105 protein-coding genes, 4 tRNA genes and 1 pseudogene (1 of these 110 only partly in view) are annotated in these 115,077 nt (G+C 70.8%); 76 read left to right on the top strand and 34 right to left on the bottom strand.

The window, feature by feature from the left end:
* Positions 1–61 precede the first annotated feature (61 nt).
* Entirely contained in the window at positions 62–265 is a 204-nt protein-coding gene (locus OHA91_RS16365; RefSeq protein ID WP_030012116.1) for a cold-shock protein, read from the bottom strand.
* A gap of 237 nt (positions 266–502) precedes the next feature.
* Between OHA91_RS16365 and OHA91_RS16360 the strand changes: the two genes are divergently transcribed.
* The 4 genes from OHA91_RS16360 (at position 503) to OHA91_RS16345 (ending at position 5,272) form a co-directional block, all read left to right on the top strand.
* Positions 503–1,366: a menaquinone biosynthetic enzyme MqnA/MqnD family protein gene (locus tag OHA91_RS16360; RefSeq protein WP_031152524.1), complete on the top strand. Its 864-nt coding sequence runs from the start codon at positions 503–505 to the stop codon at positions 1,364–1,366.
* 204 nt (positions 1,367–1,570) lie between these two features.
* Complete coding sequence (locus OHA91_RS16355; protein ID WP_031152525.1) at positions 1,571–3,331, top strand: serine/threonine-protein kinase; 1,761 nt, start codon at positions 1,571–1,573, stop codon at positions 3,329–3,331.
* Between the two features lie 77 nt (positions 3,332–3,408).
* Positions 3,409–4,608, top strand: coding sequence for a cyclic dehypoxanthinyl futalosine synthase (gene mqnC / locus OHA91_RS16350; RefSeq protein ID WP_266498589.1), 1,200 nt, complete (start codon positions 3,409–3,411; stop codon positions 4,606–4,608).
* A gap of 19 nt (positions 4,609–4,627) precedes the next feature.
* Positions 4,628–5,272, top strand: a complete 645-nt coding sequence (locus OHA91_RS16345) for an imidazolonepropionase-like domain-containing protein (RefSeq protein WP_266498587.1) — start codon at positions 4,628–4,630, stop codon at positions 5,270–5,272.
* On the opposite strand, the gene OHA91_RS40040 is transcribed toward OHA91_RS16345, so the two are convergent.
* The gene (locus OHA91_RS40040; protein ID WP_328739533.1) at positions 5,238–5,717 is read right to left on the bottom strand and encodes a response regulator transcription factor; all 480 of its coding nucleotides are present in this window, start codon (positions 5,715–5,717) and stop codon (positions 5,238–5,240) included. The two genes, OHA91_RS16345 and OHA91_RS40040, sit on opposite strands and share 35 nt — an antisense overlap.
* Positions 5,718–5,771: 54 nt before the next feature.
* On the bottom strand, positions 5,772–6,677 hold the full coding sequence (locus tag OHA91_RS16335; RefSeq protein ID WP_266498581.1) for a DUF3152 domain-containing protein: 906 nt from the start codon (positions 6,675–6,677) through the stop codon (positions 5,772–5,774).
* A 265-nt stretch (positions 6,678–6,942) separates the two neighbouring features.
* Between OHA91_RS16335 and OHA91_RS16330 the strand changes: the two genes are divergently transcribed.
* From OHA91_RS16330 to OHA91_RS16315, 4 genes are all read left to right on the top strand, one after another.
* Positions 6,943–7,635, top strand: a complete 693-nt coding sequence (locus OHA91_RS16330; protein WP_031152536.1) for a demethylmenaquinone methyltransferase — start codon at positions 6,943–6,945, stop codon at positions 7,633–7,635.
* Positions 7,636–7,673: 38 nt separating this feature from the next.
* Positions 7,674–8,585: a glutaminase gene (locus OHA91_RS16325; RefSeq protein ID WP_031152538.1), complete on the top strand. Its 912-nt coding sequence runs from the start codon at positions 7,674–7,676 to the stop codon at positions 8,583–8,585.
* Between the two features lie 95 nt (positions 8,586–8,680).
* Entirely contained in the window at positions 8,681–9,424 is a 744-nt protein-coding gene (locus OHA91_RS16320) for a TetR/AcrR family transcriptional regulator (RefSeq protein ID WP_328739532.1), read from the top strand.
* 103 nt (positions 9,425–9,527) lie between these two features.
* Complete coding sequence (locus OHA91_RS16315; RefSeq protein ID WP_037632776.1) at positions 9,528–10,244, top strand: hypothetical protein; 717 nt, start codon at positions 9,528–9,530, stop codon at positions 10,242–10,244.
* On the opposite strand, the pseudogene OHA91_RS16310 reads toward OHA91_RS16315, so the two are convergent.
* A pseudogene (locus OHA91_RS16310) lies at positions 10,174–10,715 on the bottom strand (GNAT family N-acetyltransferase). The gene OHA91_RS16315 and the pseudogene OHA91_RS16310 sit on opposite strands and share 71 nt — an antisense overlap.
* Positions 10,716–10,812: 97 nt before the next feature.
* Here OHA91_RS16310 and OHA91_RS16305 point away from each other — a divergent pair.
* Complete coding sequence (locus OHA91_RS16305) at positions 10,813–12,096, top strand: geranylgeranyl reductase family protein (RefSeq protein ID WP_031152547.1); 1,284 nt, start codon at positions 10,813–10,815, stop codon at positions 12,094–12,096.
* A gap of 18 nt (positions 12,097–12,114) precedes the next feature.
* Here the strand turns inward: OHA91_RS16305 and OHA91_RS16300 are convergent, their stop codons facing one another.
* Positions 12,115–12,387, bottom strand: coding sequence for a hypothetical protein (locus OHA91_RS16300; protein ID WP_328739531.1), 273 nt, complete (start codon positions 12,385–12,387; stop codon positions 12,115–12,117).
* A 242-nt stretch (positions 12,388–12,629) separates the two neighbouring features.
* The gene (locus OHA91_RS16295; protein ID WP_031152552.1) at positions 12,630–13,460 is read right to left on the bottom strand and encodes a C40 family peptidase; all 831 of its coding nucleotides are present in this window, start codon (positions 13,458–13,460) and stop codon (positions 12,630–12,632) included.
* 774 nt (positions 13,461–14,234) lie between these two features.
* On the opposite strand from OHA91_RS16295, the gene OHA91_RS16290 reads away from it, so the two are divergent.
* Genes OHA91_RS16290 through nuoN form a run of 14 tightly spaced genes read left to right on the top strand, consistent with a single transcriptional unit; the run spans position 14,235 to position 30,112 of the window.
* Complete coding sequence (locus OHA91_RS16290) at positions 14,235–14,594, top strand: NADH-quinone oxidoreductase subunit A (RefSeq protein ID WP_030653431.1); 360 nt, start codon at positions 14,235–14,237, stop codon at positions 14,592–14,594.
* Positions 14,595–14,609: 15 nt separating this feature from the next.
* The gene (locus OHA91_RS16285) at positions 14,610–15,164 is read left to right on the top strand and encodes a NuoB/complex I 20 kDa subunit family protein (protein WP_030028258.1); all 555 of its coding nucleotides are present in this window, start codon (positions 14,610–14,612) and stop codon (positions 15,162–15,164) included.
* A complete protein-coding gene (locus tag OHA91_RS16280; RefSeq protein WP_328739530.1) occupies positions 15,161–15,910 on the top strand; it encodes an NADH-quinone oxidoreductase subunit C in 750 nt (249 codons plus the stop codon). The genes OHA91_RS16285 and OHA91_RS16280 overlap by 4 nt, the downstream gene beginning before the upstream one ends.
* Positions 15,910–17,253: an NADH-quinone oxidoreductase subunit D gene (locus OHA91_RS16275; protein WP_031152558.1), complete on the top strand. Its 1,344-nt coding sequence runs from the start codon at positions 15,910–15,912 to the stop codon at positions 17,251–17,253. The genes OHA91_RS16280 and OHA91_RS16275 overlap by 1 nt, the downstream gene beginning before the upstream one ends.
* The gene (nuoE, locus tag OHA91_RS16270; RefSeq protein WP_078959382.1) at positions 17,250–18,005 is read left to right on the top strand and encodes an NADH-quinone oxidoreductase subunit NuoE; all 756 of its coding nucleotides are present in this window, start codon (positions 17,250–17,252) and stop codon (positions 18,003–18,005) included. Before OHA91_RS16275 ends, nuoE begins: the two co-directional genes overlap by 4 nt.
* On the top strand, positions 18,005–19,381 hold the full coding sequence (gene nuoF / locus OHA91_RS16265) for an NADH-quinone oxidoreductase subunit NuoF (protein ID WP_031152563.1): 1,377 nt from the start codon (positions 18,005–18,007) through the stop codon (positions 19,379–19,381). Before nuoE ends, nuoF begins: the two co-directional genes overlap by 1 nt.
* Entirely contained in the window at positions 19,378–21,882 is a 2,505-nt protein-coding gene (locus tag OHA91_RS16260) for an NADH-quinone oxidoreductase subunit G (RefSeq protein WP_031152566.1), read from the top strand. Before nuoF ends, OHA91_RS16260 begins: the two co-directional genes overlap by 4 nt.
* Entirely contained in the window at positions 21,879–23,243 is a 1,365-nt protein-coding gene (nuoH, locus tag OHA91_RS16255; protein WP_328739529.1) for an NADH-quinone oxidoreductase subunit NuoH, read from the top strand. The genes OHA91_RS16260 and nuoH overlap by 4 nt, the downstream gene beginning before the upstream one ends.
* Positions 23,236–23,838, top strand: coding sequence for an NADH-quinone oxidoreductase subunit NuoI (gene nuoI, locus OHA91_RS16250; RefSeq protein WP_031152572.1), 603 nt, complete (start codon positions 23,236–23,238; stop codon positions 23,836–23,838). Before nuoH ends, nuoI begins: the two co-directional genes overlap by 8 nt.
* Positions 23,835–24,641 carry an NADH-quinone oxidoreductase subunit J gene (locus OHA91_RS16245; RefSeq protein WP_031152575.1) on the top strand — a complete coding sequence of 269 codons (807 nt, stop codon included), beginning with the start codon at positions 23,835–23,837 and terminating at the stop codon, positions 24,639–24,641. The genes nuoI and OHA91_RS16245 overlap by 4 nt, the downstream gene beginning before the upstream one ends.
* Positions 24,638–24,937, top strand: coding sequence for an NADH-quinone oxidoreductase subunit NuoK (gene nuoK / locus OHA91_RS16240; protein ID WP_030653455.1), 300 nt, complete (start codon positions 24,638–24,640; stop codon positions 24,935–24,937). The genes OHA91_RS16245 and nuoK (OHA91_RS16240) overlap by 4 nt, the downstream gene beginning before the upstream one ends.
* A 9-nt stretch (positions 24,938–24,946) precedes the next feature.
* Positions 24,947–26,842 carry an NADH-quinone oxidoreductase subunit L gene (gene nuoL, locus OHA91_RS16235; RefSeq protein ID WP_266498555.1) on the top strand — a complete coding sequence of 632 codons (1,896 nt, stop codon included), beginning with the start codon at positions 24,947–24,949 and terminating at the stop codon, positions 26,840–26,842.
* Between the two features lies 1 nt (position 26,843).
* On the top strand, positions 26,844–28,460 hold the full coding sequence (locus tag OHA91_RS16230; RefSeq protein ID WP_031152580.1) for an NADH-quinone oxidoreductase subunit M: 1,617 nt from the start codon (positions 26,844–26,846) through the stop codon (positions 28,458–28,460).
* Positions 28,457–30,112 carry an NADH-quinone oxidoreductase subunit NuoN gene (nuoN, locus tag OHA91_RS16225; RefSeq protein WP_031152582.1) on the top strand — a complete coding sequence of 552 codons (1,656 nt, stop codon included), beginning with the start codon at positions 28,457–28,459 and terminating at the stop codon, positions 30,110–30,112. The genes OHA91_RS16230 and nuoN overlap by 4 nt, the downstream gene beginning before the upstream one ends.
* 92 nt (positions 30,113–30,204) lie before the next feature.
* On the opposite strand, the gene OHA91_RS16220 is transcribed toward nuoN, so the two are convergent.
* The 8 genes from OHA91_RS16220 to fahA all read right to left on the bottom strand — a co-directional run bounded on the left by OHA91_RS16220 (position 30,205) and on the right by fahA (position 39,173).
* Complete coding sequence (locus OHA91_RS16220) at positions 30,205–30,816, bottom strand: hypothetical protein (RefSeq protein ID WP_031152585.1); 612 nt, start codon at positions 30,814–30,816, stop codon at positions 30,205–30,207.
* Between the two features lie 127 nt (positions 30,817–30,943).
* Entirely contained in the window at positions 30,944–33,679 is a 2,736-nt protein-coding gene (locus OHA91_RS16215; RefSeq protein WP_328739528.1) for a fumarate reductase/succinate dehydrogenase flavoprotein subunit, read from the bottom strand.
* Positions 33,680–33,690: 11 nt separating this feature from the next.
* Entirely contained in the window at positions 33,691–34,455 is a 765-nt protein-coding gene (locus tag OHA91_RS16210; protein WP_031152589.1) for an ABC transporter ATP-binding protein, read from the bottom strand.
* Positions 34,452–35,411, bottom strand: a complete 960-nt coding sequence (locus tag OHA91_RS16205; RefSeq protein WP_078959383.1) for an ABC transporter permease — start codon at positions 35,409–35,411, stop codon at positions 34,452–34,454. The genes OHA91_RS16210 and OHA91_RS16205 overlap by 4 nt, the downstream gene beginning before the upstream one ends.
* On the bottom strand, positions 35,408–36,757 hold the full coding sequence (locus OHA91_RS16200) for an ABC transporter substrate-binding protein (RefSeq protein ID WP_031152593.1): 1,350 nt from the start codon (positions 36,755–36,757) through the stop codon (positions 35,408–35,410). The genes OHA91_RS16205 and OHA91_RS16200 overlap by 4 nt, the downstream gene beginning before the upstream one ends.
* Before the next feature lie 14 nt (positions 36,758–36,771).
* Positions 36,772–36,999 (bottom strand): 4Fe-4S dicluster domain-containing protein, encoded by a 228-nt coding sequence (locus tag OHA91_RS16195; protein WP_030831630.1) that lies wholly within the window; start codon positions 36,997–36,999, stop codon positions 36,772–36,774.
* Between the two features lie 54 nt (positions 37,000–37,053).
* Positions 37,054–37,809, bottom strand: coding sequence for a GntR family transcriptional regulator (locus OHA91_RS16190; RefSeq protein ID WP_031152599.1), 756 nt, complete (start codon positions 37,807–37,809; stop codon positions 37,054–37,056).
* A gap of 140 nt (positions 37,810–37,949) precedes the next feature.
* Complete coding sequence (gene fahA / locus OHA91_RS16185) at positions 37,950–39,173, bottom strand: fumarylacetoacetase (RefSeq protein ID WP_031152601.1); 1,224 nt, start codon at positions 39,171–39,173, stop codon at positions 37,950–37,952.
* A 141-nt stretch (positions 39,174–39,314) separates the two neighbouring features.
* Between fahA and OHA91_RS16180 the strand changes: the two genes are divergently transcribed.
* Positions 39,315–40,133 (top strand): HAD family hydrolase, encoded by an 819-nt coding sequence (locus OHA91_RS16180; protein ID WP_328739527.1) that lies wholly within the window; start codon positions 39,315–39,317, stop codon positions 40,131–40,133.
* Positions 40,134–40,185: 52 nt separating this feature from the next.
* Here OHA91_RS16180 and OHA91_RS16175 read toward each other — a convergent pair whose 3' ends face one another.
* Together OHA91_RS16175 and OHA91_RS16170 are read right to left on the bottom strand one after the other, a co-directional pair.
* Positions 40,186–42,192 carry a CocE/NonD family hydrolase gene (locus OHA91_RS16175; RefSeq protein ID WP_031152606.1) on the bottom strand — a complete coding sequence of 669 codons (2,007 nt, stop codon included), beginning with the start codon at positions 42,190–42,192 and terminating at the stop codon, positions 40,186–40,188.
* 33 nt (positions 42,193–42,225) lie between these two features.
* A complete protein-coding gene (locus OHA91_RS16170; RefSeq protein ID WP_328741224.1) occupies positions 42,226–42,504 on the bottom strand; it encodes a hypothetical protein in 279 nt (92 codons plus the stop codon).
* 190 nt (positions 42,505–42,694) lie between these two features.
* Here OHA91_RS16170 and OHA91_RS16165 point away from each other — a divergent pair, with 190 nt between their 5' ends.
* The 4 genes from OHA91_RS16165 (at position 42,695) to OHA91_RS16150 (ending at position 45,881) form a co-directional block, all read left to right on the top strand.
* Complete coding sequence (locus OHA91_RS16165) at positions 42,695–43,705, top strand: polyprenyl synthetase family protein (protein WP_031152610.1); 1,011 nt, start codon at positions 42,695–42,697, stop codon at positions 43,703–43,705.
* A gap of 240 nt (positions 43,706–43,945) precedes the next feature.
* On the top strand, positions 43,946–45,160 hold the full coding sequence (locus OHA91_RS16160; RefSeq protein WP_031152611.1) for a LolA family protein: 1,215 nt from the start codon (positions 43,946–43,948) through the stop codon (positions 45,158–45,160).
* Between the two features lie 104 nt (positions 45,161–45,264).
* On the top strand, positions 45,265–45,468 hold the full coding sequence (locus OHA91_RS16155) for a ribbon-helix-helix domain-containing protein (protein WP_225884906.1): 204 nt from the start codon (positions 45,265–45,267) through the stop codon (positions 45,466–45,468).
* A complete protein-coding gene (locus OHA91_RS16150) occupies positions 45,465–45,881 on the top strand; it encodes a hypothetical protein (RefSeq protein ID WP_031152612.1) in 417 nt (138 codons plus the stop codon). Before OHA91_RS16155 ends, OHA91_RS16150 begins: the two co-directional genes overlap by 4 nt.
* Positions 45,882–45,942: 61 nt before the next feature.
* On the opposite strand, the gene OHA91_RS16145 is transcribed toward OHA91_RS16150, so the two are convergent.
* From OHA91_RS16145 to OHA91_RS16110, 8 genes are all read right to left on the bottom strand, one after another.
* Positions 45,943–47,259 carry a M28 family metallopeptidase gene (locus tag OHA91_RS16145; protein ID WP_031152614.1) on the bottom strand — a complete coding sequence of 439 codons (1,317 nt, stop codon included), beginning with the start codon at positions 47,257–47,259 and terminating at the stop codon, positions 45,943–45,945.
* Positions 47,260–47,484: 225 nt separating this feature from the next.
* Complete coding sequence (rarD, locus tag OHA91_RS16140) at positions 47,485–48,429, bottom strand: EamA family transporter RarD (RefSeq protein ID WP_031152616.1); 945 nt, start codon at positions 48,427–48,429, stop codon at positions 47,485–47,487.
* Positions 48,430–48,605: 176 nt separating this feature from the next.
* Positions 48,606–49,460 (bottom strand): SDR family oxidoreductase, encoded by an 855-nt coding sequence (locus OHA91_RS16135; RefSeq protein ID WP_328739526.1) that lies wholly within the window; start codon positions 49,458–49,460, stop codon positions 48,606–48,608.
* Positions 49,461–49,639: 179 nt separating this feature from the next.
* A complete protein-coding gene (locus tag OHA91_RS16130; RefSeq protein ID WP_328739525.1) occupies positions 49,640–50,719 on the bottom strand; it encodes a 2-oxoacid:ferredoxin oxidoreductase subunit beta in 1,080 nt (359 codons plus the stop codon).
* Entirely contained in the window at positions 50,712–52,655 is a 1,944-nt protein-coding gene (locus OHA91_RS16125) for a 2-oxoacid:acceptor oxidoreductase subunit alpha (protein ID WP_031152627.1), read from the bottom strand. The genes OHA91_RS16130 and OHA91_RS16125 overlap by 8 nt, the downstream gene beginning before the upstream one ends.
* A gap of 151 nt (positions 52,656–52,806) precedes the next feature.
* On the bottom strand, positions 52,807–53,466 hold the full coding sequence (locus OHA91_RS16120) for a response regulator transcription factor (RefSeq protein ID WP_030653505.1): 660 nt from the start codon (positions 53,464–53,466) through the stop codon (positions 52,807–52,809).
* Between the two features lie 252 nt (positions 53,467–53,718).
* Entirely contained in the window at positions 53,719–55,020 is a 1,302-nt protein-coding gene (locus OHA91_RS16115) for a sensor histidine kinase (RefSeq protein ID WP_266499879.1), read from the bottom strand.
* 423 nt (positions 55,021–55,443) lie between these two features.
* Positions 55,444–56,637, bottom strand: coding sequence for a sensor histidine kinase (locus OHA91_RS16110; RefSeq protein ID WP_031152631.1), 1,194 nt, complete (start codon positions 56,635–56,637; stop codon positions 55,444–55,446).
* A 147-nt stretch (positions 56,638–56,784) separates the two neighbouring features.
* Here OHA91_RS16110 and OHA91_RS16105 point away from each other — a divergent pair, with 147 nt between their 5' ends.
* From OHA91_RS16105 to OHA91_RS16045, 13 genes are all read left to right on the top strand, one after another.
* Entirely contained in the window at positions 56,785–57,192 is a 408-nt protein-coding gene (locus OHA91_RS16105) for an NADH-quinone oxidoreductase subunit A (RefSeq protein WP_030012240.1), read from the top strand.
* The gene (locus tag OHA91_RS16100) at positions 57,183–57,776 is read left to right on the top strand and encodes an NADH-quinone oxidoreductase subunit B (protein WP_031152632.1); all 594 of its coding nucleotides are present in this window, start codon (positions 57,183–57,185) and stop codon (positions 57,774–57,776) included. Before OHA91_RS16105 ends, OHA91_RS16100 begins: the two co-directional genes overlap by 10 nt.
* Positions 57,773–59,065 (top strand): NADH-quinone oxidoreductase subunit C, encoded by a 1,293-nt coding sequence (locus tag OHA91_RS16095; RefSeq protein ID WP_328739524.1) that lies wholly within the window; start codon positions 57,773–57,775, stop codon positions 59,063–59,065. The genes OHA91_RS16100 and OHA91_RS16095 overlap by 4 nt, the downstream gene beginning before the upstream one ends.
* Positions 59,062–60,030, top strand: coding sequence for a complex I subunit 1/NuoH family protein (locus OHA91_RS16090; protein WP_266498521.1), 969 nt, complete (start codon positions 59,062–59,064; stop codon positions 60,028–60,030). The genes OHA91_RS16095 and OHA91_RS16090 overlap by 4 nt, the downstream gene beginning before the upstream one ends.
* The gene (locus OHA91_RS16085) at positions 60,030–60,644 is read left to right on the top strand and encodes a NuoI/complex I 23 kDa subunit family protein (protein ID WP_031152635.1); all 615 of its coding nucleotides are present in this window, start codon (positions 60,030–60,032) and stop codon (positions 60,642–60,644) included. Before OHA91_RS16090 ends, OHA91_RS16085 begins: the two co-directional genes overlap by 1 nt.
* A complete protein-coding gene (locus tag OHA91_RS16080; protein WP_037632779.1) occupies positions 60,641–61,228 on the top strand; it encodes an NADH-quinone oxidoreductase subunit J family protein in 588 nt (195 codons plus the stop codon). Before OHA91_RS16085 ends, OHA91_RS16080 begins: the two co-directional genes overlap by 4 nt.
* Positions 61,228–61,599: an NADH-quinone oxidoreductase subunit NuoK gene (gene nuoK / locus OHA91_RS16075; protein ID WP_031152640.1), complete on the top strand. Its 372-nt coding sequence runs from the start codon at positions 61,228–61,230 to the stop codon at positions 61,597–61,599. The genes OHA91_RS16080 and nuoK (OHA91_RS16075) overlap by 1 nt, the downstream gene beginning before the upstream one ends.
* The gene (locus OHA91_RS16070) at positions 61,596–63,644 is read left to right on the top strand and encodes an NADH-quinone oxidoreductase subunit 5 family protein (protein WP_328739523.1); all 2,049 of its coding nucleotides are present in this window, start codon (positions 61,596–61,598) and stop codon (positions 63,642–63,644) included. Before nuoK (OHA91_RS16075) ends, OHA91_RS16070 begins: the two co-directional genes overlap by 4 nt.
* 38 nt (positions 63,645–63,682) lie before the next feature.
* Positions 63,683–65,236, top strand: coding sequence for a complex I subunit 4 family protein (locus tag OHA91_RS16065; RefSeq protein WP_031152645.1), 1,554 nt, complete (start codon positions 63,683–63,685; stop codon positions 65,234–65,236).
* On the top strand, positions 65,233–66,774 hold the full coding sequence (locus OHA91_RS16060) for an NADH-quinone oxidoreductase subunit N (protein WP_078959384.1): 1,542 nt from the start codon (positions 65,233–65,235) through the stop codon (positions 66,772–66,774). Before OHA91_RS16065 ends, OHA91_RS16060 begins: the two co-directional genes overlap by 4 nt.
* Before the next feature lie 207 nt (positions 66,775–66,981).
* Entirely contained in the window at positions 66,982–67,845 is an 864-nt protein-coding gene (gene htpX, locus OHA91_RS16055; protein WP_031152650.1) for a zinc metalloprotease HtpX, read from the top strand.
* Positions 67,842–68,234 (top strand): YccF domain-containing protein, encoded by a 393-nt coding sequence (locus OHA91_RS16050; RefSeq protein WP_030842592.1) that lies wholly within the window; start codon positions 67,842–67,844, stop codon positions 68,232–68,234. The genes htpX and OHA91_RS16050 overlap by 4 nt, the downstream gene beginning before the upstream one ends.
* Before the next feature lie 110 nt (positions 68,235–68,344).
* Entirely contained in the window at positions 68,345–68,869 is a 525-nt protein-coding gene (locus tag OHA91_RS16045; RefSeq protein WP_266498509.1) for an SMI1/KNR4 family protein, read from the top strand.
* Here the strand turns inward: OHA91_RS16045 and OHA91_RS16040 are convergent.
* The 3 genes from OHA91_RS16040 to OHA91_RS16030 form a co-directional block, all read right to left on the bottom strand.
* Positions 68,853–70,088: an APC family permease gene (locus OHA91_RS16040; protein WP_266498507.1), complete on the bottom strand. Its 1,236-nt coding sequence runs from the start codon at positions 70,086–70,088 to the stop codon at positions 68,853–68,855. The genes OHA91_RS16045 and OHA91_RS16040 overlap by 17 nt on opposite strands.
* Positions 70,089–70,106: 18 nt before the next feature.
* Positions 70,107–71,534 carry a SulP family inorganic anion transporter gene (locus OHA91_RS16035; protein ID WP_266498505.1) on the bottom strand — a complete coding sequence of 476 codons (1,428 nt, stop codon included), beginning with the start codon at positions 71,532–71,534 and terminating at the stop codon, positions 70,107–70,109.
* Positions 71,535–71,736: 202 nt separating this feature from the next.
* Positions 71,737–72,225, bottom strand: a complete 489-nt coding sequence (locus OHA91_RS16030; RefSeq protein WP_030653550.1) for a YajQ family cyclic di-GMP-binding protein — start codon at positions 72,223–72,225, stop codon at positions 71,737–71,739.
* Between the two features lie 200 nt (positions 72,226–72,425).
* Here OHA91_RS16030 and OHA91_RS16025 point away from each other — a divergent pair.
* Positions 72,426–72,507 (top strand) — tRNA-Tyr (locus OHA91_RS16025).
* Between the two features lie 117 nt (positions 72,508–72,624).
* Positions 72,625–73,065, top strand: a complete 441-nt coding sequence (locus OHA91_RS16020) for a DUF3574 domain-containing protein (RefSeq protein WP_031152660.1) — start codon at positions 72,625–72,627, stop codon at positions 73,063–73,065.
* A gap of 47 nt (positions 73,066–73,112) precedes the next feature.
* Here the strand turns inward: OHA91_RS16020 and OHA91_RS16015 are convergent, their stop codons facing one another.
* A complete protein-coding gene (locus OHA91_RS16015; protein ID WP_266498501.1) occupies positions 73,113–73,769 on the bottom strand; it encodes an SDR family oxidoreductase in 657 nt (218 codons plus the stop codon).
* A gap of 49 nt (positions 73,770–73,818) precedes the next feature.
* The gene (locus OHA91_RS16010) at positions 73,819–75,087 is read right to left on the bottom strand and encodes an amidohydrolase family protein (RefSeq protein ID WP_266498499.1); all 1,269 of its coding nucleotides are present in this window, start codon (positions 75,085–75,087) and stop codon (positions 73,819–73,821) included.
* Between the two features lie 327 nt (positions 75,088–75,414).
* On the opposite strand from OHA91_RS16010, the gene OHA91_RS16005 reads away from it, so the two are divergent.
* The 10 genes from OHA91_RS16005 (at position 75,415) to OHA91_RS15960 (ending at position 81,195) form a co-directional block, all read left to right on the top strand.
* Positions 75,415–75,487: transfer RNA gene (locus OHA91_RS16005), tRNA-Thr, on the top strand.
* A gap of 48 nt (positions 75,488–75,535) precedes the next feature.
* A tRNA-Met gene (locus OHA91_RS16000) sits at positions 75,536–75,608 on the top strand.
* 88 nt (positions 75,609–75,696) lie between these two features.
* Entirely contained in the window at positions 75,697–75,861 is a 165-nt protein-coding gene (gene rpmG / locus OHA91_RS15995) for a 50S ribosomal protein L33 (protein WP_007265873.1), read from the top strand.
* Positions 75,862–75,997: 136 nt separating this feature from the next.
* Entirely contained in the window at positions 75,998–76,450 is a 453-nt protein-coding gene (locus tag OHA91_RS15990; RefSeq protein WP_030958986.1) for a MaoC family dehydratase N-terminal domain-containing protein, read from the top strand.
* A 1-nt stretch (position 76,451) separates the two neighbouring features.
* Positions 76,452–76,880 (top strand): MaoC family dehydratase, encoded by a 429-nt coding sequence (locus OHA91_RS15985; RefSeq protein WP_031152668.1) that lies wholly within the window; start codon positions 76,452–76,454, stop codon positions 76,878–76,880.
* 155 nt (positions 76,881–77,035) lie between these two features.
* Positions 77,036–77,605, top strand: a complete 570-nt coding sequence (locus tag OHA91_RS15980; RefSeq protein ID WP_031152671.1) for a TetR/AcrR family transcriptional regulator — start codon at positions 77,036–77,038, stop codon at positions 77,603–77,605.
* 87 nt (positions 77,606–77,692) lie between these two features.
* The gene (locus OHA91_RS15975) at positions 77,693–79,159 is read left to right on the top strand and encodes a DHA2 family efflux MFS transporter permease subunit (RefSeq protein ID WP_328739522.1); all 1,467 of its coding nucleotides are present in this window, start codon (positions 77,693–77,695) and stop codon (positions 79,157–79,159) included.
* Between the two features lie 68 nt (positions 79,160–79,227).
* The gene (locus tag OHA91_RS15970; protein ID WP_328739521.1) at positions 79,228–79,626 is read left to right on the top strand and encodes a DUF3291 domain-containing protein; all 399 of its coding nucleotides are present in this window, start codon (positions 79,228–79,230) and stop codon (positions 79,624–79,626) included.
* Entirely contained in the window at positions 79,623–80,762 is a 1,140-nt protein-coding gene (locus tag OHA91_RS15965) for a UDP-N-acetylmuramate dehydrogenase (RefSeq protein ID WP_276328750.1), read from the top strand. Before OHA91_RS15970 ends, OHA91_RS15965 begins: the two co-directional genes overlap by 4 nt.
* Before the next feature lie 61 nt (positions 80,763–80,823).
* On the top strand, positions 80,824–81,195 hold the full coding sequence (locus tag OHA91_RS15960) for a hypothetical protein (RefSeq protein ID WP_245240146.1): 372 nt from the start codon (positions 80,824–80,826) through the stop codon (positions 81,193–81,195).
* Here OHA91_RS15960 and OHA91_RS15955 read toward each other — a convergent pair.
* Both OHA91_RS15955 and OHA91_RS15950 read right to left on the bottom strand, forming a co-directional pair.
* Positions 81,185–82,204, bottom strand: a complete 1,020-nt coding sequence (locus tag OHA91_RS15955) for an adenosine deaminase (RefSeq protein ID WP_031152682.1) — start codon at positions 82,202–82,204, stop codon at positions 81,185–81,187. The two genes, OHA91_RS15960 and OHA91_RS15955, sit on opposite strands and share 11 nt — an antisense overlap.
* Before the next feature lie 156 nt (positions 82,205–82,360).
* Positions 82,361–83,587, bottom strand: coding sequence for a pyridoxal phosphate-dependent aminotransferase (locus OHA91_RS15950; RefSeq protein WP_031152684.1), 1,227 nt, complete (start codon positions 83,585–83,587; stop codon positions 82,361–82,363).
* 193 nt (positions 83,588–83,780) lie between these two features.
* Here OHA91_RS15950 and OHA91_RS15945 point away from each other — a divergent pair.
* The 11 genes from OHA91_RS15945 (at position 83,781) to OHA91_RS15895 (ending at position 98,058) form a co-directional block, all read left to right on the top strand.
* Positions 83,781–83,853 (top strand) — tRNA-Trp (locus OHA91_RS15945).
* Positions 83,854–83,959: 106 nt separating this feature from the next.
* Complete coding sequence (gene secE / locus OHA91_RS15940; protein WP_030825982.1) at positions 83,960–84,241, top strand: preprotein translocase subunit SecE; 282 nt, start codon at positions 83,960–83,962, stop codon at positions 84,239–84,241.
* 82 nt (positions 84,242–84,323) lie between these two features.
* Complete coding sequence (nusG, locus tag OHA91_RS15935; protein WP_031152688.1) at positions 84,324–85,226, top strand: transcription termination/antitermination protein NusG; 903 nt, start codon at positions 84,324–84,326, stop codon at positions 85,224–85,226.
* A 182-nt stretch (positions 85,227–85,408) separates the two neighbouring features.
* Entirely contained in the window at positions 85,409–85,843 is a 435-nt protein-coding gene (gene rplK / locus OHA91_RS15930; RefSeq protein ID WP_030026644.1) for a 50S ribosomal protein L11, read from the top strand.
* Between the two features lie 89 nt (positions 85,844–85,932).
* Positions 85,933–86,661, top strand: coding sequence for a 50S ribosomal protein L1 (gene rplA / locus OHA91_RS15925; protein WP_031152690.1), 729 nt, complete (start codon positions 85,933–85,935; stop codon positions 86,659–86,661).
* Between the two features lie 201 nt (positions 86,662–86,862).
* A complete protein-coding gene (locus OHA91_RS15920) occupies positions 86,863–87,738 on the top strand; it encodes an LppX_LprAFG lipoprotein (protein ID WP_031152693.1) in 876 nt (291 codons plus the stop codon).
* Positions 87,739–87,835: 97 nt separating this feature from the next.
* Entirely contained in the window at positions 87,836–88,735 is a 900-nt protein-coding gene (locus tag OHA91_RS15915; protein WP_328739520.1) for a hypothetical protein, read from the top strand.
* A gap of 246 nt (positions 88,736–88,981) precedes the next feature.
* Positions 88,982–89,512: a 50S ribosomal protein L10 gene (gene rplJ, locus OHA91_RS15910; RefSeq protein WP_030653597.1), complete on the top strand. Its 531-nt coding sequence runs from the start codon at positions 88,982–88,984 to the stop codon at positions 89,510–89,512.
* Between the two features lie 111 nt (positions 89,513–89,623).
* Positions 89,624–90,007, top strand: a complete 384-nt coding sequence (gene rplL, locus OHA91_RS15905) for a 50S ribosomal protein L7/L12 (protein WP_031152699.1) — start codon at positions 89,624–89,626, stop codon at positions 90,005–90,007.
* Between the two features lie 567 nt (positions 90,008–90,574).
* Entirely contained in the window at positions 90,575–94,057 is a 3,483-nt protein-coding gene (gene rpoB, locus OHA91_RS15900) for a DNA-directed RNA polymerase subunit beta (protein WP_030026653.1), read from the top strand.
* A 101-nt stretch (positions 94,058–94,158) separates the two neighbouring features.
* The gene (locus OHA91_RS15895; protein ID WP_030653599.1) at positions 94,159–98,058 is read left to right on the top strand and encodes a DNA-directed RNA polymerase subunit beta'; all 3,900 of its coding nucleotides are present in this window, start codon (positions 94,159–94,161) and stop codon (positions 98,056–98,058) included.
* A gap of 84 nt (positions 98,059–98,142) precedes the next feature.
* On the opposite strand, the gene OHA91_RS15890 is transcribed toward OHA91_RS15895, so the two are convergent.
* On the bottom strand, positions 98,143–100,611 hold the full coding sequence (locus tag OHA91_RS15890; protein ID WP_328739519.1) for a YfhO family protein: 2,469 nt from the start codon (positions 100,609–100,611) through the stop codon (positions 98,143–98,145).
* 369 nt (positions 100,612–100,980) lie between these two features.
* Between OHA91_RS15890 and rpsL the strand changes: the two genes are divergently transcribed.
* The 4 genes from rpsL to tuf all read left to right on the top strand — a co-directional run bounded on the left by rpsL (position 100,981) and on the right by tuf (position 105,342).
* On the top strand, positions 100,981–101,352 hold the full coding sequence (rpsL, locus tag OHA91_RS15885) for a 30S ribosomal protein S12 (RefSeq protein ID WP_007265893.1): 372 nt from the start codon (positions 100,981–100,983) through the stop codon (positions 101,350–101,352).
* A 2-nt stretch (positions 101,353–101,354) separates the two neighbouring features.
* Positions 101,355–101,825 (top strand): 30S ribosomal protein S7, encoded by a 471-nt coding sequence (gene rpsG / locus OHA91_RS15880; RefSeq protein WP_007265894.1) that lies wholly within the window; start codon positions 101,355–101,357, stop codon positions 101,823–101,825.
* Positions 101,826–101,864: 39 nt separating this feature from the next.
* Complete coding sequence (gene fusA, locus OHA91_RS15875; protein WP_031152710.1) at positions 101,865–103,997, top strand: elongation factor G; 2,133 nt, start codon at positions 101,865–101,867, stop codon at positions 103,995–103,997.
* Between the two features lie 151 nt (positions 103,998–104,148).
* Positions 104,149–105,342, top strand: coding sequence for an elongation factor Tu (gene tuf / locus OHA91_RS15870; RefSeq protein ID WP_030653602.1), 1,194 nt, complete (start codon positions 104,149–104,151; stop codon positions 105,340–105,342).
* A gap of 183 nt (positions 105,343–105,525) precedes the next feature.
* Here the strand turns inward: tuf and rfbC are convergent, their stop codons facing one another.
* Both rfbC and rfbA read right to left on the bottom strand, forming a co-directional pair.
* Positions 105,526–106,125 carry a dTDP-4-dehydrorhamnose 3,5-epimerase gene (gene rfbC / locus OHA91_RS15865; RefSeq protein WP_031152712.1) on the bottom strand — a complete coding sequence of 200 codons (600 nt, stop codon included), beginning with the start codon at positions 106,123–106,125 and terminating at the stop codon, positions 105,526–105,528.
* On the bottom strand, positions 106,122–106,997 hold the full coding sequence (gene rfbA / locus OHA91_RS15860; protein WP_328739518.1) for a glucose-1-phosphate thymidylyltransferase RfbA: 876 nt from the start codon (positions 106,995–106,997) through the stop codon (positions 106,122–106,124). Before rfbA ends, rfbC begins: the two co-directional genes overlap by 4 nt.
* Before the next feature lie 81 nt (positions 106,998–107,078).
* Between rfbA and rfbB the strand changes: the two genes are divergently transcribed.
* The 8 genes from rfbB to OHA91_RS15820 all read left to right on the top strand — a co-directional run.
* The gene (gene rfbB, locus OHA91_RS15855) at positions 107,079–108,056 is read left to right on the top strand and encodes a dTDP-glucose 4,6-dehydratase (RefSeq protein WP_031152715.1); all 978 of its coding nucleotides are present in this window, start codon (positions 107,079–107,081) and stop codon (positions 108,054–108,056) included.
* A 47-nt stretch (positions 108,057–108,103) separates the two neighbouring features.
* Positions 108,104–108,976: a dTDP-4-dehydrorhamnose reductase gene (gene rfbD, locus OHA91_RS15850; protein ID WP_328741141.1), complete on the top strand. Its 873-nt coding sequence runs from the start codon at positions 108,104–108,106 to the stop codon at positions 108,974–108,976.
* Complete coding sequence (locus OHA91_RS15845) at positions 108,973–110,307, top strand: lipopolysaccharide biosynthesis protein (protein WP_209441513.1); 1,335 nt, start codon at positions 108,973–108,975, stop codon at positions 110,305–110,307. The genes rfbD and OHA91_RS15845 overlap by 4 nt, the downstream gene beginning before the upstream one ends.
* Before the next feature lie 68 nt (positions 110,308–110,375).
* Positions 110,376–111,065, top strand: coding sequence for a glycosyltransferase family 2 protein (locus tag OHA91_RS15840; protein ID WP_030842670.1), 690 nt, complete (start codon positions 110,376–110,378; stop codon positions 111,063–111,065).
* Entirely contained in the window at positions 111,062–111,487 is a 426-nt protein-coding gene (locus OHA91_RS15835) for a DUF2304 domain-containing protein (protein ID WP_031152722.1), read from the top strand. Before OHA91_RS15840 ends, OHA91_RS15835 begins: the two co-directional genes overlap by 4 nt.
* Before the next feature lie 6 nt (positions 111,488–111,493).
* Positions 111,494–112,393 carry a glycosyltransferase family 2 protein gene (locus OHA91_RS15830; protein WP_031152725.1) on the top strand — a complete coding sequence of 300 codons (900 nt, stop codon included), beginning with the start codon at positions 111,494–111,496 and terminating at the stop codon, positions 112,391–112,393.
* 28 nt (positions 112,394–112,421) lie between these two features.
* Positions 112,422–114,230, top strand: a complete 1,809-nt coding sequence (locus OHA91_RS15825; protein ID WP_031152727.1) for a chromate transporter — start codon at positions 112,422–112,424, stop codon at positions 114,228–114,230.
* 138 nt (positions 114,231–114,368) lie between these two features.
* A protein-coding gene (locus OHA91_RS15820) for a peptidoglycan recognition protein family protein (RefSeq protein WP_266498459.1) crosses the window boundary here: on the top strand, positions 114,369–115,077 show its start. Its footprint extends 1,895 nt past the window's final position; only the first 709 of its 2,604 coding nucleotides appear in the window; it begins with the start codon at positions 114,369–114,371; the stop codon falls past the right edge of the window.

Below are 115,077 nucleotides of genomic sequence, written 5' to 3'. Positions count from 1 at the left end.
GAGGTGACAGGGCTCCTTGGGTACTGCTTTTCCAACCCGCGATTGAGGTTGGCCCAGGCGACTAGGCCGGGGTGACGTTCTCCGCCTGCGGGCCCTTCGGACCCTGCGTGACGTCGAAGTTCACCGTCTGGTTCTCCTCGAGGGAGCGGAAGCCAGAGGCGTTGATCGCGGAGTAGTGGACGAAGACATCCGGGCCGCCGCCGTCCTGGGCGATGAAGCCGAAGCCCTTTTCAGCGTTGAACCACTTCACGGTTCCGGTAGCCATGAGCCCTCCTATGGGCCAAAGGGTCGCCCTGCTCCAGAACCTGCTAAGAAGTCTGAAAACTACAAAAGCCTGCGGGTCACATTCTCCGCAGGCCTCGTACTGCAAGGGAAACCAAACTGCAACTTGCGTCGAGCCTAGCACGCACCATGCGGCCGAGACCAGAGGGAAAGATCACGTCACCCGGACGTTTGAGACCCGCCCCAAGGCTGACGCAGACCGGGGGACTAGTCTCGCGATGTGGACGTCTACCGCAGCCGGCCCCGCGTCGGCCACATTCAGTTCCTGAACTGCCTGCCCCTCTACTGGGGGCTCGCCAGAACCGGCACGCTGCTGGACCTGGAGCTGACCAAGGACACCCCCGAGAAGCTCAGCCAGCGGCTCGTCGACGGGGAGCTGGACATCGCCCCGATCACCCTCGTGGAATTCCTCCGCAACGCCGACCGGCTCGTCGCCTTCCCCGACCTCGCGGTCGGCTGCGACGGCCCCGTGATGTCCTGCGTGATCGTCTCGCAGGTCCCGCTGGACCGGCTCGACGGGGCCCGCGTCGCCCTCGGCTCGACCTCCCGTACGTCCGTACGCCTGGCCCAGCTACTGCTGTCCGAGCAGTACGGCGTACGGCCCGACTACTACACCTGCCCGCCCGACCTGGGCGTGATGATGCAGGAGGCGGAGGCCGCCGTACTGATCGGCGACGCCGCACTGCGGGCCTCGCTCCACGACGCGCCCCGGCTCGGACTGACCGTCCACGACCTCGGGCACATGTGGAAGGAGTGGACCGGGCTGCCGTTCGTCTTCGCCGTCTGGGCCGCCCGGAAGGACTACCTCGCGCGCGAGCCCGCCGTCGTGCAGAAGGTCCACGAGGCCTTCCTCGCCTCCCGTGACCTCTCCCTCGAAGAGGTCACCAAGGTCGCCGAGCAGGCGGCCCGCTGGGAGGCCTTCGACGCGGAGCTCCTGGAGCGGTACTTCACGACGCTCGACTTCCGCTTCGGACCCGACCAGCTGGCCGGCGTAAGGGAATTCGCCCGCCGGACCGGACCGACGACGGGGTATCCCGCGGATGTGACCGTGGAGCTGCTGAGCGCGGTGGTCCAGGAGTGCTGACCGGGTTTACCGCCGGGTAGATCCAAAGCGCCCGTCAGGTGAATGCCCGGTTTCCCGGGAATTCCCGCCCTTTCCGCATTTCTCCGCGGGCAGGGGGAAATGCAAAAGGGTGGCGGCCGCACCCATCCCCAGCCCCGCACCCTAGGCTGCTGCTCGGCCGGGTGCCACAAGACGCCCGGGATCACGGGGAATTGGGGGGACGGGATGCATCCGCTGGAAGCCGGTGAGCCGCGGACCATCGGCGCGTACCGGTTGCTCGGCCGGCTCGGCGCGGGTGGCATGGGCCGGGTCTACCTGGGCCGCAGCGCGGGCGGCCGGACCGTCGCCGTCAAGATCGTGCACCCGCACTTCGCCTCCGACGAGGAGTTCCGGGCCCGGTTCCGCCGCGAGGTCGAGGCGGCCCGGCGGGTCGGCGGCGAGTGGACCGCACCGGTGCTGGACGCGGACCCGGAGGCCCCGGTCCCGTGGGTGGCCACCGGGTATGTGGCGGGGCCCTCCCTGGACCGCGCGCTCGCCTCGCACGGGCCGCTGCCTGAGCTCGCGGTGCGGGCGATCGGTGCGGGGCTGGCACGCGCCCTGGTGGCCGTGCACGGGCTCGGGCTCGTCCACCGGGACGTGAAGCCGTCGAACGTGATGCTCACCCTGGACGGGCCGCGGCTCATCGACTTCGGGATCGCGCGGGCGACGGACGGCACCGCCTCGCTCACCTCCACCGGCGTCTCCGTCGGCTCGCCCGGCTACATGGCGCCCGAGCAGATCCTCGGCAAGGGGATCACCGGGGCGGCCGACGTGTTCTCGCTCGGCGCGGTGCTGGCCTTCGCGGCGACCGGCCGGCCGCCCTTCAGCGGGGACAACTCGGCCACCCTCCTCTACAAGGTGGTGCACGAACCGCCCGAGCTCGGCGAGCTCCCGGCCGGGGACCTGCGCGACCTGATCGAGGCCTGCCTGGCCAAGACGGCCGCCGACCGGCCCGCCCCCGAGGCGGTCGCCGCCGCCCTGGCCGGGGCGCTCGGCGCCCCCGGCTGGCTCCCCGCACCCCTGGTCGAGGAGGCCAGCCGGGCCGCGGTGGCCCTCCTCGACCTCGACGCCGATTCCCCCGGGGGCGCTGCGGCGGGCGGACCGGCTCCGGCAGGGGCCGCGGCCCCTGCCGCACCGGAGGCCGCGTCGGGCCCGGTCCCCTTCACCGCGGGCTCGTACGCCCCCGCCGGCGGCGGCTTCGGGGCGCCGGACCCCTCGTACGGGAGCCAGGGCGCGGGCTTCTCATACGCCGTGCCGGCCGCGGGCCCGTACGGCAGCCCCGCCGAGACCTCCGGCGGGGCCCCGGCGGGAGCCGCTCTGCCGCATCCGCGTACGGAGACCGGCGGGCGCCAGGTCACGGTCAGCGCCGCCGGGCGCCGGTTCAGCTGCACCCTCGTGCTGGCCGCGGCGGCCGCGCTGGCCGTGCTGTCCGGCGGACTGTTCTGGATGGACCTGCTGCCCGGGCAGGGCGGCGACGGGCGGGACCTGGCCGACGCCGGCGCGCGGCCCTCGGCCTCCTCGCCCGCCCCGGGCGCCTCGGCACCGGCGCCGGGCGCGAGCTCCGCGTCGCCCCCGCCCGGGACCCGTACCGACGTCCCCAAGGAGCTCATCGGCACGTGGAAGGGCACGGTCACCACCGCCCGCCTCGGCCTGTCGTCGGAGTTCGAGATCACCATCAAGGGCGGCAAGGTCGGCGAGGTCGTCGCCCGGGACAAGTCGGTCCTGGCTGTCCTCGGCACCGACTGCAGCGGCGACTGGAAGCTCTCCTCGGCCACCGACCGCTCGCTGGTCCTGGACACCGCGGGCGGACCCAACCCGGCCCCCGGGGTCTGCTCCAACGGCTCCGCCGACGAGCGGTTCACCCTCAACACGGACGGGACGCTCCACTACAAGTCGGGCGACACCCCGGCCGGGAACCCCGAGGGAGATCTCAGGCGCAGCCCCTGAAATCCGCCGCCGGGCCCTGGCGTAGGCTGGCTCGGTCCGGACCTTGACACAGACACACCGCCGAAAGGTGACTCCCGGTGACCGACCAGGCCGTTCTCCAGTCTGTCCTCGACCGCGCCGCAGCGGGGGGCCGGATCACCAGGGAAGAGGCGCTCGACCTCTACCGCCACGCGCCGCTGCACGCGCTGGGGCAGGCGGCCGACGCCGTGCGCCGCCGCCGCTACGCCGGCACCGAGCACATCGCGACGTACATCATCGAGCGGAACATCAACTACACGAACGTGTGCGTCACGGCGTGCAAGTTCTGCGCCTTCTACGCGGCCCCCAAGGACACGAAGAAGGGCTGGTCCCGCGACCTCGACGACATCCTGCGCCGCTGCGCGGAGACCGTCGAGCTCGGCGGCACCCAGATCATGTTCCAGGGCGGGCACCACCCCGACTACGGCGTCGAGTACTACGAGCACCACTTCTCCGCCATCAAGAAGGACTTCCCGCAGCTGGTCATCCACTCCCTCGGCGCGTCCGAGGTCGAGCACATGGCCCGCATCTCGAAGGTCTCGGCGGAGGAGGCCATCAAGCGCATCCACGCGGCCGGCCTCGACTCCTTCGCGGGCGCCGGCGCCGAGCTGCTGCCGGCCCGGCCGCGCAAGGCGATCGCCCCGCTCAAGGAGTCCGGCGAGCGCTGGCTGGAGATCATGGAGATCGCCCACAAGCTGGGTGTGGAGTCCACCTCCACCATGCTGATGGGCACCGGCGAGACCAACGCCGAGCGCATCGAGCACATCGCGATGATCCGGGACACGCAGGACCGCACGGGCGGCTTCCGCGCCTTCATCCCGTACACGTACCAGCCCGAGAACAACCACCTCAAGGGCCGGACCCAGGCGACGATCTTCGAGTACCTGCGCATGATCGCGATCGCGCGCCTGTTCCTCGACAACATCGCCCACATCCAGGGCTCCTGGCTGACCGTCGGCAAGGAGGCGGGCCAGCTCTCGCTGCACTACGGCGCGGACGACCTCGGCTCGATCATGCTGGAGGAGAACGTCGTCTCCTCGGCCGGCGCCAAGCACCGCTCCAACCGCCAGGAGATCATCGACCTGATCCGCAAGGCGGGCCGGACCCCGGCGCAGCGCGCGACGACGTACGAGCACCTCCTCGTCCACGACGACCCGGCGAACGACCCGGCCGACGACCGCGTCGTCTCGCACATCTCCTCCACCGCGATCGAGGGCGGCACCGCGCACCCCGAGCTGAAGCTCATCTCCGCGAACTGACGCGTCCGACACGATCACGATGCTGACGCTGCACGCCGCCGAACTCCTGGTGACCGGGCCGGGGTCCGCGCCGCTGGCGGGCGGTGCGGTCCTCGTCGAGGGGGACCGGATCGCCCGCGTGGGCACGTACGAAGACCTCGGCGCGGCCCATTCGCACGCCCGGGTCCGCCGCTGGCCCGGGGTGCTCACCCCGGGGCTGCTGGCGCGCGGGGCGGACGAGCTGCTGGAGCGGACGTACTACCCGGACGACCCGTACGAGGTCACGGAGCTCGGCGCGGACCCGATCACCGGCGGGGAGGCGCTGGACGCCCTGAAGCTGACCGAGTCGCGGTGGGGCAACAGCGCCCGGCGCGGTACGCAGCGGCTGCTGGCCCGCGGGGTGGTGGCGGTGTGCGGCCGCTTCACGGTCGCGGCGGTGCGTACGGCGGTGTCCCGCTCGGGGCTGACGATCCTGCCGCCGGCGCCCTACGAGGGGCGGCCGGCCCTGGATCCCTTCGAGGGCCGGGAGTCGGCGGCGGAGGCCTTCCACGGGGTGCTGGAGCCGGGCGCCGCGGCGCGCTTCGCGGTGTTCGCGGTGGCGGACGAGGCCGAGCTGCTGGCGCGGGGCGCGACCACGTGCGTGGCCACGGTCATCGGGGGACGGCTGCTCCACCGGCGGCGCTGAGCCCACCGTCGATGTCGAGGGTCCCGCTTTCGAGGGTCCCGCTTTCGAGGGTCCCGCTTTCGAGGGTCCCGCTTTCGAGGGTCCCGCTTTCGTGGGGGCCGCGGTCGGCGGGCCCGCTCTCGGCGGGTGCGTGCTCGCCGGGCGGGCCGTGGGCGGGCCGGCTGCCCTCCCGGGCGAGGGCGGCGAGCAGGCAGGCCTGGAGGCGGCTGATCCCGCCGAGCTTGGCCCGTATGTTCACGACGTGGAACTTGACCGTGCTGACGGACAGTTGGAGTTCTCCGGCGAGTTCCCGGTTGGAGGCGCCGGTGGCCAGGCACAGGAACACCGCGGACTCCTGCTCGGTCAGCAGCGCTTCGCAGGGCTGCGCCTCGTGCTGCGCCGGCGGCCCGTCCGGCTCCTCGTACGAGGGGAACCACGCAGGGACGCTGAAGCTGACGACGCGCACGGTTCCCACTCCTCGATGCCCCCCGGTCGGCCCCTTACGGGGGCCGGCCTTTCCCTAGAGGACGGGCGGACCGGACAGGTAGGTTCCATTCGCGTCGAAGGGCCAGGCATTGGACTTGCATCCGTCCAGGCCCTTGATCTGCTGCATCATCGCCGGGGCGGGCTTGCCGGGGCCCGGGCAGCCCTCGTGGCCGCGGCCGATCGCGTGCCCGACCTCGTGGTTGACGATCAGTGCCCGGTACTCCTCCACGGAGCCGCTGAACTGGGGCGAACCCTCCTTCCAGCGCTTGAGGTTCACCACCACGGCATTGCCGACGCGGCAGTTGGTCTCGCCGATGAGCTCCGGGGTGACCACGTCACACAGGAGGTCGGTGGTCTTGGGCGTCGCGATCTTGACGGTGAAGTCCACCGGCTGGCCGGCTCCCACGAGCTGGAAGCCGTAGCGCGGGTCCTTGGTCCAGCCGCGCGGGTCCCCGAGGATCGCCTCGACGGAGCGGGCGGCGGCCTCCGGGTCGATCCCGCTGCCCTCCTCGACCTCCAGCCGCCAGCGCCGGGTCGTCCCCTTGCCCTGCGCGCTGCCGGAAGCGGACGACCCGGTGAAGGTGCCGGGCTTGCCGGGGGTCGCGGGGGAGCCGGTGGACGGCGAGGGCGAGGCGGGCTGCTGCGCGGGGGCGGCGGGGGACGGCGCGGCCTCGGGGGACTTCGCGCCGCCCTGCGGGAGAGGATTCCCCGCGGCGTCGGTGTCTTCTCCGGCCGGTGCGTCGGTCTGTGCGGCGGTGCGGCCCTTGGCGGCCGTGGTGGTCTCGTCCTCGGGCAGCAGCGCGTAGGCGGTGGCCGATACGGCGACGAGCGCCGCCGAGCCGAGGAGGATCGTGCGCCGCAGCCGCCTGCGCCGCTCGGCCCGGCGCCTGGCGCGCGGGCCGTCACGGCGGGAACGACCGGTGGAATGGCCTGCCGGCATCGTGAAGCTTCCTGTTCGCGGCGGCCACTGCCGGACCCGCCCACGGTTGTGGTTCTGATCCGGTGGGTGACCCTCACCGGGCCGCACCCTGGCAGTCAACGCGTATGCGGCGTAGCAGCGTAACTGTCCTTCGGAACAGTTCTACGGTCGGGTACGGCACCGCCACGCGGCGGTACGGCGGAGCCCGCGCCGTCCTGGCCCGCGCGGCCTGAGAGGATGGGGCCGTACCCGCCGATCCGCATCGCAACACGAGGGGCGAACGCCAGTGACAAGGGCCTCCCTGGACAAGCAGCCGCACGAAGTCGCCTCCATGTTCGACAGGGTCGCGGCGAACTACGACCTGACCAACGACGTCCTCTCCCTCGGCCAGGACCGGGTGTGGCGCAAGGAGGTCGCCAGGGCGGTCGACGCGCGCCCCGGGCAGAAGGTCCTCGACCTGGCCGCCGGTACGGCGACCTCCTCGCTGCCCTTCGCGGCGACCGGCGCGTACGTCGTCCCGTGCGACTTCTCCCTGGGCATGCTCATGGAGGGCAAGAAGCGGAACTCATGGCTTCCGCTGACCGCCGGCGACGCGACGAAGCTGCCGTTCAAGGACGACGTCTTCGACACCGTCACGATCTCCTTCGGCCTGCGCAACGTCCAGGACACCGACGCGGCGCTGCGCGAGCTGTACCGGGTGACCAAGCCCGGCGGGCAGGTCGTGATCTGCGAGTTCTCGCAGCCCACCTGGGCGCCGTTCCGGACGGTCTACACCGAGTACCTGATGCGCGCGCTGCCGCCCGTCGCCCGGGCCGTGTCGTCCAACCCCGACGCGTACGTGTACCTCGCCGAGTCCATCCGCGAATGGCCCGACCAGCCGGGGCTGGCCGGCCTGCTGCAGAAGGCCGGCTGGTCCAAGGTCGCCTGGCGCAACCTCAGCGGCGGCATCGTCGCGCTGCACAGAGGCACCAAGGCCTGACCGCCGTGCCCGACGACCTGCCGCCCGACGCCGGGCCCCTGGACTACAAGCCCCTGCTGGAGCGGATCGCCGCAGACGTCGCCCCGCTGCTGGGCAGCGGCACGCCCGCCGAGTACATCCCGGCGCTCGCCGCGGTGGACCCGCGGCAGTTCGGGATGGCCGTCGCCGATCTCGACGGCAACGTCTTCGGGGTGGGGGACTGGCAGGTGCCCTTCTCCGCCCAGTCGATCACCAAGGTCTTCGCGCTCGCCCTGGCCCTGGCCGAGGGCGGCGACAGCCTGTGGGAGCGGGTCGGCCGGGAGCCCTCGGGCAACCCGTTCAACTCGCTCGTACAGCTGGAGTACGAGAACGGCATTCCACGCAATCCGTTCATCAATGCGGGCGCCCTCGTGGTCACCGACCGGCTCCAGACGCTGACGGGCGACGCGAGCAGCGAGGTGCTGGAGTTCCTGCGGCAGGAGAGCCAGAACCCGGACATAGGCTTCGACGCCGAGGTCGCCGCCTCCGAGCAGGGGCACGGGGACCGCAATGCGGCCCTCGCGCACTTCATGGCCTCGTACGGGAACATCGACAACCCGGTGCCCGCGCTGCTGGAGCACTACTTCTGGCAGTGCTCCATCGAGATGACCTGCGCGGACCTGGCCCGCGCCGGGCGGTTCCTGGCCCGGCACGGGCTGCGCGCGGACGGCTCGCGGCTGCTGACGCGCAGCGAGGCCAAGCAGGTCAACGCGGTGATGATGACCTGCGGTACGTACGACGCGGCGGGCGAGTTCGCCTACCGCGTCGGGCTGCCCGGCAAGAGCGGGGTGGGCGGCGGGATCGTCGCCGTCGTCCCGGGGCAGTGCACCCTCGCCGTGTGGAGCCCGGGGCTGGACGCCCGGGGCAACTCGGTCGCGGGCGTCGCCGCGCTGGACCGCTTCACGACCCTGACGGGCCTGTCCGTCTTCTGATCCCCGTGCCCCGGAGGCCCGCCGGGGTCTTCCGCCGCCTCGAAGTTTATGGCATATATTTTGTGTAGACCATAAACGCATGGTGGAGGAGGAACATGCCTCGTGCGGACCGCGGCGGCGGTCAGGACGGCCCGCCCGACCCGGGCTCGGTGGCGGAGCTGCTGTGGCGCACCGCCGCCGAACCGGGCCGGAAGGCCCGGCACCGGCTCAGTGCCCGCCTCATCGTGGACACGGCCGTCTCCCTCGCGGACGCCGAGGGCCTGGGTCCCCTGTCCATGCAGCGCGTGGCCGGCGAGCTGGGCTGTACGGCGATGGCGCTCTACCGGCACGTGCCGGGCAAGGATCACCTGGTGGCCGCCATGGTCGACACCGCCACCGGCAGGCCGCCCGCCCCGGCGGATCCGCCGGGTGGCTGGCGGGCTGAGGTCGAGACCTGGGTGGACGCCCTGTGGGACCTCTACCTGCGGCATCCGTGGATGACGAAGGCGCCCACCACCGGCGCCCCGGTCGGCCCCAACGAACTGGCCTGGTTCGAGGCCCTGCTGAGCCCCCTCGCCCGGTCCGGCCTCGACCGTGCCGAACTGGTTCCGATCGCCACCTTCGTCTCCGGTGCCGTACGGGACCTGGCCCGGGTCGCCACCGAACTCGACCCCGCGGGCGCGGCCGAGTACGGAGAGGTCCTCGCCCGGCACCTGGACCCCGGGCGGTTCCCGGTCCTGTGCTCTCTCGCCGGCACGGACGGCTTCGACGAGGACGAGGACGGCGACGTCACGCCCGTCGTGCGCTCCGGGGTCCGGCGGCTCCTCGACGGCATCGAGGGCCGGCCCGGATCCCACTGAGCCGCGCACCCACCGATCCACGCACCCACTGATCCGCGTACCGCGCACCTGCACGACACAGCACGCTCCATGCCCACGCTCCACACCCGAGGAGACCGAGGAAATGAACGAAGCGAGTGTCCGGCGACTGACGGGCGCGTGCGGCATCGCCGCAGGTCTGATCGCCGTGGTCGGCGTCCCCCTGTACTTCCTGTACGCGGGGCCGCCGCCGGCCTCGAACGTGCTGGCCAGGATCCTCCTGAACATCCTGACCTGCGGCGCGCTGCTGGTCTTCCTGCTGGGCCTGGCCCACCTCGTGCGGAGCTCCGGGCGCGCCCTCGCCTGGCCCGCGAGCCTGGTCTCCGGGGCCGCTGGCGCCTACGTCACCGTGACGCTGGTCGCCGCCTCCGTCGAGGCGGGAGTCGTACTGGAACACCCCGGGGGCACGCTCGACCCGACCGTCGACGGCCCGCTGGCGCACGCCAACATGCTCCTGCACGGCTCCGTCGCACGGCTGCTGACGGCGATCCTGCTGTCCGCGGCCGGCCACGCGATCCTGCGCAGCGGCGTGCTGCCGCGCTGGACCGGCCGCACCGCTCAGGCCGTCGCCGCCGTCAACCTGGCCTTCGTACCCTCGCTGTTCTTCGGGACGGACGCGGCCGCCTTCTACAGCGCCGTGGGCTGGGGCAACACCGCACTGACCGCGTCCCTCGTCGTGTACTGGGCCCTGGCCGCCGGCATCGCGCTGCTGCGCACGCCGGCCGGGACGCTCACCGGGCCAGCGGCAGGTCCCGCAGGTCCAGCGCGTAGCGGCGTGCCGGATTCCCGCCCGGCGTGGTGAACTCCTCGGCCAGGGTCATGCCCAGCCGCTCGGCGACCGCCACGGAGCGGGAGTTGTCGGCGTGGATCATCGCCACCACCCGCTCGATCCCGGCCCCGCGGACCCGCTCCAGGGTGGCCAGCGCCGCGGCGTACGCGTAGCCGCGGCCCCAGGCCGCCCGCCCGAGCCGCCAGCCGATCTCGATCTCCCCGACCGGGCCCCACGCCTTGTCCGACGGCCATGGCTGCGCTCCGGTGAAGCCGATCACCTCGCCGTCGCCGTCCAGCAGCGTCCACAGGCAGAGGCCGAGCTGTGCGTCGTGCATGCGCTGGCGCGCGGTGAACTCCTCGTACTCCGACAACTCGGCGGACCGCCGAGGAACTCCATCACATCGGCGTCGTTGAAGACGCGGTGCCAGGCGTGGGCGTCCTCGTCGGTGGGCACGCGCAGCCCTACCGCCGGGAGCGGGGGCCGGGTCGGCGAAGTCGTCATCGGGGCAGCCCTTCGGATCGCGATCACTCTCGCTGCATAGACTGCACATGTCCGGTGCCGCCTGGCACCCTAAATCGAGCCTTCGGGAGACCCCGCAGTGACCGAGCTCCTCTCCGAACACTCCGCGGACGTGATCGTCGTCGGGGCCGGGCCCGCCGGCTCGACCACCGCCTACTACCTCGCCAAGGCCGGATTGGACGTCCTGCTGCTGGAGAAGACGGCGTTCCCACGCGAGAAGGTCTGCGGCGACGGGCTGACCCCGCGCGCCACCAAGCAGCTGGTGGCGATGGGCATCGACATCTCCGAAGAGGCCGGCTGGCTGCGCAACAAGGGCCTGCGCATCATCGGCGGCGGCCAGCGGCTCCAGCTGGACTGGCCGGAACTCGCCTCCTTCCCGGAGTACGGACTCGTCCGCAAGCGCGACGACTTCGACGAGATCCTGGCCCGCCAGGCCCAGAAGGCCGGCGCCCGGCTGTACGAGCGCTGCAACGTAGGCGAGCCCGTCCGTGACGCCCGCACCGGCCGCATCACCGGCGTGCAGGCGAAGCTGGGCGAGGAGAAGACGCCGGTCACCTTCCACGCCCCGCTGGTCGTCGCGGCCGACGGCAACTCCTCCCGGCTGTCGCTGGCCATGGGCCTGCACCGGCGCGAGGACCGCCCGATGGGCGTCGCGGTGCGCACGTACTTCACCTCGCCGCGGCACGACGACGACTACCTGGAGTCCTGGCTGGAGCTGTGGGACCGGCGCGGCCCGCAGGACCGGCTGCTGCCCGGCTACGGCTGGATCTTCGGCATGGGCGACGGCACGTCCAACGTCGGCCTCGGCATCCTCAACTCCTCCTCCGCCTTCAAGGAGCTGGACTGGCGCGAGGTCCTCAAGGCCTGGTGCGCCTCGATGCCGGAGGACTGGGGCTACACCCCCGAGAACATGACGCAGCCGATCCGCGGCGCGGCCCTGCCGATGGCCTTCAACCGGCAGCCGCACTACACCAAGGGCCTGCTGCTGGTCGGTGACGCGGGCGGCCTCGTCAACCCGTTCAACGGCGAGGGCATCGCCTACGCGATGGAGTCGGGCCAGATCGCGGCCGACGTGATCGTGCAGGCGCAGGCCCGGTCCACCCCGGCGCAGCGCGAGCTGGCGCTGCACAACTACCCGAAGGTGCTCAAGGAGACCTACGGCGGCTACTACACGCTGGGCCGCGCCTTCGTGAAGCTGATCGGCAACCCGAAGGTCATGAAGGTCGCCACGCAGCGCGGCCTGACCCACCCGCTGCTGATGAAGTTCACCCTGAAGATGCTGGCCAACCTGACCGACCCGGCGGGCGGCGACGCGATGGACCGCATCATCAACGGCCTCTCGAAGGTGGCCCCGAAGGCCTGACGGCCTGACGGAGCCGGCTCACGAAGGACGGCGGTCCCGGATCCCCCGGCCCTCAGGGTCGGGGGATCCGTGCACGGTGCGCACGCAGCGCGCCAGCAGGACCAGGCCGCACACCAGCAGTGCGCCCGACACGGTCCAGCCGGCCGCGAGGAGGAGGGCGTGCCCCGGCTTCTGCCAGGGGCGGGTGGTGTTCAGCAGCCAGCCCCCGACGGCGAGGAGCCCGAGGCCGAGGGCGGCCCGGACCGTGGTGGGGTCGCCGGCCTCGTGGGGCTCGTACGGCTGTGTGCCCACGGGACCACCACCTCCATCTGACGCTCAGGGACTGCGCCGCCATCTTCTCAGGGCCCGGGGGCCCCGTTCGACACGGTCGCCCGCCGGGCCGAGGAGATGCGGGGCGCGCACGGCACCGAACGCCCGAAAAGCCCGGACCGTCCGGGAAACGACTCCAGGGCCGGTACTCCACCCCCGAGCGGGGGAGTACCGGCCCTCGGCCGTGTCTGCTGCCGCGACCTGAGCGGGGCTCAGGGGCGGGCTCAGAGGACGCGGACGGCGCCCGTCGGCTTGTCGTAGCTCAGGCTGCGCTCGACGATGCCGGTGCTGGGGTTCTGCGCGCCGACGAACTTGCCGCCGCCGACGTAGATGGCCACGTGGTACGCGCTGCCCTTGGATCCCCAGTAGAGGATGTCGCCCGGCTGAAGGGCGTTCAGGGAGACGGACGTACCGGCCGAGGACTGCGCCTGGGACATGCGCGGCAGGGAGATGCCGGCCTGGCGGTAGGCGGCCTGGACGAGGCCTGAGCAGTCGAAGGAGGACGGGCCGGTGCCACCCATGACGTAGGCCTTGCCGACCTGCGCACGGGCGAAGTTGACGATGGCGGCGGCGGATCCGGTCGCCGGGGCCGACACGGTGCCGGTGCCCTGCGGGGCCTTCGCGGAGGTGGAAGTGCTCTTGAGGGAGGTGCGGTCGGAGTCGCGGGTGGCGCGCTCGGCCTCGGCCTTGCGGTCCGCCTCCTCCTTCGCCTTCTTCTCGGCGACCTTCTGGGCCGCTTCCTTGGCCTGCTTCGCCTCGGCGGCGGCGCCGGTGCGGGCGCTCTCCTCCTGGGCGGTCAGTTCGCCTTCCACGGCGGCCAGACGGGTGTTCTCGGCGGCCGTGGTGACCGCGGAGGAGACCTCGGCGGCCAGGTCCAGGTTCAGGACCGGCATTTCGAGCGTCGTCTCGGCCACGGGCTCGGACGGGGACGCGCTCGCGGTGCCGGCCATGGCCAGGGTGCTGAGGACGCCACCGGCAACTCCGGCGCGGACCGCGAGCTTCGAGGCGCTGCGGCGGGGCTTCCGGTGGCTGGGTATGTGAGCGGTGTGGGACATGAGGACAACCGCTATCAGGGCGCAAGGGGTCCCTTCAAGAAACGTGGGGTGCGCCACAGTTGCCCGCGAAGGCACGCGAACCGGGCGCGCCCGGCTTCTTATTGACGCCGTAACGGGCGAAACGGACACACCCTCACAAGGCTGTGATCATGGGGTTTCAGTAATAAGTCCGAAATGATCCACGGACTACCACCCCTCCGCACAGATGGCCAAGCCCGCTTTCGGAACGCCTGATTCAGAGTGGCGCAGGTCACAGGGAGATCACGCCATGTGGACGCTGTGGCCGGCCCGTGACCTTCCTGTGAAGCGGGCCCTCGCCACCGGGAGGGGTTCGTGAACGGATGCACGCACTCGGCGGCCCGCCGCACCCTCGTGTGCCCCGCGTCCACCTCCGTACGCACGGGCTCCCCCGACCGGGGGACGCGGATCCCCTTATCACCGCAGGCGCCTCGATGCCAATTTGCCTGCAAGTGCCACCGTTTGATAGGGCGAGGTGCCCTCCACCTGCGGGAACGGGCTCGAATGTCACCTTTGGTGATCATGCGGCTGCTTCGAGTATGAAGATCACCACTCATCGGACTTCATGATCGTTCGTCAGGTGGTGGAGATCACAAACTCGGTGTTGTTACCCGTGTCGCAGATCACAGACGAGCAGGCATAAGATGCGCACCAGTCCGGCTTGTGAACTGCCTCACATGTGCACGATCTTCGCGAGGCGGGGCCCTCGGCCGGCGGCGGTCCAACGGTCAAGGACGACTGGAAGGAGCGAGGAGCGTGAATGCGTACGCGCCCATCCTCGTGCTCGGCGCCCTCGGCGCAGGGTTTGCGATCTTCTCCGTGGTCATGGCCACGCTGATCGGTCCAAAAAGGTACAACCGGGCGAAGCTCGACGCCTACGAGTGCGGCATCGAGCCGACACCGATGCCGGCCGGCGGCGGTCGCTTCCCCATCAAGTACTACCTGACGGCGATGCTCTTCATCGTCTTCGACATCGAGGTTGTCTTCCTCTACCCCTGGGCCGTCACCTTCGACTCCCTGGGGATCTTCGGGCTCGTCGAGATGCTGCTCTTCGTGCTCACCGTCTTCGTCGCCTACGCCTACGTATGGCGCCGCGGCGGCCTGGAATGGGACTGAGGGGCTGAATTTCCCATGGGACTGGAAGAGAAGCTGCCGAGCGGCTTTCTGCTGACCACCGTCGAACAGGCCGCGGGGTGGGTGCGCAAGTCGTCGGTCTTCCCGGCGACCTTCGGCCTCGCCTGCTGCGCCATCGAGATGATGACGACCGGAGCGGGCCGGTACGACCTGGCCCGCTTCGGCATGGAGGTCTTCCGCGGCTCCCCGCGCCAGGCCGATCTGATGATCGTGGCCGGACGGGTCAGCCAGAAGATGGCGCCGGTGCTGCGCCAGGTGTACGACCAGATGCCCGCTCCCAAATGGGTCATCTCCATGGGGGTTTGTGCATCTTCGGGCGGAATGTTCAACAACTACGCGATCGTCCAGGGCGTCGACCACATCGTCCCGGTGGACATCTACCTCCCCGGCTGCCCGCCCCGCCCCGAGATGCTGATGGACGCGATCCTCAAGCTCCACCAGAAGATCCAGGGCGGAAAGCTCGGCGTGAACCGGGAGGAAGCGGCCCGCGAGGCGGAGGCGGCGGCCCTCAAGGCCCTCCCCACCATTGAGATGAAGGGGCTGCTCCGGTGAGTGAGACCCAAGAGCCGGACAACGGCAACGACACCGGCGCGACCGGCGCGGACGGCAGCGGCCTTCCCGCACCGCGCGCCCAGGGCCCCGAGGTCATCGGCGTCCGCAAGGGCATGTTCGGCGCGGCCAACGGCGGCGACACCAGCGGCTACGGCGGCCTCGTCCGCACCGTGGCCCTGCCCGGTGCGACCTCCCGCCCGTACGGCTCCTACTTCGACGAGGTGGCCGACGAGCTCGAAGGCGCCCTGGAGGAGCAGGACCTGCTCCCGGAGAACGCCATCGAGAAGACGGTGGTCGACCGGGGCGAGCTCACCTTCCACATCGCCCGCGAGCACCTCGTGCGCGTCGCGCGGACCCTGCGCGACGACCCCGCCCTGCGCTTCGAGCTCTGCACCGGGGTCTCGGGAGTCCACTTCCCCGGGGACAAGGGCCGCGAGCTGCACGCCGTCTACCACCTGCGCTCGCTCACCCACGGCCGGATCCTGCGGCTGGAGGTCTCCGTCCCGGACGGCGACCCGCAGGTCCCCTCGCTCGTCTCCGTCTACCCGACCAACGACTGGCACGAGCGCGAGACGTACGACTTCTTCGGCCTGGTCTTCGACGGGCACCCGGCCCTCACCCGGATCATGATGCCGGACGACTGGCAGGGCTTCCCGCAGCGCAAGGACTACCCGCTCGGCGGCATCCCCGTCGAGTACAAGGGCGCCCAGATCCCGGCTCCCGACCAGCGGAGGTCGTACAGCTGATGTCCCCCATCACGAATGAAGAAGCAGGCAACCACTCCTCCGCCCGCGAGACGACCGAGGGCACCGTCTACACCGTCACCGGCGGTGACTGGGACGAGATCGTCCAGTCGGCGGCCAAGGCCGACGACGAGCGGATCGTCGTCAACATGGGTCCGCAGCACCCGTCCACCCACGGTGTGCTCCGGCTGATCCTGGAGATCGACGGCGAGACCGTCACCGAGGCCCGCTGCGGCATCGGCTACCTCCACACCGGAATCGAGAAGAACCTCGAATTCCGCAACTGGACGCAGGGCACCACCTTCGTCACGCGCATGGACTACCTGACGCCGTTCTTCAACGAGACGGCGTACTGCCTCGGCGTCGAGAAGCTGCTCGGCATCACCGACCAGATCCCGGACCGCGCCACCGTCATCCGCGTCCTGCTGATGGAACTCAACCGGCTCTCCTCCCACCTGGTGTGCATCGCCACCGGCGGTATGGAGCTGGGCGCGACCACGATCATGATCTACGGCTTCCGCGACCGCGAGCTGATCCTCGACATCTTCGAGCTGATCACCGGGCTGCGCATGAACCACGCGTTCATCCGCCCCGGCGGCCTCGCGCAGGACCTGCCCCCGGGCGCCGTCGACCAGCTGCGCGAGTTCGTCAAGACCATGAAGAAGAACCTGCCGGAGTACGACAAGCTCGCCACCGGCAACCCCATCTTCAAGGCCCGCATGCAGGACGTCGGCTACCTCGACCTCTCCGGCTGCATGGCGCTCGGCGCCACCGGCCCGATCCTGCGCTCCGCCGGCCTGCCCCACGACCTGCGCAAGTCGGACCCGTACTGCGGCTACGAGAACTACGAGTTCGACGTGCCGACCACCGAGACCTGCGACTCCTACGGGCGGTTCCTGATCCGCCTGGAGGAGATGCGCCAGTCGCTGCGGATCGTCGAGCAGTGCCTGGAGCGGCTGGAGCCCGGCCCGGTGATGGTCGCCGACAAGAAGATCGCCTGGCCGGCGCAGCTGGCCATGGGTCCCGACGGCCTCGGCAACTCGCTCGACCACATCAGGAACATCATGGGCACCTCCATGGAGGCCCTCATCCACCACTTCAAGCTGGTGACCGAGGGCTTCCGGGTACCGGCCGGGCAGGCGTACGCCGCCGTCGAATCGCCCAAGGGCGAGCTCGGCGTCCACGTCGTCTCCGACGGCGGAACCCGCCCCTACCGGGTCCACTTCCGCGATCCGTCCTTCACCAACCTGCAGGCCATGGCCGCGATGTGCGAGGGCGGCCAGGTCGCCGACGTCATCGTCGCCGTCGCCTCCATCGACCCCGTGATGGGAGGCGTCGACCGATGACCGCCAGTCCTCAGAACCGAGGGGTCTCGCTGGGCATGCCCCAGCTCCCCGCCCCCGACTTCCCGGCGGAGGTACGGACACGCCTCGAAGCGGACGCGAAGGAAGTCGTGGCCCGCTACCCCGACAGCCGCTCGGCGCTGCTCCCGCTGCTGCACCTGTGCCAGTCGCAGGAGGGCTACGTCTCCAAGACCGGCATCCGCTTCTGCGCCGAGACGCTCGGGCTGACCACCGCCGAGGTCACCGCCGTCGCCACCTTCTACACGATGTACCGGCGCAAGCCCTCCGGTGACTACCAGGTCGGCGTCTGCACCAACACCCTGTGCGCGGTCATGGGCGGCGACGCCATCTTCGAGGAGCTCAAGGAGCACCTGGGGGTCGGCAACAACGAGACCACCCCCGACGGCAAGGTCACCCTCGAACACATCGAGTGCAACGCGGCCTGCGACTACGCCCCCGTGGTGATGGTCAACTGGGAGTTCTTCGACAACCAGACCCCCGACTCCGCCAAGGCCATGGTCGACGACCTGCTGGCCGGCCGCGAGGTCTCCCCGACTCGGGGTGCGCCGCTGTGCACCTACAAGGAGACCGCCCGGATCCTGGCCGGTTTCCCGGACGAGCGGGCGGGCGCGGTCGAGGCCACCGGAGGCGCCGGTCCCGCCTCCCTGATCGGGCTGCGGATCGCCCGCGGCGAGCCCCCGCACACCCCGATCGTCCACCCGCGCGGCGAGAGCACCACCGAGGGAGGGGAGTGATGTCCGTGTCCTCTGAACTGAGCAACGGGGGTACCTCCCGGCCGGAGGCCGGGGGAGGGACCAGCCCGGAGAAGCTCCTCGCCCCCGTCCTGTCGGCCTTCTGGGACGAACCCGAATCGTGGACGCTGGAGACCTACCGGCGCCACGAGGGCTACGAAGGCCTGCGCAAGGCGCTCGCGATGACCCCGGACGACCTCATCGCCTACGTGAAGGACTCGGGTCTGCGCGGACGCGGCGGCGCCGGCTTCCCCACCGGAATGAAGTGGCAGTTCATCCCGCAGGGCGACGGGAAGCCCCACTACCTCGTCGTGAACGCCGACGAGTCGGAGCCGGGAACCTGCAAGGACATCCCCCTCCTCTTCGCCAACCCGCACTCCCTCATCGAGGGAATGATCATCGCCTGCTACGCGATCCGCTCGGAGCACGCCTTCATCTACCTGCGCGGGGAGACGGTGCCCGTCCTGCGGCGCCTGCACGAGGCCGTGCGCGAGGCGTACGCGGCCGGATACCTCGGCAAGGACATCGACGGCACCGGTCGCAACCTCGACATCACGGTGCACGCGGGCGCGGGCGCCTACATCTGCGGCGAGGAGACGGCGCTGCTCGACTCCCTCGAAGGCCGGCGCGGCCAGCCCCGGCTGCGTCCCCCCTTCCCTGCCGTCGAGGGGCTCTACGCCTGCCCCACTGTCGTCAACAACGTCGAGTCCATCGCCTCGGTTCCCGCGATCCTGAACAAGGGCAAGGACTGGTTCAAGTCGATGGGGACCGAGAAGTCCCCCGGCTTCACGCTGTATTCGCTCTCCGGGCACGTCGTCGGACCCGGCCAGTACGAGGCCCCGCTCGGCATCACCCTGCGCCAGCTCCTCGACATGAGCGGCGGCATGCGCCCCGGGCACCGGCTGAAGTTCTGGACCCCGGGCGGCTCCTCCACCCCGATGTTCACCGACGAGCACCTCGACGTCCCCCTGGACTACGAGGGCGTCGGCGCCGCCGGCTCGATGCTCGGCACCAAGGCCCTCCAGTGCTTCGACGAGACCACCTGCGTGGTGCGGGCCGTCACCCGGTGGACCGAGTTCTACGCGCACGAGTCCTGCGGCAAGTGCACGCCCTGTCGCGAAGGCACCTACTGGCTGGTCCAGCTGCTCCGCGACATCGAGGCCGGCAAGGGCGTCATGTCCGACCTCGACAAGCTGAACGACATCGCCGACAACATCAACGGCAAGTCCTTCTGCGCCCTCGGCGACGGCGCGGCCAGCCCGATCTTCTCCTCGCTCAAGTACTTCCGCGAGGAGTACGAGCAGCACATCACGGGCAAGGGCTGCCCCTTCGACCCCAGGAAGTCGACCCTCTGGGCCGACACGGAGGTGAACGCATGACCGTCACCACTACGGCCGCCTCCGGGGGAGAAGCCGCCGTCCCGCCGGAGAACCTGGTCTCGCTGACCATCGACGGGGTCGAGCTCTCGGTGCCCAAGGGCACCCTCGTCATCCGCGCCGCCGAACAGCTCGGCATCGAGATCCCCCGGTTCTGCGACCACCCCCTCCTCCCCCCGGCCGGCGCCTGCCGCCAGTGCATCGTCGAGGTCGAGGGCCAGCGCAAGCCGATGGCCTCCTGCACCATCACCTGCACCGACGGCATGGTCGTCAAGACCCAGCTGACCTCCGAGGTCGCCGACAAGGCCCAGCGCGGGGTGATGGAGCTGCTGCTCATCAACCACCCGCTGGACTGCCCCGTCTGCGACAAGGGCGGCGAATGCCCGCTGCAGAACCAGGCGATGTCGCACGGCAACGCCGAGTCCCGCTTCGAGGGCAGGAAGCGGACCTACGAGAAGCCCGTCCCGATCTCCACGCAGGTCCTGCTGGACCGGGAGCGGTGCGTGCTGTGCGCCCGCTGCACCCGCTTCTCCAACGAGATCGCCGGCGACCCGATGATCGAGCTCCTGGAACGCGGTGCGCTCCAGCAGGTCGGCACCGGCGAGGACGACCCCTTCGAGTCGTACTTCTCCGGCAACACCATCCAGATCTGCCCGGTCGGCGCCCTCACCTCGGCCGCGTACCGCTTCCGCTCCCGCCCCTTCGACCTCGTCTCCTCCCCGAGCGTGTGCGAGCACTGCGCGGGCGGCTGCGCGACCCGTACCGACCACCGCCGCGGCAAGGTGCTGCGGCGCCTCGCCGCGGAGGACCCCGAGGTCAACGAGGAGTGGCTCTGCGACAAGGGCCGCTTCGGGTTCCGCTACGCGCAGCGCCCGGACCGGCTGACCACCCCGCTGGTGCGCAGCGCCGCCGGGGTTCTGGAACCGGCGAGCTGGCCCGAGGCCCTGGAGGCCGCGGCGAACGGGCTCGCCGCCGCGCGCGGCCGGGCCGGGGTCCTCACCGGCGGCCGGCTGACCGTGGAGGACGCCTACGCGTACGCCAAGTTCGCGCGGGTGGTCCTCGACACCAACGACATCGACTTCCGGGCCCGCGTGCACAGCGCGGAGGAGGCCGACTTCCTGGCCGCCACCGTCGCCGGCACCGGCAAGGACCTCGACGGCGACGGCGTCACCTACACCTCGCTGGAGGCGGCGCCCACGGTGCTGCTCGCCGGCATCGAGGCCGAGGAGGAGGCCCCCGGCGTCTTCCTGCGGCTGCGCAAGGCCCACCGCAGGCACAAGCAGCGGACCTTCGCCCTCGCCCCCTTCGCCACCCGCGGACTGGACAAGGCCGGCGGCACCCTGCTGGCGGCCGCCCCCGGCACCGAGCCGGACTGGCTCGACGCACTGTCCTCGCGGACCGGCCTGGAGGCGGGCGGCGCCGAAGCCGCCGAGGCGCTGCGCCGGCCGGGCGCCGTCATCGTCGTCGGGGAGCGCCTCGCCGGCGTGCCCGGCGCGCTCACCGCCGCCGTACGGGCGGCCGCCGCGACCGGGGCGAAGCTGGTGTGGATCCCGCGCCGGGCCGGGGAGCGGGCGGCCGTCGAGGCCGGCGCGCTGCCGTCGCTGCTGCCGGGCGGCCGTCCGGCCACCGACCCGCGGGCCCGCGACGAGGTCGCCACCGCCTGGGGACTGGACGAACTCCCGCACCGCTACGGCCGCGACACCGGCCAGATCATCGAGGCGGCGGCCACCCGGGAACTGTCCGCGCTGCTGGTCGCGGGCGTCGAGGTCACCGACCTGCCGGACCCGGCCCGCGCGCGGACCGCCCTGCAGGAGGCCTTCGTGGTCTCCCTGGAGCTGCGGCCCGGCGAGGTCACCGACCACGCGGACGTGGTCCTGCCGGTCGCCGCGGTCGCCGAGAAGGCGGGCGCGTTCATCAACTGGGAGGGCCGGGTCCGCCCGTTCGAGGCGGCGCTCAAGCCCGACCAGATGACCCGCAGGCTCGCTCCGGCCGACGCCCGCGTTCTGCACATGCTGGCCGACGCCGCCGACCGGCCGATCGCACTGCCCGACGTGCACGCCGTACGCCGGGAGCTGGAGCGGCTCGGCCCCTGGGAGGGCGAGCTCGCAGCCGAGCAGTCCACCGCCCCGGTGCCGCTGCCCCGTCCGGGCGTCGGCGAGGCGGTCCTCGCGGGCCACCGGCTCCTCCTCGACCAGGGCCGGCTCCAGGAGGGCGACGAGGCCCTGGCCGGCACCCGGCACGAGGCCAGTGCCCGGCTGTCGGCCGCCACGGCCGCAGAGACGGGCGTCAAGGACGGTGACGTCCTCGCGGTCACCGGCCCCGCCGGCACCGTGGAACTCCCGCTCCGGATCACCGAGATGCCCGACCGCGTCGTCTGGCTCCCGCTGAACTCCACCGGCTCCGGCGTCCTCGCCGACGCCGGAGCCCGCCCGGGCACCCTCGTACGCATCGGCCCGGCGACCCCGGCCGGCGCAGGCGACACCACTGCGGAGGTGGGCGCGTGAACACCGTTCAACTCGCTGCCGAGGACCTGTCCCTCTTCGGACGGGACGTCTGGTGGCTCGTCCTCATCAAGGCGGTGTTCTGCTTCGCCTTCCTGATGGTGACGGTGCTCTTCTCCATCGTGTGGGAGCGCAAGGTCGTCGCCTGGATGCAGCTGCGCATCGGCCCCAACCGGCACGGCCCCTGGGGCATGCTCCAGTCGCTCGCCGACGGCGTGAAGCTGATGCTCAAGGAAGACATCATCGTCAAGCGGGCCGACAAGGTGGTGTACGTCCTGGCCCCGATCATCGCGGCGATCCCGGCCTTCATGGCCATCGCGGTGATCCCCTTCGGCCCGGCCGGCAACGAGGTCTCCATCTTCGGCCAGCGCACCTCGATGCAGCTGACCGACCTGCCCATCGCGATGCTCTACATCCTCGCGGTGGCCTCGGTCGGCATCTACGGCATCGTCCTCGCGGGCTGGTCCTCCGGCTCCACGTACCCGCTCCTCGGCGGCCTGCGCTCCTGCGCCCAGATGATCTCCTACGAGATCGCGATGGGCGCGGCCTTCGCCTCGGTCTTCCTCTACTCCGGGTCGATGTCGACCTCGGCGATCGTGGAGGCCCAGCAGGACCGCTGGTTCATCGTGCTGCTGCCGGTGTCCTTCATCATCTACGTCGTCACGATGGTCGGCGAGACGAACCGCGCCCCCTTCGACATGCCGGAGTCCGAGGGCGACCTGGTCGGCGGCTTCAACACCGAGTACTCGTCCATCAAGTTCGCGCTGTTCATGCTCGCCGAGTACGTCAACATGGTCACCGTCTCGGCGGTCTCGGTCACGCTGTTCCTCGGCGGCTGGCGGGCCCCGTACCCGATCAGCTCGTTCTGGGAGGGCGCGAACCACGGCTGGTGGCCGCTGCTCTGGTTCGTCCTCAAGGTGCAGCTGCTCCTCTTCTTCTTCATCTGGCTGCGCGGCACGCTGCCGCGCGTGCGCTACGACCAGCTGATGAAGCTCGGCTGGAAGGTCCTGATCCCGGTCTCCGTGGTCTGGCTGATGATGGTCGCCACCGTCCGGGCCCTGCGCAACGAGGCGTACGAGATCGCGGACATCGCCCTCTACGTCGGCGGCGCCGTCGTGGCGGTCCTGCTGCTCTCCTTCGTCGCGGACGTCTTCCGCGACAAGCGCGAGAAGGCTTCGGCCGCGGACGCCGGCAAGGACACCGCGCCCTTCGATCCGCTGGCGGGCGGGTTCCCCGTACCGCCCAAGCCCGGCCAGCACCTGGCACCCGTACCGCGCAGGCGGCCCCGCAGCGAGCGCGAGCTGATCGTCAGCGGCGGGGCGAACACCGACAGTGACCGAGAGGAGGGTGCTGAGAATGTCTGACGAGAAGTGGCAGAACCCGGTGGCCGGCTTCGGCGTGACCTTCAAGGCCATGTTCAAGAAGCGCCTCACCGAGCAGTACCCGGAGCAGCAGAAGACGACCGCCCCGCGCTTCCACGGACGGCACCAGCTCAACCGGCACCCCGACGGTCTGGAGAAGTGCATCGGGTGCGAGCTGTGCGCCTGGGCCTGTCCCGCCGACGCCATCTACGTGGAGGGCGCGGACAACACCGAGGAGGAGCGCTACTCCCCGGGTGAGCGGTACGGCCGGGTCTACCAGATCAACTACGCCCGCTGCATCCTGTGCGGGCTGTGCGTCGAGGCGTGCCCGACCCGGGCGCTGACCATGACGAACGAGTTCGAACTGGCCGACTCCAGCCGCGAGTCGCTCATCTACACCAAGGACCAGCTGCTCGCCGGGCTGACCGAGGGCATGGTCGAGGCCCCGCACTCGGTCTTCCCCGGCACCGACGAGCAGGACTACTACCGCGGACTGGTGACGGGCGCCGCCCCGGGCACCGTCCGGCAGGTGGCGGTCTCCAAGGGGGAGGAGCCGGCCGGGGCGGCCGACGGGAACGCCGCGGAGGTGGGGGCATGAGCGCCGTCGCCGCGACCGTCACCTCCAGCGGTGAGGCCGTGCAGTTCTGGATCCTCGGCACGGTCGCCGTCATCGGCGCGCTGGCCACGATCCTGATGAAGAAGGCCGTGCACAGCGCCCTCAGCCTCGCCGGGACGATGATCATCCTGGCGGTCTTCTACCTCGCCAACGGGGCGTACTTCCTGGGCGTCGTCCAGGTCATCGTCTACACCGGCGCGATCATGATGCTCTTCCTCTTCGTGGTCATGCTCGTCGGCGTCACCGCCGCCGACTCCCTGAAGGAGACCATCAAGGGACAGCGCTGGCTGGCCCTCCTGTGCGGGCTCGGCTTCGGCATCCTGCTGTTCGCCGGCATCGGCCACGCCGGACTGGGCCACTTCAACGGGCTCGGCCGGATCAACTCCGCCGGGCACGTCGAGGGCCTGGCGCAGCTGATCTTCACCAAGTACGTCTTCGCCTTCGAGATCACCGGCGCGCTGCTGATCACCGCGGCCGTCGGCGCGATGGTGCTCACCCACCGCGAGCGCACCGAACGGGCCGCGACCCAGCGCGAGCTGGCCGAGCGCCGCGTACGCGAGGGCGTGCAGCTCCCGCCGCTGCCCGCGCCCGGCGTCTACGCCCGGCACAACGCGGTGGACGTTCCCGGCCTGCTGCCGGACGGCACCCCGTCCGAGCTGACCGTCAGCCAGACGCTCCGCGCCCGCGGCCAGATCCGCGACGTGTCCGGCGAGGCGCTCGACGACCTCAAGGCGCTGGAGCAGAGCTCCGCGGAGCGCCTCGGCCGTGAGGAGGCCTCGAAGTGAATCCGGTCAACTACCTGTACCTGGCGGCCCTGCTGTTCACGATCGGCGCCACCGGGGTGCTGATCCGCAAGAACGCGATCGTGCTGTTCATGTGCGTCGAGCTGATGCTCAACGCCTGCAACCTCGCCTTCGTCGCGTTCTCCCGGATGCACGGCAACCTCGACGGCCAGATCATCGCCTTCTTCACGATGGTCGTCGCCGCCGCGGAGGTCGTGGTCGGCCTGGCGATCATCGTGTCGCTGTTCCGTACCCGCCACTCGGCCTCGGTCGACGACGCCAGCCTGATGAAGCTGTAAGGGGTCGCTGTGGAGAACCTGATTGCGCTGCTGATCGCGGCGCCCCTGCTCGGAGCGGTGGTGCTGCTCTGCGGCGGCCGGCGCCTCGACAAGACCGGCCACTGGATCGGCACCCTGCTCGCGGCCGTCTCCTTCGGGATCGGCGTCGTGCTCTTCGCCGACATGCTGGGGCGCAGCGCCGACGACCGGACGCTGACCCAGAACCTGTACACCTGGATCCCCGTCGAGGGCTTCCAGGCGGACATGGCGTTCCAGCTGGACCAGCTGTCGATGACCTTCGTCCTGCTGATCTCGGGCGTCGGCACCCTCATCCACGTGTACTCGATCGGGTACATGGAGCACGACGAGCGCCGCCGCCGCTTCTTCGGCTACCTGAACCTGTTCGTCGCGGCCATGCTGCTGCTGGTCCTCGCCGACAACTACCTGCTGCTGTACTTCGGCTGGGAGGGCGTGGGCCTCGCCTCGTACCTGCTGATCGGCTTCTGGCAGCACAAGCCCAGCGCGGCCACGGCCGCGAAGAAGGCCTTCCTGGTCAACCGCGTCGGCGACATGGGCCTGTCGATCGCGATCATGCTGATGTTCACCACCTTCGGGACCTTCGCCTTCACGCCCCTGTTCGGCGCGGTGGGCGAGACGTCCGAGGGCACGCTCACGGCGATCGGCCTGATGCTGCTGCTGGCCGCCTGCGGCAAGTCGGCGCAGGTCCCGCTGCAGTCCTGGCTCGGGGACGCGATGGAGGGCCCGACGCCGGTCTCGGCCCTGATCCACGCGGCCACCATGGTGACGGCCGGCGTCTACCTGATCGTCCGCTCGGCGGCGATCTTCAACGCGGCGCCCGACGCCCAACTGGTGGTCACCGTCGTCGGCGCGGTCACGCTGCTCTTCGGTGCGATCGTCGGTTGCGCGAAGGACGACATCAAGAAGGCCCTGGCGGGCTCGACGATGTCGCAGATCGGCTACATGATCCTCGCCGCGGGCCTCGGCCCCATCGGCTACGTCTTCGCGATCATGCACCTGGTGACGCACGGCTTCTTCAAGGCCGGCCTCTTCCTCGGCGCCGGTTCCGTGATGCACGGGATGAACGACGAGGTCGACATGCGCAGGTACGGGGGCCTGCGAAAGTACATGCCGGTCACCTTCGTCACCTTCGGCCTCGGCTACCTGGCGATCATCGGCTTCCCGGGCCTGTCAGGCTTCTTCTCCAAGGACATGATCATCGAGGCGGCCTTCGCGAAGGGCGGCACCGAGGGCTGGATCCTCGGCGGGGTCACCCTGCTGGGCGCCGGCATCACCGCCTTCTACATGACCCGCGTCATGCTCCTCACCTTCTTCGGCGACAAGCGCTGGCAGCCGGACGCGGACGGCCACGAGCCGCACCCGCACGAGTCCCCGAAGTCCATGACCATCCCGATGGTCATCCTCGCCTTCGGGTCGGTCTTCGCCGGCGCCTTCTTCGAGATCGGCGAGCGCTTCCTGAAGTGGCTGGAGCCCGTCACGGGCTACTCGCACGGCAACCCGCCGGTCAGCGCCATGACGGTCACCGCGGCCACCATGGTGATGCTGCTCGTCGGAGTCGGCATCGCCTGGGCGATGTACGGCAAGCGGCCCGTTCCGGTCGTCGCCCCGCGCGGCTCCTTCCTCACCCGGGCGGCCCGCCGCGACCTGTACCAGGACGACTTCAACCACGTCGTGCTGGTGCGCGGCGGGGAGCACCTGACCCGCTCGCTCGTGTACCTCGACCACAGCGTGGTCGACGGGGTGGTCAACGGGACGGCCGCCTCGGTCGGCGGGCTCTCGGGCCGCCTGCGCAAGCTGCAGAACGGCTACGCCCGCAGCTACGCGGTCTCGATGTTCGGGGGCACGGCGATCCTCATCGCCGCGACCCTGCTGATGAGGGCGGTGTGACATGGACTTCCCGCTTCTGACGGTCACGGCCGCGGTGCCCGCGGTCGGCGCGATCCTCACGGCGGCCGTCCCGGCCGCCCGCCGGACCGCCGCCAAGTGGCTCGCGCTGTTCTTCTCGCTGGTGACACTGGCCCTGGCCGTGCTCGTCGCGGTCCGCTTCGAACCCGGTGGCGACCGCTACCAGCTCACCGAATCCCGTCCCTGGATCGCCGACTTCGGCGTCCGCTACGAACTGGGCGTGGACGGGATCGGCGTCGTCCTCATCGGACTCACCGCGCTCCTGATCCCCTTCGTGATCGCGGCCGGCTGGCACGACGCCGACCCGCTGGCAGAGCCCACGAGCGGCTCCGCCACGTGGCAGCCCTCGCGCTGGCGCCCGACCCAGGGCTTCTTCGCCCTGATCCTGATGGTCGAGGCGATGGTGATCATCTCCTTCGAGGCCACCGACGTCTTCCTCTTCTACATCTTCTTCGAAGCCATGCTCATCCCGATGTACTTCCTCATCGGCGGCTTCGGGGACCGGGCCCACTCGGGCAGCGACGAGAACGCGGCCGCGCAGCGCAGCTACGCGGCGGTCAAGTTCCTCCTCTACAACCTGGTCGGCGGCCTGATCATGCTGGCCGCCGTCATCGGCCTGTACGTGGTCGCGGGGAACTTCTCGCTCCAGGAGATCACCGCCGCCCGCGCCGCCGGCACCCTGGACATGGCGACCAACACCGAGCGGCTGCTGTTCCTCGGCTTCTTCTTCGCGTTCGCAGTGAAGGCACCGCTGTGGCCGCTGCACACCTGGCTGCCGAACGCGATGGGCGAGTCCACCGCCCCGGTCGCCGTCCTGATCACCGCGGTCGTCGACAAGGTCGGCACCTTCGCGATGCTCCGCTTCTGCCTCGGGCTCTTCCCCGACGCCAGCAAGTGGGCCACGCCGGTGATCCTCGTCCTGGCCCTGATCAGCATCGTCTACGGGGCGCTGGTGGCCGTCGGCCAGCGGGACATCAAGCGGCTGGTGGCCTACGCCTCCATCTCGCACTTCGGCTTCATCATCCTGGGCATCTTCGCGATGACCTCCCAGGGCCAGTCCGGTGCCACCCTCTACATGGTCAACCACGGCCTGTCGACGGCGGCGCTCATGCTGGTGGCCGGCTTCCTGATCTCGAGGCGCGGCTCGCGGCTCATCGCCGACTACGGCGGCGTCCAGAAGGTGGCCCCGGTCCTCGCCGGGACCTTCCTGATCGGCGGCCTCGCCACGCTCTCGCTGCCGGGCCTCGCGCCCTTCGTCAGCGAGTTCCTGGTCCTGGTGGGCACGTTCGCCCGCTACCCGGTCGTCGGGATCATCGCCACCGTCGGCATCGTGCTGGCCGCGCTCTACACGCTCGTGCTCTACCAGCGCACGATGACCGGGCCCGTGAAGGAGGAGGTCCGCACGATGCCGGACCTGCACCTGCGCGAGGTCCTGGTGGTCGCCCCGCTGATCGCGCTGCTGATCGGGCTGGGCGTCTACCCGAAGGTCCTCACCGACATCGTCAACCCGGCGGTGGAGCACACCATGTCGGACGTGAAGCAGACGGACCCGAAGCCCGAGGTCGCCGTCGAAGCCAAGAACGGGGAGGAGGCGAAGTGAGCACACTGACTTCCGCCCACAGCCTGTGGACACTGGCGGCCGACACGCCGGCCGGCCGGATCCCGGCGCCGGTCATCGAGTACGCGCAGCTCGCTCCCACGCTGATCGTGGTGGGCGCGGCGGTCGTCGGGATCCTCGTGGAGGCCTTCGTGCCCCGCAAGTCCCGCTACTACGTCCAGGTTTTCCTCGCCTTCGCCGCGCTGGCCTCGGCCTTCGCCGCGGTGGTCGGCCTCGCGGCCGGCGGGTACGGCTCGACGAAGGCGCACATCGCCGCTATGGGCGCCATCGCCGTGGACGGCCCCGCGCTCTTCCTGCAGGGCACCATCCTGCTGGCGTCGGTCGTCGCGGTCTTCACCTTCGCCGAGCGGCGCCTGGACCCGGCCGCGCACGGCAACCGGGTGGACTCCTTCGCCGCCCAGGCAGCGTCGGTACCGGGCAGCGACAGCGAGAAGGCAGCGGTCAAGGCGGGGTTCACCACCACCGAGGTCTTCCCGCTGGCCCTGTTCGCGATCGCCGGAATGCTGATCTTCCCGGCGGCCAACGACCTGCTGACGCTGTTCGTCGCCCTGGAGGTCTTCTCCCTCCCGCTGTACCTGCTCTGCGCCGTCGCCCGCCGCCAGCGGCTGATGTCGCAGGAGGCCGCGGTGAAGTACTTCCTGCTGGGCGCCTTCTCCTCCGCCTTCCTCCTCTTCGGCATCGCGCTGCTCTACGGCTACGCGGGCTCCGTGTCGTACGCGGTGATCGCCGACGTGGTCGACGGCACGATCACGAAGATCGACCCGGCGCTGGCCGGCACCATGGGCAACGACGTGCTGCTGCTCATGGGCGGTGCGCTGATCATGACGGGCCTGCTCTTCAAGGTCGGTGCGGTCCCCTTCCACATGTGGACCCCGGACGTCTACCAGGGCGCCCCCACCCCGGTCACCGGCTTCATGGCGGCGGCGACGAAGGTGGCCGCGTTCGGCGCCCTGCTGCGACTGCTGTACGTGGTCCTGCCGGGCCTGCGCTGGGACTGGCGTCCGGTGATGTGGGCGGTCGCCATCGTCACGATGCTGGCGGGCGCGGTGATCGCCGTGACCCAGACGGACGTCAAGCGGCTCCTGGCGTACTCCTCCGTCGCGCACGCCGGCTTCATCCTGGCCGGTGTGATCGCGACCTCGGAGGAGGGCGTCCAGTCCGTCCTCTTCTACCTGCTCGCCTACTCCTTCGTGACGATCGGCGCGTTCGCGGTGGTCACGCTGGTGCGCGACGCGGGCGGAGAGGCGACGCACCTGTCCAAGTGGGCGGGTCTGGGCCGGCGTTCGCCGCTGACCGCGGCCGTCTTCGCGGTGTTCCTGCTCGCCTTCGCCGGCATCCCGCTGACGTCCGGCTTCACGGGCAAGTTCGCCGTGTTCAGCGCGGCGGCGGAGGGCGGCGCCGGAGCGCTGGTCGTGATCGGTGTCCTGTCGTCCGCGATCGCCGCGTTCTTCTACATCCGGGTGATCGTCCTGATGTTCTTCAGCGAGCCGAAGGCCGACGGCCCGACGGTGGCCGTCCCCTCGCCGCTGACGATGACGACCATCGCGGTGGGCGTCGCGGTCACCCTGGTACTGGGCCTGGCGCCGCAGTACTTCCTGGAACTGGCGGGACAGGCGAGCACCTTCGTCCGCTGACCGGTCCGCCGCACGCGACAGGGCCCGGCCCCTTCGGGGGGCCGGGCCCTGTGGCATCACTCGGGGCGCCCGCGCCCTACCGCGCGCACGGCCTAGTGGCCGTGCGCGTGGGCGGCGGCCGGCTTGCCCGGGGTGGGGGCCTTCTTCGGGCAGGTCAGGGCCGGGTTCCAGTTGTGGAAGCGGCCGGCCGGGTTCTTCTTGTACGCCCACATGTGCAGGTCGTAGTGCTTGGGCATGCCCGCCCAGTGGCCCGGCATGGGGCCGTCGAAGGGCAGGCCGAACATGCTCGGCCGGTCGTCGGCGGTCTTCAGGTCCTGGTCCCGGTCGGTGGACATCCACTCCACGGTCTCCAGCCGGCGGCGGCCGTTCCTGTCCTTCTCCCGGCTGTAGAGGAGCGCGGTGGGCCTCGCGGGGTCCTTCGAACCCCAGTTGGCCTGCTTGACGTAGTGGTAGTTCATGGCGCCCACCCCGAACGGGTTCGTCATGCACTCCTCGCCCTTCGGGACGTACCCGTCCCTGATGGCCTGCCGCTCGTCCGCGTACTTGGCGGTCGCCGCGATCGCCGTCGCCATGTCCCGCATGGCCTTCGCGTTGTGCGGGTCGGGCGCGGGCCCCTCGACCCCGTGGGCCGGGGCCACGGCGGTCAGGCCGAGCGACACGGCGGCCGCGCAGGTGACGAGGGTCCTCAGGCTGCGTACGGTCATGGCGGCGGCTCCTCGCGGTGGGGGTACGGGGTACGGGTTCCCGCGTCCGTCCACCATCCCGGCCCGCCCCGCGCGCCGCACGCGGCGCGCCTCCGAACGGGGGCCCGGGGCCCGCCGGGCCCGCCGGTCAGGCGCGGGCCGCGTACGCCCGGACGTCCGCGTCGGGGTCGGCGACCGCCGTGGCGAGGGCCGCCCGGGCCTCCCCCGATTCCCGGTGGGCCAGCAGCGCCAGCACCGCCGCCTTGCGGACGTCCGCGTCGGCGTCGGCCAAGGCCGTCGCCAGGGCCGGTACGGCCGTCCCCGCGGCGGCCGCCGACAGCCCGGCCGCCGCCCCCGCGCGCACCTGCCAGGCCGGATCGGCCAGGGCCGCCACCGCGGTACGGGCGTAGCCGTCCGGGCAGCCGACCGAGGCCAGCGCGCCCAGCGCCGCACCCCGCACCAGCGGGTCGGCGTCCGAGAGCAGCGGGTCCAGCGGCGCCGGCGCCGGATCGCGCACCGCGGCCAGGCCCTTGGCGACGGCCACCCTGACCTCGCGGGCCGGGTCCCCGGCGGCCGCGGCCAGCTCCGTCGCCGCGTCCACGGACACCAGACCCCGCACCGCATGGATCCGTACGTCCACCTCGGCGTCCGCGAGCGCGGCCGCGTACAGCCCGGCGTCCCCGAGCCGCAGCGCCCGCAGCGCTTCGAGCGCGGCCGCGCGCACCGCCGGGTCCGGCACCGCGAGGGCCGCCCGCAGCCCGGCCGCCAGGCCGGGATCGCCCGGCAGGACCTCCAGCAGCTCCCGCAGCGCCCCCGCGGCGGCGGCCCGTACCGCGGGGTCGCCGTCCGCGAGCCGGGCCGCCAGCGCCGGTCCGGCGCCGGCCGGCACGGTCTCGCCGAGCGTGGCCACCGCGGCGCCCCGCACGGCCGGATCCGCGTCGGTCAGGTACGGGTGCAGGGCGGTGAGGTCCGGGGACTCCTCGGCGAGCGCGAGGAGTTCGAGGATCCGCGGCGAGGAGCCGACGGCAGTCCCGGCAGTCCCGGCGGCGGCCGCGGTGGTTCCGGCGGACGTCGCCGCGGCCGCCGAGCCCGCCCGCGCCGCCGGAGGCGTACGCCGGGGACCGGCCGTCGCCACCGGCACCAGTTCGACCTCGCCCAGGTGCCGCTCGGGGCCGCCCACGGGGGTGAACCCGTCCACCGGCACCAGGTACGGCTCCACCGGCCGCGCGGTGAACTCCATCGCCCCCGACGCCGACTTGCGCAGGTCCAGGTGGTGCAGCCAGCCCGCGTCGTCCCGCTGCGGATGGTCGGTCCGCTCGTGGTAGAGACCCCAGCGCGACTCCGTCCGGGCCAGCGAGGCCCGGGCGGCCATCTCCGCGCAGTCCCGGATGAAGGACACCTCCGCGCACCGCATCAGCTCGTGCGCGGTGGTGGCGCCCATCTCCTCGATCTCGCCGGCCATCCGGTCGAAGGCCTCCACGGCGAGGGACAGCTTCGCGCCCGTCTTCGGCGGGGCCACGTAGTCGTTCACGAACCGCCGCAGCTTGTACTCCACCTGCGGTTGCGGCGGCCCGTCCGGATGGCGCAGCGGCCGGTAGACCAGCTCGTGCGCGGCCGCCAGCTGGCCGGCGGGCAGCTCGCCCTCGTACGGGGAGTACCGGGCGGCGTCCGCGCCCGCCAGATCGCCGAAGACGAAGGCGCCGATCATGTAGTTGTGCGGTACGGAGGCCAGGTCACCGGCCGCGTACAGCCGCGGGACGGTGGTGCGGGCGTGGTCGTCGACGCGGACGCCCGAGGCCGAGTGCCCGCCGCACAGGCCGATCTCCGAGATGTGCATCTCGATGTCGTGGGTGCGGTAGTCGTGGCCGCGGTTCGCGTGGAAGGTGCCGCGGGTCGGCCGCTCCGTGGTGTGCAGGATCGATTCGAGGGAGGCCACGGACTCCTCCGGCAGGTGGCTGAGCTTCAGGAACACCGGGCCCCGGTCGGAGGCGAGTTCGGCTGCGAACTCCGCCATCATCTGCCCCGACCAGTAGTCGGAGTCCACGAACCGCTCGCCGTGCCGGTTGACCTGGTAGCCGCCGAACGGGTTCGCGACGTACGCGCACGCCGGACCGTTGTAGTCCTTGATCAGCGGGTTGATCTGGAAGCACTCGATACCGGTCAGCGCGGCGCCCGCGTGGTAGGCCATGGCGTAGCCGTCACCGGCGTTCGTCGGGTTCTCGTACGTGCCGTACAGGTAGCCCGACGCCGGTAGCCCGAGCCGCCCGCAGGGGCCGGTGGCCAGGACCACCGCCCCGGCGCGCACGGTCACGAACGCGCCGGTGCGGGTGTTGAAAGCGGCCGCGCCGATCGCCCGGCCGTCGTCGGGCGCGGTGAGGACCCGCACCGGCATCACCCGGTTCTCGATCCGGATCAGCTCGCGCATCTCGCGGCGCCGCAGCTGCCGGTAGAGGACCTTCTTGACGTCCTTGCCCTCCGGCATGGGCAGCACGTACGAGCCCGACCGGTGGACCTGGCGCACCGCGTACTCGCCGTGCTCGTCCTTCTCGAACTTCACCCCGTACGACTCCAGGCGCTGCACCATCGCGAAGCCGCGGGTGGCCGTCTGCCGCACCGTGGACTGGTCGACGACGCCGTCGTTGGCGCGGGTGATCTCGGCGACGTAGTCGTCCGGCTCGGCGCGGCCGGGGACGACCGCGTTGTTGACCCCGTCCATGCCCATGGCGAGGGCGCCGGAGTGGCGGACGTGCGCCTTCTCCAGCAGCAGCACGCGCGCCCCGCGCTCGGCGGCGGTCAGCGCCGCCATCGTGCCGGCGGTGCCGCCGCCGATGACGAGGACGTCGCAGGAGATTTCCTCGGCGTCGCCGATCGCGGGGATGTCCATGGTGCGGCCCTTCAGAGTGAGTTGATGATCTGCTGCCGGAGTCCGGCGTGCGAGGCGGCCCGGTCCCGCGGCGCCGGTACGGGCACCACCGCGCCGGTACCGAGCAGGGCGACGCGGTCCCCGAGGAACAGCGCCTCGTCCACGTCGTGCGTGACGAAGACGACGGTCGCGCCGGTGCCCGCGAGAACCTCCACGAGGAGGTCCTGCATCTCGGCGCGGGTCTGGGCGTCCAGCGCGCCGAAGGGCTCGTCCATGAGGACGGCCCGGGGGCGCGCGGCGAGCGCGCGGGCCAGCTGGACGCGCTGGCGCTGCCCGCCGGAGAGCTGGTGCGGGAGCTTGTGCGCGTGTCCGGCCAGACCCACGCGCTCCAGCCACTCCCCGGCGGTACGGCGCCGGGGAGCCCGGGCGTTCCCGCGGATGGCGAGCGGGAGTTCGACGTTGGCCCGGACCGTCCGCCAGGGGAGCAGGGCGTCGTCCTGGAAGACCAGCGCCCGGCCGGCGTCCGGGCCGCGCACCGGGGCGCCGTCCTGTTCCACCGCGCCGTCGAGCGGCGCCAGCAGCCCCGCGAGGGTGCGCAGCAGCGTGGACTTGCCGCAGCCGGACGGGCCCACGACGGCGAGCACCTCCCCGGGCTCGACCGTCAGGTCGACCCCGTCGAGCACCGCGTTCCCGCGGTGCCCGAGCCGTACGCCGCGCAGCGCGAGCCGCGCCCCGGGCGGCGCGGCGTGCGCCGCAGCGCCGGGGCCGGTCCGGGTGTCTGCCCGGGTCGGGCTCATCGGGTCACCTCTCGGGTCCGCTCGGGGGAGGTCTCGGGTGCGGAACCCGGACCGGTCGGACCGGCCGGGCCGGCCGGGCCCGTGACGGCCGCACCGGCCGGTGCGGCGTGGTCGGGAGTACGGGACGGGCGCCGCGGGCCCCGCCCCGTACGGGGCCGGGCGGCGGCGGAGGACGGGACCGGGCCGGAGGCGTCGCGCGAGGGCAGCCAGCGCGTCAGGCGGCGGCCGGCCCGCTCCACCGCCGTGGACGTCAGCCAGCCCAGCGCGCCGATGGTGACCATGCCGACGAAGACGCCCGGGTAGTCGACCACCGTGTAGTCCTGCCAGGTCCGGTAGCCGACCCCGTACTCGCCGGAGATCATCTCCGCCGAGATCACGCAGATCCACGAGACGCCGATGCCGACGGACAGCCCGCCGAAGATGCCCGGCAGGGCGCCCGGCAGGACCACCGAGAAGAGCACCCGCCCCCGGCCGCCACCCATCGTCAGGACGGCCTCCTCCCACACCGGCGTCAGCGCCCGCACCGCGTGCCGCGTCGAGACCAGCACCGGGAAGAACGCGGCGGCGAAGGTGATGAAGACGATCCCCTGCTCGTTCGAGGGGAACAGCAGGATCGCCACCGGCACCAGGGCGATGGCCGGGATCGGCCGCAGCACCTCCAGCAGCGGGCCGATCAGGTCCTCCGCGATCCGGGACCGGGCGATCGCCGTGCCCACCGCGATCCCGAGGACGGCGGCGAGCGCGAAGCCCGACACGATCCGGCGCAGGCTGAACCCGAGGTCGTGCCAGTACGCGTCCTCCCGCGCCCGCTGCCAGAACGTCGAGGCCACCTCGTCCACCGTCGGGAACTGCTCGAAGCGCAGCCACAGGTTCACGTCCAGCGAGGTCAGCCCCTGCCACACCAGCAGGGCCGCGCCGAGCGAAGCCGCCCGCAGCGCCCAGCGGCCGACCGTCATGACGCCAGGGCCCCGGCCTCGGCGAAGTCCACGATCCGCGCCCCCGACCCCTTGTGCGCGTCGACGTACGCCTTCGCGCCCGCCGGGGTGACGAAGGCCCGCAGCTCCGGACCCTCGGCCACCCACACGGCCTTGTCCGCGAACCACAGGGTCCCGGTCACCGCGTCCGGCACGTACGCAGCCCGGACGTCCCCGCCGCGCGCCGCCTTCAGCAACTCGCGCGGGGAGTCGAAGCTCTGGGTACGGGTCTGGCCCTTCAGCCACAGCTCGGAGCGGGCGGCCGCCGCCGCCGGGTACTGCTGCGTACCCTCCGAAGCCCGCTTGAGGGGCTCCGGGTCCACGAAGGCGTCCACGTCGACGCCGGCGACCAGCTTGGCGTCCTTCAGTACCGGCACGTCCTGCTTCAGCGCGTCGATCAGCTCCGGGCGCAGGGCCGGGTCGAAGGTGGCGATGCCGTTCGCCCCGTTGTAGAGGTACACCACCTCCGCGGGCAGCCCCGTCTCCTTCGCCACCGACTCGGCCGCCGCCACGGGTTCCGTGCGCAGGTGGTCGGTGGCCTTGAGCTGCGCCCGCAGGAAGTCCTCCAGCACACCGGGCCGCTCCCGGGCGAACTCCTCCCGGACCGTGACCCCGTGGAAGGTCGGCAGGTTCAGCTCGGCGCCGTCGTACAGGGCTTTGGCCCGGCCTTCGTACGCCAGCTGCCCGGGCCACGCCACGAACTGCGAGAGGGCGTCCACGCTGCCCGCCTGGAGCGCCGAAGCGCCCACGCTGGGCTGCTGGTTGAGCTTCTCGACGCCGCTCGCCGGGTCGATCCCGGCGCGCTGCAGGGCCCGTACGAGCGTCCCGTCGGCGGCGGAGCCGACGCTGGTCGACACCTTCTTCCCGCGGAGGTCGGCCAGTGACTCGAGCTTCGAACCGGGTGCGGTGACCACGGTGTTGAGGCCGCCGCGCAGGTTGTAGCCGGTCACGGCGACCAGTCGGGTGGGCTGCTTCAGCTCCTTGCCGCGGGCGGCGTTGATGAGGAGCGGGAAGTCGCCCATCGAACCGATGTCCATCTTCCCCGCGGTCATCTGCGCGGTGATCGGGGCGCCGGTGGCGTAGTCCTGCCAGTCCACCTTGTACGTGACGCCGTCCTTGCTGCCGCGCGCCGCGAGTTCCTGCTCGAAGTAGCCGAGGGAGCGCAGCAGGGTGCCGGCGGTGACGGTGTTGATGGTCTTGGACTGGTAGCCGACGGTCACGGTGACCGTCTTCGGGCCGGACGCGCCTTCGGCGTCGCCGCCGCAGGCCGTGACGAGCGGGGCGAGGAGCAGGACGAGCGCGAGTGGCGCGACTGCCTTCGTACGCATGGGAGGGGGACCTTTCACCGGAGCAGGTAGGGCATGTTGACGGTGACCGCGCCGGTGGGACAGCGGGCGGCGCAGGGGCCGCAGTACCAGCACTCGTCCACGTGCATGTAGGCCTTGCCGTCGTCCTCGCGGATCGCGAGCGAGTCGAGCGGACACATGTCGACGCAGAGGGTGCAGCCGTCGATGCACAGGGACTCGTCGATGGTCACGGGCACGTCGCCGCGCTGGGGGACCAGAGGCATGGCTGTCTCCAGGAAGGTGGGTACGCGGGGGTTGCGCGAGGGCTGCGCAAGGGGTCAGAGCGAGCGGCGCAGCAGGCCGCTCATGGTGATCCGGTCGCCGCGGAAGCGGATGAACTCCAGGTCCACGGGCCGCCCGTCGCCCAGATGGGTGAGCCGCTCCAGCATCAGGACGGCGGCCCCGCGCGGGGCCTGGAGGACGGCGGCGGAGTGCGCGTCGGCGTTGACGGCTTCGAGGGTGATCTCGGCGTGGCCGAGGGGCTGCCCGGTCTGCTGCTCCAGCAGCCGGAAGACGTCGGTGTTCTCCAGGTCGCAGCCCAGCAGCGCGGAGCCGATGTCCAGGGGGATGTAGGTGAGGTCGAGGGAGAGCGGCAGCCCGCCCAGGCGCCGCAGCCGCTCGATGTAGAGCACGTCCGTGTGCTCGGGCAGGCCCAGGCGGTGGGCGACGGGGGCGGGAGCCGGCACCGGGCCCACGGTGCGGACCTCGTTGGTGACGGTGCCGTGCTCGTGCAGGGTCTCGGCGAGCCCCTGCAGGCGGTCGAGGCCGTGCGGGTACTTCTCGGCGACGACGACGGTGCCGACGCCGGGCTGCCGTTCCACGAGCCGTTCGCCGCGCAGCAGGTCGAGGGCCTGGCGGACGGTGTTGCGGCTGGCCCGGTAGTCGGCGGCGAGGGTGTGCTCCAGGGGGAGGACCCCGGTGGGGAAGGCTCCCGAGAGGATCTGGTGGCGCAGCAGGTCGGCGAGCTGGCGCGCCTGGTCCGCGCGCAGTCGCCGCCGCCGCGCGGCGTGGTCGAGGCTGCGTTCGGCTGGCATGGCACGGAACATACCGACGGGCCGCGGGCCGTGGTGTTGCAGCAGTATTGCGCCACCGGCGGGCTCTGGTGCACCCCCGGTGACCTGCGGTTTCGACGGGGCGGCAGAAAGATCCGCCACCCCGCCGACCGAGGGGTGGACTACGCGGCGCCCACGATGCGGCCGGTGACCTCGCCGAGGCCGACGCGCGTGCCGTCCGGGCCGGGGGCCCAGGCGGTGAGGGTGACGGTGTCCCCGTCCTCCAGGAAGGTGCGCTTGCCGTCGGCGAGCTCGATGGCGTCGCGGCCGTTCCAGGTGAGCTCCAGCAGCGAGCCGCGCTGGCCGACCTCGGGGCCGCTGACGGTGCCCGAGCCGAAGACGTCGCCGGTGCGCAGGGAGGCGCCGTTGACGGTCATGTGCGCGAGCTGCTGGGCGGCGGTCCAGTACATCGTCGCGAACGGCGGCTGCGCCACCTCCTGGCCGTTGATGGAGACGGTGATGTGCAGGTCGAAGCCGCCGGGGCGGTCGACGGCTGCGTCGTCCAGGTAGGGCAGGAGCGGGAAGTCCCGGGCGGGCGGGGTGACGCGGGCGGCGTCCAGGGCCTCCAGCGGGGTGACCCAGGCGGAGACGGAGGTCGCGAAGGACTTGCCGAGGAAGGGGCCGAGCGGCACGTACTCCCAGGCCTGGATGTCCCGCGCCGACCAGTCGTTGAGCAGGAACAGCCCGAAGACGTGGTCCTCGAAAGCGCCCAGCGGCACCGGGCGTCCCAGCTCGGACGGGGCGCCGACGACGAAGCCGACCTCGGCCTCGATGTCGAGCTTGACGGACGGGCCGAAGACGGGCGCCGGGTCGGTGGGCGCCTTGCGCTGCCCGGAGGGCCGTACGACGTCGGTCCCCGAGACCACGATGGTGCCGGAGCGGCCGTGGTAACCGATCGGCAGGTGCTTCCAGTTGGGCGTCAGCGCGTCGCCGTCCGGTCGGAACATCTGCCCGACGTTGGTGGCGTGGTGCTCGCTGGCGTAGAAGTCGACGTAGTCGGCGACCTCGTACGGCAGGTGCAGCGTGACCTCGTCCAGCGGCAGCAGGTGCGGCTCGACGGTGGGGCGGTGGCCGGGGTCGGTGACCCAGGCGGTCAGCGCGCGCCGCACGTCGCGCCAGGCGGTGCGCCCGGCGGCCAGCAGCGGGTTGAGGGAGGTCCGGCCGAGCAGCCCCGCGTAGGGGGAGCCGAGCGCGACCGCGGCCGCCCCCGCGTCGAGCACGTGCCCGCCGATGCGCACACCGATCCGGCGGCGTTCCTCGCCGGCGGTCGAGAAGACGCCGTAGGGGAGGTTGTGCGGCCCGAACGGGTCGCCCTCGGGGACATCGAGGGGGCTCTGCTGGGGCATGGGGTACTGCCTCGCTTTCGACGCGGTCCGGGGGTGTCCCGGGGGCTGGTTGACACGTTACGTGGCTGAGGGGGCGCGTGGGAGGCCGGATTCGCGCTCTATTTGTAGGACTTGTCCAAAGGGGTCCGTATCCTTGGCGCCGTGACTTCCGCCCCTCTTTCGGCCCTCCCCTATGCCTTGATCGCCACTGACCTGGACGGGACTCTGCTGCGTGCCGGGGACAGCGTTTCAGCCCGTTCTTCCGGGGCGCTCGCGGCCGCGCGCGCGGCCGGCGCCCGGCACATCATCGTCACCGGCCGTCCTGTTCCCCAGGTCCGACACGTCCTCGACGGACTGGGGTACACGGGGCTCGCGGTGTGCGCGCAGGGCGCGCAGGTGTACGACGCGGCGCGCGGCCGGCTGCTGCACTCCGTCTCCATGGACCGGGAGCTGGCGGAGGTGGCCCTCGGCAAGATCGAGGCGGAGATCGGCGAGGTCTACGCGGCGGTCAACCAGGAGGGCCTGGACGCGGAGATGCTGATGGGGCCGGGCTACCGGATGTGGCACCCGCACCTGCCGACGGTACGGGTGGCCCGGCGCTCGGACCTGTGGTCGGCCCCGATCAACAAGGTGCTGCTCCAGCACCCGGAACTGGACGACGACGAGCTGACGCGGGTGGCGCGGTCGGTGGTCGGGCACCTGGTGAACGTCACGATGGCGGGCGAGCACACGGTGGAACTCCAGCCGCTGGGCATCGACAAGGCCGGCGGTCTCGTGCGGGCGGCCGACGTCCTGGGCGTCTCCGCCGCCCGCACGATCGCCTTCGGGGACATGCCGAACGACATCCCGATGTTCGCGTGGGCGGCGTGGGGGGTGGCCATGGCCAACTCCCACCCCGAGCTGGTCGCGGTGGCCGACGAACTGACGCTGTCCAACGAGGCCGACGGCATCGCGGTGGTCCTGGAGCGGCTGTTCGGCTGACCGCCGGCTCCCGCGGCTGCCGCCCGGGGCGCCCGCCGGCGGGCGGCTGGGGTCAGCCCGCCGAGCGCGGGAGCCGGCGTTCCCACGTGCGGTGGAAGACCACCTCGTCGCCCTCCCGGCACACCACCTCGTTCGACGTCACGAAGCCGCCCTCGTCGCAACGGATCTCCGAGCTGGTCTCCACCCTCGCGTCCCAGCCCAGTTCCGGCCGGTGGAGCCGGATCCGCCACTGCGAGCCGGTCCGGGCCGACAGCGGGTCCCCGTCCTGGATCTCGTACACCTCCGTGGCGTCCTCGCCGTACTCCAGGCCGTCGGGGTAGACCCTGGTGCCCCCGTACCGCGGGTCCACCTCCAGCCGCCAGGTCCCGCGCGCGACGTCCCGTACGACCAGCCGCTCCGGGCGCGGGTCGTCCAGGGTGGCCGGGTAGGAGACGCCGAGCGGCTCCGACTGCTCGGGGGGATCGAAGACGATCCCGCCCTCCCCGGCCGGGTACGCCGCCCGGACCGGCAGGGTCACCGAGCTGCCCGCCGGGTCCAGAGTCCAGCCGGCCTCGGACCCGGCCCGCGGCCAGATCCACGGCCAGTACGCGGAGGACACCGCGAGGCGGATCCGGTGCCCCGGCGGGAAGGCGTGGCCGATGCCGTTCAGCTCGAAGGTGACGTCCTCGTACGAGCCCACCGGCCACGGGACGGCCCGGTCCCGCCCCTGGCGGGCGGACAGGTTCAGCGCGCCCCGCGTGACCAGCGTCGAGGAGCCGTCCGGGGCGACGTCGCACAGCCGGGCCACGACCTGCCCGTACGGCACGTCGAGCCGCAGCCGCAGGGTCACCGACGGCCGGCCCAGGATCTCCACCGGCTCGCCGCCGCCCACCGGGAACTCGAAGCAGGCCGATTTCGCGTCCTCCTCCCGCTGGTCCGGCGGCAGGTCGGCGTCGTTGCCGAAGGGGAAGAAGCGGCCCGCGTCCAGCCCGGTGTGCTGCGGGGAGGCGACGGCCACCGGCGCGCCCTGGAACACGTACGGGACGGGGATGACGTGCGCCGAGGGCCAGGACCTCTCGCCGACCCAGCGCCCCGGGAGTTCCTCGTACACGGTCGCCGGCGGGTGCGCGTCGCTGATCCAGGCACGCAGCAGCGGCTCGTCCATCACCCCGTTGTCGGCACCCTTCAGCCAGTGGTCCCACCAGCGCAGCGTCTCCTGGAGGAAGCCGATCGCGGGCCCCGGCGGCAGCCCGCGGTCCGGGTACTGGTGCGACCAGGGGCCGATCAGGCCCCGTACGCGCGCCGACGGCAGGTGCTGGACCAGCCGCAGGACGGTGTCCCGGTACGGGTCGTGCCAGCCGCCAACCGCGAGCACGGCCGCGCCGATCGCCCCGTAGTCCTCGCAGACGCTGCCGTGGCGCCAGTAGGCGTCGCGGGTCTGGTGCGAGAGCCAGGTGTGGATCAGCGGTTCCACCGCCTCCAGCCGGTCCAGCCACTGCGCGCGCCAGCCGTCGCCGACGTGGTGCGGGTCCGGCGGGCGGGAGGCGAAGGCCAGCATGGTCGCCGCCCGCGCGTGCATGTCCACGGCGAGCACCGAGCCGCCCATGTAGTGCACGTCGTTGTCGTAGCGGTCGTCCGTCGAGCAGACGGTGACGACCGCCTTCAGCGGCTCGGGGGCCAGGGCGGCGATCTGGAGGGAGTTGAACCCGCCCCACGAGATCCCGAACATCCCCACCGATCCCGTGCACCACTCCTGCGCCGCCAGCCACTGCACCACCGCGACCCCGTCGGCGAGCTCGCGGGCGTCGTACTCGTCGCCGGGCAGGCCGCCGCTGCACCCGTGCCCGCGCACGTCCACGCGTACGGAGGCGTAGCCGTGCCCCGCGTACCAGGGATGGCGCTGCCAGTCGCGCGGCGCGGTCCAGTCGGTGAGCCGGTGGGGGAGGTACTCCAGCAGCGCCGGGACGGGTTCGTCGGTCACGGGGCGCCAGATCCGCGCGTACAGCTCCACTCCGTCGGGGAGCGGGATCCGGACATCCTCGTGGGTGGTTCCGTACGGGAACTCGGTGCGGATGATCATCGGGTTCTGCCACCAATCGCCTCGGCCGCAGCCTCAGTGGACGGGGTGCATCGTGCGCCGCAGCCACGGCGCCAGTGCGATCACGGTCAGGCCGGCCGCCACGGCGACGGCGCCGTTGATACGGTCCATCGTCAGCCACCCGGCGACCGCCGGAAGGGTGGCGAGCGCGGCGGCGGCGAGGAGGATGCCGCCCCACAGGACGGCCCGGTAGGAGCCGAGGGTCCGGTCGGCGAGCCATCCGCCGGCGACGGAGACGAGGTAGACCATGGTCCCGTGGGCCGCGGCTACGGAGGCGGTCGTAGTTCTGGGCAAAACGTACTCTCCGGTTGTTTCGGCTCCTCCCGAACATACCGGTGCTCATCGGGCAGTGTGGGGAGGGTGGCCGGGAAGGCCCTCTCGGTGATCGAAAACAGACCCGATACGCTGGCTTGAGTGATGGCAGCGACACATCGACAATCCATGTGATCGTCAGCGTGATCGTCAGCAGACAGGAGTACCCCTCGTGACCGTCGTCGGGCCGTTCGGACTGAGCGTGCGGGACCAGGCTCTTGAGACCGATGTCCAGGCCGGACTGGCCGCCGTCGAGGCGGGTCTGCTGGAAGCCACCAAGAGCGAAGTCCCCTTCATCACCGAGGCCGCACAGCACCTGGTCCGGGCCGGAGGCAAGCGGTTCCGGCCGCTGCTCGTCATGCTCGCGTCCCGTTTCGGCGACCCCTACGCGCCCGGGATCGTCCCGTCCGCCGTGGTGGTCGAGCTCACCCACCTGGCGACGCTCTACCACGACGACGTCATGGACGAGGCGGACGTGCGCCGCGGTGTGGAGAGCGCCAACGCCCGCTGGGGCAACTCGGTGGCCGTCCTCACGGGTGACTTCCTCTTCGCCCGTGCCTCGCACATCCTGGCCGACCTCGGGCCGGAGGCCGTACGCATCCAGGCGGAGGCCTTCGAGCGGCTCGTGACGGGCCAGATCCTGGAGACGGCCGGTCCGCGCGACGGCCGCGACCCCGTCGCCCACTACCTCGACGTCATCGCCGGCAAGACCGGCTCGCTGATCGCGGTCTCCGGCCGCTTCGGCGCGCTGATGTCCGGGGCCGACGAGTCGGTCGTCGACATCCTGACCCAGTACGGGGAGCGGCTCGGCACCGCCTTCCAGCTCGCCGACGACGTCCTCGACATCGCCTCCGACGCGCACGAGTCCGGCAAGACCCCGGGCACCGACCTGCGCGAGGGCATCCCGACGCTGCCCGTGCTGCGGCTGCGCGAGATGGCCGCGCGGGACGGCCGTCCGGAGGACCTGGAGCTCGTCGAGCTGCTGGACGGCGACCTGACGGACGACGCCCGCCACGCCGAGGTGCTCACCCGGCTGCGGGCGCACCCCGCCCTGGAGCAGGCCCGCCGCGACACCGTCCGGTACGCGCAGGACGCGCGGGCCACGCTCGCGCCGCTGCCCGAGTGCTTCGCGAAGGCGGCTCTGGAGGAGCTGTGCGACGCGGTGGTGCACCGCGCCGGCTGACGCCTCACGGCGGGCGCCCGCGCCCGAGGACACAGGACGGGCCCTCCGCCCGCCGACCCCTACGGGTCGGGGGAGGAGGGCCCGTTCCATGTCATCCCACGGTCGTACGCCCAGTTGCTTCCGGGGACTGACGCCCTGACGCCGCCGATTTGGTCAGATGGAGTCATCAAACCCCACCGGATCGGGTGAGCGCGGCGACATGCGGATCGCCGCCGTCAACACAGAGGGCAGGGCACTGACATGGCAGCGAACACGAAGACTTCTCGCAAGGTCGCCCGGTACGCCGTACCGGTAGCGGTGGCGGGTGTCGCCGCGGCGACCGTGGCGATGGTCCCGGCCTTCGCCAACGCCGGCGGGCCCGACCTGCCCAAGGTGACGGCGCAGCAGCTGATCGAGAAGGTCGCCGCCTCGGACGTGGAGCAGCTGTCGGGCACCGCGAAGATCAGCACCGACCTGGGCCTGCCGAAGATCGCGTCCGGCCTGCTCGGCGGCGGCGGTGTCACGGGCGGCTCGGCGAACCCGGAGGACAAGGTCGCGCAGCTGGCGAACGGCACGCACACGCTGCGTGTCGCGGCCGACGGCGAGGATCGCCAGAAGCTCACCTTCCTGGACGGCAAGGACGAGTACAGCCTCATCCACAACGGCGACGACGTGTGGGGCTACGACTCCAAGTCGAACGAGGTCTTCCACGAGAAGGCGTCCCCGTCGGACCGGGGTGCCGGCAAGGGCGCGGGCAAGGAGCACAAGACCGGCGACCGGCTGAACGCCTCCCCCCAGAAGCTGGCCGAGGAGATCCTCGCGGCCGCCGGCCCCACCACGGACGTCAGCGTCGGCGAGACCGCGCAGGTGGCCGGGCGCGACGCCTACCAGCTGGTGCTCAAGCCCAAGCAGGCCGGCTCGACCGTCGGATCGGTGCAGATCGCGGTGGACGCCAAGAACGGCGTGCCGCTGCGCGTGCAGCTGCTCTCGGCGCAGGGCGGCAAGCCGATCGTGGACGCCGGCTTCACCAAGGTGGACTTCGCCAAGCCGTCCGCCGACACCTTCACCTTCACCCCGCCCAAGGGCGCCAAGGTGACCGAGGGCGTGGACGGCCACGGCAAGGGCGACAAGGACGGCGCGTTCAAGGCGCTGGAGTCCTTCCCGGGCCTGGACGGGCTGGCCGGCGGTCCGGGCGGCAAGGGCGACGTGAAGGTGCTCGGCGAGGGCTGGGCCACCATCGCGCGGATCGACTCGGGCGCAGGCAAGGGCCTCAAGGAGCTGGAGAACGACAAGAACGCCCCGAAGGAGGCCAAGCAGTTCCTCGACTCCCTCGGGGACAAGGTCAACGGGTCGTTCGGTGAGGGCCGGGTCCTGTCGACCCGCCTGTTCAACGTCCTGGTCACCGACGACGGCAAGGTCTACGCCGGCGCGGTCACCAAGGACACGCTGGTGAAGGCGGCCGACGCCAACAAGTAGCCGTTCCGGTCACGGGCGGCCGAGGGTGGGCGGGGACTGTGTCCCTGCCCACCCTTGCCGCGTTACTGCTGCCCGTACAGCGCGGCCGCTGTACGGTGTTGGACATGTCGAGACACGTCACCATCCGCCTGGACGAAGAGTTCCACGAGCGCCTCAAGGCGCGCGCGGCGGCGCTGGGGACGACGGTCACCGCGCTGATCACCGAGGTCACCGAACGCGAACTCGACGAGGACCGGAAGAACTTCCTCTCCGGCATAGAGGAGTTCGCCGATCACTGGGGCTACTTCCAGGAGCGGTTCGGCAATTGAAGATCACCATGGAGTGGGCCTGGACCGCTCTGGCCCACCATCTCCCGTCAGATCCCGCGGTGTGGGATCCCTCCGGGGTGGCCGCCGCGGTCGCCCGGCACCAGAACGACCTGGTCATGGTGCCCGAACAGCCCGCCCCGGACACCGCGTGGCGGGCCGCCGCGTTTCTGCACACCCTCGCGGTCTGCCCGGCGCTGGAATCGCCGATGAACGAGTTCTACGCGGCCGCGGCGACCCGCTCGTACCTGCGGGTGGCCGGAGCCGCGAAGCTGCCCTCGCCGGAGGAGCTCGGCGATCTGGTCGAGGCGGCGAAGCTGGGCCGCGCGGACGTCGCGGCCGTGGCCGAGGAGCTGCGGGCCCGTATGAGGGAGCCGCTGGAGGCCTCGTCCCGGGGCCGCGCCGAGGACGGCTGAGCTCCGGCACGATCCGGGCGGATCATGCCGGAGCCCTGGGGAGACCGGGAGGGCCGGCCGCCTAGAAGGTGATCTTCCAGCTGTTGATGTAGCCGACGTCCTGTGCGGCCGTGTCCTTGACCCGCAGGTTCCAGGTCCCGTTCGCGACCTCGCTGGAGGCGTTGACGGTGTACGACCCCACGATGTTGTCGGCGCTGCCGCCGGAGCGGTTGTGCAGGTTGTAGACCGTGCCGTCCGGGGCGACCAGGTCGACCACCAGGTCACCGCGGTAGGTGTGGACGATGTTCACGTCCACCTTGGTGGTGGCCGGGGCGTTGCCCGCGACACCCGAGACCGTGATCGGCGAGTTGACCGCGGCGGCGGGGGAGTCCGGGATGTTCACGTCCGCCGTGTTCTCGAAGGACGGGCCGGGCGGGACCGGGGTGGAGGCGCCCAGGTTCCAGATCGCGTAGGCGACGGCGTCCGAGTTGCGGTCCAGGGCGGTGTCGTTGATGTTCGCGGTGTTGTCGCAGGAGGAGTGGTAGCAGCGGTCGAAGGACTGGCCGGCGGTGCCGCCCCACTTCTGCGCCTGCGCGGAGGACTTGGTGTTGCTGGCCCCGGTGAACAGGCCGCCGACCGGTATGCCCACGTTCTTGAAGGAGGCGTGGTCGGAGCGGCCGTCGCCCTCGGTCTCGATCTCGGTCGGGACGCCGATGCCCGCGTAGTAGTTCTTGAAGGTCTGCTCGATCGTCGGGTCGTCGTCGTAGACGAAGTAGCCCGGGTTCGGCGAGCCGATCATGTCGAAGTTCAGGTACCCGGCGAACTTGGCCCGCTCGGCCGCCGGCAGGTTGTTGACGTAGTACTTCGACCCGACCAGGCCCAGCTCCTCCGCGCCCCACCAGCCGAAGCGCAGGTGCTTGGTGGGCTGCAGCCCGGCCCGGGAGACGGCGAGGGCCGTCTCCAGGACGGCCGCGCTGCCGGAGCCGTTGTCGTTGATGCCCGCGCCCGAGGTGACGGAGTCGAGGTGCGCGCCGGCCATCAGGACCGAGTTGGGGTCGCCGCCCGGCCAGTCGGCGATCAGGTTGTAGCCGGTGGCGCCGCTGGAGGTGAAGGTCTGCAGCGTCGTGGTGAAGCCCGCGGCGTCGAGCTTGGCCTTCACGTAGTCGATCGAGGCCTTGTAGCCGGCCCGGCCGTGGGCGCGGTTGCCGCCGTTGTTGGCGGCGATCGTCGAGAGCTGCGACAGGTGGGCCTTGACGTTGGCCAGCGGGATGTCGGGCGGGGTCGGCGCCGCGGCGACCGCCGTGGGGGCGGCGAGTGCGGCGGGGGCGGCGGAGGCGAACAGGCCGGCGACCGCGAGTGCGGTCACGGCAGCGAGGCGCCGGGAGACGGACAGGCTCATGTGGGGGCTCCGGGATTCCGCTGGGGATATGACGGAACGAGCGAGATAGAGCATGTGAGCGTTAGTGCGTCAGTGCGAGCCTGATGTTCAGCGAGAGTGTGACTGTCCGTCAAGACCTCAATTCGGTCAGGGCAGTTCGGTAAACGGACGATCCCCGGTACGGAGGGTCCGTACCGGGGATCGTGAGGGCGGAGCGTTTGCTGTTGCGGGCCCTGCGGGCGGTCGTTACGCCGGTTCGCGGGCCGGCGCCGGGGCGACCACGGGGGCCGCCACCAGCCGGGCGCGCGAGCGCCGCGCCGTACGCAGCGCGTCCCAGGTCAGGAGGGCCAGCGCGGCCCACACCAGGGAGAAGCCGGCCCAGCGCTCGGGCGGCATGGCCTCGTGGAAGTACAGGACGCCGAGCCCGAACTGGAACACCGGGGCCATGTACTGGAGCAGCCCGAGGGTCGACAGCGGGACCCGGATGGCCGCCGCGCCGAAGAACACCAGCGGGATCGCCGTGACCAGGCCGGTCGCGGCCAGCAGCAGCGCGTGGCCGACACCTTGCGAGGTGAAGCTGGACTGGCCCTGCGCGCCCAGCCACAGCAGGTAGCCGAGGGCCGGCAGGAACAGCATGGCCGTCTCGGCGGCCAGCGACTCCAGCCCGCCCATGTTGAGCTTCTTCTTGATCAGCCCGTACGTCGCGAAGGAGCAGGCCAGGACCAGCGAGATCCACGGCGGCCGCCCGTAGCCGATGGCCAGCACGAGCACGGCGACGAAGCTGAGGCCGACGGCCACCCACTGCGCGCGGCGCAGCCGCTCACCCAGGACCAGCACGCCCATCGCGATGCTGACCAGCGGGTTGATGAAGTAGCCGAGGCTCGATTCGACGACGTGGCCGTTGTTGACCGACCAGATGTACAGGCCCCAGTTCACGCTGATCACCGATGCGGCCAACGCGGTCAGGCCCAGCTTGCGCGGCTGCCGCAGCAGCTCGCGTATCCAGCCCCAGCGGCGCACCGCGAGCAGGGCCAGTCCGACCACGGCCAGGGACCACGTCATGCGGTGGGCGAGGATCTCGACGGCTCCGGCGGGCATCAGGAGCGGCCAGAAGAGGGGGACCAGGCCCCACATCCCGTAGGCGCCGAATCCGTAGAGCAAACCCGCGCGCTGCTCGTTCTGTGCCTTCACGGGGCCTCCTGTGCGACTTCCAGCCAACTTCACGACGGTATCGCCGCGCGGCCCAGATGTCATGCCCGTAATCGGGAGATACTCATGACATCTTTCGGGGCCTGCCGGGAGCCCGCCCGTCCACGCCGGCGCGGTCAGGACGGCGCGGTCGGGCCAGTGCGGTCAGGACGGCGCGGTCAGGCCAGTGCGGCGCCGATCGCCTCGGCGACCGGGGTCGTGGGCCGCCCGATCAGCCGGGCCAGGTCTCCGCCGGTGCCCGCCAGCCGGCCGCGCGCGATCGCCGCGTCCACGTCGACGATGATCGCCGCGAAGCCCTCGGGCACCCCGGCGCCCGTCAGGATCTTCAGGTGTTCGTCGGCCGGGACCTCGGTGTACGCGATCTCCTTGCCGCTCTGCGCCGACACCTCGGCCGCGTACTCCGCGAGGCTCCACGCGGTGTCGCCGGAGAGCTCGTAGATCGCGTTCAGGTGCCCCTCGCCGGTGAGCACCACGGCCGCGGCGGCCGCGTAGTCGGCGCGCGCCGCCGAGGCGATCCGGCCCTCGCCCGAGCTGGCCACGACGGCTCCGTGCCCGAGGGCGGTCGGCAGTTCGCGGGTGTAGTTCTCGTGGTACCAGCCGTTGCGCAGGAAGGTGTACGGGAGCCCGGAGGCGAGGACGGCCTGCTCGGTGGCGGTGTGCTCGGCGGCCAGCTCGAAGTCCGCCTCCGGGCCGCCGAGTATGCCGGTGTAGGCCAGCTGCGCCACGCCGGCCGCCTTCGCGGCGTCGATCACGGCGGTGTGCTGGGCGACGCGCCGCCCGATCTCGTTGCCGGAGATCAGCAGCACGCGGTCGCCGGGCCGGAAGACGCCGGCCAGGGCGGCCGGGTCGTCGTAGTCGGCGACGCGCACCTGGATCCCGCGTGCGGCCAGGTCGGCGGCCTTCTCCCCGTTGCGGACGACGACGGCGACTCGGTCGGCGGGAACCCGTTCCAGCAGCTCCTCGACGACAAGACGGCCGAGGGCTCCGGTGGCTGCGGTGACGACGATGCTCATGACTGCTCTCCTCGTTGGGCGACCACACCAGCCTACGGTAAGCGCTAACTTTTAGAAAGTGCTGCGCTGGGGAGAGTGCACGGCAACGGGGCCGCACACACCGAAGCCCGGACCCGCTGGGGTCCGGGCTTCCCGGCGGCCGTGTCGTCCGAGTCGGCCGAGGAGGTCGACCGAGGACGTCAGCCGACGACGGTCCAGGTGTCGCTCCCGTTCAGCAGCGCGCCCAGGTCGCCCTTGCCGCTGCGGTCGATGGCCGCGTCCAGCTGATCGGCCATGAGGGCGTCGTAGACCGGCCGTTCGACGCTGCGGAAGACGCCGATCGGAGTGCGGTGCAGGGTGTCCGGGTCGGCGAGGCGGGAGAGCGCGAACGCCGTGGTGGGGCTGGCGGTCCCGGCGTCGTGGACCAGGACCTGTCCCTCGTTGGCGGGGGTCACCTCGACGACCTCCAGGTCCCCGGTGGCCTGGTTGCGCACCACGCCCTTCTCGTCGTCCGCGCCGAATCGGATCGGCCGGCCGTGCTCCAGCCTGATCACCGCCTCGCGGGCCTGGTCCTTGTCCTTGAGGACCTCGAAGGCGCCGTCGTTGAAGATGTTGCAGTTCTGGTAGATCTCGACGAGCGCCGTGCCCTGGTGGTCGGCCGCCTGGCGCAGCACCTCGGTCAGGTGCTTGCGGTCGGAGTCGACGGTGCGGGCGACGAAGGACGCCTCGGCGCCGATCGCCAGCGACACCGGGTTGAAGGGCGCGTCGAGCGAGCCCATCGGCGTCGACTTGGTGATCTTGCCGACCTCGGAGGTGGGGGAGTACTGGCCCTTGGTCAGCCCGTAGATCCGGTTGTTGAAGAGCAGGATCTTCAGGTTGACGTTGCGGCGCAGGGCGTGGATCAGGTGGTTGCCGCCGATGGACAGCGCGTCGCCGTCACCGGTGACGACCCACACCGACAGGTCGCGGCGGGAGGTGGCGAGGCCTGTCGCGATGGCGGGGGCCCGGCCGTGGATCGAGTGCATCCCGTAGGTGTTCATGTAGTACGGGAAGCGGGAGGAGCACCCGATGCCGGAGACGAAGACGATGTTCTCCTTCGCCAGCCCCAGCTCGGGCATGAAGCCCTGGACGGCGGCGAGCACGGCGTAGTCGCCGCAACCCGGGCACCAGCGGACCTCCTGGTCCGACTTGAAGTCCTTCATCGACTGCTTGCTCTCGGCCTTGGGTACCAGCGAGAGCAGGGTCCGCGCCCCGTCGGTCGCCTCGGTCACCTCAGTCATCGATGGCCTCCTTGAGAACCTTGGCGAGCTGCTCGGCCTTGAAGGGCATTCCGTTCACCTGGTTGTACGACTGGGCGTCGACCAGGTATTTCGCGCGGATCAATGTGGCGAGCTGCCCGAGGTTCATCTCCGGCACCACTACCTTCTCGTAACGCTCCAGGACCTCGCCGAGATTCCTGGGGAAGGGGTTGAGGTGGCGCAGGTGGGCCTGGGCGACGGGGAGTCCGGCGACCCGGAGCCGGCGGACCGCGGCGGTGATGGGGCCGTAGGTGGAACCCCAGCCGAGGACCAGCGTGGTGGCGCGGTCCGGGTCGTCGACGTCGAGGTCGGGCACCTCGATGCCGTCGATCTTGGCCTGGCGGGTGCGGACCATGAGGTCGTGGTTGGCCGGGTCGTAGGAGATGTTGCCCGTGCCGTCCTGCTTCTCGATGCCGCCGATGCGGTGTTCGAGGCCGGGGGTGCCGGGGACCGCCCAGGGCCGGGCCAGGGTCTCCGGATCCCGCTTGTAGGGCCAGAAGACCTCGGTGCCGTCGGCGAGCGCGTGGTTCGCGCCGGTGGCGAACTTGACCTTCAGGTCCGGCAGGTCCGCGACCTCCGGGATCCGCCACGGTTCCGAGCCGTTGGCGAGGTAGCCGTCGGAGAGCAGGAACACCGGCGTCCGGTAGGTCAGCGCGATACGGGCCGCGTCCAGGGCGGCGTCGAAGCAGTCCGCCGGGGTCCTCGGCGCCACGATCGGGACGGGCGCCTCGCCGTTGCGGCCGAACATGGCCTGGAGGAGGTCCGCCTGCTCGGTCTTGGTCGGAAGGCCGGTGGAAGGGCCGCCGCGCTGGATGTCCACGATGAGCAGCGGCAGTTCCAGCGACACCGCCAGGCCGATCGTCTCCGACTTGAGCGCCACACCGGGCCCGGAGGTGGTGGTGACCCCGAGCGCCCCGCCGAAGGCCGCTCCGAGCGCCGCGCCGATGCCGGCGATCTCGTCCTCGGCCTGGAAGGTCCGCACGCCGAAGTTCTTGTGCTTCGACAGCTCGTGCAGGATGTCCGAGGCCGGGGTGATCGGGTAGGAGCCCAGGTAGAGGGGCAGATCGGCCTGCTGGCTCGCGGCGATGAGGCCGTAGGAGAGGGCCAGGTTCCCGGAGATGTTGCGGTAGGTGCCGGTGGGGAAGGCCTGGGTCGCGGGCGCGACCTCGTAGGAGACGGCGAAGTCCTCGGTCGTCTCGCCGAAGTTCCAACCGGCCCGGAAGGCCACGATGTTCGCCTCGGCGATCTCGGGCTTCTTCGCGAACTTCTGCCGCAGGAAGCTCTCCGTGGCCTCGGTCGGCCGGTGGTACATCCACGACAGCAGGCCCAGCGCGAACATGTTCTTGCTGCGCTCGGCCTCCTTGCGGGAGAGCCCGAAGTCCTTCAGCGCCTCCACCGTCAGCGTGGTCAGCGGCACCGGGTGCAGGTTGTAGGCGGCCAGCGAGCCGTCTTCCAGCGGCGAGGTCTCGTACCCGACCTTGGCCATGGGGCGCTTGGTGAACTCGTCCGTGTTGACGATGATCTCCGCGCCGCGCGGTACGTCGGCGATGTTCGCCTTGAGCGCCGCGGGGTTCATGGCCACCAGCACGTTGGGGGCGTCGCCCGGCGTGAGGATGTCGTGGTCGGCGAAGTGGAGCTGGAAGGAGGAGACGCCCGGCAGGGTGCCGGCGGGGGCGCGGATCTCGGCCGGGAAGTTCGGCAGCGTCGACAGGTCGTTCCCGAACGACGCGGTCTCCGAGGTGAACCGGTCACCGGTGAGCTGCATACCGTCACCGGAGTCACCCGCGAACCGGATGATCACCCGATCGAGACGCCGTACTTCCTTGCCGTCCGGATTCCCCGGAGTGCGCTGTCCACCGACAACCGCACCGCCGGAGCCGTCGGCCTGCTCCGCTGGGCTGCTGACCTGGCTGGTCACTGAACTGGACCTCCTTCGAGGCGTGAGCACCCCCATAACCCACCCTACGTCGGTAGGGATCAGGTCCCCAGGAGCGACCACATTCTGGACCGTAGGACCGCCCTTTGAGACGGCCCTGCCGGTATGCCGTATCTGACAGAGTGTCAGTCGATCAAGATTTCAGGTAGGTGAGAACGGCCAGTACGCGCCGGTGATCCCCGTCACTCGGCGACAGGCCCAGTTTCATGAAGATGTTGCTGACGTGCTTCTCCACCGCGCCGTCGCTCACGACCAGCTGCTTCGCCACGGCGGAATTGGTGCGGCCCTCGGCCATCAGCCCGAGCACCTCGCGCTCCCGCGGCGTCAGACCCGCCAGCACGTCCTGCTTCCGGCTGCGCCCGAGCAGCTGGGCGACGACCTCGGGGTCCAGGGCGGTGCCGCCCCGGGCCACCCGGACCACCGCGTCCAGGAACTCGCGCACCTCTGCCACCCGGTCCTTCAGCAGATACCCCACTCCGGTACTGGAACCGGCCAGGAGCTCGGTGGCGTACTGCTCCTCCACGTACTGCGACAGCACGAGCACGCCTATCCCGGGGTGATCGCGCCGCAGCCGTACGGCGGCCCGCACGCCCTCGTCGGTGTGCGTCGGCGGCATCCGCACGTCCGCGACCACCACGTCCGGCAGCGCATCCTCGGCGGCGAGGTCCGCCACCGTCTTGATCAGGGCTTCCGCGTCCCCGACGCCCGCCACGACGTCATGCCCCCGGTCGGTCAGCAACCGGGTCAGGCCCTCGCGCAGCAGCACTGAATCCTCGGCGATGACCACCCGCACCCTGTCGTCCACGATTCAGCAGCTCCCGCATCCACTCGTTCCCGTACTGCCCGACTCAGCCAAGCATCCCAGCCTTAAGTCCCGGTGAAGGCAGAGCCGGGACAACACGTGGGCGTACGGGGGGAGTTTTCACATGCGGATGCGCCTGTGACTGCTCCGGAAGGGCGCGGCGCCCCGGGAGGCGGGGCCGCGCCGGACGCACGACGGGACCCCCGCCCACCCGGACGGGAGTCCCACGGCTCCGCACGGGCGTCAGGGCCGCCACGGCAGCTCGGCGGTGACCGTCGTCCCCCCGCCCTCGGGGGAGTCGACGACCAGCACCCCGTCCACGGCGTCAAGCCGCTCGGCGAGCCCCGCCAGCCCCGTCCCGTCCCGCAGGCTCGCGCCGCCCCGGCCGTCGTCGGCGACCTGGAGCAGCAGCCGCCCCCCGGACTTCCACACGTCCACCGAGGCGGACCGGGCCACGGCGTGCTTGCTGATGTTCTGCAGCAGCTCCGAGACCGTGAAGTACGCGATCCCCTCGATGGCCGCGGCCGGCCGGCCCGGGAGGTCCACGGCCACCCGTACCGGCACGGTGCACCGCGAGGCCACCGCGGACAGCGCCGCGTCCAGTCCGCGGTCCGTCAGTACCGCCGGGTGGATCCCGCGGGCCAGGTCCCGCAGCTCCTGGAGGGCGATCTTCACCTCGCCGTGCGCCTCGTCCACCATGCGGGCGGCGGCCCGCGGGTCCTCGCCGAGCTTCTCCTTCGCCAGCCCCAGGTCCATCGCCAGCGCCACCAGCCGGGCCTGTGCGCCGTCGTGCAGATCCCGTTCGATGCGCCGCAGGTCGGCGGCGGCGGTGTCCACGACGACCCCCCGGTCGGACTCCAACTCGGTGACCCGGCTGTCCAGCCGCGACGCCCCCAGCAGCCCGCCGACCATGACGCGGTCGACGGTGGTCAGGGCCCGGATCAGCCACGGGGTGGCGAGGGTGAGGGCCAGCCCGACGAGGCAGGTGAGGGCGATCTCCGCGGGGGAGTCGAGGTAGAAGGAGTAGTCGCCGTTCTGGAAGAGCTGGAGGCCCGGCTGGTCGGTGTAGGCCGGGAAGACCCAGAACCACAGCGGGTACAGCAGGTACGCCCAACCCGCCGCCCAGAACGTCAGTGCCAGGCAGAAACCGAACACCGCCCACGGGAAGTGGATCACGGAGTACAGCACGTGCCGCCAGGCGCTGCCGCTCTTGAGCACCGCGCCCATCGCGGCGAGCGCCCCGCTCTTCTTCGCCCGGATCGGAGCGGGCTCGATGACGTCCGCCCCGAGCAGCGCGCGCACCCGGGCCCGCTCCACCCGGCCGAACCCGCGGCACATGGCGAGGACGCCCGCCAGGACCGGGACGCCGAGGAAGGTGACGAGCAGCCCGGCCCCGAGGCTCACGCCGGCGATGGCCAGCGAGAAGTACAGGGTGCTCAGCGGCAGCCCTACCAGCAGGTACGCGAACTCCCGCCAGGTCCGCCCCGCCACCGGGGCCCGCAGCACCGCGCCGACACCGCCACGCCCGCCCTTGCCGTCGTCCATCTCCCGACCGCCCTTCCGCTCCTCGACCACACCCCAACCCTCCCGTCCACCCCCACCCCGCAACCATCCGGCGGGTAGGCCTCTGCGCCCGGGGGTTAACCCCACCTCGCCCCACCCGGCCCCGCCTTTCAGCCTCGCCGCCGTCTGCGACCCACCCCTTCGGAGCGGGCCGGCACGTCCAGCCCCGCCAGGGGGCGCCTCCCGGCGGCAGCCGGGGGAGATCGAGGCGCGGGGTCCGGGGCGGCGCCCCGGGGAGCGGCGGCGAGTCGGCGGGTCCGGGGCGGCGCCCCGGGAAGCGGCGGCGCCCCGGGAAGCGGCGGCGCCCCGGGAAGCGGCGGCGAGCCGGACAGACGAACGGGACCCCCGCCCACCCCGGACGGGAGTCCCGCTCAGCCCCACAGGCCGGCTACGGCCGGCGCGGCCTCAACCCCGGCCCGGGACCCGGTCGCGCCATGGCAGCTCTGCGGACACCACCGTCCCCTCCCCCTCCGGGGAGTCCACCACCAGCACCCCGTCCACCGCGTCCAGCCGCTCCGCCAGCCCCGCCAGCCCGCTCCCGCCGGAGGTGTCCGCTCCGCCCCGCCCGTCGTCGGACACCCGGATCATCAGCCGGGCCCCCGCCCGCCAGACCTCCACGGTCGCGCCGCGCGCCCTCGCGTGCTTGCTCACGTTCTGCAGCAGCTCGGACACCACGAAGTACGCGATCCCCTCGATCGCCTCGGCCGGCCGGGCCTCCTGCCCCGCCGGCAGGTCCACCAGTACCTTCACGGGCACCACGCACCGCGCCGCCACCGACGACAGCGCCGCGTCCAGCCCCCGGTCGGTCAGCACGGCCGGGTGGATCCCGCGGGCCAGGTCCCGCAACTCCTGGAGGGCCAGCTTCACCTCCCCGTGGGCCTCGTCGACCATCGCCGCCGCGCCCTCCGGGTCCTCCAGCAGCTTCTCTTTCGCCAGACCCAGCCCCATCGCCAGCGCGACCAGCCGCGCCTGCGCTCCGTCGTGCAGGTCCCGCTCGATGCGCCGCAGGTCGGCGGCCGCCGTGTCGACGACCACGCCCCTGTCCGACTCCAGCTCGGCGATCCGCCGCTCCAGGTCGTCGGAGGGCGACAGCAGGCCCCGTACCATCGCGCGGTCCGCGTTCGCGAGCAGCCGCACCAGATACGGCAGCACCGGCCACAGCACGAACAGTCCGGTCAGGACTACCGTGAAGGTGAGCACCGCCCAGGGCAGCCGGATCAGCTGGTACAGCACGGTCCGCCAGCCGACCGGATCCTTGATGCTCGTCCACAGCCAGGGGAAGAATCCGCCGGACCGCCGCGGACCGGGGATCGGAGTCGGCTCCTCCACCCGTACGCCCAGAAGCAACCGTGCGCGGGCCCGCTCCAGCCGTCCCCATTGCCGAGACAAAAAGAGACCGACCGCAAGCAAAGGAAGTCCGATCGCGGTCACGGAAAGACCGCCCGCGGTGGAAACCATGACAACCGCGTAAACGAAACCCAGGATCGCCTCAGGCAGATTGGTCACCAGATGGGCGATTTCCTTCCACGTGACGGCGCTGAATACGGGCCGCACGCGGGGAGGTCTGTCGTTGTCGGCGATGGCGAGGCTCGTGGTCATGCGCCACAGCCTGTCAAGCGCGGCTCGCTGATGCCATGGGGTGGCCGGGGTGCTGTGAACGGGGGATAACCCCACCCCGTGTGAGGCAGGCCCTAGACTCCCGTCCGTACCAGATCGTCGACAGCGACCGAGGAGCGAGGAACGGACGTGCCCGAACCAACGGTATCGACCGTAACCGTGCTCGCGGCGGACTACTTCCGGAGTTATTCGGTCGTCGGCCTGCTGGCAGCCCTCGGTGTGCTCTTCGTGGCCGTCGCCTTCGGCGCGGGCCGCCTCCTGCGGCCCGTGGTCCCGACCCCCGAGAAGCTCCTGACGTACGAATGCGGCGTGGACCCCGTCGGCGAGGGCTGGGCGCACACCCAGGTCCGCTACTACGTCTACGCCTTCCTCTACGTCATCTTCGCCGTCGACTCGATCTTCCTGTTCCCGTGGGCGACGGTGTTCGCCGCCGCCGGCTACGGCGCCACGACCCTGGTCGAGATGTTCATCTTCCTGGGCTTCCTGGCCGTCGGCCTGCTCTATGCGTACAAGAAGGGCGTCCTCGAATGGACGTGACACCTCAGCCGGAGCTGCTCCCGGAGCCCAAGCGCCTCGGAGTCCTCTCCCGCCTGGCCCCGGAACCGATGAAGGTGGTCCTGAACTGGGGCCGCCGGTACAGCCTGTGGGTCTTCAACTTCGGCCTGGCCTGCTGTGCGATCGAGTTCATCGCCGCCTCCATGGCCCGGCACGACTTCATCCGCCTCGGCGTCATCCCCTTCGCACCGGGGCCGCGCCAGGCCGACCTGATGATCGTCTCGGGCACCGTCACGGACAAGATGGCCCCCGCCGTCAAGCGGCTCTACGAGCAGATGCCCGAGCCGAAGTACGTCATCTCCTTCGGCGCCTGCTCCAACTGCGGCGGCCCGTACTGGGACTCGTACTCGGTGACGAAGGGCGTCGACCAGATCATCCCCGTCGACGTCTACGTGCCCGGCTGCCCGCCGCGCCCGGAGGCGCTCCTCCAGGGCATCCTCAAGCTCCAGGAGAAGATCGCCCGCGAGTCGCTGGCCGAGCGCTACGCCTCGGGGCCGTCCGTCTCGCAGCTGACCAGCGGCCTGGTCAGCGCCCCGCCGGCACCCGGGCAGGGGGCCGGCGCGTGAACCTCTACGACTCCCTCCCCGACGCCGCGCCGGCGGTCTTCGGTGCCGAGGCCGTCGCCGAGCTCTCCTACGACGTCCTCACCGTGGACGTGCCCGTGGGCAGCTGGATCTCCGCCCTGGAGATCGCCCGGGACAAACTGGGCTGCACGTACTTCGACTGGCTGAGCGCCGTGGACGAGCCCGGCACCGGCTTGCGGGTCTGCGCCCACGTCGCCTCGCTGGAGAACCACCGGGTACGCCGGCTCCTGCTGCGCACGACCGTCCCGCACGGAGCCCCCTCCCTGCCGTCGGCCGTCGCCGTATACGCGGGGGCGGAGTGGCACGAGCGCGAGACGTTCGAGATGTTCGGGATCACCTTCACCGACCACCCGCACCTGGTGCACCTCCTGCTCCCGGAGAACTTCGAGGGGCACCCGCTGCGCAAGGACTTCGTGCTGGCCGCGCGCGTCGCGAAGGCCTGGCCGGGTGCGAAGGAACCGGGCGAGGCCCACGACCCCGACGCCCCGAAGCGCCGTCAGATGCTGCCGCCCGGCGTGCCGGACCCCAACGACTGGGGCCCGATGAAGGGCCAGCTCCCGCCGGCCCCGGCCCGTCCCGCCCGTACCCCGCGCGCCGCCGGTGCGGCCGGCGCCGCCGCCCGTACCCCGCGCGAGGGCGCCCCCGTCCGCCGGACCCGCTCGGTCGCCGAGGGCTCGGCCACCCAGGCCGCCGAAGCCGCCACCCCGGAGACCCCGGCCCGCCCGCCGCGCCGCACCCGCTCGGTCACGGAAGGCTCCGCGAGCCAGGCCGCCGAGGCCGCCCCGGGCACGGAGGCCCCCGAAGCCCCGGCCCGGCCGCCGCGCCGTTCGCGCTCGGCGGCCGACGGATCCGCGAGCCAGGCCGCCGGGGCCGAGGCCCCGGACGATGCCGCTCCGGGTACGGAGGCCCCCGAAGCCCCGGCCCGCCCGCCCCGCCGTACCCGCTCGGCAGCGGACGGCTCGGCCGGCCAGGCGGCAGGCGAGCCGGCCGCCCCTCGCCGCCCCGCCCCCCGCAGCTCCGACGCCCCCTGGCACGACCCGAAGCCCGCCTTCGACGAACCGGCCCCCGAGGCGGCTCCGAAGGCCGAGCCGGGAGCCGGGCCCGCACCGGACCCCAAGGCTCCGAAGGCCGAGCCCGGAGCCGGGCCCGCACCGGAACCCAAGGCTCCGAAGGCCGAGCCCGGCCCCGCCCCGAAGACCGGACCCGCCCCCGAGCGGCGCCCGGCCGATCCCGAGACCGACCCCACCACCGACAACGGAGGCGACGCGTGAACGACGTACTCGACGTCGCCCTGCGGCTGATCGTCGTCTTCGCCGTCTTCCTCGTGCTCCCGCTCGTCGTCGGGCAGACCGAGCACAAGGTGATGGCCCACATGCAGGGCCGCCTCGGCCCCATGTACGCCGGCGGCTTCCACGGCTGGGCCCAGCTCGTCGCCGACGGCGTGAAGTTCGCGCAGAAGGAAGACGTCGTCCCGGCCAACGCCGACCGCCGGATCTTCCAGCTGGCCCCCGCCGTCGCCCTGCTGCCCTACCTCCTCGTCCTCCTCGCCATCCCTATCGGCCCGGGCGAGGGCGCGGTCGGCCAGGTCATCGACGCCGGCCTGTTCTTCGTCCTCGCCGTCATGGGCGTCGGAGTCCTCGGCTCCCTCATGGCCGGATGGGCCTCCGCGAACAAGTTCTCCCTGCTCGGCGGCCTGCGCACCGCCGCACAGCTGCTCGCCTACGAACTCCCCATGCTGCTCGCCGCCGCCTCCGTGGCGATGGCCGCCGGGACGGTCTCCCTCCCCGGCATCGTGGAGGCCTTCGAGTGGTGGTGGCTGCCCTGGCAGATCGTCGGCGCCCTCGTGTTCTTCACCGCAGGCCTCGCCGAACTGCAGCGGCCCCCCTTCGACATGCCCGTCGCCGACTCCGAGATCATCTTCGGCGCGTACACCGAGTACACGGGCCTGCGCTTCGCTCTGTTCCTGCTCGCCGAATACGCCGGCATCGTCGTCCTCTGCTTCCTCACCACCGTCCTCTTCCTCGGCGGCTGGCACGGCCCCTTCGGCGCCGAGGGCCTCGGCTGGGTCTGGACCCTGCTCAAGACCGCGCTCCTCGCCTTCGTCGTGATCTGGCTCCGCGTGAGCTACCCGCGCCTGCGCGAGGACCAGCTCCAGAAGCTCGCCTGGACCGCACTCATCCCGCTCGCGCTCGCCCAGATCGCGCTCACCGGCATCGTGAAGGTGGCGATCCAGTAATGCCCATCCCCGGATCCGGCCTCGCCAAGGGCCTGGCCGTCACGCTGCGCACCATGACGAAGCGCTCGCACACGGCCCAGTACCCCGACGTCCAGCCCGAGCTCCCGCCCCGCTCCCGCGGGGTCATCGGCCTGTTCGAGGAGAACTGCACGGTCTGCATGCTCTGCGCCCGTGAGTGCCCCGACTGGTGCATCTACATCGACTCCCACAAGGAGACGGTCCCCGCCTCCACCCCCGGCGGCCGCGAGCGCAGCCGCAACGTGCTCGACCGCTTCGCCATCGACTTCTCCCTCTGCATGTACTGCGGCATCTGCATCGAGGTGTGCCCCTTCGACGCCCTCTTCTGGTCGCCGGAGTTCGAGTACGCGGAGACCGACATCCACGAGCTGACCCACGAGCGCGACAAACTCCGCGAGTGGATGTGGACCGTCCCCGCCCCGCCCGCCCTCGACCCGCGGGCCGAGGAGCCCAAGGAGATCGCCGCCGCCCGCAAGGCGGTGGAGAAGGCCGAAGCAGCAGCAGCCGCGGCCGCCGCGGCGGCCGCCGCAGAAGCCGCCGCCCAGACGGCCGAGACCGAACCGCCGACCACCCCGACCCCGGAGTCAGACGCGTGACCCCCGCCGCCACCGTGGCCGCAGCCGCCACCACCGGGCCCGGTTTCCTGTCCCCGACGGGCGTCGAGATCGCCTTCCTCCTCGTGGGCCTCGCCACCTTCGGGGCGGCCCTCGTCACGGTCACCACCAAGCAGCTGGTGCACGCTGCCCTCTGGCTCGTCGTCGCCCTCGGCGGCATCGCCGTCGAGTACCTGCTGCTGACCGCCGAGTTCATCGCCTGGGTCCAGGTCCTGATCTACCTCGGCTCCGTGGTCGTCCTCCTCCTCTTCGGGCTGATGCTCACCAAGGCCCCCATCGGCCGCTCCCCGGACGCGGACTCCGGCAACCGGTGGATCGCGCTCGGCGTCGCCGTCGTCGCGGCCGTCGCCCTGGTCTGGGTGGTCGTCGACGCCTTCCGCACCACCTGGATCGACCTGGACGGGCCGGTCCAGGGCTCCACGAAGGTCTCCGGCGAGATCCTCTTCCAGCACTGGGTGCTGCCCTTCGAGGCGCTCTCGGTCCTCCTCCTCGCCGCCCTGATCGGCGCCATCGTGCTGTCCCGCCGCAACGACCCCGCCGACGCCCGTGACAAGGGGAAGCGCTGATGCACCTCGCCTACCCCGCCGTGCTCGCGGCGCTCCTCTTCTGCACGGGCCTGTACGGAGTGCTCGCCCGCCGCAACGCCATCCTGGTCCTGATGTCCGTCGAGCTGATGCTCAACGCCGTCAACCTCAACCTGGTGGCCTTCGACGTCTGGCTGCGCGACACCCTGCACGCCGGCCAGGCCCTCACCCTCTTCACCATCGCCATCGCCGCCGCCGAGATCGGCATCGGCCTCGCGATCGTGCTGATGGTGTACCGCAACCGCGGCACCTCGGACGTCGACCGCCTGCGCGACACCGCCGAAGGCCACGAGCCCGACCCGAACGACAACAGCGACAGCACCAGCACCGCCCGGCCGGAGGTCGCCGCGTGAGCACCACGACCCTCGCCGTCCTCGTCCCGCTGCTGCCCTTCCTGGGCGCGGTGGCGGGCCTGCTGCTCGGCCGCAGCGCCCCCGGATTCGTCCGCCCGCTCGCGATCCTGCCGACGCTCGCCGCCGCCGTACTGGCCGTGGCCGTCGCCGTCCGCCAGGGCGGCGGGCAGCCGGTCAGCACCGCGACCGAGCTGACCCCGACCGGCTCCGTGCCGATCGACCTCTCGCTCTACATCGACGGCTTCGCCGCACTGGTCGCCGTCCTCGTCGGGGTCGTCGCCACCTGCGTACAGCTCTACTCGACGGCGTACCTCCGCGAGGACCCGCGCTACCCCTCGTACGCCGCCCTCGTCTCGCTGTTCACCTCCGCCATGCTGCTCGTCGTCTACTCCGGCGACCTGATGGTGCTGCTGGTCGGCTGGGAAGTCATGGGCATCTGCTCGTACTTCCTCGTCGGCCACTACTGGGAGACCGAAGCGGCCCGCTCCGCATCCCTGAAGGCCTTCCTCGTCACCAAGCTCGGCGACGTCCCCTTCCTCATCGGCCTGTTCGCGCTCGCCACCGACGCCGGCTCCTTCCGGATCACGAAGATCCTGGGGACCGTCGCCGCCGGCGGACTCGACCACCCGACGCTGATCGCGCTGCTCCTGCTCGCCGGAGTCGCCGGCAAGTCCGCGCAGTTCCCGCTGCACACCTGGCTCCCCGACGCGATGGCCGGCCCCACCCCCGTCTCCGCGCTGATCCACGCCGCGACGATGGTCGCCGCCGGTGTCTACTTCATCGCCCGCCTCCTGCCCGTCTTCGCGGCCTCCGCCGCCGCACTGGTGGTCATGGCCGTCATGGCGGCCGTCACGATGGTCGGCTCCGGCCTCGCCGCCCTGGCCCAGGACGACATCAAGCGGGTGCTCGCCTACTCCACGATCGGCCAGCTCGCCTACATGACCGGCGCCCTGGCCGTCGCCGACCGCAGCGCGGCCGTCTTCCACCTCCTGTCCCACGGCGCCTTCAAGGCGCTCCTCTTCCTGGGTGCGGGCGTGATCATCCACGCCGCCGGTACGAACTCCCTGGCCGCCATGTCCCGGATGGACGGCCTGGCCAAGCGCATCCCCGACGCCTTCTGGACGATGACGATCGCGCTGCTCGCGCTCGCCGCCATCCCGCCCTTCGCCGGCTTCTTCTCCAAGGAAGCCGTCCTCGTCGCCGCCGAGCAGACCGCCACCGGCCACTCCGACCTCGCTCCCAGCGCCGCCGGCTGGCTGGTGCTGATCGCCGGCGTGCTCACCGCCCTGCTCACCGCCGCCTACGCCGCCCGGTTGTGGCTGATGGCCTTCCGCGGCCGGGGCGCAGCCGCCCCCGACCACGGCAAGGAGCCCTTCGCCATGACCGGCGTGCTGTGGCTGCTGGCCATCCCGTCGGTCGGCTTCGGCCTCGCGGCGGACTCGCTCGCCGACTGGTTCGACGGCAGGGCACTCACCCCGACCCTGGCCACATCGGTCCTCGGCACGGGCGCCGCCGTCATCGGCGCGATGCTCACCTACGCCCTCTGGCAGCGCGCCACGGTCAAGGCCGCCACGGCCCCCGCGGCCGGACCCGCCCGCAGCGCCGGCGCCGCCGAGCAGCCCGCCGCCGTGGCCGCCACGGTGTCCGCGGCCACCGCGGCCGCCGAGTCCGCCGCCGAGACGCCCGAGGTCGCGGAGGTCACCCACGAGCACCCCGCCGTCCCGGCGGGTCCCGCCGCCGACCCCGGCCGGGCCCTCCTGGGCCCCCTGCACCCCCACGCGGCCGACGGCTTCCACCTGGACGCCGTCTACTCCCGGCTGTTCGTCCGCCCCGTCCGTGCGGCGGCCCGCCTCGTCGCCTTCCTCGACCGCGAGGTCGTGGACACGTACGTCCGCGGCGCGGGCACCGGCACCCGGCTGCTCGGCGGCCTCGTACGCCGCGCCCAGACCGGCAACGTGCAGAGCTACCTGAGCGCCCTGCTCGCCGGCGCCGTGGTCCTGGCGATCGCCACCGCCGTCCTCGCCAACGTCAACGCCGGATCGTGAGCCGTGAGTCAGCCGTGATTGATATCAGCCCGTCCGTGATGCAGTTCCTTCTGGCGTTCATCGTCGCCGCACCGCTCCTCGGCGCCGTCGCGGCCCTCCTGCCGGCCCCGCCCGGCCTCAAGGGCCGCGGCCCCGAGCAGGCCGTGCTCCGCCACGGCGTGACCGTGACGGGCGTGATCCTCGCCGCGGCGATCGCCCTCGCCCTCGGCTTCGACCACGACGCCCCGTCCCGCTTCCAGGCGACGACGGACATCAGCTGGATCCCGGCGCTGGACGTCCGGATCCACCTCGGTGTCGACGGCATCTCGCTCCCCCTCCTCCTGATGACCGCGCTGCTGTTCTTCCTCTGCGCGCTCTACAGCTACTTCAAGCTCCCCGCAGGCCCGTCCCCGAAGGCCTTCGTCGCGCTGCTCCTCGTCCTCGAGTCCGGCACCCTCGCGACCTTCGCCGTCCTCGACCTGCTGCTCTTCTTCCTCGCCTTCGAGATGGTCCTCATCCCGATGTACTTCCTCATCGCCCGCTGGGGCGGTGCCCAGCGGCAGGCCGCCGCCTGGAAGTTCATCCTCTACACGCTCCTCGGCTCCGTCGTCATGCTGCTCGGCCTCCTCCTCATCGGTGTGACGGCGGGCACATTCGACATGGTGGCACTCGCCTCTGACAACGGCCGCGAACTGTCCCACACCACCCAGCTGCTGGCCGTCCTGTCCATCGGTCTCGGCCTCGCCGTGAAGACCCCGATGTGGCCCCTCCACAGCTGGCTGCCCGACGCCCACACCGCCGCCCCCACCGTCGGATCCGTCCTCCTGGCCGGCGTCCTGCTCAAGATGGGCACGTACGGGTTCGTCCGCATCCTGCTCCCTGTCACCCCCGACGGCATGGCCACCTTCGCCCCCTACCTGGGCGCCTTCGCCACCGTCGGCATCATCTACGGATCGCTCGCCTGCCTCGCGCTGGCCCGCAAGGGGAACAAGGGCGACCTCAAGCGCCTCATCGCCTACTCCTCCGTCGGCCACATGGGCTTCGTCCTCCTCGGCATCGCGTCCATGACCCCCACCGGAGTCAACGGCGCCCTCTTCGCCAACATCGCCCACGGCCTGATCACCGGCCTCCTCTTCTTCCTGGTCGGCGCCCTCAAGGACCGCTACGGCACCGCCGACCTCGACACCCTCGCCGGAGCCACCGGCGCCGCCCTCTACGGCCGCGCCCCCCGCTTCGGCGCGCTCCTCGCCTTCGCCGCCGTCGCCTCCCTGGGCCTGCCCGGCCTGGCCGGCTTCTGGGGCGAGATGCTGGCCCTCTTCGGCGCCTTCGACCCGGCCGAGGGCCTGTCCCGCCCCGCGTTCCTCACCTACACGGCCATCGGCGCGTTCGGCACCCTGCTCACGGCCGCCTACCTGCTGGTCGTCGTACGCCGCGTCTGCATGGGAGACCCGAAGGCCGGCCCCGAGCTCGCCGTCGCGGACGTCCAGCGCTACGAGTTCGCCGCCTGGACCCCGCTCGTCGCCCTCACCGTCCTCGCCGGCCTGTGGCCCGCGCTCCTCCTCGGCCTGACCGACCCGGCCGTTCAGCAGCTCCTCGCAGGAGGCAACTCATGACGGCCCTGACGGTCCTCGCGGCCGAGACCCCCAGCCTGGTCCAGTCCGTCGACTGGCTCGCCATCGCACCCGTGGTGATCACCGCCGTCGTCGGCCTGGCCGTCCTCGTCGCCGACCTCTTCGTCGCCGAGCGGCACAAGCCGGTCCTCGGCTGGATCTCGGTGGCCGGCCTGGCCGCCGCGATCGCCACCCTGCTGCCGCTGCGCGCCGGCGACCGCTCCACCTTCTGCCTCACCGCCGACCCGGAGGCCTGCAGCTACGTCGCCGACCACTTCACGGTGGTCGTCCAGTTCCTGGTGCTGGCCGGAGCCCTGCTCACCGCGCTCCTGTCGGTCACCGCCGTGCGCGACACGCGGATGCCCGCCGGCGAGTACTGGTTCCTGCTGCTCTCCTCCGCCGCCGGCGCCGCCCTGCTGCCCGCCTCCCGGGACCTCGCCACCCTGATCGTCGCGCTGGAGGTCGCGTCCCTGCCCGCCTTCGCGCTCGTGGGCATGCGCCGCGGCGACCGGCTCTCCTCCGAGGCCGCCCTGAAGTTCTTCCTGTCCTCCGTCACCGCCACCGCCGTGTCGCTGATGGGCGTCAGCTTCGTCTACGCCGTCACCGGATCGCTGCACCTCACGCAGGTCGCGGACCGCCTGGAGGACGTCCCCGGGCAGCTCGACACCCTCGCCATGGCCGGTGTCGCGCTCACCCTGGTCGGCTTCGCGTTCAAGACCGCGGCCGTCCCCTTCCACTTCTGGGTCCCCGACACCTACGTCGGAGCCCCCCTGCCCATCGCCGGCTACCTCTCCGTGATCGGCAAGGCCGTGGGCTTCACCGGCCTCATCCTCGTCACGGTGATCGCCTTCCCGGCGTACTCGCAGATCTGGGGCCCGGCGGTCGCCGTCCTCGCCGCGCTCACCATGACCCTGGGCAACGCCGCGGCGGTGCGCCAGTGCGCGGACCGCCCGAACAGCGCCGTACGGCTGCTCGCCTGGTCCTCGGTCGGCCAGGCCGGCTACCTGCTGGTCCCGATCGCCGCAGCCGCGTACTCCGAGCGCGACCAGATCGGCTCCACCCTCGCCTACGCCCTCATGTACGCCGCGGTGAACCTGGGCGCCTTCGCGGTGGCCGCCCTCGTCGCCCGGACGAAGCCGCTCCATCGCATCAGCGACTACCGCGGCCTGTACGCCGAGCGCCCGCTCGCCGCACTGTCCCTGGCCTTCTTCCTGCTCTGCCTGGCGGGCCTGCCGCCCGGCATCATCGGGCTCTTCGCCAAGGTCACCGTCTTCCAGTCCGCCGTCGACGCGGGCCTGGGCTGGCTGGCCGTGCTCATGGCGATCAACGTCGTCATCGCCCTGTACTACTACCTGCGCTGGACGGCGCTGCTCTTCCGCGTGCCCGAGGGCGCGGAGGGCTCGGACGGCGCGGGGGCCCGCACGAAGGCCCCCTGGCCGGTCGCGGCGGCCATCGTCGCGACCGCGATCACCGCGGTCGTCCTCTCGGGCGCCCCGCAGCTCGTCCTGCGCGTCGCGTCGGGGAGCCTCTTCACGCAGTAGCCCGTACCCGGGCGGTTGCCCCGTACGGAGTAACGCACGCGGCGGCCCCGCCACCCCCGCCGAGAGGGCGGCGGCGGGCCGTCGCCCCGGCACGCCCTGGGAACCAGACGCCCCCACCTCGCGTTGACCAGGAAGGGAGGGTCCACTGGACCGTAGACCCTCAAATCCATGACGGGCTCCCCTGCCGCACCACTTGGAGGGCGTACCGTGCACCGCCGGCACAACGGGCTCAAGACCGCCGTACTCCTCGGCGGGCTGTCCGCAGTCATCATCCTCATCGGCAGCTTCTTCGGACGGACCGGCCTGATCGTGGCCGTCCTCGTTGCTCTCGGGACGAATGCCTACGCGTACTGGAACAGCGACAAGCTGGCTCTACGCGCGATGCGCGCCCGCCCCGTCAGCGAGTTCGAGGCTCCCCAGCTCTACCGCATGGTGCGCGAGCTCTCCACGTCCGCGCGCCAGCCCATGCCACGGCTCTACATCTCACCCACCGAGGCCCCGAACGCCTTCGCCACCGGCCGCAACCCGCGCAACGCCGCGGTCTGCTGCACCGAGGGCATCCTGCGCATCCTCGACGAGCGCGAGCTGCGCGGGGTCATCGGCCACGAGCTCAGCCACGTCTACAACCGGGACATCCTCATCTCGTCGGTGGCCGGAGCACTCGCCTCGGTGATCATGTTCCTGGTGAACTTCGCCTGGCTCATCCCGATCGGCCGGTCGAACGACGACGAGGGCCCCGGCCTGCTCGGCATGCTGCTGATCATGATCCTGGGCCCGCTGGCCGCCTCGGTGATCCAGCTGGCCATCAGCCGCTCGCGCGAGTACGAGGCCGACGCCTCCGGAGCCCAGCTCACCGGGGACCCGCTCGCCCTGGCCAGTGCCCTGCGCAAGCTCGACGCGGGCACCAAGCAGCTCCCGCTGCCGCCGGAGCCACGTCTGGAAACGGCGAGTCATATGATGATCGCCAACCCGTTCCGGCCAGGCGCGGGCCTTTCCAAGATGTTCTCCACCCACCCTCCGATGGCCGAGCGCATCGCCCGGCTCGAACAGATGGCAGGCCGCCGCCAATGAAGACAATCCTGAACGTCATCTGGCTCATCCTCAGCGGCATCTGGCTGTTCCTGGGATACCTGCTCGCGGGTGTGCTCCTCTGCATCACCATCATCGGCATCCCGTTCGGCATCGCCGCCTTCCGCATCGCGGTCTACGCCCTCTGGCCGTTCGGCTACACCACGGTCGAGCGCCACGACGCGGGCGCCCCGTCCTGCATCGGCAACGTCCTGTGGCTGGTGCTGGCCGGCTGGTGGCTGGCCCTCGGCCACATCGTCACCGGCATCGCCCTCTGCGTCACGATCATCGGCATCCCGTTCGGCATCGCCAACTTCAAGATGGTCCCGCTCTCCCTGCTCCCGCTGGGCCGCGAAATCGTCCCCACGGACGCCCCGTTCGCCTCCCGCTGACGACACGCAAGCGATAGTTCGACACCGCGCCGCGGACGGGCCAGGCCCGTCCGCGGCGCAGTTGTCCACAGGGGCGGCGGGCTGTCAGTGGTGTGCGTCACCATGAATGCATGAACGAGACCGAGCAGTTGCTGGAGCAAGTCGCAGACCGTGCGCGCAACTCCGCACGGGCCCAGGGAAAGCCCCTGCCCACGCCGCTGGGCGCCGGGGAGATCGCCCGCGCCGAGGGCATACTCGGCTTCGCCCTGCCGCCCCTGCTCGCCCGGCTCTACACCCGCGTCGGGGACGGCGGATTCGGCCCGGAGCACGGGCTCCTGCCGCTGCGTCAGGCCCTCGGCGCCTACGAGGCCCAGCGCGCCTCCGGCTGGCGGTGGCCCGAGGCGGTCCTGCCCGTCGCCGACCTCGGATGCGCCATGTACGCCTGCGTCGACTGCAGATCCGAAACCGCCCAGGTCCTGCTGTTCGACCCGAATCCCGGGGAGCCGGACGTCGCCTGGTCCGTCGACGCACCGGGCCTGGCGGGCTGGCTGCGCGGCTGGCTCGACGGCACCGCGTGGTTCTGCGAGGAGTCCGTCCTGGGGGAGGACCACGACCTGGAACTCGCGCCCTGGGCGGAGTTCAGATCCCGGATCTGAGCCGGCCCCGCACCCGGTACGCCACGGCGCCCAGAGCCAGTACCGCGGCCCCCGCGACCGCCGAGGCGAGGGGCAGCGCACACGCCAGCACCACACAGCCGGACAGCCCGACCGCCGCCACGGCCCGCCCCTTGACACCTGAATCGAGAGTCCACGCGGAAGCGTTCGCGATCGCGTAATAGGCGAGCACTCCGAAGGAGGAGAAACCGATCGCGCCCCGCAGATCGGCGGTGGCCGCGAGCACCGCCACCACCGCACCCACCGCCAGCTCGGCATGGTGCGGCACCTGGTGCCGGGGGTGTACGGCGGCCAGCGCGCGCGGCAGATGGCCGTCCCGGGCCATCGCCAGGACCGTCCGCGACACCCCGAGCACGAGGGCCAGCAGCGAGCCCAGCGCGGCCAGGGCCGCGCCCACCCGGACGACCGGCGCCAGTTCCGGCGCACCCGCCGCCCGGACCGCGTCCGCCAGCGGGGCGGCCGACCGGGCCAGCCCCTCGACGCCGAGCACCGAGAGAACCGCCACCGCCACCGCCGCGTACACCAGCAGGGCGATCCCCAGCGCGAGCGGCACCGCCCGTGGGATCGTCCGTTCCGGATCCCGCACTTCCTCGCCCAGGGTGGTGATCCGCGCGTAGCCCGCGAAGGCGAAGAACAGCAGGCCGGCGCCCTGCAACAGCCCGAAGAGGGACCAGTGCGCCCCGATGAGCCGCTCGGGTGCGGCCGCACCCGAGGACAGGCACACCACGACCACCCCGGCCAGCACCGCCAGCACCGCCGCCACGATCAGCCGCGCGATCCGGGCGGACTTCTGCACACCGCCGTAGCTCGCGGCGGTGATCGCCACCACCGCCGCCACGGCCACGGCGTGCTCGCGCCCGGGCCACACGTAGGCACCCACCGTCAGGGCCATCGCCGCGCAGGACGCGGTCTTGCCGATCACGAACCCCCAGCCGGCCAGATGGCCCCAGAAGGGGCCGAGCCGCTCCCGCCCGTACACGTAGGTGCCGCCGGAGGCCGGATACCGGGCGGCCAGCCGCGCCGAGGAGTGCGCGTTGCAGTAGGCCACGAGAGCCGCCACCGCGAGGGCGGCGAGGAGCGCCCCGCCCGCGGCCCGGGCGGCCGGGGCGAAGGCCGCGAAGACCCCGGCGCCGACCATCGCTCCGAGCCCGACGACGACCGCGTCGAAGACCCCCAGGGTGCGCTTCAGCTCGTTCTCCACCGGCGGAGGGTATCCGGGCTAGGTGACGCCCTCGCGGCCGGGGAGCGGCGTCCGGGTGCGCTCCCAGCCCTCCAGGGCGGTCAGGCAGGCGTGGTCGAGATGGCGCAGACCGCTCAGGTCCAGCCGCACCGGCTGTCCGTGGGGCAGCGCGTCCAAGGCGTCGAGCAGTTTGGGCAGTCGCAGGAAGCTGGCGTTCCCCATGACCCGCACGCACAGCTCCTCGTCCTCCCACACCTCCTCGATGTGCACGTGGGAGGTCTCCCAGGCGGCCTTGGCGATGGCCAGCCCCAGCCCGACCAGCACCCCCTCGAAGAGGTTGGTGACGACGATCGCGCCGGCCGTGGCGACCAGCACCACCGCCTCGCCCCGGTGCGTGCGCCACAGCACCGCCACCGCCCTGACCGGCAGCAGCTTCCACCCCGCGTACAGCAGCACCCCGGCCAGAGCGGCCAGCGGCACGAGCTCCAGCACCTGGGGGAAGGCCACGGCGAAGAGCAGCAGCCAGCCGCCGTGCATCACCCGGGAGGCACGGGTGCGCGCTCCGGCCTCCACGTTGGCGGCGCTGCGGACGATCACGGCGGTCATCGGCAGCGCCCCGAGCAGCCCGCAGACGCTGTTGCCCACGCCCTGGGCGATCAGTTCCCGGTCGTACTCCGTCCGGGGCCCGTCGTGCATCCGGTCCACGGCGGCCGCGCTGAAGAGGGTCTCCGCGGAAGCGATCAGCGCCAGCGCGACCACCGTCCCGGCCGCGCCGAAGGACGCCAGCACCCCGAACTCGCCCCAGGCGGGCGGGGACACGGCCCCAAGGACCCCCGTCACCCGCACCTTCTCGACGGGCAGCCGCAACAGGGCGGCCACGGTGGCGGCGGCGGCCACCCCGACCAGCGCGCCCGGCAGCAGCCGCAGACGGGCGGGCGCCCGGCGCCACACCACCATGACGGCGATGGTTCCGACCCCGAGCAGCACCGCGGCCCAGTCGGCCCGCGCCGCGAGCCCGTGCACCCCGCCCAGCTTCGCCAGGGTCTGCCCGGGAGCCTCCGCGTCGCCCAGGGCGTACAGCTGCCCGGAGATCAGCACGAGCCCGATGCCGGCCAGCATCCCGTGCACGACGGCCACGGAGATCGCCCGGAACCACCGCCCGAGCCGCAGCACCCCCATGCCCAGCTGCAGCGCGCCGGCGGCCAGCACCAGCACCCCGAGGGCGGCCGTGCCGTACGTCTGCAGCGCCTCGTAGACGAGCACGGTGAGCCCGGCCGCGGGCCCGCTCACCTGCAGGGAGCTCCCGCGGAACCAGCCGGTGACCAGACCCCCGACCACGCCGGTGACGATCCCCAGCTCGGCCTGCACCCCGGAGGCGACCGCCACCCCCACGCACAGGGGGATCGCGACCAGTGCGACGACGACGGACGCCCCGAAGTCTGCGCGAAACGTGCCGGCCCCAGGCATGCGAGACCCCCCTGCCACGCGGTGATGTGATGCCACCCACCGTGCTGGGCGCACTCCCCGCCCCCCAAGTGCCCACGGAAGCCCGCGGCGGCGCGTGCGCCGCACACGCCCGGCACACACACCCCACGCACCCCGCAACCACCGCGGCCCGGCGGTCGGTGAAGACCGCCGGGCCGGCGTGGTGACAGGTCGCGGACCTGCGTCAGCGGTAGTTCACGAACTGGATCGCGAAGTCCAGGTCCTTGCCCTTGAGGAGGGCCTGGACGGCCTGGAGGTCGTCACGGCTCTTGGAGCTGACGCGCAGCTCTTCGCCCTGGACCTGGGCCTTGACGCCCTTCGGACCCTCGTCACGGATGATCTTCGCGACCTTCTTGGCGTTCTCCTGGGAGATGCCCTCCTCGATCGTGGCGAAGATCTTGTACTCCTTGCCGGACAGCTGCGGCTCACCGGCGTCCAGCGCCTTGAGCGAGATACCGCGCTTGACCAGCTTGGTCTCGAAGACGTCGAGGACGGCCTTGACGCGCTCCTCGGAGTTCGCCTCCATCAGGATCTTCTCGCCGGACCAGGCGATGGTGGCGCCGGTGCCCTTGAAGTCGTAGCGCTGCGAGAGCTCCTTGGCGGCCTGGTTGAGGGCGTTGTCGACCTCCTGCCGCTCGACCTTCGAGACGATGTCGAAACTGGAGTCGGCCATGTGCTGTGGCTCCTTGAAGTCGGTTGTGATCACCCCGGAGGGCGCGGCCGGACGTGCCCGGCCCGCTCGGCAAAGCCTAGCCACCGCGCCCACCCGCAGCGCTGATCAATCCGGTGGTGAAGCACCCCCGGTCATCAGGTATCGTTTACGTCGTTGCCGGGGAGCGCCGCCGCAAGGCGGAAAAAACGGCAGCAACTCTTGGCGGTGTGCCCGAGTGGCCAAAGGGAGCAGACTGTAAATCTGCCGGCTCAGCCTACCCAGGTTCGAACCCTGGCGCCGCCACGCGAGTGGAACCCCCGTTCATCTGCGGAAACGCAGTGGACGGGGGTTCTTTCGCATTCCCGGAAGTGCCGCGGGGCGTCGGCCGCATCGTCGGGGGCTCCCAGTCGTTCTCCGGGGGTGAAATGGACATCTGACACGCGGGGGAAGGTCGGCGGCGGGGTCCTCATGGCCCTGCTCGGCGCGGGGATTCCGGCTCTGATGGGAGCCGCCCTGCACACGGACGCGGGGGAGCCCTACCGGGAGACCCGGCTGTACTTCGGCACCGAACGGGCCGACGGCGGGGGCCCGGTCGCGGAACGGGAGTTCATGCGGTTCCTGGACCGGGAGATCACCCCCGCCTTCCCCGAGGGGCTGACGCTCCACGACGGGTACGGCCAGTGGCGCGGCGGGGACGGCAAGATCGTCCGCGAGACCTCCTACGAAGTGGTCCTGCTGTACCCGGAGAAGGAGGCCGAGGACCGCAGCGTGCGCATCGAGCGGATCCGCGACGCGTACGAGAGCCGCTACCAGCAGGACTCGGTCGGACGCTCCGACGACAAGCTGGAAGCGCAGTTCTGAGCCGCGGGCGGGGAGGCCGGCCGCGAGCCGGCCTCCCCGCCGGGCCGTCAGTTGCCCGCCACGTCCTTGACGGCCACCTGGACCGGGGTCGAGCCGGAGACCAGCTCCAGGGTCAGGCCCGCCGTCGCGGGCGTCTCCACCAGCTCGGCCAGCACCGCCGCCACGTCGTCGCGCGGCACCGCCCCCCGGCCCGTCCGCGCCTCCAGGCGGACCTGGCCCTTCCCGGCGTCGTCGAGCAGTGAGCCCGGGCGCAGGACCGTCCACTCCAGGCCCAGCCGGGTCCGTACGTGGTCGTCGGCCTCGCCCTTCGCCCGCAGGTAGACGTCGAAGACGTCGTCGCCCTCGTGATGGGCGTCCGCGCCCATCGAAGAGACCATCAGGAAGCGGCGTACGCGGGCCCGTTCGGCCGCGTCGGCGAACAGCACCGCCGCGCCCCGGTCCACGGTCTCCTTGCGCCCGGCACCGCTGCCGGGGCCGGCGCCCGCCGCGAACACCGCAACGTCCGCGCCCTGCAGGATCCCCGCCACGTGCTCCACCGTGGCCGACTCCAGATCGCAGAGCACCGGTTCGGCGCCCGCCTCCCTGAGGTCGTCGCCCTGTTCGAGGTCGCGGATGATGCCCGCGACCTCGTACCCGCGCGCGGCGAGCAGGCGCTCCAGCCGCAGCGCGATCCGACCGTGTCCACCCGCGATGACGATGCGCATGCCCCGACGGTACGACGAGCCGGGCGCCCCCGCCCGGGAAGACACCCCCTCAGTGGCCGGGCGCGGTGCGCCCCTGCCGGGGGAGGTCCAGGGCCGCCGCGACGGCGGAGTCGCAGTACTCGCGCACCGCACTCGTCCGCGCCACCACCCGCCCGCGGTGGATCACGATCCGGCTGTACGCGAGGGAGAGCACGCCCGCGATGCGGTCGCCGCGTACGGCGAGCAGCTCCGCCGGGAAGCCCGCCTCCACCCGTACCTCCGGCAGGCCCATGGCCTCGCGGGCGCAGGCGCTGACGGACTCGTAGGCCTCGCCGGGACGCAGCCCGCCCTGGGAGGCCAGCAGGTACGCGGCCTCCAGGGGGTCGCCGCGGCCGACCGGGTTACCGGCGTCCCGCAGGGCCCCGCTGCCGGCCGCGACCCGTACGCCGGCGGCCCGCAGGAGCCGTACGGGGGCGGTGCGCAGGCCGCGGCGTTCCAGGGCCGCGCAGTCGCCCTGGGGCAGGCAGGTCACCCGTACGCCGGCCGCCGCGAGCTGGTCGGCGGAGCGGGCCGCCGCGTCCAGCGGGAGCCGGGAGAGCCCGCCGCAGGGGCCGATGGTCACTCCGGGGCGCAGGCCGCCCGCCATCGCCGCGAGCCGGGAGAGACGGGCCGGGTCGTCACCGTCCGTGTGCAGGTCCACGGGGCAGCCGTGCTCGTCGGCGAGCTCCAGCACGGCTTCGAGGAAGCCCGTCGGGTCCGGGTCCAGGTCGGGGCAGCCGCCGATGACCGAGGCGCCCATCTTGACGGCGTCCCGCAGCATGGCGAGCCCGTCGGCCCCGGCCGCGCCGGTCAGCAGCCGGGGTACGGCCACCGCGGTCAGGTCGGCGAGGCCGCGCAGGGAGCGCCGGGCCTGGAGCACGGCTTCCAGGGGGCCGAGGCCGTGCACGTCGCCGATGCGCACGTGCGAGCGCATGGCGGTCGCGCCGTGGCCGAGCTGGAGCAGGGCCGCCTCGGTGGCGCGGCGCTGCACCTCGTCGGGGGCGTACGAGACGGGCCCGTCACCGTCGGCGGTCAGCGCGGTGTCCCCGTGGGCGTGCGGCTCGGCGGGGGCGGGGAGCAGCAGGTAGCCGGTGAGGTCCACCCGGGAGAGCATGTGGGAGGAGAGGCTGCCCGTGGTCCCGACGGCCTGGATCCGGCCGCCGCCGAGGCGGACGTCGACGGTACGGCCGTCCGTGAGGCGGGCCCCGGCGAGGAGCAGGGTGGCGGCCTCGGCGGCGGCCGCGCTGCCGTTGCCGCTGCGGGGGGAGTGGGACGGCTGCTGCGGCTGGCTGTCGGACATCGCGCTCCTGCGGTGGCTCGGGCGGTTCCTGGGGCCGTGGCCGCGGCCCGCGGCCCAAGATCACGCAGCGTGCTCAGAGCCTAGGGCGCGGCACACTCCGCTTCGCGGAAGAGCGCAATAGTCGTACCGGTGTGGTGCCTCCGAGCCAGGGCGACCGCGGGAGCCGCGGGGCGCACGCCGTGTGTGAGCCCGCACACAAACTGCGGGAGAAACGGGGCGGGAGTGGCCTGCGGGTTGATCAAGAGAGGCTGCCGAACCCCCTCGGAGCCCTGTTCCCGCAAAGGATTTGGGCGATCGGCGGGCAACCGTGTAATGTCTTCATCGCTCGCCCCAATAGCTCAGTCGGTAGAGCGTCTCCATGGTAAGGAGAAGGTCTGCGGTTCGATTCCGCATTGGGGCTCTGGTGAGAGAGGCCCCCCACCCTCGGGTGGGGAGCCGATCACATCAAAGCGGCGTAGCTCAGTCGGTAGAGCAAGCGGCTCATAATCGCTGTGTCACCGGTTCAAGTCCGGTCGCCGCTACCCACAGTAGCCGATTGCGGGGTCGGTCTCCCGATCGGCTACTCTTTTATGCGTTCATCCGTCCCATAGTCCGTCAAGGAGCACTCACGTGGCTGCCACCGACGTCCGCCCGAAGATCACGCTGGCCTGCGTGGAGTGCAAGGAGCGGAACTACATCACCAAGAAGAACCGGCGTAACAACCCGGACCGCATGGAGATGAAGAAGCACTGCCCGCGCTGCAACTCGCACACCGCGCACCGCGAGACCCGCTGACCCCAGCGAAGTCTCGAATAACAGGCACCGTCATGAGGTCGTCCCCTTCATTGGGGGCGGCCTTGTGTCGTTTCCGTGCCCGTTCCTGTCTTTGTCCCTGTGTGTTTCGTGTCCCTTCAACAGGAGGTAGTGAGTCATGGCTCTCGACCAGTCCTTCGTGGGGCGGAGCTACCCGCCCACCGATCCGTACGAGGTCGGCCGGGAGAAGATCCGCGAATTCGCGGTCGCGGTGGGTGACGCCAATCCCGTCTACACCGACCCCGAAGCGGCCAAGGCCTACGGCCACTCCGATGTGATCGCGCCGCCGACTTTCGTGTTCGCCATCACATTCAAGGCGGCCGGCCAGGTCGTCGCGGACCCGCAGCTGGGGCTGGACTACAGCCGCGTCGTGCACGGCGACCAGAAGTTCGCGTACTCCCGACCGGTGCGTGCCGGTGACCGCCTGTCGGTGACCTCCACCATCGAGGCCGTGAAGTCGCTCGCGGGCAACGACATCATCGACATCCGCGGCGAGGTCCACGACGAGACCGGCGAGCACGTGGTGACGGCGTGGACGAAGCTCGTCTCCCGCGCCCCCGAGGAGGCCTGACATGGCAGCGCAGATCAAGTACGCCGACGTCGAGGTCGGCACCGAGCTGCCCGCCGCGTCCTTCCCCGTGACGCGCGCCACGCTCGTGCAGTACGCCGGCGCCTCGGGCGACTTCAACCCGATCCACTGGAACGAGAAGTTCGCCAAGGAGGTCGGGCTGCCGGACGTGATCGCGCACGGCATGTTCACCATGGCCGAGGCGATCCGCGTGGTCACCGACTGGGTGGGAGACCCGGGCGCGGTGGTGGAGTACGGCGTGCGCTTCACGAAGCCCGTCGTGGTCCCCAACGACGACCTGGGCGGCCTGATCGAGGTCACCGCCAAGGTCGCGGCGAAGCTGGACGACCACCGCGTACGGGTCGACCTGACGGCCATGAGCGCCGGTCAGAAGGTCCTCGGCATGTCCCGCGCGGTGGTCGCACTCGCCTGAGTGCCCCACCTGGGTGCCCTACCCGGGTGCCCCACCTGGGTGCACCTACGGAGAGGGGGCGGGGAACATCCGCCCCCTCGGCACTCCCGCCCTCCGTCCGGGGCGGCCGCAGCGAACGCTTGACGAAGTTAGTGATTGAGCACTAACTTCGTCGTATGGCAAGGATGAGCGCAGAAGAGAGGCGCGAGAGCGTCATTCGCGCGGCGATGCACGAATTCGCCCGCGGCGGCTACCACGGGACCTCCACCGAGTCCATCGCCAAGCGGGTGGGCGTCTCGCAGCCGTACCTCTTCCGGCTCTTCCCCAACAAGCAGGCGATCTTCCTGGCCGCCTCCGAGCGCTGCCTGAGGGACACGCGCGAGCTCTTCGCCGGCGCCGTGGAAGGGCTTCACGGCGAGGAGGCCCAGCAGGCCATCGCCAACGCGTACACCCGGCTGATCACCGAAGACCCCGACAAGCTCCAGATGCAGCTCCAGATGTACGTGGCGGTGGCTGCGGCCGAGGCGGCCGGCGACCGCGAGTTCGGCAAGGTCGTCCGGGCCGGCTGGATGGAGCTCTGGGACACCGCCCACCTGCCGCTGGGCGGCGACCCGCGGGAGACCACGACCTTCATGGCCTACGGGATGCTGATCAACGTCCTGGCCGCCATGGGCTTCCCGTTCGACCATCGGGTCTGGGAAGGGTTCTACCCGGAGGCCCGCACCACCGGACGCCTTGAGATGTGAGGGCGCGGCGCGCGCGATCGGCTCGGGCGCGCTTTTCGTGGACGCGAAAGTTAGTCAGCAATAACTAACAAACCGTAGGGGGACATCGTGCAAGCGCAAGGCATCGACACCAAGCTCCGCGGGCCCGCCGTCTGGGCCCTCGTCCTCACCGGCGTGGCCAGCTTCATGGCCGCACTCGACAACCTGGTCGTGACCACCGCCCTCCCCGCCATCCGCGCGGACCTCGGCGGCGGGCTGGAGGACCTGGAATGGACGGTGAACGCCTACACGCTCACCTTCGCCGTCCTCCTCATGTTCGGCGCCGCCCTCGGCGACCGCTTCGGCCGCCGCCGGCTGTTCATCGCCGGCCTCGCCGTCTTCACCGGCGCCTCCGCCGCAGCCGCCCTCTCGCCCGGGATCGACGCGCTCATCGCCGCCCGCGCCGTGCAGGGCGTGGGAGCCGCCGTCATGATGCCGCTCACCCTCACCCTGCTCACCGCCGCCGTCCCGGCCGCCCGCCGCGGCACGGCCCTCGGCATCTACGGCGCCGTCACCGGCCTCGCCGTCGCCAGCGGCCCCCTCATCGGCGGCAGCCTCACCGAGCACATCTCCTGGCAGTGGATCTTCTGGCTCAACGTGCCCATAGGCCTGGCCCTGATCCCGCTCGCCCGCCTGCGCCTCGCCGAGTCCACCGCCCCGGGCGCCCGCCTCGACCTCCCCGGCACCCTGCTCATCAGCGGCGGCCTCTTCGGCATCGTCTACGCCCTGGTCAACGCCAACTCCGAGGGCTGGACCAGCGCCCCCGTCCTCACCGGCCTGATCGCCGGCACCGCCCTCGTCGCGGGCTTCGTCCACCACGGCTTCACCCACGCCAACCCCATGCTCCCCATGCGGCTCTTCCGTGACCGCGGCTTCCTGGGGATCAACCTGGCCAGCCTGCTGATGTTCCTCGGCATGTTCGGCTCGATCTTCCTGCTCAGCCAGTTCCTCCAGGGCGTCGCCGGCTACTCGCCCACCGAAGCAGGCCTGCGCATGCTCCCCTGGACCGGCATGCCGATGATCGTGGCCCCGCTGGCCGGGATCCTCTCCGACCGCATCGGCGGCCGCCCCGTGGTCGCCGCCGGCCTGGCGTTCCAGGCACTGGGCCTCGGCTGGTTCGCCGCGATCCTGAGCACGGACGTCTCGTACGCCGCGCAGCTGCCGCCGCTGATCCTCAGCGGGATCGGCATGGCCCTCTACTTCGCCCCGGCGGCCAACGTCCTGATGTCCACCGTGAGCCCCGCCGACCAAGGCAAGGCCTCCGGCACGAACAACGCCCTGCGCGAGGTCGGCGGCGCCCTCGGCGTCGCCGTCCTGGCCTCGGTCTTCTCCGCCCAGGGCGGCTACGAATCCCCGCAGGCCTTCACCGACGGCACCGTCCCCGCCCTCTGGATCGGCGCCGGCGCTGTCGCCCTCGCCGCCGCGCTGGCCCTCCTGGTGCCCCGCAAGGCCAGGAGCGCGCCCACCCCGGTACCCACCCCGGTACCCGCCACCGTCGAGCCCGGGGCCACGGACAAGGTCCCGGCCGTCGGATGACCGCCGCTCCCTGATCCGGCCTGCTCGACGAGAAGCCCCGTCACCGCACCACGGAAGGAGAGCACGTCATGCCCGACATCCCCTGGTCCACACCCACTCCGGCGGCGCCCGGCGCCGAGGTCTACGTCATGGCCTCCCGCTTCGAGACCGCCACCCTCACCGGCGCCGTCAGGTTCTTCCTCAAGGCGCCCGGCATCATCCGACAGATGCGCAGGGCCCCCGGGGCCCACGGCGTCGCCCTGCGGGCCCGCGTCCTGCACCGCACCTTCCTCACGCTCTCCGCGTGGGAGGACCGGGACGCGCTGTACCGCTTCGCCCGCAGCGAGCCCCACCGCTCCAGCTCCCGCGCCGCCTCCGCGTACATGCGGGAATCCGTCTTCACCTACTGGACCGTGCCCGCCACCGAGCTGCCCCTCGGCTGGGCCGAGGCCGAGCGCCGCCTCGCCGAGCAGGAGGCGGGCCGCTGACCCCGCCGGCACGGGGGACGAACGAGGACGGTCCGTGGCCCCGCAGGGATGCGAGGGGCACGGACCGTACTCTTGTCCACGTGCAGGAACTCCACGACGCCCCCCTCGCCCCGCTGACCACCTTCCGTCTCGGTGGTCCCGCCGCCCGCCTGGTCACCGCGACCACCGACGCCGAGGTGGTCGCCGCCGTCCGGGCCGCGGACGAGAGCGGCACCCCGCTCCTGGTCATCGGCGGCGGCAGCAACCTGGTCATCGGCGACCGGGGCTTCGACGGCACCGCCCTGCGCATCGCGACCACCGGCTTCCACCTGGACGGGACGCGGCTGGAGCTCGCCGCCGGCGAGAACTGGAGCGACGCCGTCGCCCGCACCGTCGAAGCCGGCCTCGCCGGCATCGAGTGCCTCGCCGGCATCCCCGGCTCGGCCGGCGCCACCCCGATCCAGAACGTCGGGGCGTACGGCCAGGAAGTCCGCGACACCATCACCGAGGTCGTCGCCTACGACCGCACCACCGGCGAAACGGTCACCCTGACCGCCGCCGAGTGCGCCTTCCGGTACCGCCACAGCACCTTCAAGGACCAGCCCGACCGCTACGTCGTCCTGCGCGTGCGCTTCGCACTGGAGGACGCCGGCGGCCTCTCGGCGCCGATCAAGTACCCCGAGACCGCCCGCGCCCTCGGCGTCGAGGCCGGCGACCGGGTCCCCGCCGCCGCCGCCCGCGAGACCGTGCTGCGGCTGCGCGCCGGCAAGGGCATGGTCCTCGACCCCGCCGACCACGACACGTGGTCGGCCGGCTCCTTCTTCCACAACCCGATCCTGACCGACGAGGCCTACGCCGCCTTCCTCGCCCGCGTCCAGGACCGCCTCGGCCCCGACACCGCCCCGCCCGCGTACCCCGCCGGAGAGGGCCGTACGAAGACCAGCGCGGCCTGGCTGATCGACAGGGCCGGCTTCACCAAGGGCTACGGCACCGGCCCGGCACGCATCTCCACCAAGCACACCCTCGCCCTCACCAACCGGGGCGAGGCCACCACCGAGGACCTCCTGACCCTGGCCCGCGAGGTCGTCGCGGGCGTCCACGCGGCTTTCGGCGTCACCCTCGTCAACGAGCCGGTGACGGTCGGCGTCAGCATCTGAGGAGCCCCGGCCGCCCATGCTCTGTCCCCGTCACGGGGCCGGTACGGACCCCACTCGGCTCGTGGGTCGCACGCTCAGCAGGGTCGTCGCGTCCTGGCACGTCAGTGACGGCGAACGCTCCGAGTCCCCCCTCGACGTCTGGCTGATCGACAGCGTCGGCGACTCCATCCGGATCACCACCGGGTCCGACCAGTGCCTCATCGTCGAGTCCGCCTCGCCCCACGCGCCGTACGACATGGGGGAGTGGGGCCGCATCGAGGTCGGCGAGGACCTCGGCGACCACCCCTTCCTGCGGCACCTGGGCGAGACCGTCTCCTCGGTCGCCGAGTTCGCGCTGCCCGAGCAGGGCCGCACCCACCTGGAGATCGGCTTCCCGGACGGCCGCCGGGTGCGCGCCGACTGCTACGAGGGGGACCTGCGGCTCACCCGGTGAGCCAGTGGTCGATCCCGGCCAGCAGCTTGGCCTGTACGTCGTCCGGCGCGGCGCTCCCGCGCACCGACTGGCGGGCCAGCTCGGCGAGCTCCGCGTCCGTGAAGCCGTGGTGGCGGCGGGCGATCTCGTACTGCGCCGCGAGCCGGGACCCGAAGAGCAGCGGGTCGTCCGCGCCCAGCGCCATCGGCACCCCGGCCTCGAACAGTGTGCGCAGCGGGACGTCCTCGGGCCGCTCGTACACGCCCAGGGCGACGTTGGACGCCGGGCAGACCTCGCAGGTGATCTGCCGGTCGGCCAGCCGCTTCAGCAGCCGGGGATCCTCCGCGGCCCGTACGCCGTGCCCGATGCGGGCGGCGTGCAGGTCGTCGAGGCAGTCGCGGACCGAGGACGGGCCGGTCAGCTCGCCGCCGTGCGGGGCCGCGAGGAGGCCGCCGTCGCGGGCGATGGCGAAGGCCCGGTCGAAGTCGCGGGCCATGCCGCGCCGCTCGTCGTTGGAGAGGCCGAAACCGACGACGCCGCGGTCGGCGTAGCGCACGGCGAGCCGGGCCAGGGTGCGGGCGTCGAGGGGGTGCTTCATGCGGTTGGCGGCGATGAGCACCCGCATGCCGAGACCGGTCTCGCGGGAGGCCGCGTCGACGGCGTCGAGGATGATCTCGACGGCCGGGATCATCCCGCCGAGAAGGGGGGCGTAGGAGGTGGGATCCACCTGGATCTCCAGCCAGCCGCTGCCGTCCCGTACGTCCTCCTCCGCGGCCTCGCGGACCAGGCGCCGGATGTCGTCGGGCTCGCGCAGGCAGGAGCGGGCGGCGTCGTAGAGCCGCTGGAAGCGGAACCAGCCGCGCTCATCGGTGGCGCGCAGCTTGGGCGGCTCCCCGGCGGTCAGGGCGTCGGGAAGGCGCACGCCGTACTTGTCGGCGAGCTCCATGAGGGTCGATGGTCGCATCGACCCGGTGAAGTGCAGGTGGAGGTGGGCCTTCGGCAGAAGCGTGAGATCGCGTACGTGCTCCATCTGGTGATCCTGCCGTACCACTGCGCTCGGCGGGAGGGGGTTTTACCGATCGGGGGCTTGCGCGAACGCGTGAGCGGGCCGCCTGCGGGGCTGAAACGGCGAGCGGCGCCGACCCCGTCGGGGGTCGGCGCCGCTCAGGTCGTGCTGCGGGCCGCGTCAGGCCTTGGCCTCGGCCAGGAGCTTCTGGATGCGGGACACGCCCTCGACCAGGTCCTCGTCACCCAGGGCGTACGAGAGGCGCAGGTAGCCGGGGGTGCCGAAGGCCTCGCCCGGGACGACCGCGACCTCGACCTCGTCCAGGATCAGGGCCGCCAGCTCGACGGAGGACTGCGGGCGCTTGCCGCGGATCTCCTTGCCGATGAGCTCCTTGACCGACGGGTACGCGTAGAAGGCGCCCTCGGGAGTCGGGCAGAAGACGCCGTCGATCTCGTTCAGCATCTTCACCATCGTCTGCCGGCGGCGGTCGAAGGCCTTGCGCATCTCGGCGACCGCGTCCAGGTTGCCCGAGACGGCGGCCAGCGCGGCGACCTGGGCCACGTTGGAGACGTTGGAGGTGGCGTGCGACTGCAGGTTGGTCGCCGCCTTGATGACGTCCTGCGGGGCGATGACCCAGCCCACGCGCCAGCCGGTCATCGCGTACGTCTTGGCGACGCCGTTCACGATGATGCACTTGTCGCGCAGGGCCGGGACCAGGACCGGCAGCGAGGTGAACTTCGCGTCGCCGTAGACCAGGTGCTCGTAGATCTCGTCCGTCAGCACCCACAGGCCGTGCTCGGCGGCCCACTCGCCGATCGCCTTCGCGTCGGCCTCGCTGTAGACCGAACCGGTCGGGTTGGACGGGGAGACGAAGAGGACGACCTTCGTGCGCTCGGTGCGCGCGGCCTCCAGCTGCTCGACGGAGACCCGGTAACCGGTGGTCTCGTCGGCGACGACCTCGACCGGGACACCGCCGGCGAGACGGATCGACTCCGGGTAGGTGGTCCAGTAAGGGGCCGGGACGATGACCTCGTCACCCGGGTCCAGGACGGCCGCGAAGGCCTCGTAGATCGCCTGCTTGCCGCCGTTGGTCACCAGCACCTGCGACGCCTCGACCTCGTAGCCGGAGTCGCGCAGCGTCTTGGCGGCGATGGCGGCCTTCAGCTCCGGCAGACCGCCGGCCGGCGTGTAGCGGTGGTACTTGGGGTTGCGGCAGGCCTCGACCGCGGCCTCGACGATGTAGTCCGGGGTCGGGAAGTCGGGCTCGCCCGCGCCGAAGCCGATCACCGGACGCCCGGCGGCCTTGAGGGCCTTGGCCTTGGCGTCCACGGCGAGGGTGGCGGACTCGGAAATGGCGCCGATACGGGCGGACACCCGGCGCTCGGAGGAAGGCGTTGCAGAGGTCATACGAGCAATCGTCCCAGACCGCGCAGAAGCGCCGCACACCGTTTCAGTGAACGGACTGGAGCATGTCAGGTCGGGTGCTGTTCGACGTCACGGCCCAGTTCACGTACACTCACCTGTCGTTGGACCTCGCCAGCCGCTGCAAAGCGTGAGCACTCCGTGCACTCGCCCGGATGCGGTAGGTTGGGGGACGCAAAGGGTCGTAGCTCAATTGGTAGAGCACTGGTCTCCAAAACCAGCGGTTGGGGGTTCGAGTCCCTCCGGCCCTGCTCCACACTCCTTCTCGGATGTGTGTGCGCAGGTACGTACTTAGATGCAACGCCGTGCGGCGCAACCGGGCGCGGTACGGCCACGACCCGGATTCAGGTGAGAGACGTGACGGACGCCCTGGGCTCCATCGACATGCCTGACGCCGAGGACGAGACGCGCGAGAAGAAGGCCCGCAAGGGCGGCAAGCGCGGCAAGAAGGGTCCTCTGGGCCGTCTCGCGCTTTTCTACCGCCAGATTGTCGCGGAACTCCGCAAGGTTGTCTGGCCCACTCGCAACCAGCTCACGACGTACACCACCGTGGTGATTGTCTTCGTGGTCATCATGATCGGTCTGGTGACCGTGATTGACTATGGGTTCCAGGAAGCCATCAAGTTCGTCTTCGGCTGATCCCCGCGGAGGGCGGCGCCTTGATGGGTGCCGCCCCTTTTCGCATGTTCCACCACCTTTTTTCCAGGAAGAAGCAGCCACCGTGTCTGACCCGAACCTGAACGCGAGCCACGACTCCGTCGAGTCCGTCGAGGACGAGCTCGACATCGTCGAGGCGGCAGACGCTGTGGACCCCGACGAGGCCGAGCTCGCCGACGTCGAGGCGGGTGACGCCGCCGAGGAGGCCGCGCTGCACGTCTCCGACGACGAGGCCGAGGCGGACGAGGCCGAGGCGGACGAGGTCGAGCCCGACACCGAGCTCGAAGAGGCCGCCGACGACGACGCCGAGATCGCGGAGGAGGCCGAAGAGGCCGAGCCCGCCGAGCCGGTCGACCCGATCCAGGCCCTGCGCGAGGAACTGCGCCTCCTCCCCGGCGAGTGGTATGTGATCCACACCTACGCCGGCTACGAGAAGCGCGTGAAGGCCAACCTCGAGCAGCGCGCCGTCTCGCTGAACGTCGAGGAGTTCATCTACCAGGCCGAGGTGCCCGAGGAAGAGATCGTCCAGATCAAGAACGGCGAGCGCAAGAACGTCCGGCAGAACAAGCTGCCCGGCTACGTTCTCGTCCGCATGGATCTGACGAACGAGTCCTGGGGCGTCGTCCGCAACACCCCCGGCGTCACCGGCTTCGTGGGCAACGCGTACGACCCGTACCCGCTGACCCTGGACGAGATCGTCAAGATGCTCGCCCCGGAGGCGCAGGAGAAGGCCGCCAAGGCCGCCGCGGAAGAGGCCGGCCTGCCCGCGCCCGCCGTCAAGCGCACCATCGAGGTCCTGGACTTCGAGGTCGGCGACTCGGTCACCGTCACCGACGGTCCGTTCGCCACGCTCCAGGCGACCATCAACGAGATCAACCCCGACTCGAAGAAGGTCAAGGGCCTCGTCGAGATCTTCGGCCGCGAGACCCCGGTCGAGCTCAGCTTCGACCAGATCCAGAAGAACTGATCCACTCCCTGGATCACGGCTTCTGAGCCACAGCTTCCGGACAGGTCAGACCACCCCCCGAGGGCGGTCTGACCTGCTCGGTTTTTAGCCCCGCACTGATACCCGTTATCGTGGTGCGGTATGCCTCCATCCGGATGACCGGATCGGCGGCTGAAAACTCTCACTAGGACCCGGAGAGAGCAATGCCTCCCAAGAAGAAGAAGGTCACGGGGCTTATCAAGCTCCAGATCAAGGCCGGTGCGGCCAACCCGGCTCCGCCGGTCGGCCCCGCGCTCGGTCAGCACGGCGTCAACATCATGGAGTTCTGCAAGGCCTACAACGCCGCGACCGAGTCGCAGCGTGGCATGGTCGTGCCGGTGGAGATCACGGTCTACGAGGACCGCACCTTCACCTTCATCACCAAGACTCCGCCGGCGGCGCGCCTCATCCTGAAGCACGCGGGCATCGAGAAGGGCTCCGGCGAGCCCCACAAGACCAAGGTCGCCAAGCTCACGGCTGCCCAGGTCAAGGAGATCGCCGAGCTGAAGATGCCCGACCTGAACGCCAACGACATCGACGCGGCCGTCAAGATCATCGCCGGCACCGCGCGTTCGATGGGCGTCACCGTCGAAGGCTGATCCAGCCGCCCCCTCGCACCATCAGTGGTAGGACCAAGCGCTGGTCCGCACCACGACTCCATGCCTGAAGCCACAACACAGGAGCAGAAGTGAAGCGCAGCAAGACTCTCCGCGCTGCGGACGCCAAGGTCGACCGGGACAAGCTCTACGCCCCGCTCGAGGCCGTCCGTCTCGCCAAGGAGACCTCCGCCACCAAGTTCGACAGCACCGTCGAGATCGCCTTCCGCCTGGGTGTCGACCCGCGCAAGGCCGACCAGATGGTCCGCGGCACCGTGAACCTCCCGCACGGCACCGGCAAGACCGCCCGGGTCCTGGTCTTCGCGACCGGTGACCGTGCAGCGGCCGCGGAAGCCGCCGGCGCCGACATTGTCGGCGACGACGAGCTGATCAACGAGATCGCCAAGGGCAACCGCCTGAACGAGTTCGACGCCGTTGTGGCCACCCCGGACCTCATGGGCAAGGTCGGCCGCCTCGGCCGCGTGCTCGGTCCCCGTGGCCTCATGCCGAACCCGAAGACCGGCACCGTCACGATGGACGTCGCGAAGGCTGTCACCGAGATCAAGGGTGGCAAGATCGAGTTCCGCGTCGACAAGCACTCGAACCTGCACTTCATCATCGGCAAGGTCTCCTTCTCCGATGAGCAGCTCGTCGAGAACTACGGCGCGGCCCTGGACGAGATCCTTCGTCTGAAGCCGTCCGCCGCCAAGGGCCGGTACCTGAAGAAGGCCGCCCTGAGCACCACCATGGGCCCCGGCATCCAGCTGGACCCGAACCGCACCCGGAACCTCCTCGTCGAGGAAGACCCGGCTGCAGTCTGACTGGGCTGAGCCTGACGGCTCACCGAGTGGCTGAACGGGCCCCTCGCCCCCTTCACGGGCGGCGAGGGGCCCGTTTTCCGTTCCCCTGTGCGAGTCCTGTGCGTTGGCTTTCCGTGCCAAGTCGTACAGTCGTACGGGCAGGGCCGCAGGCCCAAGCGCCGGAGACCACGCGCTGCCACGAAGACACGGGGTGGGGAACGCATGAACGCATACCGCAAGAAGACCGTCGTGGCCGTCCTGGCCGCCCTCCTGCTCGCAGGAGGCGCCACGGCCTGCGAGAACGGGAACGACGCGAAGAAGGACACGGGGGCGCCCGCGCCGGCCAAGCCGGCGGAGAAGCCCGCGGAGAAGCCGGCGGACGTGGCGCCGGCCGCGTACCTGGAGAAGACGAAGAAGAAGTCCGAGGAGATCACCTCCCTCCGGTACACCATCGCGGGCGAGGCGGCGGGTCAGAAGATCACCGGCGAGGCCGCCATGCGGATCAAGCCCACCGTGGCCATGTCGATGACGATGGATTCGCCCGAGAAGCCGGGCGAGAAGGTGCAGATCCGCCTCCTCGACGGCGCCATGTACATGGGCGCCGAGGGCAAGTGGCTGAAGTTCGACCTCAAGGCCCTCGCTCCGGATCAGGCCAAGCAGCTGGACTCGCTCGGATCTTCCCAGCAGGGCCAGAACCCGGCCGACACGGCCGACAGCCTGAGCGCCGCCAAGGACCTCAAGAAGGTCGGCGACGAGACCATCGACGGTCAGAAGACGACGCACCTGAGCGGCACCGTCTCGGTCGACGAGCTGCGGTCCCGCAGCGCCGCCTCCACCCCGGAGGCCAAGGAGCGCCAGGAGAAGAACGTCGCGGCACTGGAGGCCCAGGGCATCAAGACCCTGACCATGGACCTCTGGATCGACGAGAACGACCAGGCGAAGCAGGTCCGCACCCGTGGCGCCGGCACGTCCGGCCCGATGGACATCACCATCAAGTTCCTGGACGTCAACAAGCCCGTCGAGGTCACCGCGCCGCCGGCCGAGCAGGTCATCGACCTCGCCGAGATGATGAAGGGCGCCGACGAGGGCTCCGCCTGATCGCCGCAGCAGCAGCACCGTACGACCGCAGTGACGTCGCGCCGCCGCTCCACCGCGGCGGCGCGGCGCGCAGCGACCATTCATGGGGGAGAACCAGATGAACAGCGCTGTCCGGACCCGGGCCGGCGTGACGATGGCCGGTGCCGCACTTCTCGTGGGCGGCCTCACGGCCTGCGGCGGGGCCGACGGGGGCAAGGGGGCCGACGCCAAGGCGCACGACCCGGTGGAGGCCGTGAAGGCCTCCTACCTGAAGACGGTGGCCGCCAAGTTCGCCAAGGCGGAGCTGTCCACCGTCGAGAAGGACGGCAAGGCCAGCTCCCAGTCCGGCACGAAGGGCTGGTACCCGTCCGGCCACGACGTGGTCCTCAAGGGCGGCGGCGAGCCCGACAGCCGCTCGATCATGATGGGCGACACCGTCTACACCCAGCTGGACAAGCCCCTCAAGGGCAAGACCTGGATGCAGATGGACCTCTCCAAGGACGGCAAGCCGGGGGTCCGGCTGAACGAGGACCCGGCCGAGTACCTCGCCATGCTGCTCGGCCAGCAGAAGCTCACGCACGTCGGGGCCGAGAAGAGCGACGGCGTCGACGCCCAGCACTACAAGGGCAGCTTCACCAACGCGGACCTGCTCCAGGCGGACGAGTCCACCAAGGCCATGGAGGAGAAGAACCGCCAGTACCTCCGCGAGTCCGTGAAGCACATCACCGCCTTCGAGGTGGACCTCTGGATCGGCGCGGACGGCTACCCGGTCCGCGTCGACAGCTCCAGCACGGACGACAAGGGCACGTCGAAGACCACGGCGAAGTTCTCCGACTTCGGCAGGGCCCCCGCCGTCCAGCCCCCGCCGGCCGACCAGGTCGTCACCTTCGACGCCGTGATGAAGGGCGTCGACGCCGACCTCGAACAGGTCGACAAGGACCTCGCGCAGGCCGACAAGGACCTGGAAGAGGCCGACAAGACGCTGCGGGACGCCGGGCTGCCCGGCCTGCGCCGCTGACCGATTTGCCTCGACCGGAACCCTTCACGTAGTCTTCCCCGGAAGCCAAAGACCGCTGGTCGTTGCCGTGCCCGCAAGGGTGCGGTGGCCGAAGGATCCGCTGGATGCGGACGACCCGCGCAGGTGACTGTGGAAGGTTCCCGGAATTCGTTCCGGTTGAGCCACGCCCTGGCGCCTGCGCCGGGGCGTTTCGTCTTTCAGCCCCTTCTGAGCGGTCCTCATCACCCGGAAGGAGGCGAACGCACCATGCCGACGCCCAACAAGGCTGCATCGGTGGCCGAGCTCAAGGACGCGTTCCAGAGCTCCAACGCCGCCGTGCTGACCGAGTACCGGGGTCTCACCGTCGCGCAGCTCAAGACGCTGCGTCGCTCCCTTGGTGAGAACGCCCAGTACGCCGTGGTGAAGAACACGCTGACCAAGATTGCGGCCAACCAGGCCGGGATCACCGCGCTGGACGAGCACTTCGCTGGTCCGACCGCGGTCGCCTTCATCACCGGTGACCCGGTGGAGTCGGCGAAGAGCCTGCGTGACTTCGCCAAGGACAACCCCAACCTGATCATCAAGGCGGGTGTCCTTGATGGTAAGGCGCTCTCCGCCGATGACATCAAGAAGCTTGCGGACCTCGAGTCCCGCGAGGTTCTGCTCAGCAAGCTGGCCGGCGCGTTCAAGGGCAAGCAGTCCCAGGCTGCCTCGCTCTTCCAGGCGCTGCCGTCGAAGTTCGTCCGCACCGCGGAAGCGCTTCGCGTCAAGCTCGCCGAGCAGGGCGGTGCCGAGTAATTCGGCTCGCGCATTGATCCGCGCCGCCTAGTGCGCGGGTCGTAGCGGGCCGTTACGCCCGCCTCTATAGACACATCGGCACCTGCCGAATTAGTGGAAGGATCGCCCATCATGGCGAAGCTCTCTCAGGACGACCTCCTCGCCCAGTTCGAGGAGATGACCCTCATCGAGCTCTCCGAGTTCGTGAAGGCCTTCGAGGAGAAGTTCGACGTCACCGCCGCCGCGGCCGTCGCCGTTGCCGGCCCGGCCGGCCCGGGTGCCGTTGTCGAGGCCGAGGAGGAGAAGGACGAGTTCGACGTCATCCTCACCGGTGCCGGCGACAAGAAGATCCAGGTCATCAAGGTCGTGCGCGAGCTGACCTCCCTGGGTCTGAAGGAGGCCAAGGACCTCGTGGACGGCGCCCCGAAGCCGGTCCTCGAGAAGGTTGCCAAGGACGCCGCCGAGAAGGCCGCCGAGGCCCTCAAGGGCGCCGGTGCGGCCGTCGAGGTCAAGTAACACCTCTGAGGCCTTCCTGAGGCCTCAGCCGAGGGCGATCACCCGTAAGGGTGGTCGCCCTTTGGCGTATTCGCAGTGCCTGACTTGCCCTGGTCTCGTTGGGGAGTAGGGTGATCATCGTTGCCCCGACGTAGGGTCCGGAGATGATCCGCTCGGAGCAGGGGGCCTTGACGAACGGGTTGCGGCGCGCAATTCTCAGACCCGTCGAGAGGTCGGCCGCCTCGATCCGAGATCCGAGGCATGGATCGACTACGAAGAGGGCAGTACTGATACGCGCTCTGTGCACGAGAGCGGCAGCGTTGGATGCAGGGTTGATCGACATGGGGAAGGCCTGTTGCCGGTTTCCGGAAACCTGGTCTGGACATCAGTGAGCCAAGTGGCTACACTGACCCTTTGCGCTGCCTGTTAGCTGTCCCCTGCCCGTCGCCAGGGACATGCCCACGCTTGAGCACACTTGATTGATCTGCCCTGACCTGGCCTTTTGGGCCGGAATCGGGGGGCCTGTCTTCTGTGTCTGCTGGGACCGGTACGCGCGTAGTGAGTCCGAGCCCTCGGAAGGACCCCCTCTTGGCCGCCTCGCGCAACGCCTCGACCAATACGAACAACGGTGCCAGCACCGCCCCGCTGCGCATCTCCTTTGCAAAGATCAAGGAGCCCCTCGAGGTTCCGAACCTCCTGGCGCTGCAGACCGAGAGCTTTGACTGGCTTCTCGGCAACGCCGCCTGGAAGTCTCGCGTCGAGTCGGCGCTTGAGAGTGGACAGGACGTCCCCACCAAGTCCGGTCTGGAAGAGATCTTCGAGGAGATCTCGCCGATCGAGGACTTCTCCGGGTCGATGTCGCTGACCTTCCGCGACCACCGTTTCGAGCCGGCGAAGAACTCCGTCGACGAGTGCAAGGAGCGCGACTTCACGTACGCGGCTCCGCTGTTCGTCACTGCCGAGTTCACGAACAACGAGACCGGAGAGATCAAGTCTCAGACGGTCTTCATGGGCGACTTCCCGCTCATGACCAACAAGGGCACCTTCGTCATCAACGGCACCGAGCGTGTCGTCGTGTCGCAGCTTGTCCGTTCCCCTGGTGTCTACTTCGACTCCTCCATCGACAAGACGTCCGACAAGGACATCTTCTCCGCCAAGATCATCCCGTCCCGGGGTGCCTGGCTGGAGATGGAGATCGACAAGCGCGACATGGTCGGCGTCCGCATCGACCGCAAGCGCAAGCAGTCCGTCACCGTCCTCCTGAAGGCTCTCGGCTGGACCACCGAGCAGATCCTCGAGGAGTTCGGCGAGTACGAGTCCATGCGCGCCACCCTGGAGAAGGACCACACCCAGGGTCAGGACGACGCGCTGCTCGACATCTACCGCAAGCTGCGCCCGGGCGAGCCGCCGACCCGTGAGGCCGCTCAGACGCTGCTCGAGAACCTCTACTTCAACCCGAAGCGCTACGACCTCGCCAAGGTCGGCCGCTACAAGGTGAACAAGAAGCTCGGCGCCGACGAGCCGCTCGACGCCGGCGTGCTCACTACCGACGACGTCATCGCCACGATCAAGTACCTGGTCAAGCTGCACGCCGGCGAGACCGAGACGATCGGCGAGTCCGGCCGTTCGATCGTGGTCGAGACCGACGACATCGACCACTTCGGCAACCGTCGTCTGCGCAACGTCGGCGAGCTCATCCAGAACCAGGTCCGCACGGGTCTGGCTCGTATGGAGCGCGTCGTGCGCGAGCGCATGACCACCCAGGACGTCGAGGCGATCACGCCGCAGACCCTGATCAACATCCGGCCGGTCGTCGCCTCCATCAAGGAGTTCTTCGGCACCAGCCAGCTGTCGCAGTTCATGGACCAGAACAACCCGCTCTCGGGCCTGACCCACAAGCGCCGCCTGTCGGCGCTGGGCCCCGGCGGTCTGTCCCGTGAGCGGGCCGGCTTCGAGGTCCGAGACGTCCACCCGTCGCACTACGGCCGCATGTGCCCGATCGAGACCCCCGAAGGCCCGAACATCGGTCTCATCGGCTCGCTCGCGTCCTACGGCCGCGTCAACGCGTTCGGTTTCGTCGAGACCCCGTACCGCAAGGTCATCGACGGCGTCGTCACCGACGAGGTCGACTACCTGACGGCCGACGAGGAAGACCGCTTCGTCATCGCGCAGGCCAACGCGGCCCTGTCCGAGGACATGCGCTTCACCGAGAACCGCGTCCTGGTCCGCCGTCGTGGCGGCGAGATCGACTACATCGCCGGCGGCGACGTCGACTACATGGACGTCTCCCCGCGCCAGATGGTGTCCGTCGCGACCGCGATGATCCCCTTCCTGGAGCACGACGACGCCAACCGCGCCCTCATGGGCGCGAACATGATGCGCCAGGCCGTTCCGCTCATCAAGGCGGAGGCCCCGCTCGTCGGCACCGGCATGGAGTACCGCTGTGCGGTCGACGCCGGCGACTCGATCCGTGCGGAGAAGGACGGTGTCGTCCAGGAGGTCTCGGCCGACTACATCACCGTCGCCAACGACGACGGCACGTACACCACGTACCGCGTCGCCAAGTTCTCCCGCTCGAACCAGGGCACCTCGGTCAACCAGAAGGTCATCGTCAACGAGGGTGACCGGATCGTCGAGTCCCAGGTCCTCGCCGACGGACCGGCGACCGAAGAGGGCGAGATGGCCCTCGGCAAGAACCTGCTCGTCGCGTTCATGCCGTGGGAAGGCCACAACTACGAGGACGCGATCATCCTGTCGCAGCGCCTCGTGCAGGACGACGTCCTCTCCTCGATCCACATCGAGGAGCACGAGGTCGACGCCCGTGACACCAAGCTCGGCCCCGAGGAGATCACCCGGGACATCCCGAACGTCTCCGAGGAGGTCCTCGCGGACCTCGACGAGCGCGGCATCATCCGCATCGGTGCGGACGTCGTCGCCGGCGACATCCTGGTCGGCAAGGTCACGCCCAAGGGTGAGACCGAGCTGACCCCGGAGGAGCGTCTGCTCCGCGCGATCTTCGGTGAGAAGGCCCGCGAGGTGCGTGACACCTCGCTCAAGGTCCCCCACGGTGAGATCGGCAAGGTCATCGGTGTCCGCGTCTTCGACCGCGAGGAGGGCGACGAGCTTCCTCCGGGCGTGAACCAGCTGGTCCGCGTCTACGTCGCCCAGAAGCGCAAGATCACCGACGGTGACAAGCTCGCCGGCCGTCACGGCAACAAGGGTGTCATCTCCAAGATCCTCCCGATCGAGGACATGCCGTTCCTGGAGGACGGCACCCCGGTCGACATCATCCTGAACCCGCTGGGTGTCCCGTCCCGAATGAACCCGGGACAGGTCCTGGAGATCCACCTCGGCTGGCTCGCCAGCCGCGGCTGGGACGTCTCCGGTCTGGGTGAGGAGTGGGCCGAGCGACTGAAGGCCATCGGCGCCGACCGCGTCGAGCCCGGCACCAACGTCGCCACCCCCGTGTTCGACGGCGCCCGCGAGGACGAGCTCGCCGGCCTGTTCGAGCACACCATCCCGAACCGCGACGGTGACCGCCTGGTCCTCCCGTCCGGCAAGGCGCGCCTGTTCGACGGCCGCTCCGGCGAGCCGTTCCCGGACCCGATCTCGGTCGGGTACATGTACATCCTCAAGCTCCACCACCTGGTCGACGACAAGCTCCACGCCCGTTCGACCGGTCCGTACTCGATGATCACGCAGCAGCCGCTGGGTGGTAAGGCACAGTTCGGTGGCCAGCGATTCGGTGAGATGGAGGTGTGGGCGCTCGAGGCTTACGGCGCCGCCTACGCCCTCCAGGAACTGCTGACCATCAAGTCCGACGACGTCACCGGCCGCGTGAAGGTCTACGAGGCCATCGTCAAGGGCGAGAACATCCCCGAGCCGGGCATTCCCGAGTCCTTCAAGGTGCTCATCAAGGAAATGCAGTCGCTCTGCCTCAACGTGGAGGTGCTGTCCTCGGACGGCATGTCCATCGAGATGCGCGACACCGACGAGGACGTCTTCCGCGCGGCGGAGGAGCTCGGTATCGACCTGTCCCGGCGCGAGCCGAGCAGCGTCGAAGAGGTCTGACGGGCCTGACGGGGGGCTCACGAACAGAGCCCCCCGTCATCCCCGGGACCGTTCAGACCACTGATCAAGAGACACGACCCCGAAAGAGGGATTGACGCACAGTGCTCGACGTCAACTTCTTCGACGAGCTGCGGATCGGCCTTGCCACCGCGGACGACATCCGAACCTGGTCGCACGGCGAGGTCAAGAAGCCGGAGACCATCAACTACCGCACCCTCAAGCCCGAGAAGGACGGACTCTTCTGCGAGAAGATCTTCGGTCCGACCCGGGACTGGGAGTGCTACTGCGGCAAGTACAAGCGTGTCCGCTTCAAGGGCATCATCTGTGAGCGCTGTGGCGTCGAAGTCACGCGCGCCAAGGTGCGCCGTGAGCGGATGGGCCACATCGAGCTTGCCGCTCCCGTTACCCACATCTGGTATTTCAAGGGCGTCCCGTCGCGCCTGGGCTACCTGCTGGACCTCGCGCCGAAGGACCTCGAAAAGGTCATCTACTTCGCCGCGTACATGATCACGTTCGTCGACGACGAGCGCCGCCAGCGCGACCTGCCGTCGCTGGAGGCCCACGTCTCCGTCGAGCGCCAGCAGATCGAGAACCGCCGCGACGCCGACCTCGAAGGCCGTGCCAAGAAGCTCGAGTCCGACCTGGCCGAGCTCGAGGCCGAGGGCGCGAAGGCCGACGTGCGCCGCAAGGTGCGCGAGGGTGCCGAGCGCGAGATGAAGCAGCTCCGTGACCGCGCCCAGCGCGAGATCGACCGCCTCGACGAGGTGTGGGCCCGCTTCAAGAACCTCAAGGTCCAGGACCTCGAGGGCGACGAGCTGCTCTACCGCGAGCTGCGTGACCGCTTCGGCACGTACTTCGACGGCTGCATGGGCGCCGCCGCGCTGCAGAAGCGTCTCGAGTCCTTCGACCTGGAGGAGGAGGCCGAGCGCCTCCGCGAGATCATCCGCACCGGCAAGGGCCAGAAGAAGACCCGTGCGCTCAAGCGCCTCAAGGTCGTCTCCGCGTTCCTGCAGACCAGCAACAAGCCCAAGGGCATGGTTCTGGACTGCGTCCCGGTCATCCCGCCGGACCTGCGTCCGATGGTGCAGCTGGACGGTGGCCGCTTCGCGACCTCCGACCTGAACGACCTGTACCGCCGCGTGATCAACCGCAACAACCGCCTGAAGCGCCTTCTCGACCTCGGTGCCCCCGAGATCATCGTGAACAACGAGAAGCGCATGCTCCAGGAGGCCGTGGACGCCCTCTTCGACAACGGTCGTCGCGGCCGCCCGGTGACGGGCCCCGGCAACCGTCCGCTGAAGTCCCTCAGCGACATGCTGAAGGGCAAGCAGGGTCGATTCCGTCAGAACCTTCTCGGTAAGCGCGTGGACTACTCCGCGCGTTCCGTGATCGTCGTCGGCCCGCAGCTGAAGCTGCACCAGTGTGGTCTGCCCAAGGCCATGGCGCTGGAGCTCTTCAAGCCGTTCGTGATGAAGCGCCTGGTCGACCTGAACCACGCGCAGAACATCAAGTCGGCGAAGCGCATGGTCGAGCGCGGCCGCACGGTCGTCTACGACGTGCTCGAAGAGGTCATCGCCGAGCACCCGGTCCTGCTGAACCGTGCGCCCACGCTGCACCGCCTCGGCATCCAGGCCTTCGAGCCCCAGCTGGTCGAAGGCAAGGCCATCCAGATCCACCCGCTCGTCTGCACCGCGTTCAACGCGGACTTCGACGGTGACCAGATGGCCGTGCACCTGCCGCTCTCCGCGGAGGCGCAGGCCGAGGCACGCATCCTGATGCTGTCCTCGAACAACATCCTCAAGCCGGCCGACGGCCGTCCGGTCACGATGCCGACGCAGGACATGGTCCTGGGTCTGTTCTTCCTGACCACCGACGGTGAGCTCCGTGACACCAAGGGCGAGGGCCGCGCGTTCGGCTCCACGGCCGAGGCGACCATGGCGTTCGACGCCGGCGAGCTCGCGCTGCAGTCGTCCGTCGACATCCGCTTCCCGGTGGGCACCATCCCGCCGCGCGGCTGGGTGCCGCCGGTCGCCGAGGAGGGCGAGCAGGAGTTCCAGCCGGGCGACAGCTTCCGCCTGCGCACCACCCTGGGCCGCGCGCTCTTCAACGAGCTGCTGCCCGAGGACTACCCGTTCGTCGACTACTCGGTGGGCAAGAAGCAGCTCTCCGAGATCGTCAACGACCTGGCGGAGCGCTACCCCAAGGTCATCGTGGCGGCGACGCTCGACAACCTGAAGGCGGCCGGCTTCCACTGGGCGACCCGTTCGGGCGTCACCGTGGCCATCTCCGACGTCGTCGTGCCCGAGGCCAAGAAGGCCATCGTCGCGGGCTACGAGGCGCAGGACGAGAAGGTCCAGAAGCAGTACGAGCGCGGTCTGATCACCAAGGACGAGCGCACGCAGGAGCTCATCGCGATCTGGACCAAGGCGACCAACGAGGTTGCCGAGGCGATGAACGCGAACTTCCCCAAGACGAACCCCATCTTCATGATGGTTGACTCGGGTGCCCGAGGAAACATGATGCAGATGCGACAGATCGCCGGTATGCGTGGTCTGGTGTCGAACGCGAAGAACGAGACCATCCCGCGTCCGATCAAGGCGTCCTTCCGTGAGGGCCTCACCGTTCTGGAGTACTTCATCTCCACGCACGGTGCCCGTAAGGGTCTGGCGGACACCGCCCTGCGTACCGCCGACTCGGGTTACCTGACCCGTCGTCTGGTGGACGTCTCGCAGGACGTGATCATCCGCGAGGAGGACTGCGGCACCGAGCGCGGCCTGAAGCTGAAGATCGCCGTTCGCGGCGAGGACGGCGTGTTGCGCAAGGCCGACGACGTCGAGACCTCGATCTACGCCCGCATGCTGGCCGAGGACGTCGTCATCGACGGCAAGGTCATCGCGCCGGCCAACGTCGACCTCGGTGACGTGCTCATCGACGCCCTGGTCGCCAACGGCGTCGAGGAGGTCAAGACCCGCTCGGTCCTGACCTGTGAGTCCGCGGTCGGCACCTGTGCCTTCTGCTACGGCCGCTCGCTGGCCACCGGCAAGCTGGTCGACATCGGTGAGGCGGTCGGCATCATCGCCGCCCAGTCCATCGGTGAGCCCGGTACCCAGCTGACGATGCGTACCTTCCACACCGGTGGTGTGGCCGGTGACGACATCACGCAGGGTCTGCCGCGTGTCGTTGAGCTCTTCGAGGCCCGTACCCCGAAGGGTGTCGCCCCGATCTCCGAGGCCGCCGGCCGCGTGCGGATCGAGGAGACCGAGAAGACGAAGAAGATCGTCATCACGCCCGACGACGGCAGCGACGAGACGGCGTTCCCGATCTCGAAGCGCGCCAAGGTCATCGTGCACGAGGGCGACCACGTCGAGGTGGGCCAGAAGCTCACCATGGGTGCCACCAACCCGCACGACGTGCTGCGCATCCTCGGCCAGCGTGCCGTCCAGGTCCACCTGGTCGGCGAAGTCCAGAAGGTCTACAACTCGCAGGGCGTGTCGATCCACGACAAGCACATCGAGATCATCATCCGGCAGATGCTGCGCCGCGTGACGATCATCGAGTCCGGCGACGCGGAGCTCCTGCCGGGCGAGCTGGTCGAGCGGTCGAAGTTCGAGACCGAGAACCGTCGTGTGGTCACCGAGGGCGGTCACCCCGCCTCCGGCCGTCCGCAGCTGATGGGTATCACCAAGGCCTCGCTCGCGACCGAGTCGTGGCTGTCGGCGGCGTCCTTCCAGGAGACGACCAGGGTCCTGACGGACGCGGCGATCAACGCCAAGTCCGACTCCCTGATCGGCCTCAAGGAGAACGTCATCATCGGTAAGCTCATCCCGGCCGGTACGGGCCTCGCCCGCTACCGCAACATCCGGGTGGAGCCCACCGAGGAGGCGAAGGCCGCGATGTACTCGGCCGTCGGCTACGACGACATCGACTACTCGCCCTTCGGCACCGGCTCCGGCCAGGCTGTCCCGCTGGAGGACTACGACTACGGCCCCTACAACGGCTAAGAGCTCGTAAGAAGAAGCCCCCCGCCGCTCCGAGAGGAGCGGCGGGGGGCCTTTTCGTTTCCCGCGGGGGGAGCCGACCGCGGGTCAGCGGCGGCGGCGCAGCCGGGTGGCCATGGGGACCGCGGCCAGGGCCAGGAGGGCCAGGGCGGCGCCGGCCAGGCCGGCCGTGAAGCCCTTCGGGGTGAAGGTGCAGGAGATCTCGGTCGTGCCCGGGGGGAGGTCCACGGCCAGGAGGCCGTGGAAGGGCTTGACGGGGGCCGAGCAGCTCCAGCCGGGGACCGCGGTGGTGGCGACGACCGCCGTGCCCCGCGTGTCCGCGGGGAGGACGGCCCGGAGGGAGTGGCCGCCGACCTCGACCGCGGTGGCGCCGGTGGCCTTCAGCCGGTCGACGGACGCGGCGAGGGCCGCGCGGTCCAGGCAGCCCAGCGGGTGGGCGCCCGCGTCGGCGCCCTGCGTACGGGTCCGCACGGTGACCTCGACCTTGCCGGAGGCCGGGACGGGGCCGATCGGGGTCACCCCGGTCATCTCGTCCTCCAGCGGCTTGTCGGTGGCGCCGGAGTGGAGGGAGCCGTACAGGGCGGGGGAGTACCAGTAGGCCTCGGAGCCGGGCCGGCACTGGGCCGCGTACGTCTGGACCTCGGGGCCGCCGCCGCGGGTGACCTGCGGGACCTCGTACACGGTGGCGCCCAGGACGGTCTCCTGGCGGGCGTAAACGCTGTCCGCCGGGTTCGGGGAGGCGTACGGGCCGGTGCGGACGGTGACCAGCGGGGGCGCCGGGAACCGCTCGGCCGTCCAGCTGCCCGGGTCGGTCCCCGGGCGGACCCGCGCACCGATCGAGAAGATCGCGTCGAGCACCGGGTTGTCGGCGCCGAAGAAGGTCCGGCCGTCGTTCTTGAAGCCGTACCCGAGGGGCTCCAGCGCCCGGTACGTGGCCTCCGGGAGGTAGCTGCTGTAGTACTGCGGCCCCTCCGCGCGGAGCGCCAGCGCGTCGTTGTACGCGGTCTGCGGCGCGCCCGAGTCGGTCCGGTACGCCGGCCAGTCCTCGACCCCGCGGACGGCGTCGAAGTGCCGGGCGATCGACTGGTTCGAGGTGGGGATCGGCTTGGCCCAGCGCTCGCGGGCCCGGCGGGCGTCGGCGCCGGCCGCGGCCACGGCGGACTCCGCGAGGACGACGCCGATCATCAGCACGGCGGCGACCGGGACCAGGAAACGGCGCTTCTCGCCGAGCCGCAGCAGGACGAGCGCCAGCAGCGAGACGCCCCCGCCGCCGAGCACCGCCGGCCAGGTCCAGCCGCCGAAGTCGTCGGTGTGGCGCAGTACGAAGGCGGCCGCGACCAGCAGGGCGGCCATCAGGGCCAGGTGCCGCGGGCGCGGCCGGTTGGCCAGCGCCAGCCAGGCCAGCACCACCACCATCCCGCTGAAGACGAAGGTCTCGCGGTACGGGTTGCCGTTCGGCACCGCCAGCCCGTGCCACACGTACTGCGTGGGCGGGAACTGGAAGGAGGCCAGGACCAGCGCGGTGGCGGCCGCCCACACCAGACGGGTGCGGCGCGCGACGGCGGTGTTGAGCAGGAAGGAGCCGGCCAGGATCAGGCCGAGCGAGGCCACGTACAGCCGGGGGCGGCCGCCCCACAGGTGGGTGGCCGGCAGCATGCCCGCGAAGAAGACCTCGATCCGTACGGGGTCGAAGGCGGCGGCCTTGGTGGGCTGCGCGGCGCCGCTCGACAGGAACGACGGCAGCAGCAGCGGGAGCGTGAGCAGGATGCCGGTCCCGGCGGCCGTCGCGGCCCGCCACAGGGCCAGCAGCCGCTCGCGGGCCGTCGTGTCGCGGGTGGCCAGACGGATCGCCAGCAGGACGCAGGCGGCCATCGTGGCCATCATCGCCGTGTAGAAGTTCCCGAACCAGGCGAGCGCGACCAGCAGGGCCGCTCCCGGCCAGCGGCGGCCCTCCAGGCACCACTCGACGGCGATGCCGAGCATCGGGAGGGCGACCAGGCCCCAGAGCCACATCGGGATGTACGAGGCGTCGCTGAGCGCCCAGCCGCACAGGCCGTAGGTCGCCCCGAGCACGCCCCGCTGCCACCACGGGCCGGCGTGCAGTTTGCCGAGGTACACCGTCATCACGGCGGCGGCGGTGCCCATCGTGACCGGGGTGACCGCGAAGACGGCGAGGTCGACGTGGGCGCGCGGGCCGAGGACGGCCAGCCAGGAGAACGGGTTGCCGAGGTAGGTGTAGTAGTCGGACAGGAACTGCTGTCCGAAGCCGCCGCGCCAGGTGAAGAACAGGTCGCCGGCGGCCTGCCCGTGCACCAGGTCCCAGAGCGCCCGGTGGAAGGGGACGTACTGGTTCGCCTGGTCGTTGAGGGCGCGTCCGGTGTTGCCGAAGGGGAACGTGCCGCGCGCCACCCAGGCCGCGCAGAAGGCGGCCGCGGTCAGGAGGAAGGCCAGCAGGGGGCCGCGCAGGCGGGTGGAGCGGCGGACGGACCGGCGGACCACCGACGGGCGCTCCGGTGCGGGGGGCCGGGCATCGACTGTGGTCGGCTCGGGTGCCACGGTCCCCAATGTGCTGCTCCCTGCTGATCGACTCGCGGGCGCCCAGCGCCCGGGCAAGCTGTCAGTTTAGGGCGCCGGGGCGGGCCGCCGGGCCGAACGGCCCCCGTCCCGCTTGCGCGCGGCGGGTTCTCGTGCTGGGCATTTGTTTTGACCTACCTCAATGAGGTAGGTACGCTCTGACCTTGTGCCTGGGGTGTGCCCTGGGCTCCCGCGCGCGCTTCAGACCCGCGGTGAGCCGAGAAGACCACACCGCGATCCGCGCCTCTCTCCGCCTCGGTGGAAGTGGGCAGGATCCGACACACCCGACCGCGTGGGTCGGCAAAGTTCCAGGTTAGCTTCACTACACGGCACACAGAAACCGGAGAAGTAGTGCCTACGATCCAGCAGCTGGTCCGTAAGGGCCGGCAGGACAAGGTCGAGAAGACAAAGACTCCCGCGCTCGAGGCCTCGCCCCAGCGTCGCGGCGTCTGCACGCGTGTGTTCACGACCACCCCGAAGAAGCCGAACTCGGCGCTCCGTAAGGTCGCGCGTGTGCGTCTGACCTCCGGCATCGAGGTCACCGCTTACATTCCGGGTGAGGGACACAACCTGCAGGAGCACTCGATCGTGCTCGTGCGTGGTGGCCGTGTGAAGGACCTGCCGGGTGTTCGTTACAAGATCATCCGCGGTGCGCTTGACACCCAGGCTGTCAAGAACCGCAAGCAGGCCCGCAGCCGCTACGGCGCCAAGAAGGAGAAGTAAGAATGCCTCGTAAGGGCCCCGCCCCGAAGCGCCCGGTCATCATCGACCCGGTCTACGCATCTCCTCTGGTGACCTCGCTCATCAACAAGATCCTCCTGAACGGCAAGCGCTCCACCGCCGAGCGCATCGTCTACGGCGCCATGGAAGGCCTCCGCGAGAAGACCGGCAACGACCCGGTCATCACGCTGAAGCGCGCGCTGGAGAACGTCAAGCCGTCCCTCGAGGTCAAGTCCCGCCGTGTCGGTGGCGCGACCTACCAGGTCCCCGTCGAGGTCAAGCCGGGTCGCCAGTCGACCCTGGCCCTCCGCTGGCTCGTTGGCTACTCCCGCGCCCGTCGTGAGAAGACCATGACCGAGCGCCTCATGAACGAGCTGCTCGACGCCTCCAACGGTCTTGGCGCTGCCGTCAAGAAGCGCGAGGACACGCACAAGATGGCCGAGTCCAACAAGGCCTTCGCGCACTACCGCTGGTAGTCCCACCCCACATCGAGACCGAGAGAAGACCGAAGCCTTATGGCTACCACTTCGCTTGACCTGGCCAAGGTCCGCAACATCGGGATCATGGCCCACATCGACGCGGGCAAGACGACCACCACCGAGCGCATCCTGTTCTACACCGGTGTGTCGTACAAGATCGGTGAGGTCCACGACGGCGCCGCCACGATGGACTGGATGGAGCAGGAGCAGGAGCGTGGTATCACCATCACGTCTGCCGCCACCACCTGCCACTGGCCGCTCGAAGATGTTGACCACACGATCAACATCATCGACACCCCGGGTCACGTCGACTTCACCGTCGAGGTGGAGCGTTCGCTCCGCGTCCTCGACGGCGCCGTCACCGTCTTCGACGGTGTGGCCGGCGTGGAGCCGCAGTCCGAGACCGTTTGGCGTCAGGCGGACCGCTACGGCGTCCCGCGCATCTGCTTCGTCAACAAGCTCGACCGCACCGGCGCCGAGTTCCACCGCTGCGTCGACATGATCAAGGACCGCCTCGGTGCGGTTCCGATCGTCATGCAGCTCCCGATCGGTGCCGAGGCCGACTTCCAGGGTGTCGTCGACCTCGTCCGCATGAAGGCGCTCGTCTGGTCCGCCGAGGCGACCAAGGGCGAGATGTACGACATCGTCGACATCCCGGCCAGCCACACCGAGACCGCTGAAGAGTGGCGCGGCAAGCTGGTCGAGACCGTCGCCGAGAACGACGACGAGATCATGGAGCTCTTCCTCAACGGCGACGAGCCGACCGAGGAGCAGCTGCACGCCGCCGTCCGTCGGATCATCCTCGGCTCCGGCAAGGGCAAGGGCGAGCCCACGATCACCGCGGTGTTCTGTGGCACGGCGTTCAAGAACAAGGGTGTCCAGCCCCTGCTCGACGCCGTCGTCCGCTACCTGCCGTCGCCGCTGGACATCGAGGCCATCGAGGGCCACGACGTCCGCGACGCCGAGAAGGTCGTGAAGCGCAAGCCGTCCGACGAGGAGCCCCTCGCCGCGCTCGCCTTCAAGATCATGAGCGACCCGCACCTCGGCAAGCTCACCTTCGTCCGGGTTTACTCGGGCCGCCTGGAGGCCGGCACTGCGGTGCTGAACTCCGTCAAGGGCAAGAAGGAGCGCATCGGCAAGATCTACCGCATGCACGCGAACAAGCGTGAGGAGATCGACTCGGTGGGCGCCGGCGACATCGTCGCCGTGATGGGCCTGAAGCAGACCACCACCGGTGAGACGCTGTGCGACGACAAGCAGCCCGTGATCCTGGAGTCCATGGACTTCCCGGCTCCGGTCATCCAGGTCGCCATCGAGCCCAAGTCCAAGGGTGACCAGGAGAAGCTGGGTGTCGCCATCCAGCGTCTCGCGGAGGAGGACCCCTCCTTCCACGTTCACTCGGACGAGGAGACGGGTCAGACCATCCTCGGCGGTATGGGCGAGCTGCACCTCGAGGTGCTGGTCGACCGTATGAAGCGCGAGTTCAAGGTCGAGGCCAACGTCGGCAAGCCGCAGGTCGCGTACCGTGAGACGATCCGCAAGGCCGTCGAGCGTCACGACTACACCCACAAGAAGCAGACCGGTGGTACCGGTCAGTTCGCCAAGGTGCAGATCGCGATCGAGCCCATCACCGAGGCCGACGGCCCGGCGTACGAGTTCGTGAACAAGGTCACCGGCGGTCGTGTGCCGAAGGAGTACATCCCTTCGGTGGACGCGGGTGCGCAGGAGGCCATGCAGTTCGGCATCCTGGCCGGCTACGAGATGACGGGCGTTCGCGTCACGCTTCTCGACGGTGGCTACCACGAGGTCGACTCCTCCGAGCTCGCCTTCAAGATCGCCGGTTCGCAGGCCTTCAAGGAGGCCGCGCGCAAGGCTTCGCCCGTTCTGCTCGAGCCGATGATGGCCGTTGAGGTCACCACGCCCGAGGAGTCCATGGGCGATGTCATCGGTGACATCAACTCCCGCCGTGGCCAGATTCAGGCCATGGAGGACCGTCACGGAGCCAAGATCGTCAAGGGCCTCGTGCCCCTGTCGGAGATGTTCGGCTACGTCGGCGACCTCCGCAGCAAGACCTCGGGTCGCGCCAGCTACTCGATGCAGTTCGACTCCTACGCCGAGGTTCCCCGGAACGTCGCCGAGGAGATCATCGCGAAGGCCAAGGGCGAGTAACTCTTCGGAGTACACGCTTTAGGCTTGTCACCGGCAGCCTCTGGGGCAACAGGAGCCACTCCCGTTGCCCCGGGGACCGGCCGGCTTTCCAGCAAAGATCACCTGGCGCCGATCTGTAAGGCGTACAGAACCACTCTCCAGGAGGACCCCCGTGGCGAAGGCGAAGTTCGAGCGGACTAAGCCGCACGTCAACATCGGCACCATCGGTCACATTGACCACGGTAAGACGACCCTCACGGCCGCCATTACCAAGGTGCTGCACGACGCGTACCCGGACCTGAACGAGGCCTCGGCCTTCGACCAGATCGACAAGGCTCCTGAGGAGCGCCAGCGCGGTATCACCATCTCCATCGCGCACGTCGAGTACCAGACCGAGGCGCGTCACTACGCCCACGTCGACTGCCCGGGTCACGCGGACTACATCAAGAACATGATCACCGGTGCCGCGCAGATGGACGGCGCGATCCTCGTGGTCGCCGCCACCGACGGCCCGATGCCGCAGACCAAGGAGCACGTGCTCCTGGCCCGCCAGGTCGGCGTCCCCTACATCGTCGTCGCCCTGAACAAGGCCGACATGGTGGACGACGAGGAGATCCTGGAGCTCGTCGAGCTCGAGGTCCGTGAGCTGCTCTCCGAGTACGAGTTCCCGGGCGACGACCTGCCGGTCGTCCGCGTCTCCGCGCTGAAGGCGCTCGAGGGCGACAAGGAGTGGGGCGAGAAGCTTCTCGGCCTCATGTCCGCCGTCGACGAGGCCATCCCGACCCCGCCGCGTGACACCGAGAAGCCGTTCCTCATGCCCGTCGAGGACGTCTTCACGATCACCGGTCGCGGTACGGTCGTCACCGGCCGTATCGAGCGTGGTGTCCTGAAGGTCAACGAGACCGTCGACATCATCGGTATCAAGGAAGAGAAGACCACCACCACGGTCACCGGTATCGAGATGTTCCGCAAGCTGCTCGACGAGGGCCAGGCCGGCGAGAACGTCGGTCTGCTCCTCCGTGGCATCAAGCGCGAGGACGTCGAGCGCGGCCAGGTCATCATCAAGCCCGGTTCGGTCACCCCGCACACCGAGTTCGAGGCCCAGGCCTACATCCTGTCGAAGGACGAGGGTGGCCGTCACACCCCGTTCTTCAACAACTACCGTCCGCAGTTCTACTTCCGTACCACGGACGTCACGGGTGTCGTCACCCTGCCGGCCGGCACGGAGATGGTCATGCCGGGCGACAACACCGAGATGTCGGTCGCGCTGATCCAGCCGGTCGCCATGGAGGAGGGCCTGAAGTTCGCCATCCGTGAGGGTGGTCGTACCGTGGGCGCCGGCCAGGTCACCAAGATCACGAAGTAATTCGTGTTCTGACCTGGTAGCCCGTTGACCGGGCACCAAGTTGCACTGGAGGGCCCCGGCCCATCGCTTCGGCGGTGGGGCGGGGCCCTTCGGCGTTGCCGGTCCGCCCGCCACGGCGTACACGCAAGAAGGGCCGCACCCCCGTCGCGGGGTGCGGCCCTTCTTGCGTGCGGGGGCGGTGCGTCAGTTCACGCGCAGGGACTCGGTGAACTCGATGCAGGCGGCGTGGTCGGGCAGCAGTCCGGTCGCGATGGCCTCGGCCAGCGAAGGGGCGGCCTCGTCGCGCGCGGACAGCTGCGGGACGTCGGCCGGCCACTCGATGCCCAGGTCCGGGTCGAGCGGGTGCACCGAGTGTTCGCCGGTCGGGTTGTACGTCTCCGAGCAGAGGTACGACAGGGTCGCGTCGTCGCTCAGGGCGCAGAAGCCGTGGCCGAGGCCCTCGGGGATGTAGACGGCGCGGCGGTCGACGTCGTCGAGGCGGACGCCCTCCCACTTGCCGAAGGTGGGGGAGCCCACCCGGAGGTCCACGATGACGTCGAGCACGGCGCCGCGCACGCAGGTCACGTACTTGGCCTGGCCGCGCGGCACGTCGGCGAAGTGGATGCCGCGGACCACGCCGGCGGCGGAGACGGAGAGGTTCGCCTGTGCCAGGTTCAGCGGGTGGCCGACGACCTCCGCCAGGCGGTCGAAGCGGTACCACTCGGTGAACAGGCCGCGCGGGTCGCCGTGCAGCTGCGGGGTCACCTCGAAGGCGCCGGCGATGGAGAGCTCGCGGAACTTCACTTGGCCTCCTCCTCGTCGAGCAGGGCCAGGAGGTAGGTGCCGTAACCGCTCTTGGTCAGCGGCTCGGCGAGCGCGCGCAGCTGGGCCGAGTCGATGAGGCCGGCCCGCCAGGCCGCCTCCTCGATGCAGCCGATCTTGAAGCCCTGACGCTCCTCGATCACGCGGACGAACTCGGAGGCCTGGACCATCGAGACGAAGGTGCCGGTGTCGAGCCAGGCGGTACCGCGGTCCAGGATCGTGACGTTGAGCTCGCCGGCCTGGAGGTACGCGTCGTTGACGGCGGTGATCTCCAGCTCGCCGCGGGCGCTGGGCTTGAGGCCCTTGGCTATCTCCACGACCTGGTTGTCGTAGAAGTACAGACCCGGCACCGCGTAGCGGGACTTGGGCTTGACCGGCTTCTCCTCGATGGAGATGGCCTGGCCCTTCTCGTCGAACTCCACCACGCCGTAGGCGGTCGGGTCCGCCACCGGGTACGCGAACACGCGGCCGCCCTTGGCGTCGGCGTGCTGGGCGAGGCGGGTTCCGAGGCCACTGCCGTGGAAGATGTTGTCGCCGAGGATCAGCGCGACGGACTCGTCGCCGATGAAGTCGGCGCCGAGCACGAATGCCTGGGCGATGCCCTCCGGGCGCTCCTGGACGGCGTACTCCAGCCGCAGTCCGAACTGCGAACCGTCGCCGAGCAGGCGCTCGAACTGGTCACGGTCTTCAGGGGTGGTGATGATCAGGATCTCGCTGATGCCCGCCATCACCAGGGTGGAGAGCGGGTAGTAGATCATCGGCTTGTCGAAGACGGGCAGCAGCTGCTTCGAGACGGCCCGAGTCAGCGGCCAGAGTCGCGATCCGGTGCCACCGGCCAAAAGGATTCCACGCATGGGTGAACCCTATGCGAGAGGGCCGGGGCGGTCCGACCGTCCGGCGTGTGACGTTCGGCAGGCGGCTAGACTCTTCGTATTATGCGCATCCTCGTGACCGGCGGCGCCGGCTTCATCGGTTCAGAATTCGTCCGCCAGCAGCTCGGTGCAGACGCCACGGCGCAGATCACCGTCTTCGACAAGCTGACCTACTCGGGCGTCGAGGCCAACCTCGCCCCGGTCGCCGACCACTCCGGATACCGCTTCGTCCAGGGCGACATCTGCGACGCCGAGGCCGTCGACCAGGTGATGGCCGGCCACGACGTGGTCGTGCACTTCGCCGCCGAGTCGCACGTGGACCGGTCCATCGCCGGCGCGGGCCCCTTCGTCATGACGAACGTCGTCGGCACCCAGGTCCTGCTGGACGCCGCCCGCAAGCACGGCGTCGGCCGCTTCGTCCACATCTCCACGGACGAGGTCTACGGCTCGATCAGCGAGGGCTCCTGGACCGAGGAGTGGCCGCTGGTGCCCAACTCCCCGTACTCCGCCTCCAAGGCGTCCTCCGACCTGCTGGCGCTGGCCTACGCGCGCACGCACGGCATGGACGTGGTGGTCACCCGCTGCTCCAACAACTACGGGCACTACCAGTTCCCGGAGAAGGTCATCCCGCTGTTCGTCTCGAACCTGATGGACGGCAAGAAGGTCCCGCTGTACGGCAACGGCGGCAACGTCCGCGACTGGCTGCACGTCTCCGACCACTGCCGCGGCATCGACCTGGCCATGCGCAAGGGCCGCGCCGGCGAGGTCTACAACATCGGCGGCGGCACCGAGCTGACCAACAAGGAGCTCACCGGCGTCCTGCTGGAGGCCGCGGGTCTGGGCTGGGACATGGTCGAGCACGTCGAGGACCGCAAGGGCCACGACCTGCGCTACTCCATCGACATCAGCAAGATCGGCGCCGAGCTGGGCTACGTGCCGCAGGTCACCTTCGAGGCCGGCATCAAGGCCACCATCGACTGGTACCGCGAGAACCGCGCCTGGTGGGAGCCGCTGAAGGCGAAGGCGGCCCTGCAGAAGTGAGCACCAACTCGTCGGACGGGCGCTGGCTCGTCACCGGCGCCGGCGGGATGCTCGGCCAGGACGTCCTGACCGTCCTGAAGCGCGCCGGGATCGAGGCCGTGGGCCTGCGCCGCGCCGACCTCGACATCACCGACCCGGCAGCCGTCCGGGCCGCGGTCGAGGGTGCCACCGTGGTCGTGAACTGCGCCGCCTGGACGGACGTCGACGGGGCCGAGACCGCCGAGGAGGCCGCGACCGCCGTCAACGGCACCGCCGTGCGCGTCCTCGCCGAGGCGTGCGCCGCCGCCCACGTGCGCCTGATCCACGTCTCCACCGACTACGTGCTGCCCGGCGACGCCTCGGAGCCGTACCGCGAGGACGCCGAGACCGGCCCGGTCAACGCCTACGGGCGTTCCAAGCTGGTCGGCGAGCAGGCCGTCACCGAACTGCTGCCGCAGGACGGCTACGTCGTACGGACCGCCTGGCTGTACGGCGAGCACGGGCCGAACTTCGTCGCCACCATGCTGAAGCTGGCCGCCCAGCGCGACACCCTCGACGTGGTCGACGACCAGCACGGACAGCCCACGTGGTCCTACGCGCTGGCCCGCCACCTGGTCGACCTCGGCCGGGCCGCCCTCAAGGGCTGGGCCATGGGCGGGATCTACCACGGCACCGCGAGCGGCCGGACCACCTGGATGGGACTGGCCCGCGAGACCTACCGGCTGAGCGGTCTGGACCCCGAGCGGATCCGGCCGACCACCTCGGAGGCGTTCGTCCGCCCCGCCGTCCGCCCCGCCTTCAGCGTGCTCGCGCACGACGCGTGGAAGGAAGAGGCCGGACTGGACCCGCTGCCCGACTGGCGCGAACAGCTGGCCCAGGCGCTGGCCACCCCCGGCTTCGCCGCACTCGCGAAGGCGGCCCGGGACGGCCGCACGGGATGAAGACCCTGCTGAACAAGCTGACCGCGGCGCTGCCGCCGGGCACCGTCGCGGTGGCCGGCGGCACCGTCGTGCTCGGCGCCGCCTCCTACGTCCACCTGGGCGTGGCCGGGCACAGCCTGTCCGATGCGGGATATGCCAACGTCTCGGTGCTGTGGACGATCGTGATGTCCCTCGGCATCGGCATCTTCTTCCCCCTGGAGCAGGAGCTCACCCGGATCGTCTCCGCCCGGGCGGTCCTGGGCCACGGCGCCGCTCCGGTGCTGCGCCGCGCCACCCTGCTCACCGGCGGGATCCTCGGCGCGACCCTGCTGGTCCTCGTCCTCGCCGCCGGCCCCATCGCCGACCTGCTGTTCCACGGGGACCGTGCCCTGGTGGCCGCGCTCGGCGGCGCCTTCACCGGCATGGCCGTCTGCTACCTCACCCGAGGTGTGCTGGCGGGCCTCGGCCGCTTCGGGGCGTACGGCACCCAGCTCGCCGTCGACGGCGGGCTGCGGATCGCGCTCGCCTTCGGGTGCGCCCTCTTCGGACTGCACTCGGCGCTGGCCTTCAGCCTCATCCTGGCCGTCGCGCCCGTCGTCGCGACGCTGGTGACGCTGCCCGCACTGCTGCGCGCGGTCGGTCCCGGCGAGCAGATCGCCTGGCGGGAGCTGTCGGGCGGCCTCGGCCTGCTGGTCTGCGCGACCCTGCTGTCCCAACTGGTCGTGAACGCCGGCGTGATGAGCACCAAGCTCCTGGCGCCGTCCGACAGCGCGCTGATCGCGGCGCTGATGAGCGCGACAGTCCTCGCACGCGTACCGCTCTTCGTCTTCGGCTCGCTCCAGGCCTCGCTGCTCAGCGGTCTGACCGCCGCCTTCACCGCCGGCGACCGCGCGGCCTTCTGGGCGATGCTGCGGCGGATCGCCCTGGTCGTCGGAGCGCTGGGCCTGCTCGGCGGCGTGCCCGCCACGGCCCTCGGCCCGTGGCTCATCGAGGTGCTCTTCGGCATCGAGGATCCGGTACTGGGGCACTTCGACTTCTTCCTGCTGTCCGCAGGCACCGTGGCATACATGTTCGCGATGGTCCTGGGACAGGCGCTCATGGTATTCAAGCGGCACAACCTGCAGTTGCTCTGCTGGGCCCTCGGCACCGCGGTCCTGGTGGGCATCACCCTGATCCCGGGCGAGGTGGCCGTGCGCGTGATCGTCGCCTACGCCCTGGGCTCGACCGCCACCGTCCTCGCTATGCTGGCAGCCCTCAGGCTGAGCTTCCCCGGAGCCGCGGCCGCCGCCGGTGAAGCACCCCGGCAGATGACCGACGCCGGCGCCCCGGGCGTGGGAGCGGTCGGGAAATGACCATGCCGGCCCAAGACGTCACACCGATCACCGTGCACTCGTACGTGCCACATTCCGCTGGAGCTACCGTGTCCCAATACGACGATGTCTGGCTGGTCATACCGGCCTATAACGAGGGCCAGGTGATCGCCGATGTGGTCGAGGGGGCCCGCAAGACGTTCCCCAACATCGTCGTCGTCGACGACGGCAGCACCGACGACTCGGCCGAGCACATAGCGACCACTGGCGCCCACCTGGTCCGCCACCCGGTGAACCTCGGGCAGGGCGCCGCCCTCCAGACCGGTCTGAAGTACGCGCTCTCCCAGCCGGGTTCCCGCTATTTCGCGACCTTCGACGCCGACGGCCAGCACCAGACCAAGGACGTCGAGACGATGGTCGGCGTGCTGCGGCGGGACGAGGCCGACGTGGTCCTCGGCTCCCGCTTCATCGAGCAGAACGGCCAGGTGCCGTGGATCAAGCAGGTCGTCCTGCGCACGGCCGCCGCCGTCAGCCCCACCGCCCGCAAGCTCAAGCTCACCGATGCGCACAACGGTCTGCGCGTCCTGAGCCGCAAGGCCGCCGAGCAGCTGAACATCACGATGAACGGCATGGCGCACGCGTCCGAGCTCGTCGGTTTCCTGGCGGGCTCCGACCTGCGGGTCACCGAGGTGCCGGTGGACATCCTCTACACCGAATACTCGCGCTCCAAGGGCCAGTCCCTCATCAACGGCGTGAACATCATCTTTGACATTTCGCTGCGGGAGCGTGGGCGTCGATGAAGTACTTCTGGATCCAGCTCGTCCTGATCGTCGGCTCCGTGTCGATGGCCCTGGTGTTCATCCGAACGTGGAGCCAGGCGAAGAACCGGGCCTGGAAGCGCATCGCGTTCTCCCTGTTCGTCGTCGTCAACGTGTACGCGGTGCTCCGCCCGACGGACGTGACGTGGCTGGCCCACCAGCTCGGCGTCGGCCGCGGCACCGACCTGGTGCTGTACGTGATGGTCCTCGCGATGGGCTTCCTCACGCTCAACACCTTCCTGCGGTTCCGCTCGCTGGAGAAGAAGATCACCGACCTCGCCCGGACGGTGGCCATCAACGAGGGCATGCGGCACAACGACGAGCGTCTGGGTGCCGAGCCCGTCGCCGGCGGCAGCGACGCCCACGTCAAGGCGGACGCCGGCTCCGACTCCGTGAAGGCCTGACGCTCCATGGTGACCTTCGACTTCATGCTCCCCTACTACGGGGACGTGCAGCTGATGCAGGACGCCGTCCGCAGCGTCCTGGCGCAGACGGACCGGGACTTCCGCCTCGTCGTGATCGACGACGGCAAGGAGCCCGACGTACCGGGCTGGTTCGCCGCGCTCGGCGACGACCGCGTGCACTACCAGCGCAACGAGCAGAACCTCGGCATCACCAAGAACTTCCAGAAGTGCGTGCGGCTGTCCGAGGCCGACTACGTGGTCATCATGGGCTGCGACGACGTGCTGCACCCGCACTACCTGGAGACCGTCCGCTCGATCATCGAGGAGCGGCCGGGCATCGGCATGGTCCAGCCCGGCGTCGAGGTCATCGACGGCACCGGCGAGGTGACCCAGGGCCTGGCCGACAACACCAAGAAGCGGCTGTACGCCCCGCAGGTGAAGGGCCGTCGCCTGATGGGCGGCGAGGAGCTGGCCGCCAGCGTGCTGCGCGGCAACTGGCTCTACTTCCCGTCGATCGCCTGGCGCGGCGAGGTGCTGCGCAAGGTGAACTTCCGCGACGACTACTCGGTGATCCAGGACCTCGCGCTCGTCGTCGACCTGCTCGAAGGCGGGGAGCAGATGGTCATCGACAACTCCACGACCGTCTTCCAGTACCGCCGGCACGCCGTCAGCGAGTCGTCGGTACAGGCCTTCTCCGGCACCCGCTTCGCCGAGGCCGAGCGCTACTTCTCCGCCGTGGCCGCCCGCATGGACGCCCGCGGCTGGCCGAAGGCGGCCCGCGCGGCGCGCTTCCACAGCGCCTCCCGGCTGCACGCGCTGACGATGCTGCCCGGAGCCCTGCGCAGCGGCAACACGGCGGGCGCCCGCACGCTGGCGAAGCACGCCTTCACCTCCGGCCAGAACTGATCAGACTCCCCCCACGAAACGGACCGAGATGACACACCTGGCCACCGAGGCGGTCGGCGAGGCCGGCGCCCCGGACCGGCGTCCTGGCGAACCGGCGGAGGGCGCGAACCACCCGTCCCCCTCACGGGGCGAGGGGTGGCTCTCCCGCCGGTGGGTGCTGATCCTGGCCGAGGTGGTCGTCAGCGTGATGGCCGCCCTCGGCTACACGCTGCTCAGCCGGCACATCGGCGTCAACCCGATGAACCGCATCGGCCAGGTCAGCGGACTCTCCAGGCTCCAGCTGTACGTGGCCGTCCTCGGACTCCCGCTGCTCGGACTGCTGCTGTACACGGCCTACCGGGGCTCGGACCGGCGCCACCGGATCGTCAAGCGGCTGGTCTGCGGCGCCCTGGCCGGGCTGGCCACCGGCGTGGTGGCCGGCGGTATCGTCGTCGCGCTGCGCGGCACCCCGCACCCGCTCGGCGGCCAGGAGGGCGACCCGAGCGTCTTGGTGGAGATGGCCAACTCGTTCCTGTCGGGCGAGGGCGTGTCGGGCATCTACCCGCCCGCGTTCCCGGCGCTGATCGCCCTGTGGGCCAAGGTCCGCTACGACGGCCTCGGCACCGCGGGCTTCGCCCTGCACGACCTCCAGATCATCTGCAGCGCCCTGGTCGGGCCGATGGCGTACCTGTCGTGGCGTCTGCTGCTCCGCCCCTTCTGGGCGCTGCTGATCGCCGTCCCCGCGGCCGTGCTCTTCCTCGACCCGGTCCGCCCGTACAGCCACGTCGTGATGATCGTTCTGCTGCCGCTCCTCGGGTACTGCTTCCGCGAGCTGCGCCGGTCGGCCGGCCGCACCCCGAAGTCCCTGGTGCTGCGGGGCGCGCGCCTCGGCGCGGTCTTCGGCCTGCTCTTCCTCTGGTACTCGGGCTGGTTCGTCTGGGCCGCGCCCGGTGCCGCCGTGCTCTTCCTCTTCCTCTTCCCGTGGCGGGCCGGCGCTCCCGCGGTGAAGCGGGCGGCGCTGTTCGTCGGGTCCGTGCTGGTCACCGCCGGGATCATCGGCGCCCCGCTGCTCTACCAGATGGTGCGGCTGGGATCGCAGACCCCGGACCGGTACGCCTACCTCGGGGTGTACGCCGACCCCGGCTACGTCCTGGGCTGGATCTCCGACCGGACCGGCTACATCAAGTACAACCAGTGGCCGGTCTCCGGCGAGATGGCGGGCCAGACCGGGTTCGCGCTGCTGCTGATCCTCGGCGTGGGCCTCGGAGTCGGCCTGGGCCTGCGGAACGTCATGGTCCGTACCGCTGCGGCGGTCCTCGCGGGCGCCTGGCTCGCCCGCTTCTGGTTCGCCTCGCACATGGAGCACGACAAGGCGGTCCAGCTCTTCCCGCGGACCACCTGGATCATCATGTACTCGCTGATGATCCTGGCCGTCCTCGGCGTGATGGCGGCGGTCCAGCGGGGCTCCGGCTGGACCGAGCGGACCCTGCGCCCGGCCTCCGCCGCCCCGTCGGCGCGGGTCATCCCGCGCCGGACGATCCGTCAGCTGTCGGCCGGCATGGTGTGTGCGGTCGCGCTGTTCGCCACGATGGGCGCCTCCTGGTCGGTCAACCGCTACATGCCGACGCACGAGGACACCGACCTCATGGGCCTCGACGCCTGGCGTGCGCACAACATCAAGCTGCCCAACGGCAAGTGCCCGCGCTTCGCACCGAACAAGGACTGCGAGGACCTCGACGTCAAGCTGTGGAAGCAGTTCAAGGACGACGGCGAGATCTGGTGCGCCAACATCGTGGCCAAGGACTGGCCCGCCATCTGCGGCCGCAAGGCGCCATTCACGGACAAGTCGGTGGAATAGCACTCGCGTGCGATCCGACTGCGACGCGCATCACGCCCACACCCCCCGTCCCGCCCTGATCGGCCGTCATCCCGGCCAGTAGGATCCCGTCGGCCAGTGCTCTCACCTGGCGGGTTCTCTATAGGGGTTGGGGACAACTTGAAACTAGGTCGTGCGCGCGGGACGGCTCTGGCCGCCGCGCTCGGCGTCGTGGCGGTCCTGGGCATACAGGGCGTCGCAAACGGCACGGGCGGTTCCGACGAGGGCGAGGTGTCGCCCTACAGCGCCCGCGCCCGCGAGAAGGGACCGGTCGAGGGGGAGGTGCACAAGCTCGCCCTCAAGCCCAAGGGGCAGGGCGAGGCCGTCCTCTCCCAGCAGGACACCGAGCCGTTCGGGCTCCTCGGCGTCTCCTGGACCGACCCCGAGGCCGAGGTGAAGGGCAAGATCGAGGCCCGCACCCGTGACGCCGACAGCGGCAAGTGGTCGAAGTGGGTCGTGCTGGAGCAGGCCGAGTCCGGCCTCGACGGCAAGCGCCCGGGCCTGCGCGGTGCCACCGAGCCCGTCTGGGTCGGCCCGTCCGACGGCGCCGAGGTACGGGTGACCGGGGGCGGCACGCTGCCCGCCGGCATGGAGCTGAACCTGGTGGACCCGGGCGCCGGCGCCGCGAAGGCCAAGAAGAAGAACGACCTGGGCCTCGGCCCGGCCGCCTTCTCCCTCCCCGCCGTGGACCCCGCGCCGACGACGCCGGGACCGGAATCGACCGCCCCGCGGCCGGACGTGGTCTCCCGCGTGCAGTGGGGCGCCGACGAGTCCCTGAACGACGAGGGCCCGATCTACCTGCCCGGCGGGAAGATCAAGGCCGTCTTCG

Source organism: Streptomyces erythrochromogenes (assembly GCF_036170895.1).
In the GTDB taxonomy this organism is placed as follows: Bacteria; Actinomycetota; Actinomycetes; order Streptomycetales; family Streptomycetaceae; genus Streptomyces; species Streptomyces erythrochromogenes.
This window is presented reverse-complemented; position numbering and strand designations above follow the sequence as displayed.

Coding starts and splice junctions, on each gene's coding strand:
- nuoF (WP_031152563.1), top strand. CDS start 18,005: ATGTCCGTGTCCTCTGAACTGAGCAACGGGGGTACCTCCCGGCCGGAG.
- OHA91_RS16215 (WP_328739528.1), bottom strand. CDS start 33,679: ATGGACATCCCCGCGATCGGCGACGCCGAGGAAATCTCCTGCGACGTC.
- OHA91_RS16160 (WP_031152611.1), top strand. CDS start 43,946: ATGGCAGCGAACACGAAGACTTCTCGCAAGGTCGCCCGGTACGCCGTA.
- OHA91_RS16110 (WP_031152631.1), bottom strand. CDS start 56,637: ATGACCACGAGCCTCGCCATCGCCGACAACGACAGACCTCCCCGCGTG.
- OHA91_RS16050 (WP_030842592.1), top strand. CDS start 67,842: ATGAAGACAATCCTGAACGTCATCTGGCTCATCCTCAGCGGCATCTGG.
- rplL (WP_031152699.1), top strand. CDS start 89,624: ATGGCGAAGCTCTCTCAGGACGACCTCCTCGCCCAGTTCGAGGAGATG.
- OHA91_RS16100 (WP_031152632.1), top strand. CDS start 57,183: ATGGACGTGACACCTCAGCCGGAGCTGCTCCCGGAGCCCAAGCGCCTC.
- OHA91_RS16220 (WP_031152585.1), bottom strand. CDS start 30,816: ATGACCGTACGCAGCCTGAGGACCCTCGTCACCTGCGCGGCCGCCGTG.
- OHA91_RS16260 (WP_031152566.1), top strand. CDS start 19,378: ATGACCGTCACCACTACGGCCGCCTCCGGGGGAGAAGCCGCCGTCCCG.
- OHA91_RS16230 (WP_031152580.1), top strand. CDS start 26,844: ATGGACTTCCCGCTTCTGACGGTCACGGCCGCGGTGCCCGCGGTCGGC.
- fusA (WP_031152710.1), top strand. CDS start 101,865: ATGGCTACCACTTCGCTTGACCTGGCCAAGGTCCGCAACATCGGGATC.
- OHA91_RS15835 (WP_031152722.1), top strand. CDS start 111,062: ATGAAGTACTTCTGGATCCAGCTCGTCCTGATCGTCGGCTCCGTGTCG.
- OHA91_RS16135 (WP_328739526.1), bottom strand. CDS start 49,460: ATGAGCATCGTCGTCACCGCAGCCACCGGAGCCCTCGGCCGTCTTGTC.
- OHA91_RS16010 (WP_266498499.1), bottom strand. CDS start 75,087: ATGTCCGACAGCCAGCCGCAGCAGCCGTCCCACTCCCCCCGCAGCGGC.
- OHA91_RS16045 (WP_266498509.1), top strand. CDS start 68,345: ATGAACGAGACCGAGCAGTTGCTGGAGCAAGTCGCAGACCGTGCGCGC.
- OHA91_RS16200 (WP_031152593.1), bottom strand. CDS start 36,757: ATGCGTACGAAGGCAGTCGCGCCACTCGCGCTCGTCCTGCTCCTCGCC.
- OHA91_RS16335 (WP_266498581.1), bottom strand. CDS start 6,677: ATGCCGGCAGGCCATTCCACCGGTCGTTCCCGCCGTGACGGCCCGCGC.
- rpsG (WP_007265894.1), top strand. CDS start 101,355: ATGCCTCGTAAGGGCCCCGCCCCGAAGCGCCCGGTCATCATCGACCCG.
- OHA91_RS15985 (WP_031152668.1), top strand. CDS start 76,452: ATGGCAGCGCAGATCAAGTACGCCGACGTCGAGGTCGGCACCGAGCTG.
- OHA91_RS16115 (WP_266499879.1), bottom strand. CDS start 55,020: ATGGACGACGGCAAGGGCGGGCGTGGCGGTGTCGGCGCGGTGCTGCGG.
- OHA91_RS16155 (WP_225884906.1), top strand. CDS start 45,265: ATGTCGAGACACGTCACCATCCGCCTGGACGAAGAGTTCCACGAGCGC.
- OHA91_RS15990 (WP_030958986.1), top strand. CDS start 75,998: ATGGCTCTCGACCAGTCCTTCGTGGGGCGGAGCTACCCGCCCACCGAT.
- OHA91_RS16315 (WP_037632776.1), top strand. CDS start 9,528: ATGAACGAAGCGAGTGTCCGGCGACTGACGGGCGCGTGCGGCATCGCC.
- OHA91_RS15920 (WP_031152693.1), top strand. CDS start 86,863: ATGAACGCATACCGCAAGAAGACCGTCGTGGCCGTCCTGGCCGCCCTC.
- OHA91_RS16365 (WP_030012116.1), bottom strand. CDS start 265: ATGGCTACCGGAACCGTGAAGTGGTTCAACGCTGAAAAGGGCTTCGGC.
- OHA91_RS16175 (WP_031152606.1), bottom strand. CDS start 42,192: ATGATCATCCGCACCGAGTTCCCGTACGGAACCACCCACGAGGATGTC.
- OHA91_RS16060 (WP_078959384.1), top strand. CDS start 65,233: ATGACGGCCCTGACGGTCCTCGCGGCCGAGACCCCCAGCCTGGTCCAG.
- OHA91_RS16345 (WP_266498587.1), top strand. CDS start 4,628: ATGCTGACGCTGCACGCCGCCGAACTCCTGGTGACCGGGCCGGGGTCC.
- OHA91_RS16065 (WP_031152645.1), top strand. CDS start 63,683: ATGCAGTTCCTTCTGGCGTTCATCGTCGCCGCACCGCTCCTCGGCGCC.
- nuoE (WP_078959382.1), top strand. CDS start 17,250: ATGACCGCCAGTCCTCAGAACCGAGGGGTCTCGCTGGGCATGCCCCAG.
- OHA91_RS16320 (WP_328739532.1), top strand. CDS start 8,681: ATGCCTCGTGCGGACCGCGGCGGCGGTCAGGACGGCCCGCCCGACCCG.
- OHA91_RS15915 (WP_328739520.1), top strand. CDS start 87,836: ATGAACAGCGCTGTCCGGACCCGGGCCGGCGTGACGATGGCCGGTGCC.
- OHA91_RS16015 (WP_266498501.1), bottom strand. CDS start 73,769: ATGCGCATCGTCATCGCGGGTGGACACGGTCGGATCGCGCTGCGGCTG.
- rfbB (WP_031152715.1), top strand. CDS start 107,079: ATGCGCATCCTCGTGACCGGCGGCGCCGGCTTCATCGGTTCAGAATTC.
- OHA91_RS16355 (WP_031152525.1), top strand. CDS start 1,571: ATGCATCCGCTGGAAGCCGGTGAGCCGCGGACCATCGGCGCGTACCGG.
- OHA91_RS15830 (WP_031152725.1), top strand. CDS start 111,494: ATGGTGACCTTCGACTTCATGCTCCCCTACTACGGGGACGTGCAGCTG.
- OHA91_RS16210 (WP_031152589.1), bottom strand. CDS start 34,455: ATGAGCCCGACCCGGGCAGACACCCGGACCGGCCCCGGCGCTGCGGCG.
- OHA91_RS16130 (WP_328739525.1), bottom strand. CDS start 50,719: ATGACTGAGGTGACCGAGGCGACCGACGGGGCGCGGACCCTGCTCTCG.
- rplJ (WP_030653597.1), top strand. CDS start 88,982: ATGCCGACGCCCAACAAGGCTGCATCGGTGGCCGAGCTCAAGGACGCG.
- nuoI (WP_031152572.1), top strand. CDS start 23,236: ATGTCTGACGAGAAGTGGCAGAACCCGGTGGCCGGCTTCGGCGTGACC.
- OHA91_RS16190 (WP_031152599.1), bottom strand. CDS start 37,809: ATGCCAGCCGAACGCAGCCTCGACCACGCCGCGCGGCGGCGGCGACTG.
- OHA91_RS16085 (WP_031152635.1), top strand. CDS start 60,030: ATGCCCATCCCCGGATCCGGCCTCGCCAAGGGCCTGGCCGTCACGCTG.
- OHA91_RS16295 (WP_031152552.1), bottom strand. CDS start 13,460: ATGTCCCACACCGCTCACATACCCAGCCACCGGAAGCCCCGCCGCAGC.
- OHA91_RS16275 (WP_031152558.1), top strand. CDS start 15,910: ATGTCCCCCATCACGAATGAAGAAGCAGGCAACCACTCCTCCGCCCGC.
- OHA91_RS15825 (WP_031152727.1), top strand. CDS start 112,422: ATGACACACCTGGCCACCGAGGCGGTCGGCGAGGCCGGCGCCCCGGAC.
- OHA91_RS15980 (WP_031152671.1), top strand. CDS start 77,036: ATGGCAAGGATGAGCGCAGAAGAGAGGCGCGAGAGCGTCATTCGCGCG.
- OHA91_RS16030 (WP_030653550.1), bottom strand. CDS start 72,225: ATGGCCGACTCCAGTTTCGACATCGTCTCGAAGGTCGAGCGGCAGGAG.
- OHA91_RS15845 (WP_209441513.1), top strand. CDS start 108,973: ATGAAGACCCTGCTGAACAAGCTGACCGCGGCGCTGCCGCCGGGCACC.
- OHA91_RS15955 (WP_031152682.1), bottom strand. CDS start 82,204: ATGGAGCACGTACGCGATCTCACGCTTCTGCCGAAGGCCCACCTCCAC.
- OHA91_RS16245 (WP_031152575.1), top strand. CDS start 23,835: ATGAGCGCCGTCGCCGCGACCGTCACCTCCAGCGGTGAGGCCGTGCAG.
- nuoK (WP_031152640.1), top strand. CDS start 61,228: ATGCACCTCGCCTACCCCGCCGTGCTCGCGGCGCTCCTCTTCTGCACG.
- rplK (WP_030026644.1), top strand. CDS start 85,409: ATGCCTCCCAAGAAGAAGAAGGTCACGGGGCTTATCAAGCTCCAGATC.
- OHA91_RS16205 (WP_078959383.1), bottom strand. CDS start 35,411: ATGACGGTCGGCCGCTGGGCGCTGCGGGCGGCTTCGCTCGGCGCGGCC.
- OHA91_RS15970 (WP_328739521.1), top strand. CDS start 79,228: ATGCCCGACATCCCCTGGTCCACACCCACTCCGGCGGCGCCCGGCGCC.
- OHA91_RS16195 (WP_030831630.1), bottom strand. CDS start 36,999: ATGCCTCTGGTCCCCCAGCGCGGCGACGTGCCCGTGACCATCGACGAG.
- OHA91_RS16145 (WP_031152614.1), bottom strand. CDS start 47,259: ATGAGCCTGTCCGTCTCCCGGCGCCTCGCTGCCGTGACCGCACTCGCG.
- OHA91_RS16035 (WP_266498505.1), bottom strand. CDS start 71,534: ATGCCTGGGGCCGGCACGTTTCGCGCAGACTTCGGGGCGTCCGTCGTC.
- rfbA (WP_328739518.1), bottom strand. CDS start 106,997: ATGCGTGGAATCCTTTTGGCCGGTGGCACCGGATCGCGACTCTGGCCG.
- rfbD (WP_328741141.1), top strand. CDS start 108,104: ATGCTCGGCCAGGACGTCCTGACCGTCCTGAAGCGCGCCGGGATCGAG.
- OHA91_RS15950 (WP_031152684.1), bottom strand. CDS start 83,587: ATGACCTCTGCAACGCCTTCCTCCGAGCGCCGGGTGTCCGCCCGTATC.
- OHA91_RS16285 (WP_030028258.1), top strand. CDS start 14,610: ATGGGACTGGAAGAGAAGCTGCCGAGCGGCTTTCTGCTGACCACCGTC.
- fahA (WP_031152601.1), bottom strand. CDS start 39,173: ATGCCCCAGCAGAGCCCCCTCGATGTCCCCGAGGGCGACCCGTTCGGG.